Origin of the sequence: Enterobacter sp. FUJ80071 (assembly GCF_038739915.1) — a bacterium.
GTDB classification, from domain to species: Bacteria; Pseudomonadota; Gammaproteobacteria; order Enterobacterales; family Enterobacteriaceae; genus Enterobacter; species Enterobacter kobei.
In genome coordinates, this window is the sequence record NZ_JBBXKH010000001.1 from 2,630,989 (window position 1) to 2,746,331 (window position 115,343).

105 protein-coding genes, 2 tRNA genes, 6 pseudogenes and 1 other annotated feature (2 of these 114 only partly in view) are annotated in these 115,343 nt (G+C 54.7%); of the genes and pseudogenes, 43 read left to right on the forward strand and 70 right to left on the reverse strand.

The window, feature by feature from the left end; translation table 11 throughout:
- Positions 1-384 carry the start of a protease SohB gene (sohB, locus tag AAER43_RS12830; RefSeq protein WP_014884092.1) on the reverse strand. 663 nt of this gene lie to the left of the window's left edge, so only the first 384 of its 1,047 coding nucleotides appear in the window; the start codon lies at positions 382-384; its stop codon lies beyond the left edge, outside the window.
- A gap of 251 nt (positions 385-635) precedes the next feature.
- Here sohB and AAER43_RS12835 point away from each other — a divergent pair, with 251 nt between their 5' ends.
- Together AAER43_RS12835 and cobO are read left to right on the forward strand one after the other, a co-directional pair.
- Complete coding sequence (locus AAER43_RS12835; RefSeq protein ID WP_014884093.1) at positions 636-1,397, forward strand: YciK family oxidoreductase; 762 nt, start codon at positions 636-638, stop codon at positions 1,395-1,397.
- Positions 1,394-1,984 (forward strand): cob(I)yrinic acid a,c-diamide adenosyltransferase, encoded by a 591-nt coding sequence (gene cobO, locus AAER43_RS12840; RefSeq protein ID WP_023337380.1) that lies wholly within the window; start codon positions 1,394-1,396, stop codon positions 1,982-1,984. The genes AAER43_RS12835 and cobO overlap by 4 nt, the downstream gene beginning before the upstream one ends.
- A 35-nt stretch (positions 1,985-2,019) precedes the next feature.
- On the opposite strand, the gene rluB is transcribed toward cobO, so the two are convergent.
- From rluB to rnm, 3 genes are all read right to left on the reverse strand, one after another.
- Positions 2,020-2,898, reverse strand: a complete 879-nt coding sequence (rluB, locus tag AAER43_RS12845) for a 23S rRNA pseudouridine(2605) synthase RluB (protein ID WP_014884095.1) — start codon at positions 2,896-2,898, stop codon at positions 2,020-2,022.
- Between the two features lie 96 nt (positions 2,899-2,994).
- Positions 2,995-3,615 (reverse strand): L-threonylcarbamoyladenylate synthase, encoded by a 621-nt coding sequence (locus AAER43_RS12850; protein WP_003856793.1) that lies wholly within the window; start codon positions 3,613-3,615, stop codon positions 2,995-2,997.
- Complete coding sequence (gene rnm / locus AAER43_RS12855; protein WP_032629004.1) at positions 3,612-4,493, reverse strand: RNase AM; 882 nt, start codon at positions 4,491-4,493, stop codon at positions 3,612-3,614. Before rnm ends, AAER43_RS12850 begins: the two co-directional genes overlap by 4 nt.
- Before the next feature lie 160 nt (positions 4,494-4,653).
- Positions 4,654-4,748, forward strand: a sequence feature (Trp leader region).
- Positions 4,749-4,773: 25 nt separating this feature from the next.
- On the opposite strand from rnm, the gene AAER43_RS12860 reads away from it, so the two are divergent.
- The 7 genes and pseudogenes from AAER43_RS12860 to AAER43_RS12890 all read left to right on the forward strand — a co-directional run bounded on the left by AAER43_RS12860 (position 4,774) and on the right by AAER43_RS12890 (position 12,829).
- A complete protein-coding gene (locus tag AAER43_RS12860; RefSeq protein WP_047344625.1) occupies positions 4,774-6,336 on the forward strand; it encodes an anthranilate synthase component 1 in 1,563 nt (520 codons plus the stop codon).
- Entirely contained in the window at positions 6,336-7,931 is a 1,596-nt protein-coding gene (gene trpD / locus AAER43_RS12865; RefSeq protein WP_050862659.1) for a bifunctional anthranilate synthase glutamate amidotransferase component TrpG/anthranilate phosphoribosyltransferase TrpD, read from the forward strand. Before AAER43_RS12860 ends, trpD begins: the two co-directional genes overlap by 1 nt.
- 3 nt (positions 7,932-7,934) lie before the next feature.
- Positions 7,935-9,293: a bifunctional indole-3-glycerol-phosphate synthase TrpC/phosphoribosylanthranilate isomerase TrpF gene (gene trpCF, locus AAER43_RS12870; RefSeq protein WP_014884099.1), complete on the forward strand. Its 1,359-nt coding sequence runs from the start codon at positions 7,935-7,937 to the stop codon at positions 9,291-9,293.
- A 10-nt stretch (positions 9,294-9,303) separates the two neighbouring features.
- Positions 9,304-10,497, forward strand: a complete 1,194-nt coding sequence (trpB, locus tag AAER43_RS12875) for a tryptophan synthase subunit beta (RefSeq protein WP_014884100.1) — start codon at positions 9,304-9,306, stop codon at positions 10,495-10,497.
- The gene (gene trpA / locus AAER43_RS12880) at positions 10,497-11,306 is read left to right on the forward strand and encodes a tryptophan synthase subunit alpha (RefSeq protein ID WP_050862658.1); all 810 of its coding nucleotides are present in this window, start codon (positions 10,497-10,499) and stop codon (positions 11,304-11,306) included. Before trpB ends, trpA begins: the two co-directional genes overlap by 1 nt.
- A gap of 266 nt (positions 11,307-11,572) precedes the next feature.
- A pseudogene (locus AAER43_RS12885) lies at positions 11,573-11,993 on the forward strand (hypothetical protein).
- A 107-nt stretch (positions 11,994-12,100) separates the two neighbouring features.
- Positions 12,101-12,829, forward strand: coding sequence for a mechanosensitive ion channel domain-containing protein (locus AAER43_RS12890; protein WP_323189860.1), 729 nt, complete (start codon positions 12,101-12,103; stop codon positions 12,827-12,829).
- A 154-nt stretch (positions 12,830-12,983) separates the two neighbouring features.
- On the opposite strand, the gene cspA is transcribed toward AAER43_RS12890, so the two are convergent.
- Positions 12,984-13,196, reverse strand: coding sequence for an RNA chaperone/antiterminator CspA (gene cspA, locus AAER43_RS12895; RefSeq protein WP_014884103.1), 213 nt, complete (start codon positions 13,194-13,196; stop codon positions 12,984-12,986).
- A 492-nt stretch (positions 13,197-13,688) separates the two neighbouring features.
- Here cspA and AAER43_RS12900 point away from each other — a divergent pair, with 492 nt between their 5' ends.
- Positions 13,689-14,294 carry a hypothetical protein gene (locus AAER43_RS12900; protein WP_032629007.1) on the forward strand — a complete coding sequence of 202 codons (606 nt, stop codon included), beginning with the start codon at positions 13,689-13,691 and terminating at the stop codon, positions 14,292-14,294.
- A gap of 63 nt (positions 14,295-14,357) precedes the next feature.
- Here AAER43_RS12900 and AAER43_RS12905 read toward each other — a convergent pair whose 3' ends face one another.
- Together AAER43_RS12905 and AAER43_RS12910 are read right to left on the reverse strand one after the other, a co-directional pair.
- The gene (locus tag AAER43_RS12905; RefSeq protein WP_050862657.1) at positions 14,358-15,017 is read right to left on the reverse strand and encodes a DsbA family protein; all 660 of its coding nucleotides are present in this window, start codon (positions 15,015-15,017) and stop codon (positions 14,358-14,360) included.
- 129 nt (positions 15,018-15,146) lie between these two features.
- Positions 15,147-15,626 carry a MarR family transcriptional regulator gene (locus AAER43_RS12910; protein ID WP_014884107.1) on the reverse strand — a complete coding sequence of 160 codons (480 nt, stop codon included), beginning with the start codon at positions 15,624-15,626 and terminating at the stop codon, positions 15,147-15,149.
- Between the two features lie 140 nt (positions 15,627-15,766).
- Here AAER43_RS12910 and AAER43_RS12915 point away from each other — a divergent pair.
- Together AAER43_RS12915 and AAER43_RS12920 are read left to right on the forward strand one after the other, a co-directional pair.
- Positions 15,767-16,588: pseudogene (locus AAER43_RS12915) on the forward strand (alpha/beta hydrolase).
- Between the two features lie 76 nt (positions 16,589-16,664).
- Positions 16,665-17,432: an alpha/beta hydrolase gene (locus AAER43_RS12920; protein ID WP_050862655.1), complete on the forward strand. Its 768-nt coding sequence runs from the start codon at positions 16,665-16,667 to the stop codon at positions 17,430-17,432.
- 256 nt (positions 17,433-17,688) lie between these two features.
- Here the strand turns inward: AAER43_RS12920 and AAER43_RS12925 are convergent, their stop codons facing one another.
- Entirely contained in the window at positions 17,689-18,708 is a 1,020-nt protein-coding gene (locus tag AAER43_RS12925) for an NADP-dependent oxidoreductase (RefSeq protein WP_050862654.1), read from the reverse strand.
- 99 nt (positions 18,709-18,807) lie between these two features.
- Entirely contained in the window at positions 18,808-19,587 is a 780-nt protein-coding gene (locus tag AAER43_RS12930) for an SDR family oxidoreductase (RefSeq protein ID WP_023330562.1), read from the reverse strand.
- Between the two features lie 237 nt (positions 19,588-19,824).
- Between AAER43_RS12930 and AAER43_RS12935 the strand changes: the two genes are divergently transcribed.
- The 3 genes from AAER43_RS12935 (at position 19,825) to yedF (ending at position 21,992) form a co-directional block, all read left to right on the forward strand.
- A complete protein-coding gene (locus tag AAER43_RS12935) occupies positions 19,825-20,373 on the forward strand; it encodes a TetR/AcrR family transcriptional regulator (RefSeq protein WP_023330563.1) in 549 nt (182 codons plus the stop codon).
- A gap of 177 nt (positions 20,374-20,550) precedes the next feature.
- Complete coding sequence (yedE, locus tag AAER43_RS12940; protein ID WP_023338394.1) at positions 20,551-21,762, forward strand: selenium metabolism membrane protein YedE/FdhT; 1,212 nt, start codon at positions 20,551-20,553, stop codon at positions 21,760-21,762.
- A complete protein-coding gene (gene yedF, locus AAER43_RS12945) occupies positions 21,759-21,992 on the forward strand; it encodes a sulfurtransferase-like selenium metabolism protein YedF (RefSeq protein ID WP_014884113.1) in 234 nt (77 codons plus the stop codon). Before yedE ends, yedF begins: the two co-directional genes overlap by 4 nt.
- Before the next feature lie 194 nt (positions 21,993-22,186).
- Here the strand turns inward: yedF and AAER43_RS12950 are convergent, their stop codons facing one another.
- The gene (locus AAER43_RS12950) at positions 22,187-22,357 is read right to left on the reverse strand and encodes a hypothetical protein (protein ID WP_158008925.1); all 171 of its coding nucleotides are present in this window, start codon (positions 22,355-22,357) and stop codon (positions 22,187-22,189) included.
- Positions 22,358-22,503: 146 nt separating this feature from the next.
- Positions 22,504-23,136, reverse strand: a complete 633-nt coding sequence (gene ompW / locus AAER43_RS12955) for an outer membrane protein OmpW (protein ID WP_014884115.1) — start codon at positions 23,134-23,136, stop codon at positions 22,504-22,506.
- A 281-nt stretch (positions 23,137-23,417) separates the two neighbouring features.
- Here ompW and AAER43_RS12960 point away from each other — a divergent pair, with 281 nt between their 5' ends.
- The 4 genes from AAER43_RS12960 to yciA all read left to right on the forward strand — a co-directional run bounded on the left by AAER43_RS12960 (position 23,418) and on the right by yciA (position 25,689).
- Positions 23,418-23,822, forward strand: coding sequence for a YkgJ family cysteine cluster protein (locus AAER43_RS12960; protein ID WP_014884116.1), 405 nt, complete (start codon positions 23,418-23,420; stop codon positions 23,820-23,822).
- Between the two features lie 25 nt (positions 23,823-23,847).
- A complete protein-coding gene (locus AAER43_RS12965; protein WP_014884117.1) occupies positions 23,848-24,591 on the forward strand; it encodes a YciC family protein in 744 nt (247 codons plus the stop codon).
- Positions 24,592-24,649: 58 nt separating this feature from the next.
- Positions 24,650-25,189, forward strand: a complete 540-nt coding sequence (locus AAER43_RS12970) for a septation protein A (protein ID WP_014884118.1) — start codon at positions 24,650-24,652, stop codon at positions 25,187-25,189.
- Positions 25,190-25,293: 104 nt separating this feature from the next.
- Positions 25,294-25,689, forward strand: coding sequence for an acyl-CoA thioester hydrolase YciA (gene yciA, locus AAER43_RS12975; RefSeq protein WP_008502796.1), 396 nt, complete (start codon positions 25,294-25,296; stop codon positions 25,687-25,689).
- Positions 25,690-25,725: 36 nt separating this feature from the next.
- On the opposite strand, the gene tonB is transcribed toward yciA, so the two are convergent.
- Complete coding sequence (gene tonB, locus AAER43_RS12980) at positions 25,726-26,448, reverse strand: TonB system transport protein TonB (protein WP_050862653.1); 723 nt, start codon at positions 26,446-26,448, stop codon at positions 25,726-25,728.
- A gap of 222 nt (positions 26,449-26,670) precedes the next feature.
- Between tonB and AAER43_RS12985 the strand changes: the two genes are divergently transcribed.
- Positions 26,671-26,967, forward strand: coding sequence for a YciI family protein (locus tag AAER43_RS12985; protein ID WP_023330569.1), 297 nt, complete (start codon positions 26,671-26,673; stop codon positions 26,965-26,967).
- A gap of 35 nt (positions 26,968-27,002) precedes the next feature.
- On the opposite strand, the gene leuE is transcribed toward AAER43_RS12985, so the two are convergent.
- Entirely contained in the window at positions 27,003-27,638 is a 636-nt protein-coding gene (gene leuE, locus AAER43_RS12990; RefSeq protein WP_014884157.1) for a leucine efflux protein LeuE, read from the reverse strand.
- Between the two features lie 106 nt (positions 27,639-27,744).
- Positions 27,745-27,918 carry a YciY family protein gene (locus AAER43_RS12995; protein WP_017384232.1) on the reverse strand — a complete coding sequence of 58 codons (174 nt, stop codon included), beginning with the start codon at positions 27,916-27,918 and terminating at the stop codon, positions 27,745-27,747.
- A gap of 143 nt (positions 27,919-28,061) precedes the next feature.
- Here AAER43_RS12995 and cls point away from each other — a divergent pair, with 143 nt between their 5' ends.
- Both cls and AAER43_RS13005 read left to right on the forward strand, forming a co-directional pair.
- Positions 28,062-29,522 (forward strand): cardiolipin synthase, encoded by a 1,461-nt coding sequence (gene cls / locus AAER43_RS13000; RefSeq protein WP_008502791.1) that lies wholly within the window; start codon positions 28,062-28,064, stop codon positions 29,520-29,522.
- Positions 29,523-29,555: 33 nt separating this feature from the next.
- Positions 29,556-29,885, forward strand: coding sequence for an HI1450 family dsDNA-mimic protein (locus AAER43_RS13005; protein ID WP_003856748.1), 330 nt, complete (start codon positions 29,556-29,558; stop codon positions 29,883-29,885).
- 34 nt (positions 29,886-29,919) lie between these two features.
- Here the strand turns inward: AAER43_RS13005 and AAER43_RS13010 are convergent, their stop codons facing one another.
- From AAER43_RS13010 to AAER43_RS13040, 7 genes are all read right to left on the reverse strand, one after another.
- Positions 29,920-30,753 carry an ion transporter gene (locus AAER43_RS13010; RefSeq protein ID WP_096218518.1) on the reverse strand — a complete coding sequence of 278 codons (834 nt, stop codon included), beginning with the start codon at positions 30,751-30,753 and terminating at the stop codon, positions 29,920-29,922.
- Between the two features lie 47 nt (positions 30,754-30,800).
- A complete protein-coding gene (oppF, locus tag AAER43_RS13015; RefSeq protein ID WP_014884159.1) occupies positions 30,801-31,805 on the reverse strand; it encodes a murein tripeptide/oligopeptide ABC transporter ATP-binding protein OppF in 1,005 nt (334 codons plus the stop codon).
- A complete protein-coding gene (locus AAER43_RS13020) occupies positions 31,802-32,815 on the reverse strand; it encodes an ABC transporter ATP-binding protein (RefSeq protein WP_050862651.1) in 1,014 nt (337 codons plus the stop codon). The genes oppF and AAER43_RS13020 overlap by 4 nt, the downstream gene beginning before the upstream one ends.
- An 11-nt stretch (positions 32,816-32,826) precedes the next feature.
- Positions 32,827-33,735 carry an oligopeptide ABC transporter permease OppC gene (gene oppC / locus AAER43_RS13025; RefSeq protein WP_014884161.1) on the reverse strand — a complete coding sequence of 303 codons (909 nt, stop codon included), beginning with the start codon at positions 33,733-33,735 and terminating at the stop codon, positions 32,827-32,829.
- 12 nt (positions 33,736-33,747) lie between these two features.
- On the reverse strand, positions 33,748-34,668 hold the full coding sequence (gene oppB / locus AAER43_RS13030; RefSeq protein WP_014884162.1) for an oligopeptide ABC transporter permease OppB: 921 nt from the start codon (positions 34,666-34,668) through the stop codon (positions 33,748-33,750).
- A gap of 83 nt (positions 34,669-34,751) precedes the next feature.
- The gene (gene oppA, locus AAER43_RS13035; protein ID WP_023330572.1) at positions 34,752-36,383 is read right to left on the reverse strand and encodes an oligopeptide ABC transporter substrate-binding protein OppA; all 1,632 of its coding nucleotides are present in this window, start codon (positions 36,381-36,383) and stop codon (positions 34,752-34,754) included.
- Between the two features lie 771 nt (positions 36,384-37,154).
- Positions 37,155-37,802: a YchE family NAAT transporter gene (locus tag AAER43_RS13040; protein ID WP_050862650.1), complete on the reverse strand. Its 648-nt coding sequence runs from the start codon at positions 37,800-37,802 to the stop codon at positions 37,155-37,157.
- A 479-nt stretch (positions 37,803-38,281) separates the two neighbouring features.
- On the opposite strand from AAER43_RS13040, the gene adhE reads away from it, so the two are divergent.
- Complete coding sequence (gene adhE, locus AAER43_RS13045) at positions 38,282-40,960, forward strand: bifunctional acetaldehyde-CoA/alcohol dehydrogenase (protein WP_023330573.1); 2,679 nt, start codon at positions 38,282-38,284, stop codon at positions 40,958-40,960.
- A gap of 64 nt (positions 40,961-41,024) precedes the next feature.
- Here the strand turns inward: adhE and tdk are convergent, their stop codons facing one another.
- A complete protein-coding gene (tdk, locus tag AAER43_RS13050; protein WP_023330574.1) occupies positions 41,025-41,639 on the reverse strand; it encodes a thymidine kinase in 615 nt (204 codons plus the stop codon).
- A gap of 550 nt (positions 41,640-42,189) precedes the next feature.
- Here tdk and hns point away from each other — a divergent pair.
- Entirely contained in the window at positions 42,190-42,603 is a 414-nt protein-coding gene (gene hns / locus AAER43_RS13055) for a histone-like nucleoid-structuring protein H-NS (RefSeq protein ID WP_008502781.1), read from the forward strand.
- 200 nt (positions 42,604-42,803) lie between these two features.
- Here the strand turns inward: hns and galU are convergent, their stop codons facing one another.
- The 3 genes from galU to rssA form a co-directional block, all read right to left on the reverse strand.
- Positions 42,804-43,712 (reverse strand): UTP--glucose-1-phosphate uridylyltransferase GalU, encoded by a 909-nt coding sequence (gene galU / locus AAER43_RS13060; protein WP_045135479.1) that lies wholly within the window; start codon positions 43,710-43,712, stop codon positions 42,804-42,806.
- A 200-nt stretch (positions 43,713-43,912) separates the two neighbouring features.
- On the reverse strand, positions 43,913-44,926 hold the full coding sequence (rssB, locus tag AAER43_RS13065; protein ID WP_014884168.1) for a two-component system response regulator RssB: 1,014 nt from the start codon (positions 44,924-44,926) through the stop codon (positions 43,913-43,915).
- Positions 44,927-45,017: 91 nt separating this feature from the next.
- Entirely contained in the window at positions 45,018-45,920 is a 903-nt protein-coding gene (gene rssA / locus AAER43_RS13070) for a patatin-like phospholipase RssA (protein WP_023330575.1), read from the reverse strand.
- A gap of 114 nt (positions 45,921-46,034) precedes the next feature.
- Between rssA and AAER43_RS13075 the strand changes: the two genes are divergently transcribed.
- The 4 genes from AAER43_RS13075 (at position 46,035) to AAER43_RS13090 (ending at position 47,744) form a co-directional block, all read left to right on the forward strand.
- Positions 46,035-46,493, forward strand: a complete 459-nt coding sequence (locus AAER43_RS13075; protein WP_023330576.1) for a YchJ family protein — start codon at positions 46,035-46,037, stop codon at positions 46,491-46,493.
- A gap of 46 nt (positions 46,494-46,539) precedes the next feature.
- Entirely contained in the window at positions 46,540-47,382 is an 843-nt protein-coding gene (gene purU / locus AAER43_RS13080) for a formyltetrahydrofolate deformylase (RefSeq protein ID WP_014884171.1), read from the forward strand.
- A gap of 157 nt (positions 47,383-47,539) precedes the next feature.
- A tRNA-Tyr gene (locus AAER43_RS13085) sits at positions 47,540-47,624 on the forward strand.
- A gap of 35 nt (positions 47,625-47,659) precedes the next feature.
- A tRNA-Tyr gene (locus tag AAER43_RS13090) sits at positions 47,660-47,744 on the forward strand.
- Positions 47,745-47,819: 75 nt separating this feature from the next.
- Here the strand turns inward: AAER43_RS13090 and AAER43_RS13095 are convergent.
- Complete coding sequence (locus tag AAER43_RS13095) at positions 47,820-48,263, reverse strand: Lrp/AsnC family transcriptional regulator (RefSeq protein ID WP_032636269.1); 444 nt, start codon at positions 48,261-48,263, stop codon at positions 47,820-47,822.
- Between the two features lie 108 nt (positions 48,264-48,371).
- Here AAER43_RS13095 and AAER43_RS13100 point away from each other — a divergent pair, with 108 nt between their 5' ends.
- The gene (locus AAER43_RS13100; RefSeq protein ID WP_050862649.1) at positions 48,372-49,268 is read left to right on the forward strand and encodes a DMT family transporter; all 897 of its coding nucleotides are present in this window, start codon (positions 48,372-48,374) and stop codon (positions 49,266-49,268) included.
- Here the strand turns inward: AAER43_RS13100 and narI are convergent.
- From narI to AAER43_RS13125, 5 genes are all read right to left on the reverse strand, one after another.
- Positions 49,265-49,942: a respiratory nitrate reductase subunit gamma gene (gene narI, locus AAER43_RS13105; RefSeq protein WP_023330579.1), complete on the reverse strand. Its 678-nt coding sequence runs from the start codon at positions 49,940-49,942 to the stop codon at positions 49,265-49,267. The two genes, AAER43_RS13100 and narI, sit on opposite strands and share 4 nt — an antisense overlap.
- Positions 49,942-50,652, reverse strand: a complete 711-nt coding sequence (narJ, locus tag AAER43_RS13110) for a nitrate reductase molybdenum cofactor assembly chaperone (protein ID WP_045281224.1) — start codon at positions 50,650-50,652, stop codon at positions 49,942-49,944. Before narJ ends, narI begins: the two co-directional genes overlap by 1 nt.
- Positions 50,649-52,184, reverse strand: a complete 1,536-nt coding sequence (gene narH, locus AAER43_RS13115) for a nitrate reductase subunit beta (RefSeq protein WP_045281223.1) — start codon at positions 52,182-52,184, stop codon at positions 50,649-50,651. The genes narJ and narH overlap by 4 nt, the downstream gene beginning before the upstream one ends.
- Positions 52,181-55,924, reverse strand: a complete 3,744-nt coding sequence (locus tag AAER43_RS13120; protein ID WP_057057748.1) for a nitrate reductase subunit alpha — start codon at positions 55,922-55,924, stop codon at positions 52,181-52,183. Before AAER43_RS13120 ends, narH begins: the two co-directional genes overlap by 4 nt.
- A 379-nt stretch (positions 55,925-56,303) precedes the next feature.
- Positions 56,304-57,701, reverse strand: a complete 1,398-nt coding sequence (locus AAER43_RS13125; RefSeq protein WP_057057747.1) for a NarK family nitrate/nitrite MFS transporter — start codon at positions 57,699-57,701, stop codon at positions 56,304-56,306.
- Between the two features lie 309 nt (positions 57,702-58,010).
- Here AAER43_RS13125 and narX point away from each other — a divergent pair, with 309 nt between their 5' ends.
- Together narX and narL are read left to right on the forward strand one after the other, a co-directional pair.
- Positions 58,011-59,807, forward strand: a complete 1,797-nt coding sequence (narX, locus tag AAER43_RS13130; protein ID WP_014884178.1) for a nitrate/nitrite two-component system sensor histidine kinase NarX — start codon at positions 58,011-58,013, stop codon at positions 59,805-59,807.
- Positions 59,800-60,450, forward strand: a complete 651-nt coding sequence (gene narL / locus AAER43_RS13135; RefSeq protein ID WP_008499531.1) for a two-component system response regulator NarL — start codon at positions 59,800-59,802, stop codon at positions 60,448-60,450. The genes narX and narL overlap by 8 nt, the downstream gene beginning before the upstream one ends.
- Before the next feature lie 3 nt (positions 60,451-60,453).
- Here the strand turns inward: narL and AAER43_RS13140 are convergent, their stop codons facing one another.
- The 6 genes from AAER43_RS13140 to AAER43_RS13165 form a co-directional block, all read right to left on the reverse strand.
- A complete protein-coding gene (locus AAER43_RS13140) occupies positions 60,454-61,860 on the reverse strand; it encodes a YchO/YchP family invasin (protein WP_050862647.1) in 1,407 nt (468 codons plus the stop codon).
- A 148-nt stretch (positions 61,861-62,008) separates the two neighbouring features.
- The gene (locus tag AAER43_RS13145) at positions 62,009-64,486 is read right to left on the reverse strand and encodes a nitrate reductase (protein WP_050862646.1); all 2,478 of its coding nucleotides are present in this window, start codon (positions 64,484-64,486) and stop codon (positions 62,009-62,011) included.
- Positions 64,483-68,469, reverse strand: coding sequence for a nitrite reductase large subunit NirB (gene nirB, locus AAER43_RS13150; protein WP_072093724.1), 3,987 nt, complete (start codon positions 68,467-68,469; stop codon positions 64,483-64,485). Before nirB ends, AAER43_RS13145 begins: the two co-directional genes overlap by 4 nt.
- Before the next feature lie 13 nt (positions 68,470-68,482).
- Entirely contained in the window at positions 68,483-69,271 is a 789-nt protein-coding gene (locus AAER43_RS13155) for an ABC transporter ATP-binding protein (protein WP_014884182.1), read from the reverse strand.
- Positions 69,272-69,280: 9 nt separating this feature from the next.
- Positions 69,281-70,159 carry a nitrate ABC transporter permease gene (gene ntrB, locus AAER43_RS13160; RefSeq protein ID WP_045268989.1) on the reverse strand — a complete coding sequence of 293 codons (879 nt, stop codon included), beginning with the start codon at positions 70,157-70,159 and terminating at the stop codon, positions 69,281-69,283.
- 2 nt (positions 70,160-70,161) lie between these two features.
- Entirely contained in the window at positions 70,162-71,409 is a 1,248-nt protein-coding gene (locus AAER43_RS13165) for a CmpA/NrtA family ABC transporter substrate-binding protein (protein WP_023330586.1), read from the reverse strand.
- On the opposite strand from AAER43_RS13165, the gene AAER43_RS13170 reads away from it, so the two are divergent.
- A complete protein-coding gene (locus tag AAER43_RS13170; protein ID WP_255343926.1) occupies positions 71,408-71,530 on the forward strand; it encodes a hypothetical protein in 123 nt (40 codons plus the stop codon). The genes AAER43_RS13165 and AAER43_RS13170 overlap by 2 nt on opposite strands.
- 106 nt (positions 71,531-71,636) lie before the next feature.
- Here AAER43_RS13170 and nasR read toward each other — a convergent pair whose 3' ends face one another.
- Positions 71,637-72,821: a nitrate regulatory protein NasR gene (nasR, locus tag AAER43_RS13175; protein ID WP_014884186.1), complete on the reverse strand. Its 1,185-nt coding sequence runs from the start codon at positions 72,819-72,821 to the stop codon at positions 71,637-71,639.
- A 72-nt stretch (positions 72,822-72,893) separates the two neighbouring features.
- Here nasR and AAER43_RS13180 point away from each other — a divergent pair, with 72 nt between their 5' ends.
- The 3 genes from AAER43_RS13180 (at position 72,894) to AAER43_RS13190 (ending at position 75,589) form a co-directional block, all read left to right on the forward strand.
- On the forward strand, positions 72,894-73,247 hold the full coding sequence (locus AAER43_RS13180; RefSeq protein ID WP_014884187.1) for a DsrE/DsrF/TusD sulfur relay family protein: 354 nt from the start codon (positions 72,894-72,896) through the stop codon (positions 73,245-73,247).
- Between the two features lie 106 nt (positions 73,248-73,353).
- Positions 73,354-75,138 carry a methyl-accepting chemotaxis protein gene (locus AAER43_RS13185; RefSeq protein WP_014884188.1) on the forward strand — a complete coding sequence of 595 codons (1,785 nt, stop codon included), beginning with the start codon at positions 73,354-73,356 and terminating at the stop codon, positions 75,136-75,138.
- A gap of 211 nt (positions 75,139-75,349) precedes the next feature.
- Positions 75,350-75,589 (forward strand): DUF1883 domain-containing protein, encoded by a 240-nt coding sequence (locus AAER43_RS13190; RefSeq protein WP_014884189.1) that lies wholly within the window; start codon positions 75,350-75,352, stop codon positions 75,587-75,589.
- 30 nt (positions 75,590-75,619) lie between these two features.
- Here the strand turns inward: AAER43_RS13190 and AAER43_RS13195 are convergent, their stop codons facing one another.
- Both AAER43_RS13195 and chaB read right to left on the reverse strand, forming a co-directional pair.
- Positions 75,620-76,315 carry a gamma-glutamylcyclotransferase gene (locus AAER43_RS13195; RefSeq protein ID WP_014884190.1) on the reverse strand — a complete coding sequence of 232 codons (696 nt, stop codon included), beginning with the start codon at positions 76,313-76,315 and terminating at the stop codon, positions 75,620-75,622.
- A gap of 177 nt (positions 76,316-76,492) precedes the next feature.
- Positions 76,493-76,723: a putative cation transport regulator ChaB gene (chaB, locus tag AAER43_RS13200; protein ID WP_057057746.1), complete on the reverse strand. Its 231-nt coding sequence runs from the start codon at positions 76,721-76,723 to the stop codon at positions 76,493-76,495.
- A gap of 269 nt (positions 76,724-76,992) precedes the next feature.
- Between chaB and chaA the strand changes: the two genes are divergently transcribed.
- Positions 76,993-78,093, forward strand: coding sequence for a sodium-potassium/proton antiporter ChaA (chaA, locus tag AAER43_RS13205; RefSeq protein WP_014884192.1), 1,101 nt, complete (start codon positions 76,993-76,995; stop codon positions 78,091-78,093).
- Between the two features lie 115 nt (positions 78,094-78,208).
- On the opposite strand, the gene kdsA is transcribed toward chaA, so the two are convergent.
- The 6 genes and pseudogenes from kdsA to hemA all read right to left on the reverse strand — a co-directional run bounded on the left by kdsA (position 78,209) and on the right by hemA (position 83,253).
- Positions 78,209-79,063: a 3-deoxy-8-phosphooctulonate synthase gene (gene kdsA / locus AAER43_RS13210; RefSeq protein WP_014884193.1), complete on the reverse strand. Its 855-nt coding sequence runs from the start codon at positions 79,061-79,063 to the stop codon at positions 78,209-78,211.
- 36 nt (positions 79,064-79,099) lie between these two features.
- Complete coding sequence (sirB1, locus tag AAER43_RS13215) at positions 79,100-79,909, reverse strand: invasion regulator SirB1 (RefSeq protein WP_008499515.1); 810 nt, start codon at positions 79,907-79,909, stop codon at positions 79,100-79,102.
- Between the two features lie 41 nt (positions 79,910-79,950).
- Positions 79,951-80,034: pseudogene (locus AAER43_RS13220) on the reverse strand (siroheme synthase); the annotation flags it as partial.
- Between the two features lie 8 nt (positions 80,035-80,042).
- Positions 80,043-80,873: a peptide chain release factor N(5)-glutamine methyltransferase gene (prmC, locus tag AAER43_RS13225; protein WP_050862643.1), complete on the reverse strand. Its 831-nt coding sequence runs from the start codon at positions 80,871-80,873 to the stop codon at positions 80,043-80,045.
- Positions 80,873-81,955 carry a peptide chain release factor 1 gene (gene prfA / locus AAER43_RS13230; protein ID WP_014884195.1) on the reverse strand — a complete coding sequence of 361 codons (1,083 nt, stop codon included), beginning with the start codon at positions 81,953-81,955 and terminating at the stop codon, positions 80,873-80,875. Before prfA ends, prmC begins: the two co-directional genes overlap by 1 nt.
- Before the next feature lie 41 nt (positions 81,956-81,996).
- The gene (gene hemA, locus AAER43_RS13235; protein ID WP_008499512.1) at positions 81,997-83,253 is read right to left on the reverse strand and encodes a glutamyl-tRNA reductase; all 1,257 of its coding nucleotides are present in this window, start codon (positions 83,251-83,253) and stop codon (positions 81,997-81,999) included.
- 201 nt (positions 83,254-83,454) lie between these two features.
- Between hemA and lolB the strand changes: the two genes are divergently transcribed.
- The 4 genes from lolB (at position 83,455) to dauA (ending at position 87,809) form a co-directional block, all read left to right on the forward strand.
- The gene (gene lolB / locus AAER43_RS13240) at positions 83,455-84,066 is read left to right on the forward strand and encodes a lipoprotein insertase outer membrane protein LolB (protein ID WP_023330589.1); all 612 of its coding nucleotides are present in this window, start codon (positions 83,455-83,457) and stop codon (positions 84,064-84,066) included.
- A complete protein-coding gene (ispE, locus tag AAER43_RS13245) occupies positions 84,063-84,932 on the forward strand; it encodes a 4-(cytidine 5'-diphospho)-2-C-methyl-D-erythritol kinase (protein WP_050862642.1) in 870 nt (289 codons plus the stop codon). The genes lolB and ispE overlap by 4 nt, the downstream gene beginning before the upstream one ends.
- A gap of 125 nt (positions 84,933-85,057) precedes the next feature.
- Positions 85,058-86,005 (forward strand): ribose-phosphate diphosphokinase, encoded by a 948-nt coding sequence (gene prs / locus AAER43_RS13250; protein ID WP_003856663.1) that lies wholly within the window; start codon positions 85,058-85,060, stop codon positions 86,003-86,005.
- A 124-nt stretch (positions 86,006-86,129) separates the two neighbouring features.
- Entirely contained in the window at positions 86,130-87,809 is a 1,680-nt protein-coding gene (dauA, locus tag AAER43_RS13255) for a C4-dicarboxylic acid transporter DauA (protein WP_014884198.1), read from the forward strand.
- On the opposite strand, the gene AAER43_RS13260 is transcribed toward dauA, so the two are convergent.
- Both AAER43_RS13260 and ychH read right to left on the reverse strand, forming a co-directional pair.
- Positions 87,795-88,853, reverse strand: a complete 1,059-nt coding sequence (locus AAER43_RS13260; RefSeq protein ID WP_045134151.1) for a MerR family transcriptional regulator — start codon at positions 88,851-88,853, stop codon at positions 87,795-87,797. The two genes, dauA and AAER43_RS13260, sit on opposite strands and share 15 nt — an antisense overlap.
- Positions 88,854-88,972: 119 nt before the next feature.
- Positions 88,973-89,248: a stress-induced protein YchH gene (ychH, locus tag AAER43_RS13265; protein WP_008499505.1), complete on the reverse strand. Its 276-nt coding sequence runs from the start codon at positions 89,246-89,248 to the stop codon at positions 88,973-88,975.
- A gap of 274 nt (positions 89,249-89,522) precedes the next feature.
- Here ychH and pth point away from each other — a divergent pair, with 274 nt between their 5' ends.
- Entirely contained in the window at positions 89,523-90,107 is a 585-nt protein-coding gene (gene pth / locus AAER43_RS13270; protein ID WP_014884200.1) for an aminoacyl-tRNA hydrolase, read from the forward strand.
- 126 nt (positions 90,108-90,233) lie between these two features.
- On the forward strand, positions 90,234-91,328 hold the full coding sequence (gene ychF, locus AAER43_RS13275) for a redox-regulated ATPase YchF (protein WP_010432886.1): 1,095 nt from the start codon (positions 90,234-90,236) through the stop codon (positions 91,326-91,328).
- A gap of 303 nt (positions 91,329-91,631) precedes the next feature.
- Here ychF and AAER43_RS13280 read toward each other — a convergent pair whose 3' ends face one another.
- From AAER43_RS13280 to AAER43_RS13290, 3 genes and pseudogenes are all read right to left on the reverse strand, one after another.
- Positions 91,632-92,078 carry an SMI1/KNR4 family protein gene (locus AAER43_RS13280; RefSeq protein WP_023330592.1) on the reverse strand — a complete coding sequence of 149 codons (447 nt, stop codon included), beginning with the start codon at positions 92,076-92,078 and terminating at the stop codon, positions 91,632-91,634.
- A 13-nt stretch (positions 92,079-92,091) separates the two neighbouring features.
- The gene (locus AAER43_RS13285; protein ID WP_256373051.1) at positions 92,092-92,511 is read right to left on the reverse strand and encodes an HNH/ENDO VII family nuclease; all 420 of its coding nucleotides are present in this window, start codon (positions 92,509-92,511) and stop codon (positions 92,092-92,094) included.
- Positions 92,491-93,561 (reverse strand): annotated as a pseudogene (locus AAER43_RS13290) (RHS repeat-associated core domain-containing protein); the annotation flags it as partial. The gene AAER43_RS13285 and the pseudogene AAER43_RS13290, both read right to left, overlap by 21 nt.
- A 2-nt stretch (positions 93,562-93,563) precedes the next feature.
- Between AAER43_RS13290 and AAER43_RS13295 the strand changes: the two are divergent.
- Positions 93,564-93,665, forward strand: a pseudogene (locus tag AAER43_RS13295) (DUF933 domain-containing protein); the annotation flags it as partial.
- A gap of 54 nt (positions 93,666-93,719) precedes the next feature.
- Here AAER43_RS13295 and AAER43_RS13300 read toward each other — a convergent pair.
- The 19 genes and pseudogenes from AAER43_RS13300 to tssF all read right to left on the reverse strand — a co-directional run.
- Entirely contained in the window at positions 93,720-94,013 is a 294-nt protein-coding gene (locus AAER43_RS13300) for a YciI family protein (protein ID WP_014884201.1), read from the reverse strand.
- A gap of 99 nt (positions 94,014-94,112) precedes the next feature.
- Positions 94,113-94,478 carry a hypothetical protein gene (locus tag AAER43_RS13305; protein ID WP_023330594.1) on the reverse strand — a complete coding sequence of 122 codons (366 nt, stop codon included), beginning with the start codon at positions 94,476-94,478 and terminating at the stop codon, positions 94,113-94,115.
- A gap of 16 nt (positions 94,479-94,494) precedes the next feature.
- Positions 94,495-94,875, reverse strand: a complete 381-nt coding sequence (locus AAER43_RS13310) for a hypothetical protein (protein ID WP_032629020.1) — start codon at positions 94,873-94,875, stop codon at positions 94,495-94,497.
- A gap of 101 nt (positions 94,876-94,976) precedes the next feature.
- Entirely contained in the window at positions 94,977-95,459 is a 483-nt protein-coding gene (locus AAER43_RS13315) for a hypothetical protein (protein ID WP_023330595.1), read from the reverse strand.
- Positions 95,456-96,327, reverse strand: a pseudogene (locus AAER43_RS13320) (RHS repeat-associated core domain-containing protein); the annotation flags it as partial. The gene AAER43_RS13315 and the pseudogene AAER43_RS13320, both read right to left, overlap by 4 nt.
- Positions 96,328-96,880: 553 nt before the next feature.
- Positions 96,881-97,363, reverse strand: a complete 483-nt coding sequence (locus tag AAER43_RS13325) for a hypothetical protein (protein ID WP_023330597.1) — start codon at positions 97,361-97,363, stop codon at positions 96,881-96,883.
- A complete protein-coding gene (locus tag AAER43_RS13330) occupies positions 97,360-101,751 on the reverse strand; it encodes an RHS repeat-associated core domain-containing protein (protein WP_057057980.1) in 4,392 nt (1,463 codons plus the stop codon). The genes AAER43_RS13325 and AAER43_RS13330 overlap by 4 nt, the downstream gene beginning before the upstream one ends.
- A gap of 3 nt (positions 101,752-101,754) precedes the next feature.
- On the reverse strand, positions 101,755-102,195 hold the full coding sequence (locus AAER43_RS13335) for a DcrB-related protein (RefSeq protein ID WP_057057978.1): 441 nt from the start codon (positions 102,193-102,195) through the stop codon (positions 101,755-101,757).
- 350 nt (positions 102,196-102,545) lie between these two features.
- Complete coding sequence (locus tag AAER43_RS13340) at positions 102,546-103,100, reverse strand: hypothetical protein (protein WP_074165033.1); 555 nt, start codon at positions 103,098-103,100, stop codon at positions 102,546-102,548.
- A 76-nt stretch (positions 103,101-103,176) separates the two neighbouring features.
- Positions 103,177-103,524 carry a hypothetical protein gene (locus AAER43_RS13345; protein ID WP_081343549.1) on the reverse strand — a complete coding sequence of 116 codons (348 nt, stop codon included), beginning with the start codon at positions 103,522-103,524 and terminating at the stop codon, positions 103,177-103,179.
- 30 nt (positions 103,525-103,554) lie between these two features.
- Positions 103,555-105,477, reverse strand: a complete 1,923-nt coding sequence (gene tssI / locus AAER43_RS13350; RefSeq protein WP_110820237.1) for a type VI secretion system tip protein TssI/VgrG — start codon at positions 105,475-105,477, stop codon at positions 103,555-103,557.
- Between the two features lie 97 nt (positions 105,478-105,574).
- Entirely contained in the window at positions 105,575-105,922 is a 348-nt protein-coding gene (locus AAER43_RS13355; protein WP_057057972.1) for an immunity protein Tsi6 family protein, read from the reverse strand.
- Positions 105,923-105,966: 44 nt separating this feature from the next.
- A complete protein-coding gene (locus tag AAER43_RS13360) occupies positions 105,967-106,410 on the reverse strand; it encodes a hypothetical protein (protein ID WP_045134158.1) in 444 nt (147 codons plus the stop codon).
- 31 nt (positions 106,411-106,441) lie between these two features.
- Positions 106,442-107,206 carry an ankyrin repeat domain-containing protein gene (locus AAER43_RS13365; protein ID WP_057057970.1) on the reverse strand — a complete coding sequence of 255 codons (765 nt, stop codon included), beginning with the start codon at positions 107,204-107,206 and terminating at the stop codon, positions 106,442-106,444.
- Complete coding sequence (locus AAER43_RS13370) at positions 107,203-108,621, reverse strand: phospholipase A(1) (protein ID WP_045134160.1); 1,419 nt, start codon at positions 108,619-108,621, stop codon at positions 107,203-107,205. Before AAER43_RS13370 ends, AAER43_RS13365 begins: the two co-directional genes overlap by 4 nt.
- Before the next feature lie 32 nt (positions 108,622-108,653).
- Entirely contained in the window at positions 108,654-110,072 is a 1,419-nt protein-coding gene (locus AAER43_RS13375) for a serine/threonine-protein kinase (RefSeq protein WP_057057966.1), read from the reverse strand.
- Between the two features lie 24 nt (positions 110,073-110,096).
- Positions 110,097-112,712: a type VI secretion system ATPase TssH gene (gene tssH / locus AAER43_RS13380; RefSeq protein WP_057057965.1), complete on the reverse strand. Its 2,616-nt coding sequence runs from the start codon at positions 112,710-112,712 to the stop codon at positions 110,097-110,099.
- Positions 112,713-112,750: 38 nt separating this feature from the next.
- Complete coding sequence (gene tssG, locus AAER43_RS13385; RefSeq protein WP_023330605.1) at positions 112,751-113,794, reverse strand: type VI secretion system baseplate subunit TssG; 1,044 nt, start codon at positions 113,792-113,794, stop codon at positions 112,751-112,753.
- Positions 113,791-115,343: the 3' portion of a type VI secretion system baseplate subunit TssF gene (gene tssF, locus AAER43_RS13390; protein ID WP_014884222.1), read on the reverse strand. The gene runs 319 nt beyond the window's last position; only the last 1,553 of its 1,872 coding nucleotides appear in the window; its start codon lies off the right edge, out of view; it ends in the stop codon at positions 113,791-113,793. The genes tssG and tssF overlap by 4 nt, the downstream gene beginning before the upstream one ends.

Genomic DNA, 115,343 nt, shown 5'->3' on the forward strand with positions numbered 1-115,343 from the left:
GGCCAGAACGGCAGTCACCTCTTCCCGTAGCGAAGCGACTTCATGCGCATCCATACTGCCTTTAAAATCCAGTACATAGACGCGAGGCTTCGCGTCAGACTGTGGCGTTGCAAGCTTAGCTTTCGCCTTTGCGGCTTTGGCTTCCTGCTTGTGCTTTTTCTTCTGGGCCTTCAGCCATGCCTTCTGTTGATGGCTATCAAGCAGTGAGAGGGACATGTCTTCCTGCATCTCTTTGTACTGCTCGCTCAGACGGGTAATGCGTAACTCCCCACGCTGGCGTTTGCGCTGCGTGAGATTGACAATCAGAACGGCAACGACCGCAATGGCAATCACCACCGTCGCGATTTTAGCCAAAAACAACCCATATTGAGAAAGTAATTCCACGCGTTCCACCTTGATTTAACCACGAATCTTTCACGGCAGTGTACAACAGCCCTGCCTTTGCGTCTCGCCCGTGACATTACCTGTGCGAGCCATCTTCAGGAATCCCCGCCCGGCGGTTTAAATATTTGCAAATTGTTAATTTTACAGTAATACGTCCTGTAGACTGATTGAATTCTCACGCTAATTCGGGCATAAAGCCGAAAAGTCATTATGAAGGCGCCATTGAGTCACCGTGCGCCTGAGGAGTCACCGTGCACTATCAACCGCAAAAAAACCTGCTGCAGAACCGGATCATTCTTGTCACCGGTGCCAGCGCGGGTATTGGTCGCGAAGCGGCCCTGACGTATGCTGAATATGGCGCGAGCGTTATTCTGATCGGTCGCAACGAAGAAAAACTCAAAGGTGTCGCTCAGGAAATTGAAGCGGCAGGTGGCATACCGGCCCCCTGGTATACTCTTGATTTACTGACCTGTACGCCAGCGGTATGTCAGGAATTAGCCCAACGTATCAGCACCCATTATCCACGTCTGGACGGTGTGCTGCATAACGCCGGGTTGTTAGGCGAAGTTCGTCCAATGGATGAGCAGGATCCTGATATCTGGCAGCAGGTCATGCAGGTTAACGTCAACGGCACCTTTTTCCTCACCCAGGCCTTGCTTCCTTTATTACTCAAATCCGAGTCAGGCTCTCTGGTCTTTACCTCTTCCAGCGTAGGCCGTGAGGGGCGCGCAAACTGGGGGGCATATGCTGTCTCTAAATTTGCGACCGAAGGTATGATGCAGGTGCTGGCGGAGGAATATCAGAGCCGCCATCTGCGCGTAAACTGCATTAATCCGGGCGGAACACGCACCAAAATGCGCGCCAGCGCGTTCCCGACAGAAGATCCGCAGAAGCTGAAAACCCCGGCCGATATTATGCCACTCTATCTCTGGCTAATGGGCGACGACAGCCGTCGCAAAACCGGAATGACTTTTGATGCCCAACCGGGCCGTAAACCGGGGATTTCGCAATGAGTGAAGAACGTCACCAGCAGCGCCAGCAGCGTCTGAAAGAACAGGTTGATGCGCGCATTGCGTCAGCCCAGGACGAGCGAGGGATCGTCATCGTATTTACCGGCAACGGCAAAGGCAAAACCACCGCCGCGTTCGGCACCGCCACCCGCGCCGTCGGACACGGGCAAAAAGTGGGCGTAATCCAGTTTATCAAAGGCGAATGGCCCAATGGGGAGCGCAATTTGCTGGAACCTCACGGCGTTGAGTTTCAGGTGATGGCAACCGGTTTTACGTGGGACACGCAGAACCGTGAAACCGACACCGCAGCCTGCCTTGCTGTCTGGGAGCACGCCAAAAGAATGCTGGCCGATCCGACGCTCAATATGGTGCTACTGGACGAGATCACCTATATGGTCGCCTACGACTACCTGCCGCTGAATGCCGTGCTGGATGCACTGAAAAACCGCCCTGCACATCAGACGGTAATCGTCACGGGTCGTGGGTGTCATCGGGATATACTGGAACTGGCAGATACCGTCAGCGAGCTGCGTCCGGTCAAGCATGCATTTGATGCAGGTATCAAAGCGCAGCCTGGGATTGATTACTAAAGAAAAAAGCCCGGTGCGTTCACCGGGCTTTTAGATTAACCGTTGTTATTCCGGCTGCCAGAGCGACGGTTGCTGCTGTTCACCTGGCTATGGCGTTTCACCGCACGACGGATCTGGTTCGCCTTCATACGACGACGATCTTTCTCCACCGCCACTTTTGAGGTGGTTTCCGGCGTTAGCCCCACCAGCTCGCGCAGGTAGTTGGTCTGGGTCAGATCCAGTTCGGTATAGCCGCCACGCGGCAGACCTTTTGGCAGCAGAATGTCGCCGTAACGAACGCGAATCAGGCGGCTAACCTGAACCCCTACCGCTTCCCACAGACGACGCACCTCGCGGTTACGCCCCTCTGTCAGGGTGACGTTGTACCACTGGTTAATCCCTTCACCACCGGTAAATTTGATGGTTTTAAACGCTGCAGGACCGTCTTCCAGCTGAACGCCACGCGACAGGTCGCGCAGTTTATTTTCATCAACCTGGCCGAAGACACGCACGGCATATTCACGTTCCACTTCACGGCTTGGGTGCATCAGACGGTTTGCCAGCTCACCGTCGGTGGTAAACAGCAGCAGGCCGCAGGTGTTAACGTCCAGACGACCCACGGCAATCCAGCGCGCACCTCGCAGTTTAGGCAGACGGTCAAACACCGTCGGGCGACCTTCCGGGTCGTTGCGGGTACACAGCTCGCCTTCCGGCTTATAGTAAGCCAGCACGCGGCAAATCTGTTCAGCAGACTCTTTCACGGAGATAAGATGACCGTCGATGCGGATCTTAAGCCCCGGTACGATTTCTACGCGGTCACCCAGCGTGGCGATTTTACCGTCCACACTCACGCGGCCCGCTTCAATAATGGCTTCGATTTCACGGCGCGAACCGTGGCCGGCGCGCGCCAGCACTTTCTGTAACTTCTCGCTCATTGAGCTTCCTCAGGTGTCGCCTTCACAGGCGTCGAATCAGGTCAAAAGAGGGCCTGGCCCTGCTTTGATGGCCGCGTAGTATATCTGCTTACACCTCTACAAGAAAGGCTTAACATCGCCCACGCCTTCACGAATCACTTCTGGCGCATCTTCGGTTAAGTCGACCACGGTGGTCGGTTGCTGACCAAGATAGCCGCCGTGAATAATCAGCTCAACCACCTTCTCCAGACGATCTTTGATCTCTTCCGGGTCGGACTCGGTAAACTCACTTCCCGGCAGCATCAGCGAAGTCGAGAGCATCGGTTCGCCGAGGGTTTCCAGCAGTGCCTGCGCAATCGGGTTGGACGGCACGCGCATCCCGATGGTTTTCCGTTTTTCCTGCAACAGGCGGCGCGGAACCTCTTTCGTCCCTTTCAGGATGAAGGTGTAGTTACCCGGCGTGTTGTTTTTAATCAGGCGAAACGCCACGTTATCAACATACGCATAGGTCGACAGCTCAGAGAGATCGCGACACATCAGCGTAAAGTTATGGCCGTCCGGAAGCTGGCGAATACGGCAGATACGCTCCATCGCCCCTTTGTCTTCAATTTTGCAGCCCAGCGCGTAGCCAGAATCGGTCGGGTAAACAATCACGCCGCCTTTGCGGACGATCTCCACGGCCTGATTGATCAGACGTGGCTGCGGGTTATCCGGATGAATATAGAAAAACTGACTCATACTTCCCTCTCTTCAATTTGCTGCGGCTGTTCCCAGAGCTGCCAGACCGGCTCAACGCCTGCCGGTAACCAAAGCTTGCGCCCCAGTTCAATCCACGCGCAGGGCTGATGGAAATCAGAGCCCTGCGACCCTGACAGGCCGAACTGGCGAGCATAAGTCGCAAGCTGCGCACGCTCATTGGGTGCCTGCTGACACTGGGCGACTTCCATCGCCTCGCCACCGCATTCAGCAAAGTGTGCCAGCAGTCTTTTCAGCCATTTAGCAGAAAGATTATACCGCCCCGGATGGGCCAGCACGGCCTTACCGCCAGAATGATGAATCACATCAATAGCTTGTTTTATTGTACACCACTGTGGCGGAACGTATCCGGTTTTCCCGCGCGCCAGATACTTTTTAAAAACATCCGCCATGGTCGTTGCCTTGCCCGCTTCAACCAGAAAACGGGCGAAATGACCGCGCGTGACTGCCCCACCGTTCGCGAGCGCTTGTGCCCCTTCCAGCGCGCCCGGAATATGCGCCTTTTCCAGACGCTCGCCGATCATCTCCGCTCGCTGGTTGCGGCGCGTTTTTTGTTCTTGCAAAAACGTTACAAGTGCCGGATGTTCTATATCGATGTTCAGACCAACGATATGAATTTCATGGTTTTCCCAGACGGTTGAGATCTCGACCCCGGTGACCAGATTCAGCGCCAGCCCGCTGCGGGCAATCTCAGCGCGCGCTGCCGGAATGGCATCAGTGGTATCGTGATCGGTTATCGCCAGCGTGCCGACGCGCATCTCAACCGCGCGATGAACCAGGGCTTCGGGTGTCAGCAGACCATCAGAAGCCTGCGTATGGCTGTGTAAATCATAAATAATGGCGTAGGTGGTATCGCTCAAAGCACTTCCCATAACAGGTTGGAGACATCCGAAACCGCCATGATACCGACTTAACGCGAAATTCTGAAATCAAGGGTTGACAACTCGCCACTGAACTAGTTAACTAGTACGCAAGTTCACGCGAGAAAGGTATCTGAAAATGACAGCACATTTCACTCTGCACGGTTGGTGGCGCACTTCCTGATTTTCGGGCAGTGTCACGCGTCTGCGAAATGCAAACAGATACCCAGCCCGCTACCCAGCGGGCTTTTTTTTGAACAGAATAAATGAGAACAACAACATGCAAACAGCCAAACCCCATCTCGACCTGCTGACCTGCGAGGCGGCCTATCGCCACAACCCGACCGCGCTGTTTCATCAGGTGTGCGGCGCACGTCCGGCAACGCTGCTGCTGGAGTCTGCAGATATCGACAGCAAGGACGATCTTAAAAGCCTGTTGCTGGTCGACAGCGCGTTGCGCATTACCGCGTTAGGTGACACTGTCACCATCAAGGCACTTTCTGACAATGGCGCATCGCTGCTGCCGCTGCTCGATGCTGCCCTGCCTGCGGGCATCGAGAATAAACGTCACCCGGACCAGCGAATTCTGCATTTTCCTCCGGTAAGCCAGCTGCTGGACGAAGATGCCCGCCTCTGCTCGCTGTCCGTTTTCGACGCTTTCCGCCTGCTGCAAAATCTGGTCACCGTGCCGGAAGATGAGCGTGAAGCGATGTTCTTCGGCGGGCTGTTTGCATATGACCTGGTCGCCGGGTTTGAAGATTTGCCGGAAACCGAGCAGGGTAACCGCTGTCCGGATTACTGCTTCTATCTGGCCGAGACCCTGCTGGTGATCGACCATCAGAAAAAATACACCCGCATCCAGGCCAGCCTGTTCACACCGTCCGCGGCTGAGAAAGAGCGCCTCGAAAATCGCATCGCTCAACTCCAGCAGCAAATGACGGAGGCGCCCCCTGCGCTGCCGGTACAGCGCGTCGAGCAGATGGCGTGTGAGGTTAACCAGACCGACGATCAGTACGGTGCCGTGGTTCGCCAGATGCAAAAAGCGATTCGCGCCGGGGAAATTTTCCAGGTGGTGCCTTCCCGTCGTTTCTCTCTGCCCTGCCCGTCGCCGCTGGCAGCGTACGATGTGCTGAAAAAGAGTAACCCGAGCCCTTACATGTTCTTTATGCAGGACAATGATTTCACTCTGTTTGGTGCGTCACCGGAAAGCTCACTGAAATACGACGCTACCAGCCGCCAGATTGAGATCTACCCAATTGCGGGCACCCGCCCTCGCGGCCGTCGTGCCGACGGTTCATTGGATCGCGATCTCGACAGCCGCATCGAACTGGAAATGCGTACTGACCACAAAGAGCTCTCCGAGCATCTGATGCTGGTTGACCTGGCGCGTAACGACCTTGCGCGTATTTGCACGCCGGGTAGCCGTTACGTGGCTGATCTGACCAAAGTCGACCGTTATTCCTTCGTCATGCATCTGGTCTCCCGCGTGGTGGGTGAACTGCGCAGCGACCTCGATGTGCTGCACGCCTACCGGGCCTGCATGAACATGGGCACCCTGAGCGGCGCGCCGAAAGTGCGTGCGATGCAGTTGATTGCCGCCGCCGAAGGTCGTCGTCGCGGCAGCTACGGCGGCGCGGTAGGTTACTTCACCGCCCACGGCGATCTCGATACCTGCATCGTGATCCGCTCTGCCTACGTTGAAGACGGAATTGCCACCGTCCAGGCCGGCGCCGGGATTGTTCTCGACTCTGTTCCGCAGTCTGAAGCTGACGAAACCCGCAGTAAGGCTCGCGCGGTATTGCGCGCCATTGCTACCGCACATCATGCACAGGAGATTTTCTGATGGCTGACATTCTGCTGCTCGATAATATCGACTCCTTTACCTATAACCTGGCAGATCAGCTGCGTGCGAATGGCCATAACGTCGTTATTTACCGCAACCACGTACCGGCGCAGACCCTGATTGACCGTCTGGCGACCATGCAAAACCCGGTGCTGATGCTCTCCCCGGGTCCGGGCGCGCCAAGTGAAGCAGGCTGTATGCCGGAGCTGCTGACCCGCATGCGCGGCAAGCTACCGATTATCGGCATCTGCCTCGGTCACCAGGCGATCGTTGAAGCCTACGGCGGCTATGTCGGCCAGGCGGGCGAGATCCTGCACGGTAAAGCCTCCAGCATTGAACATGACGGCCAGGCGATGTTTGCCGGGTTACCGAATCCACTTCCGGTTGCGCGCTATCACTCGCTGGTCGGGAGTAATATTCCAGCCGGGCTGACGATTAATGCCTCGTTTGAAGGGATGGTGATGGCGGTACGTCACGACGCGGATCGCATCTGCGGCATGCAGTTCCACCCGGAATCGATCCTGACGTCACACGGTGCCCGTCTGCTGGAGCAGACCCTCGACTGGGCGTTACAGAAGCTGGAGCAGACCAATACCCTGCAACCGATTCTGGAGAAACTGTACCAGGCGCAGACCCTTAGCCAGCAGGAGAGCCACCAGCTCTTCTCCGCCGTAGTGCGCGGCGAGCTGAAGCCTGAACAACTGGCCGCAGCGCTGGTGAGCATGAAAGTGCGCGGCGAAAGCCCGCAGGAGATCGCCGGTGCCGCCACGGCCCTGCTGGAAAATGCCGCCCCGTTCCCGCGCCCGGACTATCCGTTTGCCGATATCGTCGGTACCGGTGGCGACGGCAGCAACAGTATCAATATTTCGACTGCCAGCGCCTTTGTGGCGGCGGCATGCGGGATGAAGGTGGCGAAACACGGTAATCGCAGCGTTTCCAGTCGGTCTGGCTCCTCCGATCTGCTGGCCGCGTTCGGTATTAACCTCGACATGAATGCCGAACGTTCCCGAGAAGCGCTGGATGACCTGGGCGTCTGCTTCCTGTTCGCGCCGAAGTACCACACCGGTTTCCGCCATGCGATGCCGGTGCGCCAGCAGCTTAAAACCCGCACGCTCTTTAACGTGCTCGGTCCGCTGATTAACCCGGCCCATCCGCCGCTGGCATTGATTGGCGTATACAGCCCTGAGCTGGTCCTGCCGATTGCCGAGACGCTGCGCGTCCTGGGTTACCAGCGTGCCGCTGTGGTACACAGCGGCGGTATGGATGAAGTTTCTCTCCACGCACCGACGCTTGTGGCCGAGCTGAACAACGGCGAAGTGCTTAGCTATCAGCTCGAGGCGTCTGATTTCGGCTTAACACCCTATCATCAGGACGCGCTGGCGGGCGGCACGCCGGAAGAAAACCGTGACATTCTGACGCGCTTACTACAAGGTAAAGGTGAGGCCGCGCATGAGGCCGCCGTGGCAGCCAACGTCGCCATGCTGATGCGTTTGCACGGTGAGGAAGACCTGAAGGCTAACGCCCAAAAAGTTCTGGATGTACTGCGCTCCGGTGCAGCTTACGATCGCGTTACCGCACTTGCGGCAAGAGGGTAAAGAATGCAGACCGTTTTAGCGAAAATCGTTGCCGATAAGGCCATCTGGGTGGAAGCCCGCAAAGCAGAGCAGCCGCTTGCCAGTTTCCAGAATGATGTTGTTCCCAGCAGCCGTCGTTTCTATGACGCCCTGCAGGGCGCACGCACCGCCTTTATTCTGGAGTGCAAAAAGGCCTCTCCGTCAAAAGGCGTTATTCGTGACGATTTCGACCCGGCGCGTATCGCCGGTATTTATAAGCATCATGCGTCCGCCATCTCCGTGCTGACGGATGAGAAATATTTCCAGGGCAGCTTCGATTTTCTGCCCATCGTCAGCGGCATCGCGCCGCAGCCGATCCTGTGCAAAGACTTTATTATCGACCCGTATCAGATCTGGCTTGCGCGTTTTTACCAGGCTGACGCCTGCCTGCTGATGCTCTCGGTACTTGACGACGAGCAGTATCGCCAGCTGTCTGCCGTAGCGCACAGTCTGAACATGGGCGTGCTGACCGAAGTAAGTAATGAAGAAGAACTGGAGCGCGCCATCGCGCTGGAAGCCAAAGTGGTCGGCATTAACAACCGCGATCTTCGCGACCTGTCGATTGACCTGAACCGTACGCGCCAGCTTGCGCCGCGTCTGGGTTCTGGCGTCACGGTAATCAGCGAATCCGGCATTAACAGCTACGCTCAGGTGCGCGAGCTGAGCCACTTCGCCAACGGTTTCCTGATTGGTTCCGCCATGATGGAACATGACGACCTTAACGCCGCGGTGCGTCGCGTCCTGCTCGGTGAAAACAAAGTGTGTGGCTTAACTCGCGAACAGGATGCCCTGGCGGCGTATGACGCGGGGGCCATTTACGGCGGCCTGATCTTTGTTGACGCCTCGCCTCGTGCCGTCAGTGAGGAACAGGCGCGCAATGTGATCGCGGCAGCGCCGCTTAGCTATGTGGGCGTGTTCCGTAATGCGGATATCGCAGACGTCGTGGCAAAAGCCGAAACGTTATCCCTGAGTGCGGTGCAACTGCATGGCGATGAGGATCAAGCCTACATAGATAAGCTGCGTGCAGACCTCGCCCCTCAGGTGCAGATCTGGAAAGCGCAAAGCGTGGGTACCACCCTGCCCGCACGTAATCTGAATCATGTTGATAAATATGTGCTCGACAACGGCCAGGGCGGTACGGGTCAGCGTTTTGACTGGTCACTGCTAAATGGCGAAAAGCTGGACAACGTCCTGCTGGCGGGTGGATTAAGCCCGGATAACTGCGTGGAAGCCGCCAAAGCGGGCTGCGCAGGCCTCGATTTCAATTCAGGCGTAGAGTCACAACCGGGTATTAAAGATGCCAGCAAACTGGCCTCGGTTTTTAACACTCTGCGTGCATATTAAGGAAGAGAAGATGACGACATTACTTAACCCGTATTTTGGTGAGTTCGGCGGGATGTACGTCCCGCAAATCCTGATGCCCGCCCTGCGCCAGCTGGAAGAGGCGTTCGTCAGTGCGCAGAAAGATCCGGCATTTCAGGCGGAATTTACCGACCTGCTGAAAAACTATGCGGGCCGTCCGACAGCGCTGACGAAATGTCGCAACCTGACCGAAGGCACAAACACGACGTTGTATCTCAAGCGTGAGGATCTGCTGCACGGTGGCGCACATAAAACTAACCAGGTTCTCGGCCAGGCGCTGCTCGCGAAGCGTATGGGGAAAACCGAAATTATTGCTGAAACCGGTGCAGGCCAGCACGGCGTAGCCTCTGCGCTCGCCAGCGCCCTGCTGGGCCTGAAATGTCGCATTTACATGGGTGCGAAAGACGTTGAGCGTCAGTCTCCGAACGTGTTCCGTATGCGCCTGATGGGGGCGGAAGTGATCCCAGTGCACAGCGGCTCCGCGACGCTGAAAGATGCCTGTAACGAAGCGCTGCGCGACTGGTCTGGCAGCTACGAAACCGCGCACTACATGCTCGGTACCGCGGCGGGTCCGCACCCGTTCCCGACCATCGTGCGCGAATTCCAGCGCATGATCGGTGAAGAGACCAAAGCGCAGATCCTTGAAAAAGAAGGTCGTCTGCCGGATGCGGTGATCGCCTGCGTCGGCGGCGGGTCTAACGCCATCGGCATGTTTGCTGATTTCATCGACGACACCCGCGTGGGTTTGATTGGCGTCGAGCCTGCCGGTCACGGCATTGAATCGGGTGAACATGGCGCACCGTTGAAGCATGGCCGCGTGGGGATCTACTTCGGTATGAAATCGCCAATGATGCAAACCGAGGAAGGCCAGATTGAAGAGTCCTACTCTATCTCTGCGGGCCTGGATTTTCCGTCAGTTGGACCCCAGCATGCGTATCTGAACAGCACGGGTCGCGCGGATTATGTTTCTATTACCGATGACGAAGCGCTGGAAGCCTTCAAAACGCTGTGCCGCAGCGAAGGGATTATCCCGGCGCTGGAGTCTTCCCACGCCCTGGCGCACGCGCTGAAAATGATGAAAGAGAACCCGGAAAAAGAACAACTGCTGGTCGTTAACCTGTCCGGTCGCGGTGACAAAGACATCTTCACCGTTCACGATATTCTGAAAGCACGAGGGGAAATCTGATGGAACGCTACGATAATGCATTTGCCGAACTGAAATCCCGCCAGGAAGGCGCGTTCGTTCCCTTCGTTACGCTGGGCGACCCTGGCCCGGAGCAGTCGCTGAAGATTATCGACGCCCTGATTGAAGCGGGTGCCGACGCGCTGGAGTTGGGTATTCCGTTCTCTGACCCGCTGGCGGATGGCCCGACCATCCAGAACGCCACCCTGCGCGCGTTTGCCGCAGGCGTGACGCCCACTCAGTGCTTCGAGATGCTGGCGGCGATCCGCCAGAAGCATCCGACGATCCCGATTGGCCTGCTGATGTACGCCAACCTGGTGTTTAACCGTGGTATTGATGAGTTTTACGCCGAGTGCGCGCGCGTGGGTGTCGACTCCGTTCTGGTGGCAGACGTACCGGTAGAAGAGTCTGCGCCGTTCCGTCAGGCGGCGATGCGCCATAACGTGGCACCTATTTTCATCTGCCCGCCAAACGCCGATGATGAACTGCTGCGCCAGATTGCCTCCTATGGTCGCGGGTATACCTACCTGCTCTCCCGTGCGGGTGTAACCGGCGCGGAGAACAAAGCGGCGCTGCCTCTGCATCATCTGGTCGAAAAGCTGGCTGAGTACCATGCCGCGCCTCCACTGCAGGGCTTTGGGATTTCATCTCCCGACCAGGTCACCGCGGCGATTGACGCTAACGCAGCCGGTGCAATCTCAGGCTCCGCTATCGTTAAAATCATTGAGAAGAACGTGGACAAGCCAGAGCAAATGCTGACTGAGCTGAAAACCTTTGTCAGCGCAATGAAAGCGGCAACGCGCAAAGCGTAACCTCTCCACCGTCTGGCTTCGCCGCCAGACGGTGTTTCTTTAGCGCCGCCATTCTGGGCACTGCCACGCACATTCGCCTGCTTTTATCGCCTGGAACGAATTTGAAAATAAAGTTACTGACCGCAACAAAATAGCTCGGTGCGGCTTAGGATTCAGGTCGTGGACTTGCCTGTACCGGATATGCCATTATATGATTTGGTTAAATCTTTGTATTTATCTCCTGAATGAGGTAAATACAAAATGGCATACGATTCAGGCGATAAGCGGTGGTGTACTTGGATTATTTATTAACATTCATAGAAAGCAATCCGGCTCTGGCCATTGGATTTAATCTTATTCTGCTGGTCATCTCTGGTTTCTTTGCGCACCTGATGTGCAAATTCCTGCTCATAAAAATCGTTCGTAAGGTCTTCTTTTCCAGCCATAAACAGGATGTCCCGCTGGAAAAAGATCGTCGTATTGCCGAGAAGCTGTCGAATTTCATTCCGGTTATTATCGTTTATTACGTCCTGCAGTTTATGCCCAATATGCCGGCATCACTGGTGACGGCAATAAATACCATCTGTGGGATTTTATTCTTTATTTTTCTGTCGGTTTTCTTCAATGAGATGCTGGATATTGTCAACAGCTCTTATTTACGCAAGACGAAGCGTAAAAATCACTCTATCAAAGGCTATATTCAGATAGGGAAAATATTTATCCACATCATCGCTGCGATCATGATCCTTGCCGTCATGTCGAATAAATCCCCCGCGATCATTATTTCCAGCCTCGGGGCCGTAGCAGCCGTACTGATGTTAGTCTTTCAGCACACCCTGCTTTCGCTCGTGGCCAATATCCAGCTTTCGTCAAATGATGTCCTGCAGTTGGGGGACTGGATTGAAATGCCCGATAAGAACCTGAGTGGCGAAGTGACCGACATAGCGCTGCACACCATTACCATCCGTAACTGGGATAACACAATCTCGCGTATCCCGACCAAAAACTTCCTGACCGAAACGTATACCAACTGGCAGGCCATGTTTTCGTCAGGGGCGCGCCGGATTATGCGCAGCACCACTATCGATCAGCACTCCGTTAAATTCCTCACTCAGGAAACGCTGGCCCCGATGCTGGCCCTGCGCGGCACGAATGAACCGCTGGCAAAGCTCATCGACGGGCGTGATCCCATGGGCGTACCGGACAGTTGGTTTATGGATAATGGCCTGACAAATTTAACGCTTTTTCGGCACTACCTGATGGCATGGCTCGCCGATCGGCCTGATATTATCAAAGATATGTATATTGTCGTGCGAACGCTAAAGCCTACGCCGTCGGGTATTCCCCTGGAAATTTATTGTTTTACCTCATCCGTACTGTGGATGGAGTATGAAAATACCCAGTCAGCGATATTTGAATACATCACCGCTGTCGCCGGTCAATTCTCGCTCCGCTTATATCAGCATCCGGCTGGTCATGATTTCTGGCGTTTATCACAGGAATACAGCCTTCGGGACCGCATCCCGCCTCCGGGAGAAGGATAATTGTCTCTGAAAACAGGTCGGCAAAACAGAATAACAATTCTCCTGAAGTCATAAAAAAACCCGCACTCGGCGGGTTATTTGTTATCAGTGAAGCTTAACTGCTCAGACTCGCGTCTTCATCGCTATCGTAAGGGTCATTGATAACAGGCGCGACTTACAGCGGAGAAACATTACCCGCTGCCGGGCCTTTAGCGCCATTTTCAATGGTGAAGGACACTTTCTGGCCTTCATCAAGCGATTTGAAGCTGTCGCTCTGAATAGCAGAGAAATGTACGAATACATCTTTGCTGCCGTCGTCAGGCGTGATAAAGCCAAAACCTTTATCAGCGTTAAACCATTTTACTAAACCAGTCATTTTATTAGACATAGATAATTCCTTATTTTTTTGAGCCACTAAGCGCGGCGATGATGGCCTGTATTTAGAGAGTAACTTATTTGGCACTTAGGAGGAGGCTCACGAAGAAGAGTATCTATTGATAACACCTGAACTGAGGACTGCTTTACTAAACTGCTTTTATAAGGTCTGTATTTCAAACCGATGACGCTATTTAGGCACAGAAAAATTTTTTAAGCAAAGTTTTTATTTTTTATTATAACCGCTTAAACACCCGGACGGCTGAATGGCTATGAAAACTAAAGCAGCTGGGGCCATGTATTCGCATCCTGTGATAGCCAAAGCATATTGCCTCTTTAGTGACGGAGAGTTCCCTGAAAGGGGGGATCTTATCGGCACAGAGTGAACGCACCCTCGCTAAGTAGCTCAATATGCTTAAAATTCATGCCTATAGCGCACAAAGTGAAATAGATTTTCGTTCGAAGCCACTTATCATAGTGGTTTTGAATGAAAGTGGTGGTGTTAATGTCTGTGCTCAAAAGCTTTTTCTTCTTTCTTTTCGCGTCAGCAGCCTGCTCCTTGCCCGTACTTTGTCTGTGGGCGGATATCTCTTTATTTAATCTGGATATACCGGAGATATCGCTGACCGAAATTGTGCAGGAATCGGTTTTAGTGAGCATCGTATTTATTCACTTCCTGCTGGCGAAGAAATGGGAATTCATGCGCTATTGCAACATCCTGATCGGCGGCTTTTTCCTCTCCATGCTGATTCGCGAACTGGATGCATTTTTTGATCTTCTGGCTCATGGAAGTTGGGTGTGGTTTGCACTACTTTCCGCCATTTGCGCTTTGCTTTATCCTGTTATCCATTTCCGACTTACTCTTACGCAACTGACCCATTATACCCGTACCCCGTGGTACGGCATGATGCTCAGTGGTCTGCTGGCAGTCCTGGTTTTCTCCCGGCTGTTTGGAATGCACGAATTATGGTACGCGATACTCGATCAAAGCTACGTCAGGGTGGTCAAGAATGTCGTGGAGGAAGGCAGCGAATCATTCGGGTATATGCTCTGCCTTATCGCATCTGCAGGGTACTACTGCTCTTTCCGTTCCCTCTCCCGCCAGAAATGATTCGGGCATTCGAACAGGTGATAAACGAAGCTCCGGTGTGTAAAACCGGAAGCCTCGTTTTGGCTACGCAAGCTTTGCCAGCGCCTCGCCGATGCTTTTTGCTCCACCGTAGAGATCGTGGCCGCTGATAATGTGCTCAGTGCTGTCAACCGTAACCAACAGCAGCGGAACCCCGCTGAAACCTTTTTGATTCATAAGACGCTTTACGTCAGCGATCCTGTCGTCCGTCAGGCTGCGAAGCGCGTTATCGGCATCAAGCCGGCCGGCAAAGTCATTAGGGTTGAGGTCAACGTTATTTTCCCGAGCCCAGGCGAAGCCGATCTCTTCCACCACATCACTTTGCGCGGTATCACGCCCCAGTACATAGCGGGCATGTTGCAGTGCACGAAGCAGCCCTGCCTCTGCCGCCGGGCTGATTTCATGAAAAGCCGTAAGTGCCCGGTTCATAAACGTCGAATCAAAGCGTGCACCTGAGTTCAGGAGCTGGTGATAGCTCTCACTGAATGGCTGACCGGTCAGCGAAGCGATACGCCGATCGTTTGTCCACGCATATTCTGCCCATTGGGCGGTGATGTGCCGGGCACCCTCATCACAAAAAAGACCGCTGGGCATTAACGTGAGTTTTTCGATGTAATGTTGTGCCAGATAATTCAGGGCGGGCGAGCTGGCATAACACCAGCCGCAAAGTGGGTCAAAAAAATACTGTAGATTGTCAATGCGCATGTGGTATCCCCTGGGAATCATTAGCCCTCATCATAATGAGATTCCTCAATGCGAAAAACAGCCCTCCAGTAAATTCAGTGTTTCATAGAGCGTACGAATGGACAGTATGTCTCTGCCCGAATGACCCCATCAGGCCAGGTCATTGGCGTCCGGTTTCTGCGCACGGTGGATCTTGTCACGGATCTTATCGACTGATGCTTTGATGTCAGCAATGATGTCGGCGTCCATCCCCAGGGTATCCACAATACAGCGCGTGATAGTGCTGGTCTCGCTTTTCAGCGCCTCCCCCTTCTCCGTCAGGTGGATAAGCACTTCGCGCTCATCCTTCGGATTACGTGTCCGGGTGATCAACCCAGCAGTCTCCAGCCGCTTCAGTAAAGGGGTCAACGTGCTGGACTCAAGAAAAAGAATTCCACTCAGTTCCTTCACTGTTCGCCCATCCTGATTCCACAAGGTAACCATCACCAGATACTGGGGATAGGTCAGGCCAAGCTTATCAAGCATGGGACGATAGAGCTGAGTAAAAGCATGTCCCGCAGAGTAAAGAGAGAAACAGAGCATACCGTGCACATCTGGCAGGGAATCCTCGGAATTAGTGTGTTTAGTCATATGTCCTCCAGTCCCCTTAAAATAATTTGCATACGATTTAATTGCAAGCGATTGACAAAGGCAAAAAGGGCTGCCATATTCATTTGCACACAAACAAATCGCACACAAACAAATAATGCAACACATAACAGGAGTACAAAATGACAACTTTCATCACCAAAGACGGAACAGGCATTTTTTACAAAGACTGGGGTTCAGGTCAGCCTATCCTCTTCGCTCACGGATGGCCGTTATCGTCTGATGCCTGGGACCAGCAAATGCTGTTTTTCAGCCAGAATGGTTTCCGGGTCATCGCGCATGACCGTCGCAGCCATGGGCGTTCAGACCAGACTTTCCACGGCAACAATATGGATCAGTATGCGGACGATCTCGCTGAGCTGATTGAGTCGCTGGATCTGAAGGATCTGATTTTAGTGGGTCACTCCACAGGGGGCGGCGAAGTTGCACATTATATCGGCCGTCATGGTACCTCACGCGTGGCTAAAGTCGTTCTGGTCGGCGCAGTCCCTCCTCTTATGCTCCGGACGGATGCCAATCCAGACGGTACTTCGATTGAGGTGTTTGATGCTATCCGCGAAGGCACGGCCAAAAACCGCTCATAGTTTTACTTTGACCTGACAATTCCGTTCTATGGCTTTAACCGTGACCATGTCCCCATCAATGACGGGTTACGGGAAAACTTCCGCAGAATTGGCCTGCAGGGCGGCATTAAAGGGCAATATGACTGCATCCATGAGTTCTCTGAAGTCGATTACACACGCGACCTGCAGCAGATTGATCGCCCTACGCTGATTATTCATGGCGACGATGACCAGATTGTACCCATTAAGGCATCCGCACACCGCGCCGCTGAGATCGTTGCGAATGCGACGCTGACGATATATGCCGGCGGTTCACATGGACTGGCGGAGACAGAGGCCGATCGCTTTAACGCTGACGTACTGGCCTTTATTCGCGGCTAGCCAGGTGGCCTGTTTCAGACAGGCCACAATCCCCCCTACGCATACCCTTTAAACTGTATTGAAAAGAGGAATGATCATGTCCAAATTTGCTGCCTCCCTTGCCGTTGCCGCCGTTCTGCTGTCTGCCAGCGCAATCGCCGAAACCGCTAAGCCGACCGTTGTCCTGGTTCATGGTGCCTTTGCCGACTCTTCTAGCTGGAATGGCGTTACCCGGATCCTGCAAAAGGATGGATACAATGTCGTTGCTGCCGCGAATCCGCTGCGCAGTGTTTCGGGTGATGCGGCTTACGTCTCTTCTGTGGTGAACAACATTAAGGGGCCGGTTGTCCTTGTCGGGCATTCCTATGGTGGCCAGGTTATTACGAACGCGGCCCGTGATACAAACAATGTCAAATCGCTGGTTTATGTCGCCGCATTTGCTCCGGACGCGGGTGAAGCCGCGGCCGACCTGGCAGGGAAATTCCCTGGCGGCACGCTTGGCCAGGCGCTTGCCACACCGGTGAAGCTGGCTGATGGTAGCGTCGATCTCTCCATCGATCGGGCGAAGTTCCACCAGCAATTCGCGCATGACGTTTCAGCTGAAGAGGCGGCGCTGATGGCCGCAGGGCAAAGACCGATTACCGAAGCGGCTTTAACTGAAAAATCGGGTGCGCCAGCCTGGAAAAAAATGCCCTCTTACTTCATTTACGGTGACGGCGACAAGAATATCCCCGCCCAGGGTTTGCGATTCATGGCCGAACGCGCGGGATCAAAACACACCGTTGTGATTAAAGGCGCATCCCATGTCGTAATGGTTTCACATCCACAGGATGTCGCCACACTTATCGAGGAAGCGGCGAAGTAAACATCACTCTCCCGCCCCGAAAGCCACCCCTCGCCTGAGGGGTGGCCATATCCGTAATGCCCAGGTTTTAATCCCGCGAAGAGTACAACGTATATTGGGTTCATCCTTCCCCCGACTCACCAAAACGTAGCGAAATATCCACGCCTTCAGTGACAAGGTCCGGCAGCATAGGGGGCGGCAATGCGCAGGGTTCCACTCAGCGCATCACCATTATCTGTGGTCCGCCGCTGCAACGGCGCTCAAGTCTTCGTAGCTATCACCCATGAACTTTAACGACGACTTTCCCCTTTGCATGCCCGCGAGCCAGATAGGTGAAGGCGTCGCTCGTTTGGGCAAAGGGGTAAACCTTGTCGATTACGGGCTTGATGAGTTCAGCGTCCATGAGTTCACCGATTTGGCTGAGCTGGCTGCCATCAGGGCGAACAAAGAGAAACGAATAGGTCAAACCTCGCTTTTTTGACAGCCGCATGATTTTGCGGCTCATCAGCCCTAATACGAAACGCAGGAAAACATTAAGGTGTCGTTCCCGCGCGAAAGCAGCATCTAACGGCCCGATCAGGGAAATAATTTTCCCTCCCGGCTTAAGGATTTGCGTGGATTTCTCAATCGCGTCACCTCTGATAGTACCGAGGACAATATCGTAGCCGCTCAGCACTTTTTCGAATTCCTGCTTTCTATAGTCAACGACGTCATCTGCACCAAGGCGGCTCACCCAGTCAATGTTGGCTGCGCTGGTGGTCGTCCCAACCGTTGCACCAAAGTGTTTCGCCAGCTGAATAGCAAAACTGCCGATTCCACCGGATCCGGCAGGGATAAATACTTTCTGCCCCGCTCGCAGCATCGCGCGTTCTGTCAGCGCTTGCCAGGAGGTGAGACTGACCATAGGAAGTGACGCGGCCTGTACGAAATCCAGACTGGCGGGTTTTAACGCCGCAAAGCTTTCTGGCACCCGGACAAATTCGGCCAGCGACCCCGTTCCCCTGTCAAAAATACTGGCGAAAATCTCGTCGCCTGCCTTGAATCGCGTCACGCGACGTCCTGTGGCAACGACAACGCCGGACACATCACTGCCCAAGGTCGCGGGGAGACTGAAATGCAGAACGCGTTTGAACATGCCGGTCGGGATCATGTTATCGATTGGGTTCAGACCTACTGCATACACTTTGACCAGAATTTCATCATCACCGGGGGACGGAAAATCGACGTCATCGATCCCCAGTCCCGGGGATTTACCATAGCGTTTAAACGTAAACGCTTTCATCGTCTTCTTATTCATTTGTCTTTTACTCTGCCGGGTTTGCCTGTGGCATGTTTCTTAACAACGCTGTTGCTGAGTGAAAAAACGATACTCAGTCCTATGCCGAATCCCCCGTGACTACACTTTGTAGCGCTCTGCCACGTTAGCCTGGTTGATGTCCGCCAGCAGAGCCTGACGCGTCCTCTCCAGGTCATCCCAGTGGGCAGCGTGTTGTAAAGGAGGGATGGTGACGAGTTCGCGACGGTCAAAGCCCGCCAGGGCTGCGTCAACTAACTGATCCACTTCCATCATCTCGGGCGCCTTACTGATATCAATACCGGCACGTTCCCAGATTTCGGTGTAAGTGCCGGCCGGAAGTACCGCCTGGACGTAAACGCCTGCGGAGGACAGCTCAAGATGCAATCCCTGCGACAAGAAAAGCACGAAGGCTTTGGTTGCACCGTAAATCGACATGCCAAATTCCGGGGCAAGCCCAACGACTGAACTGATATTGACGATCGCACCTTCTCCGGCGTTGACAAACCTTGGTGCCGCGGCACTGGCAAGTCTCGTCAGCGCGGTGACATTCAGGGCGATAAGACGCTCAATTGCCTCGGACGTCTGGCCGATAAAATGGCCCGACTGTGCGATGCCGGCGTTATTGATCAGCACCCCTATTTTTTCGTCTTCACGAAGACGCGTTTCCACCGTCGCTAACTCCGCTGCCTGAGTGAGATCGGCAGGCAGGACATCTACAGAAACGCCCTTCTCCTGCCTCAGACGTTCGGCAAGTGCGTCTAATTTTGTTTTATCCCGGGCAACCAGAATCAGGTCATGTCCACGGCTTGCAAACCTTTCCGCATAAACAGCACCAATACCCGTCGATGCGCCTGTAATGAGAACTGAAGTTTTCGTCATGTGTGATCTTCTTTATCAAATGTTAAACAGAATCTGCACCATTCGATGCAGGTAAATCCGAGAGATATCCGGCTCTCTTTGCTGATCTCAGCCAGACTGACAGAGCGTGCCTTTCTCTGCGAAGCGCTGTCGGAGACACGAATTTAATGATGATGATCATAATCTATAAAGTCAACTGCTTTGATTATGATCATCATCAATGTATAATTGAGCCTTGTTTTATAGGGGGTGGGCAGCATGAAAGTGTCAAAAGAGCAGGTCCGGGAGAACCGGATGCGCATAGTTGAAACGGCATCCGAACTTTTTCGTGAACGCGGCTATGACGGCGTGGGCGTGGCGGAGCTGATGTCTGCTGCGGGTTTAACCCACGGCGGGTTTTATAAGCACTTTGGTTCGAAGGCCGACCTGATGTCAGAGGCCATGAATTGCGGGTTTGTGCATGCCGCGGAAAACCTGGCGGGTGTAGATCGAGACAAATTCATTGAATATTACCTCTCCCGGCAGCATCGCGATGATATGGCCGGAGGTTGCGTGATGTCTGCCCTGGGCACGGACACCGCACGCCAGTCCGAGTCCATCAAAGAGACATTTGCAGCCGGGGTTGAACGTCAGCTGGCAATGTTAAGCGACGAAAATGTCTCACGTGCTGACCTGATAAACACCTTTGCACATCTTGTCGGGGCTCTGGTGTTGTCCCGTGCCTGCCCGGATAATTCCGCGCTGGCTGACGAAATTCTGGATGTCTGCCGCTCTCGCATTCTGAGTAAGGCTCCGCGAAAGGAATGAATATTTTGCAGCCGGGGGTGCGATTGCCGGGAAATAACCGGAAGATTTAATGACGGAGGTCATAAAAAATGACGCTATCCCGGAGAGTAGGTTTGGAGAGGTTTTAGAGTAAGCCAAAAAGTTATATATTCCGGCCCGTTAAACCCAAATACACCTTCTGAGTTCAGAGGCTTACTCATGTCATGGCAATACTTCAAACAGACTTATTTAGTTAAGTTCTGGTCACCTGTTCCGGCCGTTATCGCGGCAGGCATTCTCTCTACTTATTATTTCGGCATTACCGGTACCTTTTGGGCCGTGACCGGCGAGTTTACCCGCTGGGGTGGTCAACTTCTGCAACTCGCTGGCGTGCATGCCGAAGAGTGGGGCTACTTTAAACTCATTCACCTGGACGGTACTCCGCTTACCCGCATCGACGGAATGATGATCATCGGAATGTTCGGCGGCTGTTTCGCGGCGGCGCTGTGGGCAAATAACGTCAAGTTGCGCATGCCCAAAAGCCGCATCCGCATTATGCAGGCGGTCGTCGGCGGGATTATTGCCGGGTTTGGTGCTCGCCTGGCGATGGGCTGTAACCTTGCCGCGTTCTTCACGGGTATTCCACAATTTTCACTGCATGCCTGGTTCTTTGCCGTCGCCACCGCGATTGGCTCTTACTTCGGTGCAAAATTCACCCTGCTGCCGCTGTTCCGTATTCCGGTAAAAATGACCAAAGTTAGCGCAGCGTCGCCGCTGACCCAGAAGCCGGACCAGGCGAAACGCCGTTTTCGCCTCGGTATGCTGGTCTTTTTTGCCATGATCGCGTGGGCAATCTGCACAGCGCTGAATCAACCGAAACTCGGCCTGGCGATGTTGTTTGGCGTAGGGTTTGGTCTGCTGATCGAACGCGCGCAGATCTGCTTTACCTCTGCGTTTCGCGATATGTGGATCACCGGACGAACCATGATGGCAAAAGCGATCATTGCCGGTATGGCGGTGAGCGCCATCGGCATTTTCAGCTATGTACAACTCGGTGTTGAACCGAAAATCATGTGGGCCGGTCCTAACGCGGTGATTGGTGGCCTGCTGTTTGGCTTCGGAATTGTGCTGGCAGGCGGGTGTGAAACCGGCTGGATGTATCGCGCCGTCGAAGGCCAGGTGCATTACTGGTGGGTCGGCCTTGGTAATGTCATTGGTTCAACCATTCTGGCGTACTACTGGGATGATGTCTCACCTGTACTCGCAACAAACTGGGATAAGGTCAATCTGTTGAGCACCTTCGGTCCGCTCGGCGGCCTGCTGGTAACCTATGCCTTGCTGCTGGTCGCTTTTTTACTGGTTGTCGCGCAGGAGAAACGCTTCTTCCGTCGCACCACCGCTAAACCTGAAACGCAGGAGAACGCTGCATGAAAGAGATCGTGCCTGACTATCGACTGGATATGATCGGCGAACCCTGCCCTTATCCGGCAGTGGCTACCCTTGAAGCGCTACCGCAGCTCAAAAAAGGGGAAATTCTGGAGGTGGTGAGCGACTGCCCGCAATCCATTAACAACATTCCGCTGGATGCTAAAAACCATGGCTACACGGTGCTGGATATTCAGCAGGACGGGCCAACAATCCGCTATTTGATTCAAAAATGAACGTTCAGGCCTCGTCAGAGGCCTTTATCGCATTGAATTATAAGACCTCTTGATCGAGGGCAAAGCCGCCGCATCTGACTTAAGTAAAATCTCATATCCATTTTGAAGGAGGTTTTCGCAGTTTGATGTATTTACGAGCTTTACTGGTTTTCGCCTTATTGATTCCCTTTCACGTGCTGCCCCTGAATTTCTCTTCAACCTTCCTGCGCCTTAACTGTCCGGAAAGAGGACTTGTCGAGGTTATTCTGCACGTTTACGACCATACGCAGGAACGGTGGCGCGGCCAGTTTGAAACCGGCGCAGGGCACAAGCGCGCGGGTGACACCGAAATGATCCCGTTTGCTAACGGTGATATTCTGTTCCATTCGGTGTCCAGCGACGCATTTAGCTATTTATATGATGGGGAAACGAAACTCAGGCACTGCGTAAAACTTGACGAGCGGCCGGTTTATCCGTCGTTTTGAAGGCTGCAAAAACAAACTGGCCACGTAGTGGCCAGTTTGAGGGGGGATTAGAAGCGATAACCTGCAGAGAACATAAACACCCACGGATCGAGGCGAGTATTGATACTTTGCTGCTCACCGCCCGCTTTAAAGCGTACGTCTGTATCAATGTCCATGTACCAGACTGAGGCGTTGATCAGCCAGTCACGGTTAATCAGGTAATCCAGACCCACCTGTCCCGCCATACCCCATGAATCTTTCAGGCTGAGGTCAGTCAGACCGGCCTCTTTACCGGTATCGTTAAATTTCTCATCGAAGAAGGTGGTGTAGTTCACACCGGCGCCAATATACGGACGTACCTTGCTGCTGGCATCGCCAAAGTACCATTGCGCCATCAGCGTTGGCGGTAAATGGTGTACGGTGGCGATATCACCGGTTGCCCCCAGACCGACGCGATGACGGAACGGCGTTGCCGCCAGAAGCTCGACACCAATGTTATCCGTCGCCATATAAGTGAACGTTAAGCCTAACTGGGTGTTATTACTGACGTTAAAACCGCCCATACCCAGCACGTTATCAGAGCCCTCAGTTGGGCGAACCGTGGCCGAACCGGCACGAATAAAGAATTCACCTGCTTCGTGCGCGTACGCGCCGCCAGAGAGACTGCTTAATACAAGGGCTGCCACCGCTAATTTTTTCATATCCGCTCCATCGTTGTGGTTTTAATCGCGGGTGAGAATATACTCACAAATGAGTAATAAGTGATCTGCCACAGATCACATTAAAACCAGTAAGTTAACATTCATTGATCTGGGTTAATTTTTTGTGGCGCTTTGAAAGGCAGTAAGTTGTTTCCATGTCAATTTTTGGCATTTCACAGTTACAAAATTTTCTCTTTTCCCCCTCTTGCTCTTCCTCAGGCGGCTGGCTAATTTATCGCTCTCACAAATTGATTTGATGCGTTCTTTTTTGCAGGTGTGCCATGAGTGAAGTTAACCCGTGCATGACGTGCGGAGCCTGTTGTGCGTATTTTCGAGTCTCTTTCTACTGGGCCGAGGCCAGCGATGGCGGCGGTACCGTTCCGGTTCATCTCACTGAGCCGTTGACCCCTTTTCTGCGCTGTATGCGCGGCACGAACCAAAAACAAGCCCGCTGCGTCGCGCTACAGGGTGAACCCGGGGTCTCAACCCGGTGTTCCATCTATGAGGATCGCCCTAGCCCCTGCCGGGAATTTGCTATGTCGGGGGAAGACGGGCAGGTCAACGACGCCTGTAATCGCGCCCGCGCACGGGTCGGATTACCGCCGCTTTACAAAGATATGCTTTTCCATACAAGCCTTGATGCTGCCACAGCAGGTGCATCCGGTGTACAATTGCCGGCTAATTAACACCTGCAATACTCAAGGAGAGTGCATGTCTATCACGGCGAAGTCTGTCTACCGTGACACGGGAAACTTTTTCCGCAATCAGTTCATAACTTTTTTACTGATCGCGTTGCTTTGCGCCTTTATCACTGTGGTGCTGGGCCATGCCTTCTCACCGAGTGATGAACAGATTGCCAGCCTGAGCCAGGGTGACAATCTGGCAGGAAGCGTCGGGTTGTTTGAACTGGTGCAAAACATGACGCCAGAGCAGCAGCAAATCCTGCTGCGGGCTTCAGCCGCATCGACGTTCTCTGGTCTCATTGGTAATGCGATTCTGGCGGGCGGCGTTCTCCTGATGATTCAGCTGGTGTCAGCGGGCCATCGGGTCAGTGCCTTACGCGCGATTGGCGCCAGTGCCCCCGTTTTGCCTAAGCTGTTTATCCTGATCTTCTTAACCACCCTGCTGGTGCAGATGGGGATTATGCTGGTCGTGGTGCCGGGAGTGTTGCTGGCTATCGTGCTCTCTTTTGCCCCGATCATGATCGTGCAGGACAAAATGGGGATTTTTACCGCAATGCGCAGCAGCATCAGGCTCGCATGGGCGAATATGCGTCTGGTGGCCCCTGCCGTGATCGGCTGGCTGCTGGCGAAAACGCTTCTGCTCCTGTTTGCACCGAATTTTGCGGTTTTAACGCCTAATGTTGGCGCGGTAGTCGCGAATACGCTGAGCAACCTGATTTCAGCGGTACTGCTGGTCTATCTGTTCCGCCTGTATATGTTAATTCGTCAGTAATCCTGATGCCGGGAGCATGACCCGCTTCCCGGCTCAACAGAGAAGATGGAATCACAGAATGAAGCAGTTTCTTGATTTTTTACCGCTCGTGGTCTTTTTCGCGTTTTATAAGCTGTATGATATCTATGCTGCGACCACTGCGCTGATTATCGCGACCGCGGTTGTGCTGATCTACAGCTGGGTACGTTACCGTAAAGTCGAAAAAATGGCGCTGGTCACGTTCGTGCTGGTCGCTGTTTTCGGCGGGCTGACCCTGTTCTTCCACAATGATGAATTCATCAAGTGGAAAGTCACGGTGATATACGCGCTGTTTGCAGGCGCATTGTTAATCAGCCAGTGGGTTATGAAAAAACCGCTTATCCAGCGCATGCTGGGTAAAGAGCTGACGCTGCCGCAGCAGGTCTGGTCCCGACTGAATATTGCCTGGGCGGTGTTCTTTATTCTTTGCGGTCTTGCCAATATCTACATTGCCTTCTGGTTGCCGCAAAACATTTGGGTCAACTTTAAGGTCTTCGGCCTGACCGCCCTGACGCTGATTTTCACCCTGCTCAGCGGCGTTTACATCTATCGCCATATGCCGCAGGACGATAAGCACTAACTGCTGGTTGACCAGAACGTGTTCGACAGGCGTTCTGGTCTATTCTCTCCGCTGTGAAATCATAGTAGCATCCCGCCTGAAGTCTTCCGTTACGAGTTAAAACAATGACAACAACTAACGCCCCTCAGGGCGAACTGGTTTTACGCACACTGGCAATGCCCGCTGACACTAATGCCAATGGCGATATTTTTGGCGGCTGGCTGATGTCGCAAATGGATATGGGCGGCGCAATTCTGGCAAAAGAGATAGCTCACGGACGCGTGGTAACAGTGAGGGTCGATGGGATGACCTTCCTGCGCCCGGTGGCGGTAGGTGACGTGGTGTGCTGTTACGCGCGCTGCGTCAAACGCGGCAATACCTCCATCTCTATCAACATTGAAGTCTGGGTGAAGAAGGTTTCTTCAGAACCGATTGGACAGCGCTATAAAGCTACTGAAGCACTGTTTATTTATGTGGCAGTGGATAGCGAGGGTAAACCTCGTCAGCTTCCGCAGGCCTGATTATCTGACAAAAAAGCCTCCATCCGGAGGCTTTTTTTATTCCATCTGCGCCCCGCCGTTCAGGCGGAAGACAATGTTCACGATCAGTCCGCTACCCGGTTTACCGGCTTCGTAGCGCCATCTGCGCATCGCCGATTTCACTTCGCGTTCAAACATATTAGAAGGCTGAGCGGACAAGATTTGCACGTTATCAACGCGGCCATCTGCGGTAACGTCAAATTTCACCCGCACGCGGCCTTCAATACGTAAAGCCTGCGCTCGCGCCGGATACTGAGGCTGGTTTCGGCTCAGTGCTCGCGGGCCCGCTGGCGCGGCAACCGTTGGTTTTGGTGCCGGTGCGGAGTTGTTCATTACCGGACGTGAAGGTGCGGCATTCTCAACCGTCTGGGTCGCACGTGGCTCAACCGGACGTTCTTCGCGTTTCGGACGCTCCTCGACCTTCTTCACCGGCTTTGGCTTCGGCTTAGGTTTGGGCTTCGGTTCAGGTTTATGGATCACCACCGGTGCTTCCTTCGGTGGCGCCGGAACAGGCTCGGGTTCTGGCTCCGGTTCAGCAACCGGCTGTGGCGGTGGCGGCGCGACCTGCGGCGGCTCGAGATCCGCTGGCGATACCATGGTCACCGAAATCGGCTGCGCGGGTGCGGGCATTTCAATAACCTGATGAACCGAGGTATAGAGCAAACCCGCCACGACAGCACCGTGAATCACGACGGAGAGCAGCGTCGGCCAGGGAAAGCGGCGAGGTAAATCAAGGGTCATCGAAGTCATAGTCATCAACGTTAAAAAATCGAACCCTGATTTTAAATGCAAATAGCAATCATATTCAATAAGACACTTTGTTCTGGCGCAATTTAAGCGTCAATGTGGCCAAAAAAGGGGCATTCAGATCAGGGTATTAACATTGTTTTTATCTTTACATTGCAGTCAGTTGCCCTTTCACATAACGTAACTGACACTTTAAAACGCTTAAGGAGCTTCACCGTGCTTTACGTGATTTACTCTGAAGATGTCGCTGATTCACTTGAGAAACGCCAGTCTGTCCGCCCTGCTCACCTGGCACGCTTACAGCTGCTACAGGATGAAGGTCGTTTGCTGACCGCTGGCCCAATGCCTGCTGTCGACAGCAACGACCCGGGTGCAGCCGGTTTTTCGGGCTCCACGGTTATTGCAGAGTTTGAATCTCTGGAAGCGGCACAGGCCTGGGCTGACGCAGACCCGTACGTTGCGGCGGGCGTGTATGCGAAGGTAACGGTGCGACCGTATAAGAAAGTGTTCTGATATAACTAAGGCTCCCTCAGGAGCCTTTCTTCACATCAATGCAGTGACGCTAACCGCGCCGCAAACCCGACAAACAGCAGCCCTATCAGCCCGTTCCCCAGCTTTGCCAGTTTCTTTTTGGTTTTCAGATAACGCGTGACAAACGCACCGGAGAAGATCAGGAAGCTCATGTACATAAAGCTAATCAACTCAAGCGTGGTGGCGAGGATCAGGAAAGAGGTCCCGGTATTTTGTGCATTCACGTCAATAAACTGCACAAAGAACGAAACGTAGAACAGAATCGCTTTTGGATTCGTCAGGCTCAGTACCAGGGCGCGTTTCATGATCATACTGGCAGGTTCAGTTCCGCTCTCATGAGCGTGATTCTGACGGTTAATCACCGACCAGAGCATTTTGCCGCCCAGCCAGAGTAAATAGAAAGCACCCAGATAGCGTACGATATTAAACAGTACAGGCGTGGTCTGGATTAAAGCCGCGACACCTGCCCAGGCGAGAAACATCAGAACCGCATCGCCGATAAACACACCTGTGGCGGCAAGATATCCTTTTTTAACGCCGTGACCGATCCCGGTCTTCAGCACAAACAGGGTATTCGGGCCCGGCACCAGCACAATAAAAAATGCGCCAACAACATACGTCCAGAAATTCAGTACGCCAAACTCCGCAAACACCTCTCCCTCCTTTTGCTAAACATCACCGGAATATCGCAGCAATAACGATATTCTCTAAATAAGACACTATAAAATCAGCGGGCACCTTGCGGTGCCCTCAGGGTTTTCAGATATCCTGGACGGCGAACAGCAACGCGTTGCGGTGCCTGTTCAATCCACATTTTCTGATGGCGTGGATACGCATATTGCGGCGGGATTGTGCTTCCAGCCAACGAGCCTTGCGACGACTCACCTGTCGCAACATGCGCCAGCGCCCTACTTCTGTTCTACTGCGCTTCATGTCTACAACTCTTTCTCAAACAGAGCCGCCATTATAAACCCAACCCGGCAGCAAACCAGCGCTTTTACCTGGCGTTTTTATTTGCCAGATGAATCCTGATGCGTACACTCATAACAATACGCTTTCAAAAGGATTTTTTAACCATGACAACCTTCTACACCGTGGTGAGTTGGCTGGTCATTTTGGGATACTGGCTGTTAATCGCGGGTGTGACATTACGCATCCTGATGAAGCGCAGAGCCGTACCCTCTGCCATGGCCTGGCTTCTGATCATTTACATCCTCCCGCTGGTGGGAATTATTGCCTATCTCTCTTTCGGTGAGCTTCATCTGGGTAAACGCCGGGCCGAGCGGGCGCGTGCCATGTGGCCTTCCACCGCGAAGTGGCTTAACGATCTTAAAGCCTGCAAACATATCTTTGCCGAGGAGAACAGCAGCGTCGCCTCCTCGCTGTTTAAGCTCTGCGAACGGCGTCAGGGGATTGGCGGCGTTAAGGGGAACCAGCTCCAGCTTCTGACCTCCTCCGATGACGTGATGCAGGCGTTGATCCGCGATATCCAGCTTGCTCGCCATAACATTGAGATGGTGTTCTATATCTGGCAGCCCGGCGGCATGGCCGACCAGGTCGCTGAATCCCTGATGGCGGCCGCGCGTCGGGGGATCCACTGCCGTCTGATGCTGGACTCCGCAGGCAGCGTGGCGTTTTTCCGCAGCCCCTGGGCAGGCATGATGCGTAATGCCGGTATCGAAGTGGTTGAGGCGCTGAAGGTAAATCTCCTGCGCGTCTTTCTGCGCCGGATGGACCTACGCCAGCACCGTAAAATGATCATGATTGATAATTATATTGCCTACACCGGCAGTATGAACATGGTTGACCCGCGCTTCTTTAAACAGGACTCCGGCGTCGGGCAATGGGTGGATCTGATGGCACGAATGGAGGGGCCGATTGCCACCTCGATGGGAATCGTGTACTCATGCGACTGGGAGATAGAGACCGGCAAGCGTATTCTGCCCCCACCGCCAGATGGCAACATCATGCCGTTTGAAGAGGCCAGCGGTCATACTATTCATACCATTGCCTCCGGGCCGGGATTCCCGGAGGACTTAATTCATCAGGCGCTGCTGACGGCTACCTACTCAGCGCGTGAATATTTGATCATGACGACGCCCTACTTCGTCCCCAGCGATGACCTGCTGCACGCGATCTGTACCGCAGCGCAGCGCGGTGTCGATGTGAGTATCATTTTGCCCCGCAAAAATGACTCGCTTCTGGTGGGCTGGGCCAGCCGCGCCTTCTTTAGCGAACTGCTGGCCGCCGGGGTGAAAATATACCAGTTTGAAGGCGGGCTGCTGCACACCAAGAGCGTGCTTGTCGACGGCGAATTAAGCCTGGTGGGCACGGTAAACCTCGATATGCGCAGCCTGTGGCTGAACTTTGAAATCACCCTGGTGATTGATGACGCCGGATTTGGCGGTGACCTGGCGGCGGTGCAGGATGATTATATCTCCCGCTCGCGGCTGCTGGATGCCAGGCTGTGGGTAAAACGCCCGCTGTGGCAGAGAATAGCTGAACGACTGTTTTACTTCTTTAGTCCGTTGCTGTAAAACGTGCCCAACGATGTTAAACAGGTAGTCATCATGGAAATGGATCTGAACAATCGCCTGACCGAAGACGAAACGCTCGAGCAGGCCTATGACATTTTTCTCGAACTGGCGGTTGATAACCTCGATCCCGCGGACGTGATCCTCTTTAATCTGCAGTTCGAAGAGCGCGGCGGTGCCGAATTGTTCGACCCAGCAGAAGACTGGGCTGAACATGTGGATTTCGACCTGAATCCTGACTTCTTTGCCGAAGTGGTGATTGGGCTGGCTGATGAAGATGGTGGGGAAATTAACGACATTTTCGCTCGCGTCCTGCTCTGCCGGGAGAAAGACCACAAGCTGTGCCACATTCTCTGGCGCGAATAATAAAAAAGGCTGCGATGGCAGCCTTTTTTATTTACTACGGTAACTCGCTCCCACAGCGGTTGCAAAACCGCGCGCTCTGCTCATGTTCGCCCTGATGACAGCGCGGACATTTACGCTGCGCTTTGTGGCTTTGAAATGCACTGCTCATGTGCGTGGTAATTAACCCCGTCGGGATAGCAATCACCGAATACCCAATCAGAATGAGCACAGATGCCACTATGCGCCCCAGCGGCGTATGGGGTGTGATATCACCGTACCCCACGGTCGTCACGGTCACGATGGCCCAGTAGACGGAGGCGTTGAGCGTTGTGAAGCCGTATTTGGGCCCTTCTATCAAATACATCAGCGCGCCGAAAACAATCATCACAATGGCAATAAATGAGTAAAACAGAATAAGCTGATGTCGTGCGCTAACGATGGCACTCCAGAATACGCGCAGCGACGGCATAAAACGCAGCAATTTAAGAATTCGCAATACGCGAATCACGCGCATGGCGCGCCAGGCGAAAACATAGTTGAGACTGATTTCTGGCCATAGCCACATGACATAGAGCGGCAGGATAGTCGCTAAATCGATAAAACCCCAGAAGCTGAATACGTACTTTGCCGGATTGGGCCAGCAAACGACCCGCAGAATATACTCAGCGGTAAAGACCAGGGTGATCGCCAGTTCAAGCCAGACAAAGGCATGCCATTCATCAAAAGTCAGGTGATATTGTGTCCCGACACCGGATTCAATAAAGATGACAATGACGCTAAGTAACGCAAACAGCGCGCAGAGTCCCTCAAAACGGCGTCCCGATACCGTTTCTGGATCGAATAAAAGATGATAGAGCCGTCGACGGGCTGAAGTGAATAAACGCGACACGGTAACCTCGCAATAAATAAGGGCTGACATCATGTCAGCCCTTGCGATTATAACGGGTCTACTTTCAGGCAGGAAACCGCATGTCGGAAACTGCCTTCCAGAACCGGTCGTGTTTTCGCACATTCCGGCCCGGCCATCGGGCAGCGCGTACGGAAAACGCAACCTGACGGCGGGTTAATTGGTGAAGGCAATTCTCCTTCCAGAAGCTGGATCGTTTTATTTTTCTCCAGATCGGGATCGGGGATGGGTACCGCAGACATCAGTGCTTTGGTGTAAGGGTGCAGCGGATTGTGGTACACCTCATCATACGTGCCCAGCTCCACGGCATGACCCAGATACATCACCAGTACACGGTCAGAAATGTGTTTTACGACGGCCAGATCGTGCGCAATGAAGATCAGCGACAGCCCCATCTCGCGCTGCAGCTTCTGCAGCAGGTTAACCACCTGCGCCTGAATGGAAACGTCCAGCGCGGAAACCGGTTCATCACAGATAATCAGCTTCGGCTCAAGGATCAGCGCACGCGCAATACCAATACGCTGACACTGACCGCCGGAGAATTCGTGCGGATAACGGTTAATGAGGTTAGGCAACAGCCCCACTTTCAGCATCATCGCCTTTACGCGGTCACGGACTTCCTGACGCGGCATCTTAGGATGATAGGTGCGCAGCGGCTCGGCAATAATCTCTCCGATGGTCATACGCGGGTTAAGTGATGCCAGCGGATCCTGGAAAATCATCTGGATGTCGCTTCGCACGTCGCGCCACTCGTCGGGCTTCATCCCCAGCAGGTCTTTACCCAGCCACGCCACTTTTCCGTCGGTAGCTTTAACCAGGCCGATAATGGCACGTGCGAAAGTGGATTTCCCACAGCCGGACTCGCCCACGACCCCCAGGGTCTCCCCCTCGTACAGACGCAGGGTGACGCCATCCACCGCTTTTAGGGTTTTCGGCGGCTGCCAGAACCACTGTTTACCGTCCTTAATGTCGAAATGCACCTTAAGGTCAGCGATTTCGAGCAGCACATTGCGTTTTTCATCTAATGCGTTCATACCAGCTCCTCCTGCGGCTTAAAGCAGGCGCGCAGACGGCCTGGTGCAAATGCTTCCAGCGGCGGCGCGCTGTTGCAGATTTCCATCGCATGCGGACAGCGCGGCTGGAATGGACAGCCTTTTCGCAGACGCAGCAGGTTTGGCGGGTTGCCCGGAATGGTGAGCAGGGATTCCCCTTCCGCATCAAGCCGCGGCACCGCGTTCAGCAGGCCAATGGAGTATGGATGGGCAGGCTGATAGAACACGTCCCGCGCTTTGCCGTATTCCATCGTACGACCGGCATACATCACCAGCACTTTGTCACAGATACCGGCAACAACACCCAGATCGTGGGTAATCATGATAATCGCCGTGTTGAACTCACGCTTAAGCTCGTTCAGCAGGGTCATGATTTGCGCCTGAACGGTAACGTCCAGTGCGGTAGTCGGTTCATCGGCAATCAGCAGTTTTGGCCGGCACAGCAGCGCCATAGCAATCATCACGCGCTGACGCATACCGCCGGAGAATTCGTGCGGGAACATGCGCATGCGCTTACGCGCTTCCGGCATTTTTACCGCATCCAGCATTTTGACGGATTCCTCAAACGCTTCCGCTTTCCCCAGACCTTTATGCAGCATCAGGACTTCCATCAGCTGCTCACCGACGCGCATATACGGGTTCAGCGAGGTCATCGGGTCCTGGAAAATCATCGAGATCTGCTCGGCACGCAGCTTGTTCAGCTCGTGCTCCGGCAGGTTGAGGATTTCGCGACCATTGAATTTTGCGGAACCGCCAATCACACCGTTAGATGCCAGCAGGCCCATCAACGCAAAGGCGGTCTGGGATTTTCCGGATCCGGATTCACCGACAATCCCCAGCGTTTCACCCGCACTCAGGTTGAAGTTGAGATCGTTGACGGCGGTAACATCCCCGTCAGGGGTTTTAAAGGTCACACGGAGGTCTTTTACGTCCAGCAGAAGATTGCTCTGCTGTTGCGCCTGTGGCGCAGTGGCCGTTTCAATAATTGTCATGACGGCGCTCCTTAACGGTCTTTCGGGTCGAGGGCATCACGCAGGCCATCGCCGATAAAGTTGAAACAAAACAGTGTGACCACCAGGAAACCCGCCGGGTAGAGCAACAGCCACGGTGACACTTCCATCGAGTTTGCACCATCGCTCAACAGCGCGCCCCAGCTGCTCAGTGGTTCCTGCGTACCCAGCCCCAGGAAACTGAGGAAGGATTCAAACAGGATCATGCTTGGCACCAGCAGTGAGGCATAGACCACAACCACCCCCAGCACGTTAGGAACAATATGGCGAACCACGATATTTCGGGTAGATACGCCACCAACCTGCGCGGCTTCGATAAATTCTTTACGTTTCAGGCTCAGCGTCTGGCCGCGCACGATACGCGCCATATCCAGCCAGGAAACCATCCCGATGGCCACGAAAATTAACAGAATGTTCTGGCCGAAGAAGGTCACCAGCAGAATGACGAAGAACATAAACGGGAAGGAGTTCAGGATTTCCAGCAAACGCATCATCACTGAGTCCACTTTGCCGCCAAGGTAGCCGGAAAGTGAGCCGTAGAGCGTACCCAGAATTACCGCCACCAGCGCGGCGGCGATACCGACCATCAACGAGATACGCCCCCCAATCGCGACGCGCACCAGCAGATCACGGCCGGATGAGTCGGTCCCGAAATAGTGACCGGATTCCATATCCGGCGCGCTGGACATCATGCCCCAGTCCGTATCGAAATAGGTAAATTGCGACAGCATCGGTGCCAGGGTCACAAACAGCGCGATGATCACCAGAACCACCAGACTGGCGACGGCGGCACGGTTGTGCATAAAGCGACGGCGTGCATCCTGCCAGAGACTACGACCTTCCACTTCCAGTTTTTCACTGAAGTTTTCCAGCGCCTCGCTGTTTTTCTTACTCAACATCATGGCGTGCTCCAGTTAGTAACGGATTTTCGGGTCGATGACGGCATACAGCACATCAACGATCGCGTTAAAGAGAATGGTGAGCGCACCAACGAGGATCGTCAGGCTCAGTACCAGCGAATAGTCGCGGTTGAGCGCGCCGTTAACGAACAGCTGACCAATGCCCGGCAGGCCGTAGATGGTTTCGATAACCATCGAGCCCGTGATGATCCCAACGAATGCAGGCCCCATATAGGAGAGCACCGGCAGCAGCGCCGGCTTGAGCGCATGGCGGAAGATAATCCGGCGCATCGGCAGCCCTTTCGCGCGCGCGGTGCGGATGAAGTTCGAATGCAGCACTTCGATCATAGAACCACGGGTGATACGCGCGATACTGGCGATATAGGCCAGAGATAATGCCACCATTGGCAAAATCATGAACTTCAGAGCCCCGCCGTTCCAGCCGCCGCCAGGCAGCCACTTCAGCGTAATGGCAAATATCATCACCAGTAATGGCGCGACAACGAAGCTGGGTATCACTACCCCGGTCATTGCCACCCCCATTACGGCATAATCCCATTTGGTATTTTGTCTGAGCGCGGCGATAACGCCTGCGGTGACCCCGAGAACGACGGCCAGAATGAATGCCGCAGCACCCAGTTTTGCCGAAACCGGGAAGCTGGAGGCCACCAGGTCGTTTACGGAATAGTCTTTATATTTAAATGACGGTCCAAAATCACCGTGCGCCAGCTGCTTCAGATAATTGAAGTATTGGGTAGTGATGGGATCGTTTAAGTGATACTTCGCCTCGATATTCGCCATAACTTCCGGCGGCAGCGTACGTTCACCGGTAAATGGACTTCCCGGTGCGAGACGCATCATAAAGAAGGAAATCGTAATTAGAATAAATAACGTTGGTATCGCTTCTAGACAGCGACGCAGGATAAATTTCAACATTGCCCGTACCTTCTGGCGTGTGCCTGATGAATGTTACAAAGTAGACACAGTGGGGCAAGCCAGGCTCACCCCACGTATTGCCATTAATGCTTGATAATATAAAGATTCTTAACGGAAATATTATCCAACGGGTCTTTACCGGTATAACCCCCTACCCACGGTTTCACCAGACGGGCGTTAACGTAGTAGTAAACCGGTACGATTGCAGAGTCTTTATCGAGCTGCTCTTCAGATTTCGCGTACAATTCTGCGCGTTGCGCATCGTCAGACACTTTCAGCGTATCAGCGATGATCTTGTCGAACGCCGGGCTCTTATAGTGCGCAGTGTTGTTTGAACTGTCGCTGAGCATCGTGTTCAGGAAGGAGGTCGGTTCGTTATAGTCCGCACACCAGCCTGCACGCGCCACGTCGAAGGTCCCCTGATGACGCGTATCGAGGAAGGTTTTCCACTCCTGGTTTTCCAGCTTAACGTTGACGCCCAGGTTTTTCTTCCAGATAGACGCGACGGCGATAGCCAGTTTTTTATGCAGATCTGACGTGTTGTACAGCAGGTTAAACGTTAATGGCTTATCGGCAGTGTAACCCGCTTCAGCCAGCAGCTTTTTCGCTTCTTCGTTACGTTTTTCCTGTGACCACTTGAACCATTCAGGCTCAACCAGTTTCATTCCATCGGTATAAGGAGGGGTGTAGCTATACGCCGGGAGATCGCCCTGGTTTTTCACTTTGTTCACGATAATATCGCGATCCAGTGCCAGCTTCAGCGCAGTACGAACGCGTACGTCGGTGAACGGTGCTTTCTGGTTGTTGATTTCGTAGTAATAGGTGCACAGGTATGGGTCGACGTGAACTTCTTTCGGGATCTCTTTTTTCAGCTTCTGGAACAGTTCAATCGGCATGTTGTTATAGGTCATGTCGATTTCACCGCTACGGTAGCGGTTAACATCCGTTACTTCAGAAGAGATTGGCAGGTAGGTGACCTGATTAATCACGGTCTTCGCGTTATCCCAGTATTGCGGGTTACGCTCCAGGACCATACGTTCGTTGACCACCCAGTCTTTCAGCTTATAGGCACCGTTGGTCACGATATTGGCAGGTTGCGTCCATTTTTCACCAAATTTTTCCACAGCGGATTTTGGTACCGGGGAAACGGATGGGTGAACCAGCAACTTATAGAAGTACGGAACAGGTTCGCTCAACGTCACTTCAAAGGTATTGGCATCGATCGCTTTCACGCCCAGGTCGGTGACCGGCTTTTTACCGGCGATGATGTCATCGATATTGGCGATGTGGCCATATTGCAGATAGCTCGCATACGGAGAGGCGGTATTTGGATTCGCCAGGCGCTGCCAGCTATACACGAAATCTTCGGCGGTAACCGGCGTACCGTCGGACCATTTGGCATCTTTACGCAGATGGAAGGTCCAGACTTTAAAATCTTTATTTTCCCACTTTTCTGCCACACCAGGTGCCGGGTGGCCGTCAACGTCAGTCACCAGCAGACCTTCGAACAGGTCACGGTTAACGTTTGACTCAGGAACACCTTCAATTTTGTGCGGGTCAAGAGACTGAACTTCCGCACCGTTGTTACGCACCAGCGTCTGTTTCTCCGCCAGTTGTACTCCTGCAGGAACGTCCGCAGCCATTGCAGCATTGCCCGCGATTAGCGCAGTTAAAATCCCCGCCGCTACCAGATTTTTTTTTGTGATGATGGACATTGTGTTGGTACTCCACTCATTATAATTACTGGCTTTCGCCAGCTGTCTATTCCCCTGTTGGGGCCTGTACAGCGCAGGAGTTTTTTTTGCTGCTGTCAGGTTCTTCTTTTACTACTTGCTATCACCGACTTTTTTATTACTGACTGCTCGTATGGCCGTCTTGCGTCGATTCTTCACAGGCCTCCCCTGTTTGAGACCTGAGCTGGATATCTGAGAAGAGAGCTATATGAAAATAATTCTCATCTGATTGTTTTATGCTGCAAAATAATAGGCCGGAAAGTATCAAATGGCGTAAACGCGCGCCAATACATTTTGCAAATTTGTTAAGCAATTCTCTTTTACGAAGTACGTCGTATCGTTGGGGGCAGCCCTGCCAGACATCGAAATCCGGTAAAAACACCGGTTATTCAATAAGGTAGAGAAAACTTCCTCTACTCGCGCGTCGCTGCGCTACTTTTGAGTGATTTTGTACAAAAATTTAACAACTGATCATTATTTAGCACATTCCTCTAAGGGAAAGTTGAAATTACTAATAACATTTCGGTTATCTCTCAGCAAGCCCCAGAGTATCGTGTGAGTAAAATAACAGAGCGTTCGAAGATTTTCTGTGCAGGCGGGATTGTGCGAAATTCATAACCCTTTGAAATAAAAGAAATGAACATTATTAGTAGAATTTATTATGATATGTGAGCATTTCAACTTTAGTTATATGATTTGCTGATATTCACGTAAAAAAAACGGAGCCGTAGCTCCGTTCTTTCATTCGAAATATTAGTGTAGCAAGCCGGGGAAAATGCTTTTAATACCGGTGACAATGAATTCGATCCCTAACGCCATCAACAACAACCCCATGATACGGGTGATGACGTTAATCCCCGTCTGTCCCAGCAAGCGAACCAGCCAGGGCGCCATACGAAATACCCCCCAGCAGCAGAGCGCGAAAACAGCAATGGTGACAGAAAAACCAATCAGGTGCATGATGCTATGGTAACGCGTACCCCAGACAATGGTCGAACTGATGGCACCGGGCCCTGCCATCAAGGGTAACGCCAGCGGAACCACGCCGATACTTTCGCGTATTGCGGTTTCTGACTTCTCCTGCTTGTTCTGTTTGTCCTCGCCCAGCTTACCGCTGATCATCGACATGGCGATGGTCACCACCAGGATCCCACCCGCAATGCGGAAGGAGTCGATGGAGATACCGAAGACCTGGAGAATGGCATCCCCCAGGAAAAGCGAGGTGAGCAAGATGATCGCCACAGACAGGTTAGCGGTGAGATTGGTTTTGTTCCGGGCCGCCGCCGTCTGGTAACTGGTCATACTAATAAAGACAGGAATGATACCCACCGGGTTAACCAGGGCAAACAAACCGATAAAAAATTTGAAATACGTTGGAAAATCAAAGAGCGTTTGGATCACGTTTTGCTCCGCCTTTGCACATGCCCGGGACTGACAACGTTGTCATGAAAAATCGCGCTGAAGATACGCTTTTTATTAGCATACTTCACCAGAAATCTGTGCCAAAACGTTAGCATTTCAGAATGTTAAACATATGTTGAATCATTGATGCCACCACTTCCAATAGTTACTTAATTAATTAACAGTGGAAAAATATCCATGAAATAACCCTGCTGAAAGGTATCAGCTTGGGGAGAAATTGACGCAGATCATGATTTCCGTACTCAGAAGTGAGTAATCTTGATTACGCCCCCAGGAAGGTCACCTGTCAAAAAGGGATGATGCTAAGGTAAGGCTCTTTTAGTAAATTAGTGCGCTGGAGCATAAAGTAACCCTTTGTTTTACTTTATGTAACGCAAGTCGTATTGGCACTGTCTATACTGTCTGACGTATCGAGCGCTGGTTTACTAAAAGAGTTTAAACATTATCAGGAGAGCATTATGGCTGTTACTAATATCGCTGAACTGAACGCCCTCGTCGAGCGCGTTAAAAAAGCCCAGCGTGAATATGCCAATTTCACCCAAGAACAGGTTGATAAAATCTTCCGCGCTGCCGCTCTGGCTGCTGCAGATGCTCGAATCCCTCTCGCTAAAATGGCCGTTGCCGAATCTGGCATGGGTATCGTTGAAGATAAAGTGATCAAAAACCACTTTGCTTCAGAGTATATCTACAACGCCTATAAAGATGAGAAAACCTGTGGCGTGCTGTCTGAAGACGACACCTTCGGCACGATCACCATCGCTGAACCTATCGGTATTATCTGCGGTATTGTTCCAACGACTAACCCAACTTCAACGGCTATCTTCAAATCTCTGATCAGCCTGAAGACGCGTAACGCAATTATCTTCTCTCCACATCCACGTGCAAAAGATGCGACCAACAAGGCAGCAGATATCGTTCTGCAGGCTGCGATTGCCGCAGGCGCACCAAAAGATCTGATTGGCTGGATCGACCAACCTTCCGTTGAGCTGTCCAACGCACTGATGCACCATCCTGACATTAACCTGATCCTGGCTACCGGTGGTCCTGGCATGGTTAAAGCTGCATACAGCTCCGGTAAACCTGCCATCGGTGTGGGCGCGGGTAACACCCCTGTTGTTATCGACGAAACTGCTGATATCAAACGTGCCGTTGCTTCCGTACTGATGTCTAAAACCTTCGATAACGGCGTTATCTGTGCATCTGAACAGTCTGTTGTTGTGGTTGATTCCGTATACGACGCAGTACGCGAGCGTTTCGCCAGCCACGGCGGCTACCTGCTGCAGGGTAAAGAGCTGAAAGCGGTTCAGGACATCATTCTGAAAAATGGCGCGCTGAACGCCGCTATCGTAGGTCAACCCGCCTATAAAATTGCTGAACTCGCAGGCTTTACCGTTCCGGCAACCACCAAGATCCTGATCGGTGAAGTAAAAGTTGTCGACGAAAGCGAGCCGTTTGCTCACGAAAAACTGTCTCCTACGCTTGCCATGTACCGTGCGAAAGATTTCGAAGACGCGGTAGAGAAAGCTGAGAAATTGGTTGCCATGGGCGGTATCGGTCACACCTCTTGCCTGTACACCGACCAGGATAACCAGCCTGAGCGTGTTGCTCACTTCGGTCAGATGATGAAAACTGCCCGTATCCTGATTAACACCCCTGCTTCTCAGGGTGGTATCGGCGACCTGTACAACTTCAAACTCGCACCTTCCCTGACTCTGGGTTGTGGTTCCTGGGGTGGTAACTCCATCTCTGAAAACGTTGGTCCAAAACACCTGATCAACAAGAAAACCGTTGCTAAGCGAGCTGAAAACATGTTGTGGCACAAACTTCCGAAATCTATCTACTTCCGCCGTGGCTCTCTGCCAATCGCGCTGGATGAAGTGATTACTGATGGCCACAAACGTGCGCTCATCGTGACTGACCGTTTCCTGTTCAACAACGGCTACGCTGACCAGATCACCTCTGTTCTGAAAGCGTCTGGCGTTGAAACTGAAGTGTTCTTTGAAGTTGAAGCTGACCCAACACTGAGCGTGGTGCGTAAAGGTGCTGAACTGGCGAACTCCTTCAAACCAGATGTGATTATCGCTCTGGGTGGTGGTTCCCCAATGGACGCCGCGAAAATTATGTGGGTGATGTACGAACATCCAGAAACCCACTTCGAAGAACTGGCGCTGCGCTTTATGGACATCCGTAAACGTATCTACAAGTTCCCGAAAATGGGCGTGAAAGCGAAAATGATCGCCGTCACCACCACTTCCGGTACGGGTTCAGAAGTGACGCCATTTGCAGTAGTAACTGACGATGCAACCGGTCAAAAATACCCACTGGCTGACTACGCGCTGACCCCAGATATGGCTATCGTTGATGCCAACCTGGTTATGGAAATGCCGAAATCACTGTGTGCCTTCGGTGGTCTGGATGCCGTGACTCACGCTCTGGAAGCTTACGTTTCTGTTCTGGCATCTGAGTTCTCTGACGGTCAGGCTCTGCAGGCACTGAAACTGCTGAAAGAAAACCTGCCAGCGTCTTACAACGAAGGTTCTAAGAACCCTGTAGCGCGCGAACGTGTCCACAGTGCAGCCACTATCGCCGGTATCGCGTTTGCGAACGCCTTCCTGGGTGTTTGCCACTCTATGGCGCACAAACTGGGTTCACAGTTCCACATTCCTCACGGTCTGGCGAACGCCCTGTTGATCAGCAACGTTATCCGTTATAACGCCAACGACAACCCAACCAAGCAGACGGCTTTCAGCCAGTACGACCGTCCGCAAGCGCGCCGTCGTTATGCTGAAATCGCTGACCACCTTGGTCTGAGCGCACCGGGCGACCGCACTGCTGCGAAGATTGAGAAACTGCTGGCATGGCTGGAAAGCCTGAAAGCTGAACTGGGTATTCCTAAATCTATCCGTGAAGCAGGCGTTCAGGAAGCTGACTTCCTCGCTCACGTAGACAAGCTGTCTGAAGATGCATTCGATGACCAGTGTACTGGTGCTAACCCGCGCTACCCACTGATCTCCGAGCTGAAACAGATTCTGCTGGATACCTATTACGGTCGTGAGTTCAAAGAAGGTGACGTTGCTGCTGTGAAAACAGAAGCACCTGTCATTAAAGCTGACAAGAAAGCGAAGAAAAGCGCTTAACTGACAGCCTGATGAAAAAACCCGCCTTCCAGGCGGGTTTTTTTATGTCTGAATACCAAAGAGGTTATTTTCTGTTGTCGTGCTGAATCGCCGTCAGAGAGCCGACAGATAACGCTTCTTTATAATGCTTACGACAGACCGAGACATAGCGTTCATTGCCGCCTATCACCACCTGCTCCCCATCTGCATAAGGTTTTCCGGCCTGATCGAGTCGAAGCACCATGCTGGCTTTACGTCCGCAGAAGCAGATAGTTTTCAGTTCCACGAGCTTATCTGACCAGGCGAGCAGATACTGGCTCCCGGCAAACAGCTCCCCGCGAAAGTCCGTACGCAGTCCGTAGCACAGAACGGGAATATCCAGCTCATCCACCACTTCGGAGAGCGCATGAACCTGTTCACGCGTCAGGAACTGGCTCTCATCAACCAGAACGCAATGAATAGGCTCTGACGCATGCGCAGCGCGGATGTCATTCAGCAGGTCAGTTTGCGGGTTAAACAATCTGGCTGGCGAAGACAGGCCTATTCTTGAACTCACCTTTCCGGCACCGAAGCGGTCGTCGATTTCAGCGGTATAAACAACGGTACGCATCCCTCGTTCCTGGTAATTGTATGAGGATTGCAGCAGTGCGGTAGATTTGCCGGCATTCATTGCCGAATAGTAGAAATAAAGCTGTGCCATTGGCCGTAAAACCCTAATCAATGTGTAATATTACCGATGATTCATTGTACCATATTTTGTCTGGTCTTCCGCGACAGGCCGCACAGAAGATGCCTTGCTGAAAGGTGTAAAACAGCTACTTCTGACGAAAATAATCCGTTAAAACAGAGAGTAAAGATAAGCTCATTTGTGAATATGTTATAGGGTGAGCCAAACATAACACTTCTTTTTATAGTGGCATCAGCGTTCATTAAAATTCACTATTTATTAACTATTCCTGCCTTAACACCCCAGCCTGGAACTAATACAAAAGGCTGATATTTATCCGCCGAAACTATAATTCCTGCGGTAAATGTCACAAAAAAAAGATGCAATCGGTGGGGTTAAGCAGGTTAACGTGATAACAAGCGACACACAGTCGAAGAGGAAATTTAAGTTAGCGTAATTAATAATAGCGGCTTTATTTAGTATTTTTTGAATTCCTTACATTCCTGGCTATTGCACAACTGAATTTATGGCTCTATTATTAGGACAACAAACCACCCCCCATTATAAGTTTGAGATTACTACAATGAGCGAAGCACTTAAAATTCTGAACAACATCCGTACTCTTCGTGCGCAGGCAAGAGAATGTACCCTTGAAACGCTCGAAGAAATGCTGGAAAAATTAGAAGTTGTAGTTAATGAACGTCGCGAAGAAGAAAGCGCTGCTGCTGCTGAAATCGAAGAGCGTACTCGTAAACTGCAGCAATATCGTGAAATGCTGATTGCTGATGGTATCGATCCAAATGAATTGCTGAACAGCATGGCTGCAGCTAAAACCGGTACCAAAGCAAAACGCGCTGCGCGTCCTGCTAAATATAGCTACGTTGATGAGAACGGCGAAACTAAAACCTGGACTGGCCAGGGCCGCACTCCTGCTGTAATCAAGAAAGCTATGGATGAGCAAGGTAAACAGCTGGATGACTTCCTGATCAAGGATTAATCACGCCGAATTCAGAAAAATCCCGCTTCTGGCGGGATTTTTTTTGGCCGCAATTTATTGCAAACATCCTCTTACACAACGTCATAAAGCGTTATTCATCGATATAGCTATGCTTACAATCAGGCACCCCGGGGCGTTTTATGGGCATAAAAAAACCGGTGGGCAACGCCACACCGGTTTCAGACATTTACACCGGGGAGTTATTTCTTAATACCCATACTCTCTTTGAGCCAGGCTTTAAATTCTTCACCCAGTGAATTGTGGCGAATGCCATATTCAACGAAAGCCTGCATATAACCGAGCTTATTACCGCAGTCATGGCTCTTACCTTTCATATGGTAAGCCTCAACGGTCTCTTTCTCGATCAGCATATCGATAGCATCGGTCAGCTGGATTTCATCCCCTGCGCCTGGAGGCGTTTTCGCCAGCAGAGGCCAGATTTCAGCACTCAGGACATAGCGACCCACAACCGCCAGATTAGAAGGCGCTACGTCGGCTTTAGGCTTCTCTACAACGCCAACCATGGGTACGCTTTCGCCTGGTTCAAGGTTAACGCCTTTGCAGTCAACCACGCCGTAAGCCGTCACGTCATCAACAGGCTCAACCATGATCTGGCTGCTACCCGTTTCATCGAAACGCTTGATCATCTCTGCCAGGTTGTCCTGGGAAAGATCGGATTCGTATTCATCCAGAATAACGTCAGGCAGAATAACCGCTACCGGCTCATCACCGACAACCGGGTGTGCACACATCACCGCGTGACCCAGGCCTTTAGCCAGCCCCTGACGCACCTGCATAATAGTGACGTGCGGAGGGCAAATAGACTGAACTTCTTCTAACAGCTGACGCTTAACACGTTTTTCCAGCATGGCTTCGAGTTCAAAACTTGTATCGAAGTGGTTTTCGATAGAGTTTTTTGATGAATGCGTAACCAGCACAATTTCAGTGATGCCGGCTGCGATACACTCATTGACGACATACTGAATTAATGGCTTATCAACCAGAGGCAACATCTCTTTAGGAATCGCCTTAGTTGCTGGTAACATCCTGGTCCCCAATCCCGCTACCGGGATGACGGCCTTTCTGACTTTCGAATTTAGGGCAGCCATTCAAATTCTCCTGAGCTGTTCAAGTTTTGAACTTTTATGCAATAAATAACGCGTTGAGTATATCAGCCTCGCCCTGCAGTCCGGGTCTGAAAAGAACGCGTTGCCGATCAATTAGGACAAATACGCATGATTCTGGGCTGCGATAGTAGCACTCCCAAGAAAACACAGGTAAAGCAATCTTAAAATTACGCTCCAGTTGCTTATTCCGTGGACAACATTAAGCGTAGCCTTCCCCCAGCCCCCCAAATTTGACACTGCCATGAGGAACAACGGTGGCTAATTTGATTAAGATACGCCGTACCCAGTGTTCCAAGCGGTACACCGTTACTCACCTGAATATGGTGTTCGCCCGTATTCAGTGACGCATTCAGACCTGCTGAAACGAGGATAAGATTCTTTAAACCGCTATGGTAATAACCCACCAGCAGCGGGAACTGTCCCGGTAAATTGGCCTGACGAAAAAGCTGGTTTACTTGTTTGAGTAAACTGCCTAACTCAGGAAGCCGTTGTCCCTGATGCGATAACTGTTCCTGCAATAAACCGTTAAATAGCGCACGAAGTAACAACGCGGCTAATACGCCATTATCCCCTGCACGGGTTACGTCCAGAGAATAAAACGCGAGATCAGAGTCAGACAGTGGCGCAATATCCAGCACCAGCCCAGGCTGGTCAGCCGCCACCAGCTGGCGATAATTTACGCGGCAGTGTGAAATAGTCTGCTGAACGGGTGGCTGAAGTTCTTGCAACAGTTTGGCTGCCGCAGGCGGATCACTTACCAGCGCGTCCCAGTCCTGGAAAAGACGTTCCTCTTCCTCAACGCGGGAATTAAACATATTCGGATAGAGGCACGCTAATACCGTTTCACGTAACCGGTTCAGATCTTTAACGGGTTTAAGCAGGATATCCTGGACGCCAAGGCGCAATGCTTTGGCGATATCCGCCATATTTTCTGTCGCAGAGATCACCAGAATGGGCATCTGGTCACCCTCGTTACGCAGATGTTCAACCAGTTTCAGTCCGTTCATGCGCGGCATCGCGATATCGCAAATCATCAGATCGGGCGCAATGCTGGTCATTTTTTCCAGCGCGTCGATGCCATCTTCAGCCAGTAACGTGTTTGCGCCCAGTGAGGATAACCATGAATCCAGTAGCGATCGGAAAACGGGCTCGTCTTCAACAATCAAAATGTGTTTTCCGGCCAATGGCTGCGTCATGGTTCCTCCCCTGGCTGATAGTTACTAAATAGTGGCATGCTATCGGTACTATCGCCTGTCAGATTTTGCTGAAGTAGTCAAAAAAAGGTGCTTAACGTGCTGTTCGCACAAAAGGCAGCAACTCGTCTATTTTCTTTTCGACGGCTAATGAGCCCGCTGCGATGGCGGCCTCAGCCCGATGGAAATCAAGGGTAGAGATTTGTGGACAGTATGGCTGAATAAGAATATCCGGAGGATCGCCAGCCATACGGTTACGTTTAAGGCGATTCTCAAGAACCTGAATAGAGGTGGTCATGATTTCCATCGCCGTCGGTGCGGCGACCGAGCGTCGTGCGGCCAGACGCCCAATCCTTCCACGCAAACGCGCGTGCCAGGCAAGCTTCTCGCCTTCGGCATCTTCGCTCTGGAGATTGACCGGCATAAGGTCTTGCTGCATCAGGTGAGCATCGTGCTGCAAATCCACGGCAATCACGATATCGGCCCCCATGGCACGCGTCAGAGAGATGGGAACAGGATTAACGACTCCACCGTCGACAAGCCAATAACCGTTATGGGGGACAGGTGCCATAAGCCCGGGAATGCTGCATGAGGCACGCACCGCAAGGTGAATATCTCCTTCGGTCAGCCAGAGTTCGCGTCCGGTGCTGAGATTCGTCGCGACGGCACCGAAAGGCATCTGACAATCCGTGAAGTCCTGAAGAGGCATAACCTGGCGGAACTGGTTAAAGACGCGTTCGCCGCGCAACAGTCCACCGCGTTGCCAGGAGAGATCCATCAGGCGAAGCACGTCCCAGTAGCTGAAGGAACGTACCCAGGTTTCGAGTTCCGGGAGTTTGCCGCACGCATACGCGGAGCCGACAAGCGATCCTATGGAACATCCCGCAACGATATCGACGTCAACGCCCATCTTGTTTAAGGCATTAATCACGCCGATGTGGGACCATCCCCGGGCTGCCCCTGAGCCCAGCGCCAGTCCAATTTTAACCTTTCTCATTAGCCCTGTTTTACTTCCCCTGGATTCCTGACATAGCGTCAACGCAACAGCTCAGTTAACATAGTGCTACCCGAGGCGTTTAACGCCCTTATTTTTTATTCCAGGAAGAGAATCGTGTCTCAACTCTGCCCCTGTGGTAGCGCTCTGGAGTATAGCCTATGTTGCCAGCGATATCTTTCTGGCAATCAGGTTGCACCGGACCCGTCACACCTCATGCGTTCACGGTATACTGCTTTTGTGATCAAAGACGCAGACTACCTGATAAAAACCTGGCACCCATCCTGCCACGCCGCCGACTTCAGACAAGAGATCGAAGCCGGGTTTACGCATACCCAATGGCTAGGACTTACCGTCTTTGAATCGTCACCCGGCAGTCACGACGACGAAGGCTTTGTCAGCTTTGTCGCCCGCTTTACCGAGAACAATAAACCTGGCGCCATTATCGAGCGTTCCCGGTTCTTAAAGGAAAGCGGGCAATGGTATTATATTGACGGTACGCGCCCACAGTTTGGTCGTAACGATCCCTGCCCTTGTGGTTCAGGTAAAAAATTTAAAAAGTGTTGCGGGCAGTAACGCCTGACAACCCAGACTTCGCAAATACAAACAGGATTTCCCGGCGATGCAATCATTACAACGTAAAGTTCTGCGCACTATCTGTCCCGATCAAAAAGGGCTGATCGCACGAATTACCAACATTTGCTACAAACATGAACTGAATATCGTGCAGAACAACGAGTTCGTTGACCACCGTACCGGTCGTTTCTTCATGCGAACCGAACTGGAAGGTATTTTCAACGACACCACCCTGCTTGCCGATCTGGACAGCGCGCTGCCGGAAGGTTCAGTGCGTGAGCTGAATCCAGCGGGCCGTCGCCGCGTTGTGATTCTGGTGACGAAAGAAGCTCACTGCCTGGGCGATCTGTTAATGAAAGCCAATTACGGCGGTCTGGATGTTGAAATCGCCGCGGTTATCGGCAACCACGAGACCCTGCGTACGCTGGTTGAACGGTTTGATATTCCGTTTGAACTGGTGAGCCATGAAGGCCATACCCGTGAAGAGCATGACAACCTGATGGCTGAAGCCATTGAAGCGCATAATCCGGACTACGTGGTGCTGGCGAAATATATGCGCGTGCTGACGCCCTCTTTCGTGGCGCGTTTCCCGAACAAGATCATCAACATTCACCACTCATTCCTGCCAGCCTTCATTGGTGCCCGCCCTTACCATCAGGCGTACGAGCGCGGCGTGAAGATCATCGGCGCGACCGCGCACTACGTGAATGACAATCTGGACGAAGGCCCAATCATCATGCAGGACGTCATTCACGTGGATCACACCTACACGGCTGAAGACATGATGCGCGCAGGCCGCGACGTTGAGAAGAATGTGTTAAGCCGTGCGCTGTATCAGGTGCTGGCACAGCGTGTCTTTGTCTACGGTAACAGAACGATTATTCTTTAATCGACAATGAAATGAACTGGTTAGCTTTCCAGCTTTGCGCGTAAAAATCAGGCAACCAGTTTATTTTTATTGTGGTAACGCTTTACAGGGGCGTGTCATTTGATATGATGCGCCCCGCTTCCAGCAGGAAGCGGGCCAGTAAATAGCATTACCCCGTGGTGGGGTTCCCGAGCGGCCAAAGGGAGCAGACTGTAAATCTGCCGTCATCGACTTCGAAGGTTCGAATCCTTCCCCCACCACCATCTCTCAGCATTACCTCAAAATGTGAATTACCCCTGGTGGGGTTCCCGAGCGGCCAAAGGGAGCAGACTGTAAATCTGCCGTCATCGACTTCGAAGGTTCGAATCCTTCCCCCACCACCATCATTCCCCAACATAAAAAACCGAATCCGCCGTTGTAGGCCGGGTAAGGCGCAGCCGCCACCCGGCGACAGGCAGCTACATCGGCGGCAATCGTCGCTTCACCGGCGAACTCTTCACAATCGACGTATTACACTGCGCATGTTCCGCCAGCCCGTCCAGCAACACATCCAGTTGCTCAATCGAGCGCACCACCAGCCTGATCACGAAGCAATCTTCCCCGGTCACTTTGTCGCTCTCAATACACTCCGGCATCGCCTGAATGTACTTATCCACTTTATGCAGCAACCCAGGCAGCGGCCGCACGCGCACCAGCGCCTGCAGCGTATATCCCAACGCCGCCAGATTCACCCGCGCACGATATCCCTGAATCACACCGCGTTCTTCCAGCCTTTTCAGCCGTTCTGCCGTGCTGGGTGAGGTCAAACCGATACGGCCACTGAGCACCTTCAGCGACATGCGCGCATCTTCAACCAGGCAGGTTAATATGTGTCTGTCGATCTCATCGAGAAGGTTTTCCATCGATTTTGCCTCATTTTAAAAAGTCATCACTCTCTTTCACCTTATATCACCCCTGTAAAACCCGACAGCGATTTTCGACAATAAGGTCATTAAATCAGGAGGTGGATAATGCGTGATTTCCATAAAGGCGTCTGGCAAATGAGCCTGGCGATGTTAATTTCCGGCTCTATCGGTGCGTTTGTTTTACTCTCCGATCTGCCCGTCACGGAAGTGGTCTTCTGGCGCTGTCTTATTGGGGCCATAACACTTTTTATTTTTATCCGGGTCAGTCAAAAGCCCTTTAGTCCCCTCACCCGCACCACGCTGATGCTGGCGATTCTCGGCGGTGTGGCATTAGTTGTGAACTGGCTACTGCTTTTCGCCGCTTACGAACGTATCTCTATTGGCCTGTCTACCGTGGTATATAACACCCAGCCGTTTATGCTGGTATTGATGGGGATGTTTTTAGGTGAGCGCGTCAGCCTGGTAAAATGGGGCTGGCTGTTCCTCGCCTTTGGCGGAGTGGTGATATTGCTCTCCAGTGAGCTGACCGGAGCCCATAACAGTAAATGGCTCGCAGGGGTTGGTCTGGCCATGGCCGCGGCCTTCTTCTATGCGCTGACGGCAATCATTGCGCGCAAACTCAAAACAATCGCCCCACAGCATATCGCTTTTATCCAGGTGCTGACCGGCGTGGTGATGCTGCTGCCTTTTGCCAGCCAGCCGTCGCTCTCCGGTGATTTTCCCTGGCCGATCTTGCTGACGCTGGGCATCGTCCATACCGGTATTATGTATCAACTGCTGTATAGCGCGATCCAGAAACTGCCAACGCCGGTGACCGGCTCCCTGTCGTTTATCTATCCGGTGGTGGCAATTATTGTAGATAATCTGGTGTTCGGACACGCATTGAACCTGACGCAGCTGGCGGGTGGCGCGTTAATCCTGTTTGCCGCGGCGGGCAACAACCTGGGCTGGGGCGAAAAAAAACCCCGCGAGTGCGGGGTTGGTCTTAAAACGGTGAATTAGCGACGGGCACGCACAATCTGATACTTGCGCGTCAGGTACTCCACCGGCGCGCTCCAGATGTGTACCAGACGGGAGAACGGGAACAGCACAAACAACGTCATCCCCAGCACCAGGTGAACGCGGAAGATAAACGCCACGCCGTCCAGGTGTTCGGACGCGCCACCGTGGAAAGTCACCACGGACTGCGCCCAGCCGACCAGCTTCATCATTTCACTGCCGTCCATATGCTGCGCCGAGAACGGAATGGTCAGCAGACCCAGCGCGCATTGCACCACCAGCAGGGAAAGGATCAGGATGTCCGCCGCGGTGGTCGTTGCCCGCACACGCGGGCTGAACAGACGACGTTTCAGCAACAGCAGGCCCCCGACGAGGGTCATCACGCCGCAGGCACCTCCCGCGATCATCGCCATCTTCTGTTTCACCTCAATCGGCAGCCACGCTTCGTACATCCAGTGCGGGGTCAGCATCCCGAGGAAGTGCCCGGCAAAAATCCCGAGGATCCCGATATGAAACAGGTTAGACGCGACGTGCATCCCCTTACGATCCAGCATCTGGCTGGAGGCAGCACGCCAGGTGTACTGGCCGTAGTCATAACGCAGCCAGCTTCCCACCAGGAACACGGTGCCCGCGATATACGGGTAAATGTCAAAGAAGAACATATTCAGGAAGTGCATTAGTGCCGTCCTCCGTTAGAGATATCCAAATATTGCGGAGCGACCGCCCCGGCAAAACGACGCTGGTGAGCGGAGATTTCAGACTCGCCGCAGCTCTGGTCAGCAAAGAATTTCACCTGCTCTTCCTCCCAGACCGCATCCAGCGCTTGCGGGGTATCATCGCGGGCTTCATCCGCGATTTTCTCCGCCACTTTTTCACTGTCGACAGCGGCGTTTGCCAGCTTCATCAGCAGGTCGAACAGCACCGCATAGCGGCTCTCACGCTGCTGAAGACGCGCGCTGAGCAACGCCAGGATCGGCGCGATGTCCTGCAGACCGCCCAGCGCCTCGTCTTTCGGCAGTTGAGCCAGATACTCCAGGTACAGCGGCAGATGGTCCGGCAGCTCGTGGCTGTCGAGCATCAGGCCGTGCTGCTCGTACTGAGCCATCAGGTCCACCATCGCCTGACCCCGGTCGCGGGATTCACCATGAACGTGTTCGAACAGCAGTAACGACGTTGCACGGCCACGGTCAAACAGCTGGCTGTAGTCCGCCTGCGCGTCGAGCAGATCGCGCGCTAACAGGTCGCGGAGGAAAACGCCCAGCGTCTGGGCATCCTCTTTATCCAGGTTTTCAGATGACGCGAGTGCATCAAAAAGCTCCTGCTGATGCTGCGCAAGCGCAGCATCCGGATACTCGAGCAGACGCGAAACAATGACGAGTTCAATCATTGGTGCGGCTCCGTTTTGCTGGTCACATCCATGGCGTCGATGCGGCGGCTGTTAAACAGGTTGAATTTGCTGTCTGACCCATGGCAACCGTCGCCAAAACTAAAGCCACAGCCATTTTTCTCCGGGAAGGCCTCGCGAGCCAGTTCACGGTGGCTGCTCGGCACCACGAAACGGTCTTCATAGTTGGCAATTGCCAGGTAGCGGTACATCTCCTGGGCCTGTGCTTCAGTCAGACCGACCTCGTCCAGCGCGCGGGTATCGTTAACGCCATCAACGGTTTCCGCACGCTTAAAGTGACGCATCGCCAGCATACGTTTCAGCGCCAGCAGTACCGGTTGGGTATCCCCTGCGGTCAGCAGGTTTGCCAGATACTGAACCGGGATACGCAGGCTCTCGACGTCCGGCAGAATGCCGTTGCTGCCCAGCTCGCCTGCATCGGCAGCAGACTGGATTGGCGACAGCGGCGGCACGTACCAGACCATCGGCAGCGTGCGGTATTCCGGATGAAGCGGCAGAGCCAGCTTCCAGTCCATCGCCATTTTATACACCGGCGACTGCTGCGCCGCGTCGATAACGCTCTGTGGAATACCGTCCCTCAGCGCCTGCTCAATGACTTTCGGATCGTTCGGGTCAAGGAACACGTCAAGCTGACGCTGATACAGATCTTTCTCGTTCTCGGTACTCGCGGCATTTTCAATCGCGTCTGCGTCATACAGCAGCACGCCGAGGTAGCGGATACGGCCTACGCAGCTTTCGGAGCAGACGGTTGGCTGACCTGCTTCGATACGCGGGTAGCAGAAGATGCATTTCTCTGATTTCCCGCTCTTCCAGTTGAAGTAGATTTTTTTGTACGGGCAGCCGGTGATGCACATACGCCAGCCGCGGCATTTGTCCTGGTCGATCAGGACGATGCCGTCCTCTTCACGCTTGTAGATGGCGCCGCTTGGGCAGGTCGCCACGCACGCCGGGTTCAGGCAGTGCTCGCAAAGGCGCGGCAGATACATCATGAAGGTGTTTTCGAACTGGCCGTACATCGCCTTCTGCATGTTCTCGAAGTTCTGGTCTTTGGCGCGTTTTTCGAACTCGCCGCCCAGAATCTCCTCCCAGTTTGGACCGCTGGTAATTTTGTCCATGCGCTTGCCGGTGATCAGCGAGCGAGGACGCGCGATCGGCTGGTGTTTGCTTTCCGGCGCGTTGTGCAGGTTCTGGTAGTCATAGTCAAACGGCTCGTAGTAATCCTCAATGCCCGGCAGATGCGGGTTAGCGAAGATTTTTCCCAGAAGCATCGCGCGGTTACCCATGCGCGGCTGCAGCTTGCCGTTGATTTTACGGATCCAACCGCCCTTCCACTTCTCCTGGTTTTCCCAGTCGGTCGGGAAGCCGGTACCCGGCTTGCTTTCCACGTTGTTGAACCAGGCGTACTCCATACCTTCACGGCTGGTCCAGACGTTTTTACAGGTGACCGAGCAGGTGTGACAGCCGATGCATTTATCCAGATTCAGCACCATGCCGACTTGTGAACGAATTTTCATTTTACGCTCTCCTGTACCTGGTCATTACCTTCGCCGTCTAACCAGTTAATGTTCTTCATCTTACGTACCACCACGAACTCATCGCGGTTCGATCCTACGGTGCCGTAGTAGTTAAAGCCGTAGGCCAGCTGCGCATAGCCCCCGATCATATGGGTCGGCTTCGGCGTAATACGGGTCACGGAGTTGTGGATCCCGCCGCGCTGTTCGGTGATTTCTGACCCCGGCAGGTTAACGATACGTTCCTGCGCGTGGTACATCATGGTCATCCCGGCCGGTACGCGCTGGCTCACCACCGCACGCGCCGTCAGGGCACCGTTGCTGTTAAACACCTCGATCCAGTCGTTATCTTCAATACCCAGATCTTTGGCATCCGTCTCGCTCATCCAGACAATCGGACCGCCGCGCGAAAGCGTCAGCATCAGCAGGTTGTCGCTATAGGTCGAGTGGATCCCCCACTTCTGGTGCGGCGTCAGGAAGTTCAGCGCCTTTTCAGGGTTACCGTTGGATTTCGCGCCCATAACTGCGGTTACGGAGCGGGTGTCGATTGGCGGACGGTACACCAGCAGGCTTTCACCGAAGTCACGCATCCACTGGTGATCCTGATACAGGGACTGACGACCGGACAGCGTGCGCCATGGGATCAATTCGTGAACGTTGGTGTAACCGGCGTTATAGGAGACATGCTCATCTTCAAGTCCTGACCAGGTCGGGCTGGAGATAATCTTGCGCGGCTGGGCCTGAATATCGCGGAAGCGGATTTTCTCTTCCTCTTTATTCGTTGCCAGATGCGTGTGGTCACGACCGGTAAACTCGCTCAGCGCTGCCCACGCCTTCACCGCCACGTGGCCGTTGGTTTCCGGCGCCAGGGTCAGGATCATCTCTGCGGCATCAATCGCCGTGTTCAGCATTGGCTGGCCTTTCGCCGGGCCGTCCGCTTTGGTGTAATTGAGCTTACGCAGCAGATCCATTTCGCTCTGGGTATTCCAGGCAATCCCTTTCCCGCCGTTACCGATTTTCTCCATCAGCGGACCGATAGAGGTAAATCGCTCGTACGTCGCCGGGTAATCACGCTCCACTGGAATGATGTGCGGCGCGGTCACGCCCGGGATCAGGTCACATTCGCCTTTTTTCCAGTCTTTGACGTCCAGCGGCTGCGCCAGCTCGGCCGCAGAGTCGTGCTGGATTGGCAGCGTCACCACGTCGGTCTCTTTGCCCAGATGCCCGACGCACACTTCAGAGAATTTCTTCGCGATATCTTTGTAGATATCCCAGTCGCTTTTCGACTCCCACGCCGGGTCAACCGCGGCAGACAGTGGATGAACAAACGGATGCATATCCGAGGTATTCATGTCGTCTTTTTCGTACCAGGTCGCGGTTGGCAGCACGATATCGGAATACAGGCAGGTACTGGACAGACGGAAGTCGAGAGTCACCACCAGATCCAGCTTGCCGTCCAGACCGTTGTCTTTCCATTCCACCTCTTCCGGCTTCACGCCGCCCTGCCTGCCGAGATCTTTCCCCTGGATACCGTTCTCGGTACCGAGCAGGTATTTCAGCATGTACTCGTGACCTTTACCGGACGAGCCCAGCAGGTTGGAGCGCCAGATGAACAGGTTACGCGGATGGTTTTTGCCGTTCTCTGGCTGTTCAGCCGCGAAACGGATTGAGCCGTCTTTCAGGGACTTAACGGTGTAATCCACCGGTGACATTCCCGCTTTTTTCGCCTCTTCCGCGATGCGCAGCGGGTTAGTACCCAGCTGCGGCGCAGACGGCAGCCAGCCCATGCGCTCAGCACGGACGTTGAAGTCAATCAGGTGGCCGCTGTAGCGGGATTTATCCGCCATTGGCGACAGCAATTCCTGCGCGGTAACCGTCTCGTAGCGCCACTGGCTGGAGTGGTTATAGAAGTACGAGGTACTGTTCATGTGACGTGCAGGACGCTGCCAGTCAAGGGCAAACGCCAGCGGCTGCCAGCCGGTCTGCGGACGCAGTTTTTCCTGGCCTACGTAGTGGGCCCAACCGCCGCCGCTCTGACCGACACAGCCGCAGAAGATCAGCATGTTGATCAGGCCACGATAGTTCATATCGAGGTGATACCAGTGGTTCAGACCCGCGCCGACGATGATCATTGAGCGACCGTGCGTCTTATCCGCGTTTTCTGCAAATTCGCGGGCGATACGGGTAATCTGTGCGCGAGGAACGCCGGTGATCTGCTCCGCCCATGCCGGGGTATAGGCTTTTACGTCGTCATAGCTGGTTGCGCAGTTTTCATCATTCAGACCCCGTTCCAGACCGTAGTTCGCCATGGTCAAATCGTAAACGGTAGTGACGAGCGCCGTTGAGCCATCAGCCAGCTGCAGGCGTTTAACCGGCAGTTTATGCATCAGAACATTTTTCAGTTCAACCTTGTTGAAGTGCTCTGAACCTTCGCCTCCAAAGTACGGGAAGCCGACCTCGGCGATCTCGTCCTGGCTGCCCAGCATGCTGAGACGCAGTTCCGTCTCTTCACCGGTGGTACCGTTACGCTGTTCGAGGTTCCACTTGCCCTTCTCACCCCAGCGGAAGCCGATAGAGCCGTTAGGTGCCACCAGCTCGCCGTTGCTGTTATACGCAACGGTTTTCCATTCAGGGTTATTTTCCTGGCCCAGCGCGTCCACCAGATCGGCGGCGCGCAGCGTACGGCCAGCGGCGTAGTAACCGTCACGCTCTTCCAGCATCACCAGCATCGGCATGTCGGTGTAGCGACGTACATAGTCGGTGAAATACTGGCTTGGTTTATCGAGGTGGAATTCGCGCAGCATAACGTGGCCCATCGCCATCGCCATCGCGGCGTCGGTACCCTGTTTCGGTGCCAGCCACAGGTCACACAGTTTGGCAATTTCCGCGTAGTCCGGGGTGATCGCAACGGTTTTGGTCCCTTTGTAGCGGACTTCGGTAAAGAAGTGCGCGTCCGGGGTACGGGTCTGCGGAACGTTAGAGCCCCAGGCGATGAGGTAGCTTGAGTTGTACCAGTCAGCAGATTCCGGCACGTCGGTTTGCTCGCCCCAGGTCTGCGGAGACGCAGGCGGCAGGTCGCAGTACCAGTCGTAGAAGCTCAGACAGGTGCCGCCGATCAGTGACAGATAGCGCGCACCGGAGGCGTAAGAGACCATCGACATCGCCGGGATCGGCGAGAAGCCTGCCACGCGGTCAGGGCCGTAGGTTTTGACAGTGTAGACGTTAGAGGCGGCAATCAGCTCGTTTACCTCTTTCCAGGAGGAACGAACAAAGCCACCGCGGCCGCGAGCCTGCTTAAAGCTTTTCGCTTTATCTGCATCTTCGATGATGGACGCCCAGGCATCAACCGGATCGCTGTGCTGCACTTTCGCTTCACGCCACATTTTCATCAGACGCTTACGCATCAGCGGGTATTTCAGACGGTTAGCGCTATAGAGATACCAGGAGTAGCTGGCGCCACGCGGGCAGCCGCGCGGTTCGTGGTTCGGCATATCCGGGCGGGTGCGCGGATAGTCGGTCTGCTGCATTTCCCAGGTCACCAGACCGTTTTTAACGAAAATCTTCCAGCTACATGAGCCAGTGCAGTTTACGCCGTGGGTAGAACGGACAACTTTGTCATGCTGCCAGCGTTGACGGTAACCGTCTTCCCAGTCCCGGTTGGTATCCAGAACCTGGCCGTGCCCATCGGCAAAAGTTTCACCCTTCTGTTTGAAGTAGCGAAACCGGTCCAAAAATTTGCTCATCGGGTATCTCCTGTGTGGAGCCTGTGGCTCTCTAAATCGACATTGCTGATTTGCAGCGAAGGTAACGCTCTGAAAGAGGAGGAGAATTGATAACGATCAAGGCGACGAGGGACTTTCAGGGGTGGGGTTAGGCCAAATACCACCAAAGCGGTAGATTTTAAAAAATCATAATAATATGATTTTTAATGATATTTTCATTTCATCGTACAATAACCACGGCAAAATTTAACATCTCAGGTATTAAGGGGTAGACCTCCCTGCAAGGCGACGGCGATCACAGTGTTACCGGCGCGCTTCTGTGCAAACCCATCAGTATGTTGTAACTACTTCCAGATCAAAAAAAACGCGGCCCCAAGGCCGCGCAAACGGATAATCACACTTACTTATTTTTCTTGGTATTACGGCCATATACCAGCCACGTAATCACAACGCAGGCGATATAGAACACAAGGAACACTTTCATCGCACCCGCCGGGGAACCGGTCAGGTCAAGCGAAATACCGAACGCTTTCGGGATAAAGAAGCCGCCAATGGCACCGATGGCAGAGATAAAGCCCAGCGCAGCAGCGGTATCCGTCGCCGCTTCACGCATCGCCTGCTCTTCGCTTCCACCCTGCGCTTTCACGCGATCCATCGTCAGCTTACGGAAGATCACGGAGATCATCTGGAAGGTGGACGCACTCCCCAAACCGGCCGTCAGGAACAGCACCATAAACACGCCGAAGAAGGCGATGAAGTTTCCGCCCTGTCCGTCCGCTGGCAGCGTCAGGAACAGCAGCGCACAGAAGACCGCCATCACGACAAAGTTCACCAGCGTCACGCGGGTACCGCCCAGACGGTCAGAAACCATGCCGCCCAGTGAGCGAGCCAGCGCGCCAATAAATGGACCAAAGAAGGCGAATTGCAGGATCTGCACGTCCGGGAACTGGGTTTTCGACAGCATGGCGAAACCGGCAGAGAAACCGATAAACGACCCGAAGGTGGCCAGATACAGCAGCGCCATCACCCAAAGGTGTCCACGTTTCAGCACCGGCAGCTGTTCACTCAGTGACGCCTTCGACGCAGACAGATCGTTCATAAAGAACCACGCTGCCAGGGTGAAGACCACCAGGAACGGCACCCAAATCCAGGCGGCGTTCTGCAGGTAGAGGGAAGAACCATCCGCCTGTTCAACGCCACCGCCACCAAAGGCAGCAAAAATGGACACCGAGATCGCCAGCGGCGCGATCAGCTGCATCACGCTCACGCCCATGTTGCCCAGACCACCGTTAATGCCCAGCGCGCCACCCTGTTTCGCTTTCGGGAAGAAGAAGCTGATGTTCGCCATACTGGAGGCGAAGTTCGCACCCGCAAAACCGCACAGCAGGGAGATGATCACGAACACGCTAAACGGCGTGGACGTATCCTGCACCGCGAAGCCGAGCCACACGCAAGGCACGATCATGATCCCGGTACTGAATGCCGTCCAGCGACGGCCACCAAAGACCGGCACCATAAAGGCGTAAGGAACGCGCAGCAGCGCGCCTGACAGCGACGGCAACGCGGTCAGCATAAACAGCTGATCGGTTGTGAACGTAAACCCAACTTTTGGCAGATTTACCGCCACTGCACTAAACAACATCCATACGCAATACGCTAATAACAGACACGGAACGGAAATCCACAGATTCCGGCTTGCTACACGATGGCCGCGCTGTTGCCAGAACGCCGGATCCTCTGGACGCCAGTCTGTAATAACGGCACCATTTTCCCTTTCGGGAGCGGATGAGTGACTCATAGACACCTCTGATTCTCGAATGATGCTGCAAACATTAGGGTTTTAGGGCGGCGGTAAGTTGATATAAATCAAAGGAAAAGTGCGAGGATTTGCGGCACGAAAAAAGGTCTTATCCTTAGTGAGTAGGCAAATCAGGTCAAAAAGACGTTGTTTTTCACGGCGCTGACGCGTCCCTGCTCCCCCTACCCTCAGATGCATACTCCACTGGCAATTTAGGAGTAATCATTTATAGGTATGGGTATACTCCAGGGTATGCACCAGAATAGCGCCATTCCTGCAAGCAGGCCACGTCAGGAGCCCGGCAACTCTATGTTAAAAAGATGTTTATCACCGCTGACACTCGTCAATCAGTTAGCCCTAATCGTTTTGCTGTCCACCGCACTCGGCGTAACCGGCATGGCGATTTCCGGCTGGCTGGTACAAGGGGTACAGGGTAATGCGCATGCCATCAATGAGGCAGGCTCGCTACGCATGCAGAGTTACCGTCTGCTGGCGTCGGTGCCTCTGACGCAGGACGACCAGCCTCTCATTGATGAAATGGAGCGCACGGCTTTCAGCCCCGAACTGGAAAATGCAGCCATCCGCGCCGGTCAGCAATCCCAGCTTAAAGCCCTTCAGGGCTACTGGCACACCCAACTGGAACCCGGACTGAAACAGGCGCAAAGCCCGGAGACGGTCGCGCAGGACGTGGCGGGTTTTGTCTCACGCATTGATGCCCTGGTCTCCTCTTTTGACCAAACCACTGAATTACGCATCGATCGGGTGGTGATGGTACACCGTGCCATGGCGCTGTTTATGGGCCTGCTGCTGATCTTCACCATTATCTGGCTCCGCGCGCGGCTGCTGAATCCGTGGAAACAGCTGCTGGCCATGGCCCGGGCGGTAACCGCCCGGGATTTTACCCAGCGCACGCACATCAGCGGACGCAACGAAATGGCGATGCTCGGCCAGGCGCTCAACACCATGTCGGCAGAGCTGTCCGAAAGCTACGCGGTGCTTGAGCAGCGCGTACAGGAAAAAACGGCGGGGCTGGAGCAGAAAAACGAAATCCTCTCTTTCCTGTGGCAGGCCAACCGCCGGCTGCACATGCAGGTGCCGCTCTGTGAACGCCTCTCCCCGGTGCTGAATGGCCTGCAAAATCTGACCCTGCTGCATGACCTGGAGCTGCGCGTTTACGACGTGGAAGATGAAGATAATCATCAGGAGTTTACCTGTCAGTCCGACATGTCCTGTGATGATAAAGGCTGTCATTTATGCCCTCGCGGCCTGCCGCCGTCGACCACTGGCGGCACGACGCTGAAATGGCGACTAACGGACAGCCATACCCAGTACGGTATTCTGCTGGCGACCCTGCCCGCCGGGCGTCACCTGAGCCACGATCAGCAACAGCTGGTTGATACGCTGGTTGAACAGCTAACGGCCACGCTGGCGCTCGACAGGCATCAGGAAAAACAGCAGCAGCTGATCGTTATGGAAGAACGCGCCACCATCGCCCGCGAGCTGCATGACTCAATCGCCCAATCGCTCTCCTGTATGAAAATGCAGGTAAGCTGCCTGCAGATGCAGGATGCGCAGATGCCGGACAGTAATAAACAGCTGCTCAGCCAGATACGCAACGAGCTGAATACGTCCTGGGTACAGCTGCGTGAGCTGCTGACCACCTTCCGCCTGCAGCTGACCGAGCCGGGCCTGCGTCCGGCGCTGGAAGCCAGCTGTCAGGAGTTTAGCGCCCGGCTGGGGTTCCCGGTGAAGCTGGATTACCAGCTGCCGCCGCGGTTTGTCCCGTCACATCAGGCTATTCATCTACTGCAGATCGCCCGTGAAGCACTCAGCAACGTGCTTAAACACGCGGAAGCGACGGCGGTCACGGTCACCGTCAGCCAGCACGCTAACCAGGTCAGACTCACGGTTCACGACAACGGCCGCGGCGTGCCGGAAAATGCCGAGCGCACGAACCACTATGGTTTAATCATTATGCGAGACCGCGCCCAAAGCCTGCGCGGTGATTGTCAGGTTCGCCGGAGAGAGACGGGTGGCACGGAAGTCGTGGTCACCTTTATTCCCGAAAAACCGCTTACAACTTCTCAAGGAGAAACCCATGACTAATCAGGAACCGGCATCCATCCTGTTGATCGACGACCATCCGATGCTGCGTACTGGCGTAAAACAGCTGGTCAGCATGGCACCCGATATTACCGTGGTTGGCGAAGCCAGCAACGGGGAACAGGGCATTGAGCTCGCCGAGTCCCTCGATCCCGATCTGATCCTGCTCGATCTGAACATGCCCGGCATGAACGGCCTGGAGACCCTCGACAAGCTGCGGGAAAAATCGCTTTCCGGACGCATCGTCGTCTTTAGCGTCTCGAACCATGAAGAAGATGTGGTCACGGCGCTGAAGCGCGGCGCGGATGGTTATCTGCTGAAAGATATGGAGCCGGAAGATCTGCTTAAAGCACTGCAGCAGGCTGCGGCCGGCGAGATGGTGCTGAGTGAAGCCCTGACGCCGGTGCTGGCCGCCAGCCTGAGGGCCAACCGCGCCACGTCTGACCGTGACGTCAGCCAGTTAACACCGCGCGAACGCGATATTCTCAAACTAATCGCCCAGGGGCTGCCGAATAAAATGATCGCCCGCCGTCTGGATATCACCGAAAGCACGGTCAAAGTGCATGTGAAGCATATGCTGAAGAAAATGAAGTTAAAATCCCGCGTTGAGGCCGCCGTGTGGGTACATCAGGAACGCATTTTTTAAGGATTACTCATCCGGCAGCAGCTTCCAGCGCGGGTCGTCGTCAGGTATAGCGATCAGCGGCTGCACCACCGCAAGCGTGATCTCATTGGACGAGACGCGCTGGCCCTTCTCATCTTCCACTACCGCAGAAAGATGCCAGCGGTTTGTCGCGCCTTCTGCCTCATTCCAGGCAGGCATAATCACGCTCCAGCCGTCGCTGCTGTTACCCTTTCCGGGCGACGTCAGGCTCAGTGCCTGGGTATCGCCCTGCCAGTGGATCTGACGGATGCCGTGCGTGCTACGAATCTGTAGCTTCAGCATGACGGTTTCCCCCCCTTTCAGATCCCACGGCGGCGTTGCCAGCCAGACGGACAGCGTTTTACGCTGGCGGAACTCCATAATCGGAAGGCTGTTGCGCTCGGGGGAATCATAGCGGCTGCCACGCAGAGAACGCGTGGCCGCAACTTCACTGGCGGAGAGTTGCTTTACCAGCGGCACGCCAAAGCGGTAGTTAAGCTTCAGGCCGAGGTTATTCTGGCTTTCGCCGCTTTCACCCTGCTTATGCGCGGCGGTCAACGTGACCAGCGGAACCGGGGTATAGTTAAGCCCAAGATTGACCGCCACCGGGTTGTGATAGCCGGTTCCGCTGTTGAAGAGATCAACGTTGTCGCCAAAATACTGCTCGACGCTGACGCTGGTGTTCAGGTGATGAAACCACGGCAGCCAGGCTTTGGCGGTGACATCATATCCCCGCGCCATTCGCTGTTCCTGAACATCAGACCTGTCGCGCCATCCGGCAAACGGCTGGTAATAGTTCGCTGACAGGCGCAGATTCTCCCCCCACACCTCGGCGCCCAGTCCGGCACGCTGCAGGTTTTCGTCCAGCAGATTATCGTAGAAGGTGTTATAGCCCAGCAGCCATTTTCCGGCGACCCAGCGCTGGCCGATTCCGGCGTTACTGACCAGGCCATCCGTCTGCTGCGTCAGGCCAATCTGGCTCCAGCTCAGGTAACGGTTGTTATCATTCCAGGGGATAAACCAGCTCCCGCTGCTGCCGTTAAATTTGCCCGCGTTATCGACCAGTAAATTGACGCTGGCGTTCCCCCAGGGCGACAGCCAGGACTCAATCTGCTGGTTCACTTCGCCGCTCACCGCGTCGCGCACCTGACCAAAGGCAAACTGACGCGCCTGCTCGCCCGTTGTCAGGCCGTTGTCGGTCATACTGGCTTCACCAAAGGCTTTCGCCATTTCGGCCAGGTGCTTTTCCCCTTCCCCTGAGGGAGCAGCCATACCCAGGTCGGGCAGATTATCCCCGTTATTATCAAAGGGATTTTGTGCCTGCTGGATAAAGGAACGCGGCGCACCGTGAACGGCTCCGGCCGTAAGAAGGGGGAGTAAGAGCAGAAAACGAATGCGGGACGATACAACCATCAACGTCGTAAAAAAGAACCTGTGTTTATGGATAAACTCTTATTATGTTAACGCGATAAGCCTGGAAATGCAGTTCTGGCGGAAATTTCAGGATTATCCTGAAACTGATTGTCGGGTGGCGACTCCGCCACCCGACGCCCTTACACCATCATCCAAACAGTCCTTTCAACTCCGAAACGCAGGAGCCGCAGTTCGTGCCGCACCGTAACGTTGCCCCCAGCGCGGCGACGCTTTCGCACCCTCCGGCTATCGCCTCCCGAATCGCATTTTCTCCGACGCTGAAGCAGCTACAGATAATGCGTCCCGGATCCACCGTCTCCTCCACACCCTGCCCGTTCAGTAGCGCATGACGCTCTGCAGGCGTCGTGGGGGGCGAGCGAAAAGCAGCGTTAATGATCGGGTGTACCAGCTCCGGTAACGCGGTGCCTTCCCAGAAGCCGAGCATCAGCTGACCTTCATGCCAGGCCAGCACGCTACTGCGTTCGCCGGTTTGAGCAACCTGTAACTGCCAGCCCCGGCTGCTGGCGTAGTTCATGACCCACGAAAGAAACGGTTTATCTCCTGATACCGTCAGATGCGAGGCTTTACGCCACCAGTGAACCCAGGATGGTAACGCCGGCTGTTCGTGGGTATAGAGCACCCCTTGCCAGGCGGGCAGCCAGGGCATGATCCGAACGGCGGTTTGTTTGCTCTCCGGCTGGCCCGACGCCGGATCGCAGCGCCCTTCCACCAGCGCATTCACCTTTCCCTGACGGGCAAACACGGCGTTCCAGTGCATCGGGGCAAACGCCTCGCCTTGCCGGATGCCGCGGTTGACTCGCACTCTGGCGACCATCACGCCGCGCGGCGAACTGATCCGCGCCAGCTGGCCATCACACAACGAGAACCGCACGGCATCGCTGGCGCAGACCTCAACAAACGGCTCCGCGATATGCTGCATCAGCCGGGACACATACCCCGTCCGGGTCATGGTGTGCCATTGATCGCGGATGCGTCCGGTATTGAGGAGCACCGGGTACAGCGTGCTGACCGCCGCACCGTGCTGGACCGGATCGACCGGCACCAGGTTTCGGCGCGGAAAATCCCCCGTTGACCACTGATACGGCTCCAGCCGCTCCCACGCTTCGCGGGTAAGTTCATCCAGGTCATGCAGGTTCAATGCCCGCGTGCCGTCATTTTCAAAGGCCGTCAGCGCCGCGTGCTCGCAAAAAATCTCGTGCGGATGTTGCCAGGCAAAGGCGTCGCCGTGCCCCAGCCGTTTTGCAATCTGCGCGACGATCCACCAGTCCGGTTTTGCCTCTCCCGGAGCAGGCAGAAAGGCGCGCTGGCGCGAAATACGCCGCTCGGAATTGGTCACAGTGCCGTCCTTCTCCCCCCAGGCCAGCGCCGGAAAACGGATATGGGCGAACCGGCTGGTGTCGGTATCGTTCATGACCTCAGAAACAATCACCAGCGGGCAGCCTGCCAGCGCCTGACATACGGCGTGACTGTCCGGCAGCGAGACCGCTGGGTTGGTGCCCATGATCCACACCGCCTTCACTTCGCCACGGGCAATGGCATCAAACAGTTCAACCGCCATCAGGCCAGGCGTCTGCGCCAGCCTTTCCGTTCCCCAGAAACGCGCCACCCGCGAAAGATCGTCCGGCTCAAAGTTCATGTGCGCCGCCAGCTGATTTGCCAGCCCGCCCACTTCCCGTCCGCCCATGGCGTTTGGCTGTCCGGTCAGCGAAAACGGACCGCAGCCCGGGCGGTTGAATTTTCCGCTGGCAAGATGGACGTTGATGATGGCGTTACACTTGTCGCTACCGCTCGATGACTGGTTGATCCCCATGGTGTAGAGCGTGATCGCGCGTGGCGCGGTGACAAACCAGTCATAAAACACACCAATATCCTGCACAGGAAGGTCGCAAAACGCCGCCACGCGGGCCATCGGCCACGCGTCGGTTCCCTGGATCACATTGAGCAACCCCACAAACAGCCCCGCATCGCTGCCGGGTTTTAGCGCCAGATGCAGGTCAGCGATATCACAGGTAGCCGTTTCACGCGGGTCAATCACCACCACCTTCATCTGCGGATTGGTTTGCTTTGCCTGCACCAGCCGCTGGTACAGAACAGGGTGCGTCCAGGCGGCATTCGAGCCCACCAGTACCACCAGATCGCTGTTCTCCACGTCCTCGTAACTGCACGGCACCACGTCCTCACCGAAGGCACGTTTATAACCCACCACCGCTGACGACATGCAGAGCCGGGAGTTGGTATCAATGTTCGCCGCCCCGATGAACCCCTTCATCAGCTTGTTAGCGGCGTAGTAATCCTCGGTTAACAGCTGGCCGGACGCGTAGAACGCCACCGCCTGCGGCCCCCATGTGTCGATAATGTGCTGGAGCCGTTCACCTGCCGCCCCCAGTGCCTGCGTCCAGTCCACCTCATGACCGTCAAGGACCGGGCGCAAAAGCCGCCCCTGTAAATCGGTTGTCTCCCCCAGGGCGGCCCCTTTCACGCACAGGCGACCAAAATTCGCCGGATGGGTTTCATCTCCCCGAACGCTGACCACGCCGCCTTCCAAGCGGGCGACCACGCCGCAGCCCACCCCGCAGTAGGGGCATGTTGTCCGGGTTTCTGTCATGAAGCCTCCGCACGCATGACCAGGGCATCGTTACCGACCCACACTTTGCCGTTTTCAATTTTCACCGGCCAGGCGCGTACCGCAGGCTCACCATTTTCAACCTGACAGCCATCGCGCAGACGAATGCGCTGTTTATAAAGCGGAGAGATCACCACCGGCTCCCCCGCCGCATCGCCAAGAATGCCGCGAGAAAGCACGTTCGCACGGCTTCCTGGCTCAAGGTCATCGAGGGCATAAACGGTTTTGCCAAAGCGGAACAGCGCAATCGCGTTGTGACCGAGACGCGCGCCAATGCCCGCCTGTTCGGGGATATCCTCGATACCGCAGATTTCCTGCCAGCGTTTGCCTTGCTCTACGGCAGTGTCGTTCACAGCGGTGCGGAACAGCTCCAGACGATTGGGATCGTTGAGCGTGGTCTGCCATTCGCACTGGTAGGTTTCTACCACCCGGGCCATCTCCTGCTCCAGTTCGTGGGCAATACCCAGACTGTCGTCGAGGATCACCTCGCGCAGATAGTCGAGGCCGCCTTCCAGGTTGTCCATCCAGGTGCTGGTGCGCTGCAGGCGATCCGCCGTGCGGATGTAGAACATCAGGAACCGGTCAACGGTACGGATCAGCGTTTCATCGTCCAGATCGCTGGCGAAAAGATCCGCATGGCGCGGCTTCATGCCGCCGTTGCCGCACAGGTAGAGGTTCCAGCCTTTATCGGTGGCAATGACGCCCACGTCTTTGCTCTGCGCCTCGGCACACTCGCGGGTACAGCCGGAAACCGCCATTTTGATTTTGTGCGGCGCGCGCAGGCCTTTGTAACGGTGCTCCAGTTTGACCGCGAGGCCGGTGGAGTCCTGCACGCCATAGCGGCACCAGGTCGACCCAACGCAGGATTTCACCGTGCGCAGAGATTTCCCGTAAGCGTGGCCGGTCTCAAATCCGGCTTCCACCAGCGCCTGCCAGATCTCCGGTAGCTGTTCCAGAGTGGCGCCAAAGAGGTCAATACGCTGCCCGCCAGTGATTTTGCTGTAAAGGCTATAGCGCTTTGCAATCTGGCCGATGGCGATCAGCCCGTCGGCGGTCACTTCCCCGGCGGGCATACGCGGCACGATGGAATAGGTTCCGTCCTTCTGAATATTGGCAAAGTAACGGTCGTTGGTGTCCTGCAGCGGCAGATGCGTCGGTTTAAGCAGATACTCGTTCCAGCAGGAAGCCAGCACGGACCCGACCAGCGGCTTACAGATTTCGCACCCGTGTCCCTGACCGTAGCGGCTGATGAGCTGGTCAAAGGTGCGGATATGGTTGACGCGCACCAGGTGGTAAATTTCCTGGCGTGACCAGGGGAAGTGTTCACAGATATCCTTTTTCACCTCCACGCCCTGTTCAGCAAGCTGAAACTCCATCACCTGCTTCACCAGCGCACTACAGCCCCCGCAACCGGTCGCCGCTTTAGTGCACTGTTTGATGGCACCGATATCCGTTGCGCCCGCGCTCACGGCCTGGCAAATATCGCCCTTGCTGACGTTATGACACGAACAGATCTGCGCACTTTCCGGCAGCGCCGCCACGCCCAGCGCTTTTGGCGCGCTGCCTGAGGATGCGGGTAATATCAGGGTTTCCGGCGCTTTCGGCAGGCTGATTCCATTGAGCATCATCTGCACCAGCGTGGCGTATTCGCTGGCATCACCCACCAGCACGCCGCCGAGCAGCGTTTTGCTGTCGTGGCTGACCACGATTTTCTTGTAGATTTGCTGCGGGCCGTGCGTCCACTGGTAGCTCAGCGCCCCCGGCGTGCGCCCGTGAGCGTCGCCAAACGACGCCACATCCACGCCCAGCAGCTTGAGTTTGGTGCTCATATCCGCGCCGGTGAAGGTTTTATCCTCCCCTGCCAGCACGGCGGCGGCCACGCGTGCCATCTGGTAGCCCGGGGCAACCAGTCCAAAGATTTTCCCTTCCCACAACGCGCATTCGCCAATGGCAAACACGTCACGGTCGGAAGTCTGGCAGCCATCGTCAATGCAGATCCCGCCGCGCTCGCCGATAGCCAGCCCGCTGCTGCGCGCCAGCGCGTCCTGCGGACGGATACCGGCAGAAAAGACCACCAGGTCCGTTTCCAGCGCTTCGCCATCGGCAAAGCGCAGCACCAGCCCGTCATCCGTCGACGCAATTTCCGTGGTGGCTTTAGCGGTGTGAACGCCCACGCCCAGCGCCTCGATTTTCTTGCGCAGCATCGACGCGCCGTCGTTATCGAGCTGAACCGCCATCAGATTGGGCGCAAACTCCACCACGTGAGTCTCGAGCCCGAGTTGTTTCAGGGCGTTTGCTGCCTCCAGCCCCAGCAGCCCGCCGCCGATGACGACCCCGCGACGCGCACCCGCCGCATGGGCCGCAATGTTGTCGAGATCGTCGAGCGTGCGGTAGACAAAACAGCCCGGCAGATCGTTACCCGGTACCGGCGGGACAAACGGGTATGAGCCGGTCGCCAGCACCAGTTTATCCCAGTGCGTTTCATGCCCACTGGCGGTACGCACCACGCGCGCGTCGCGGTCAATGGCGACAATCAGCTGCGACAGGCGCAGCTCAATGCCGTTATCAGCAAAAAAATCCCCTGCCACCAGCGAGAGCGAATCCGCACTGCGGCCGCCAAAATACTCGGACAGATGCACCCGGTCATAGGCGGCATAGCGCTCTTCACCAAAGACCACGATCTGATACTGCTGATGTAAGTTGCGGTTAACGCAATCTTCGAGAAAATGATGGCCGACCATACCGTGCCCAACCACCACCAGAGTAGGTTTTGTCATAGCGTTCTGTCCTGCAACCTGCGGTTGCGTAGTGAATCGATCGAACAGCCAGTCCGCGTGTGCGGGCGCAGCCGTTGCCAGTAAATCGGTAAATGTCGCCGCGTTGCGGCAATCTCCCATCAGCAGCACGCCAGCCAGCGTCCCCTGATGGATCAGTAAGCGACGATAGTGACGCGTCAGCGGATCCCATGAACGCCAGACCACGTCGCCCTCCTGCTCCGCCGCGCGACCCAGGCTGAACAGCTCCACGCCGGTCACCTTGAGTCGCACACCGTTGTCGGTGAGGGTAAACGGCGCAGTGGTGTCGCCCGCCAGCCGTGCGGTGAGGATATCGGCCTGCGCCAGACAGGGGGCGACCAGGCCAAACGTCTGGCCATCAATTTCGCAGCACTCGCCAATGGCATAGATGTCCGGCGCGGAGGTCTGCATCTGGTGATTCACCACAATCCCGCGCGCGCAATGAAGGCCGCTGGCCTTTGCCAGGTCAATGTTGGGCTGCACGCCGGTCGCCAGCACCACGCGCGCCGCAGCAATACTGCGTCCATTGAGCAACGTCACGGTGTTGTCGTTAATCGCCGAGATACCGGAGGCAAGCTCACAGCGCACGCCCCGTTCCGCCAGCGCCTCCTCCAGCAGCGCGCCAGCCTGTTGATCCAGCTGTTGTTCCATCAGCCACGGACCGCGATGAACGAGCGTGACGTTGTCACCTGAGCGTGCCAGTGCTGCCGCAGTCTCAACCCCAAGCACGCCGCCCCCCAGCACCACCGCCGGACCGGAAATTGCCTGAATGGCGCAGGTATCCTCCAGGGTGCGGAACGTGAACACCTGCGGCGCATCACCGCCGGGGATCGGCGGAACAAAAGGCGTTGAACCGGTGGCAAATACCAGGGCATCCCAGCCCAGCGTGCGGGTGGCGGTTCGCACTTCCCGTGAGACCACGTCCACGGCAAGCGCCCTTTCGCCCCGCAGCACCGTAACGCCACGTACCCGGTACCAGTCCTCATCCTGAAGACAGATATCCGCTGCCGCTTTCTCGCCCCCCAGCACCGGCGAAAGCTGAATGCGGTTATAGGCATGCTCAGGCTCATCACCGACGACGGTGATAGCAAAACGACCCGAGGCCCGCCCGGTTAGCCCGTCAATCAGCCGAGTGGCCGCCATTCCATTCCCGATAATGACCAGTCGCATCAAAGCCCCCTCGTTACGCCGCTTTCGGCTGTTTTTCGTAGAGGAAATGGAGGATCTGCTGACGCATGTGGTGGTAGCGGCTGTCGTCCGCCAGCTGAACCCGGTTGCGCGGACGCGGCAGATCAACGCGCAGGATCTCTCCGACGGTCGCCGCCGGGCCGTTGGTCATCATCAGCACGCGATCGGAAAGCAGCACTGCCTCATCTACGTCGTGGGTAATCAGCACGATAGTGGTGTTCAATGCCTGCTGGATCTGCATCACCGAGTCCTGCAGATGGGCTCGCGTCAGCGCATCCAGCGCGCCGAACGGTTCATCCATCAGCAGCACTTTTGGCTTCATCGCCAGCGCGCGGGCGATGCCCACGCGCTGCTTCATGCCGCCGGAGATCTCCCCCGGGCGCTTATGCAAGGCATGCCCCATCTGCACGCGGTCGAGGTTGTGCTCGATCCACGCTTTACGCTCAGACTTGCTCATGGTGTGACGGAACACCTGATCCACCGCCAGGGCGACGTTGTCAAAGCAGGTGAGCCATGGCAGCAGGGAATGGTTCTGAAACACCACCGCGCGCTCGGGGCCCGGCCCGGCAATTTCGCGGTTGTCGCAGATAAGCCCACCTTCCGTCGGCAGCGTAATGCCGGCAATAAGGTTCAGCAGCGTCGATTTGCCGCAGCCGGAGTGGCCGATCAAACTGACGGTTTCGCCCTCGTGAATATCAAACGAAACGTTTTGCAGCGCCAGAAACTCGCCGCTGGCAGTAGAAAAGCGCTGGCTCACGCCCTGGACCTGAATTAATGGTTTCATCTTCGCTCCTTATTTTTCCTGCCAGCTAAAGCGACGGGCAATCAGCATCAGCCCCTGCTCCAGCAGCAACCCGACCACGCCAATAATGACGATGGCGATGAGAATGTTTTCGACGTTGAGGTTGTTCCACTCGTTCCAGATCCAGAAGCCGATGCCTAAGCCTCCGGTGAGCATCTCGGCGGCGACAATCACCAGCCAGGCAATACCGATGGAGAGGCGTACCCCGGTCAGCACCGCAGGCAGCACGGCAGGAAAGAGAATGCGGCGCATGATGGTCCACTCAGAGAGTTGCAGTACCCGGGCGACGTTGAGGTAGTCCTGTGGAATACGGCGCACCCCTTCCGCGGTGTTGATGACCATCGGCCAGATGGAGCAGATAAATATGGTCCAGCTTGATGCTGGCTCCGCTTTCTGGAACAGCAGCAGGCCGATGGGCAGCCAGGCCAGCGGGCTAACCGGCCGCAGGAGGGCAATTAGCGGGTTGAACATGCGCGAGAAAAAGGTGAAACGGCCAATCAGAAAGCCCAGCGGAATCCCCACCAGCGCTGCCAGACCAAAGCCGATGGCGACGCGCTGCAGTGACGCAAGCACGTTCCAGCCTATGCCCATATCGTTTGGCCCGTCGCGATAAAACGGATCGGCGAACAGGGTTATGGCCGAGTCGAGCGTGCTGAGCGGCGTCGGGAAGCCTTTGCTGTTTATCGCCGCCAGTTGCCAGAGCACCACCAGCAGCCCCAGCCCCAGAAACGCCGGAATGACGCGCTGTAAAACATCATTCATTCGACGCGCCAACGCAGGCGTACGACGACGAACCTGTAACGGTGGCAGGACAATCACCTCCCCGCTCTCAGGCTTCTCTTGTGGTTTTGTGTTTTGCAGATGCGGCATAATCAGGCCCCTTTACGGTGAATGGCAAAACGGTTGGCGTACCCTTCCGGATCGGTTCCGTTCCAGACGGTACCGTCCATCAGCGTGCTGCTGCGATACGGTGATGAGGGAGTGGAGAGTCCGCCGACGGCGGTGGCAGCATCCTGCCAGACCGCGGTCTGGTTAATGCGCTGCGCAATACCCACGTAATCCGGCGCGGCTTTAAGCAAGCCCCAGCGGCGGAACTGGGTTAAGAACCACATGCCGTCGGAGAGGTACGGATAACTGACGGCACCCTCGTTGAAGAAACGGATCGGGTGCGCGTCCTGCCAGCGCTGCCCCAGGCCGTTGTCGTATTCCCCGAGCATTCGCCCGGTGAGATACTGTTCTTTGCAGTTGAGCCACGCCCGGCGCGAGAGGATCTGCGCGGTTTCACGTTTGTTTTCCGGGGACGCCTCAATCCAGCGCGCGGCTTCCATCACGGCGCTCACCAGCGCCCGGGCGGTGTGCGGATTTTTCTCCACCCAGTCGCGACGCGTACCGAGAATTTTTTCAGGATGATCTGCCCAGATGGACTGCGACGTGGCAGCGGTGAAGCCAATGCGGTCGTTAATCGCCCTCGCGTTCCACGGCTCACCGACGCAAAAGCCCACCATGTTGCCAATGCGCATGTTCATCACCATCTGCGGCGGCGGCACCACCACCGTGCGCACGTCATCGAAGGGGTTAATGCCTGCGCTCGCCAGCCAGTAGTAAAGCCACATGGCGTGCGTTCCGGTCGGGAAGGTGTGCGCGAAAGTGTAAGTGCCAGGCGCCTGCTGCCCGACCAGCGTTTTCAGCCCGTCAAGATCGCGAACCCCCTTCTCCGCCAGATCGCTGGAGAGCGTAATGGCCTGACCGTTCTGGTTAAGCGTCATCAGGTTTGCCATTTGCTGCGGCTTGCCTGCAATACCCAGTTCAAGCCCGTACAGCAGACCGTAAAGAATGTGCGCGGCGTCCAGCTCCCCCGCCACCAGCTTGTCGCGTACCGCTGCCCAGCTCGCCTCTTTGGTGGGGACGATGGTGATACCGTATTTTTTATCAAAGCCTTTCAGGGCTGCGATAACCACCGGCGCACAGTCGGTCAGCGGGATAAACCCGATACGTACCGTCTCCTGCTCCGGTTTATCCGAGCCTGCCGCCCAGGCAGCCTGCATGACACCCGGTAATAACACTGCGCCACTCGCCAGCATGCTGGCCTGCAAAAACCGCCGTCTCGACAAATCCGCCATGACCACTCCTGAAAAAAAGCCAAAAAAAAGCGCCCACAGTGCCGAAGCACCGCTGGACGCCTTTATCCCGAAGACTGATGCACCGCCGTTGGCGCACCGTCAAAAATGGTTAATTCAATAATGCAAAGTCAATGCCAGGTTTGAACACCCTGTTTCAGGGCCGAAAGCCGGGTTTTGCTCGCCATTACGCACCCCAATCAGGCACAACATGCCCACTGATTGTGCAGCTACTCCTTTGGGGTTATCTGCCACACGCTTTTCACCGTAAGCAGCGCCCGGGCGATATCCACCATGCGCTGATTCTTGTCCATCGCCATTTTGCGCAGCGTTGTCCAGGCCTGCTCCTCACTCATATTCTGGTGGGTCATCAGCACGCTTTTTGCTTTATCAATGGTTTTTCGCTCCTCAAGCGTATCGCGCAGCGACGCAAGCTGACGGGAGAGCTGCTCAATCTCGCGCGCCTGCTGGCGAACCAGAGGCAGCAGGGGTTTATCCGGGTAATGCGCCAGCGGGTCCTCCAGTTCATCTGCAGGATGCAGATAGACCTCGTCACGCTGAATCCGCTCATCCACCGCGACCATCAGATCGGCGATGATTGTCTCCTCCAGCGCGCGCAGATGCTCCAGCCGCGCCGTCTGCAGCGCAAACCACGCCAGCGCGGTATGGCCATTATCCGCGGCAGGCTGGCGGGTACAGGCCACGCGCCGGAGTTGCTCCGTCTCACGGTCGGGCTGGCAGTTGAGGGAGAAAGTGGCCTGAACGTCAGCCTGACTGTGGGAGAGGAAGATCTCAAAGCAGGCTTGCTGCCCGTCAATGCGATCTACCAGTCTCTGGCGGGTAACGTCATCAAAAAAACCCTGCGTGAAGCCTATCGCCCCCAGGGCCCGCTCTTGTCCCGCCAGCTCTTTCCCCTGCATCAGGCTGTAAAGGGCGACAAACCGGCCCGCGATTTGCGGATCGTCAATGCTGTCATTGAGTTGCGGCACGATACTGAGCAGATGGCGAAGCATGCGGGAGTAATGTTCCATGGCCTGCGGGGCCGTCAGGGTTTGTTGACTCACCCCGTCACGCAGCGCGGGAAGTGTGTCCAGCGTATGCAGTGCATTACCGATACGTTCGCAGACGGCGCTCCCCGGGAGGAGGGACTGCTTGCCAAGTATCGTATTCAGCGCAGCAAGATTTTCGTCTACCAGTGCCCGGCTGGCTTTGCATTCAGGCGCGTAGAGCTTACCCTGTGAACAGAGCCAGACGTTGGATGCCCCGCGCTCGCACTGTAGCATATGGACCAGTTGGCTAATGCCGTGCACCAGCACGTTCAGCTCTGCCAGCTTGCTGAGCTGCTCCCGGCGCATCAGCCTCGCGCGCTGAAGCCATTCGGTTGCACCTGGCGAAATGCCAGCCATTAATGTCATGCTTACTCTCCCGGACAGCGAAACTCCGGAGAACTAAGCAATATTCGTGCCTTTATAAGAACAGGAGTCAACATGCAGAAGATTGTGATCGTCGCCAACGGGGCGGCCTACGGCAGCGAATCTCTTTTTAACAGCCTGCGTCTGGCCATTGCGCTACGTGAAAAAGAGAGCGACCTGGCATTACAGATTTTTTTAATGTCGGATGCCGTCACCGCCGGGCTGAAGGGCCAAAAGCCGGCAGAAGGCTATAACATTCAGCAGATGCTGGAGATCCTGACCGCGCAAAATGTGCCGGTGAAACTGTGCAAGACCTGCACCGACGGACGCGGGATTACCACTCTGCCGCTGATAGAGGGCGTAGAAATCGGGACGCTGGTTGAGCTGGCCGAATGGACGCTGACCGCAGATAAAGTATTAACTTTTTAATAATAATCCCTTAAAAATATTATTTTCTTATGGACGCGGTTTCAGCATCAAGTTTACCTGCGGGGTTGCCGATAGGCATGGAAACAACACAGCAGGTATTTCACTTATGTTCAGATCGATTCGCGCACGTATTATCGCCACGACGACAGGTTGCCTTGTCGTCGCCCTTCTTCTCAATACCGTTATTAACTTCCAGGTCACGCGCCAGGATAACCAGCAGTCACAGCGCGATATATTGACCAGTACCAGCGCCAGCCACAACATGGCGATTGCCGACTGGGCCAAAAGCAAAATGACGGTGATTACCTCCGCACAAAGCGTCGCGCTGGCTGACGACCCGGTTCCGGTGTTTAAACAACTGGCGCAGGCGGGGGGATTCACTAACGTCTATGTGGGTTATGCGAGCAAGACGGCGAAGTTTTCTGAACCTGCGGGTGTCCCGGCGGATTATGATCCGACCATTCGTCCCTGGTATCAGCAGGTGGTGAGCACGGACGGCCCGGTAGTGACCGCACCCTATGTTGATGCCGGTACCGGAAAGCTGGTGGTGACGTTTGCTGTACCGGTGAAAGAAAATGGCGTCCTGAAAGCGGTGGTGGCGGGCGATGTCGCCATGGATAGCGTCGTGGCAAACGTGCGCGGCATCCACCCAACACCCGCCAGCAGCGGGCTGCTCCTGAACAGTGACGGTACCGTGATTGCCGCCAACGATCCGGCTTTGACCCTGAAGCCGTTTGCCGAGACGATCAAAGGGATCGACTTTGCGGCGCTGAAGCGCGGTAATCCGGTCGACGGAACCCTGAATGATGTAGACAAAACCTTCATTGCCTCAGCCGTGCCGGGCACAAACTGGCTGCTGGTCGTCGCGCTCGACAACAGCGATGCCACCTCCGGCATGCGTTCCCTGCTGAAAGCGTCGGCGATTTCGCTGGTGATCCTGGCACTCCTGAGCGGCGCCATTGTTCACGTCCTGATTGCCCGTCTGCTGAAGCGCCTGTCTGACATTCGTGATGCGATGCATAACATTGCCAACGGGACCAACGATCTGTCCCAGCGTTTGCCGGACAGCGGCAATGATGAAGTGGCGCAAATTGCGCAGGCCTTTAATGCCTTCAGCGATAAGCTTTCCGTCGTGATGGTACAACTCCGTGACGCCAGCGCGTCGGTGAAAAATGCCGCGCAGGAAATTGCGGCTGGCAACCAGGATCTTTCCGGGCGTACCGAGCAGGCGGCGTCCAGCCTTCGCGAGACCGCCAGTGCGGTGGAGCAGATCACCGCCTCCGTCACGCAATCGAATGAATCGGCAGCGGAAGCGAACGATCAGGCAAGCAAAGCGTCTGCGGCTGCCGCGCGCGGTGGTGAAGTGGTTTCTCAGGCCATCAGCACGATGCAGTCCATCGAAGTGGCGTCCGCAAAAATTGGTGATATCACCAGCGTCATCGACGGTATCGCCTTCCAGACCAACATTCTGGCGCTGAACGCCTCCGTCGAGGCGGCGCGTGCCGGTGAGCAGGGCCGCGGATTTGCCGTGGTGGCAGGGGAAGTGCGTAACCTCGCCAGTCGTAGCGCCCAGGCGGCGAAAGAGATCAAATCCCTGATTGATTCCACCACCGATAGCGTGGCGACTGGTTCGCGCTATGTGCATCTGGCCGGTGAAAGCATGGATGAGATCCGCTCCAGCATCGGCAGCGTCTCCGGCATCATGCGCGAAATCTCCATCGCCACCAGCGAACAGATGAAAGGCATCCATGAGATAAATCACGCTGTGACGCATCTCGACAGAATGGTGCAGCAGAACGCGGAGCTGGTGGTGCAGTCCGCCGCCGCCGCGGGAGCCCTGCAGAGCCAGGCGGGCGACCTTGCTGAAACGGCCGGCCATTTCCGCATTTAATGTTCCCCCGGCGCGCGTTTCGCGGGTAAAACGCGCGCCAGCCTCACTTTTGAGGGATTTTGTCATTTTTGTTTAATCGTTATGCCATTTTTTGATCAAAATCAGCATCCCGACTCTCCCCCTTTGGTGTTATGCAACGAGTGAATTGTGAACAACATCACGCTCGGATATGGCTGCAGGGAGAGCGTTGTTTAAGACTACGGGGTAAAAAATGGCACTGGTAAAAACAAGTTTGAAACTGTTCGGCGGGGATACGGTAGTGGTGCGTTGCTCAGAACGCTGCCGCATACATCTCATGAGTTCAAAAGCGCAAAAGCAATCCCAGACGGATATTCTGACCGTGCAGGATGATAAAGCGTGGCTTACCGTGCCGTATACCGGCACATGGGATGTGCTGATCGACAGCCACAGTCAGTCGCTGGAGCATTCCGTCAGCTACGTGGCAGCATAAGAGTAAACGCCCGTCCAGCCGGGCGTATTATCAGGCAAAACCCGGTCGCAGCGAGCTGTTGACAGGGTTCCCTTCCAGCAGCGCCCTCACCTTTACCACCAGCTCATTCAGACAATCGTCCTTCATGCCGAGGCGGGTCAGCTCCTGATCGAGGGAGAAGAGATACTGCGCGTTGGTGCCCAGCGGCCCGCTGGCGGCGGCAATCAACGGGGCGATGACCTGCGTGCGGGTATCCGCTTCATACAGCGGATGGCGTGGATCCATAATAAACACCAGCGCATTGACGGTACGTCCATCGTCAAGCTCCAGCTTGCACCAGCTCGGCATATAGCAGCCGGTGATCATCTCGCGCTTCCAGAGCAGCGTCAGCTCCTCTTCGAGCGTGGCATCCGGGAGGCGATACGCCACGCCCGTGGTGCGTCCGCCCTCTTTCAGTGCAAGCATGCGACCAGGCTGACACGCACTGCCGCGTCCGGCCGTCAGGCGCAGACAAAATGCGCGGTGCCAGCCAGGCAGCGTTCCCGTTGCCGATTCGACAAATTCCAGAGCCGGGTTCCACATCAGCGAACCGTAGCCAAAAATCCATACCGGGCCATCATCCGGGCGGCAGGCAAGCGTGGCAGCAAGCGACGCCGCACGTTGTTCAGCTGACCAGAGAAGCGATTCCTCAATAGCACCAAATGCCGTCTTACAATCTGCCTTCATTAAGAAATCACGCGTTAACACTTTACACCTCCGCCACTGCATGCTTCCTTGCGACATCTGTAATGCGCCTTCCCGGCATTTTTGTCTGGTCATTTTGCCAGCAGTGAAATAACGATAAGCAATTAGCGGACCAGTTGCAATACAACGGAAGTTCAACCGCCTGAAAAGTCAAAATGAAGGCAGCGAATTATTTCACGGCTATTTCTTTTTATGCCATTTATCATCGTCTCCTTTCTCGTAGTCATGTTTAACTGCGGCCCAGGCGACCTTATGCGCCGTCTCTTCCCGGCTGGCATCATCCCGGCGATCTTCTTTATCTTTGTACTGATCCCAGGCGCTGTTAAACGCTTCCTTGTAGATATCCTGCGCGTGTTCAGGCAGGACATTTTTCACGTTATCAGGTAATTCGCGTTTCGTTTTGTAGGGCATCACTAACCTCTCTTTTCGGTAAAGAGATAAGTGTGGACGACGATATGCCATGGTGCCACCCAACAATAATTAATGAGTAAATCAAAATTATAATTCGTTGTTATTTAATATTTATTTATGAGAGATATGGCATTATAGACTTCAAAGAAGAAAAACATCACAAAGGGTAAAATTAAGTAAAAAATATAAGGTATTTAACAGATTTCTGTTAATTTAATCTCCTTAAAATCTATCTATAATTACAAGCACCTGCATTGATGGAGAAGCACATGACAGCAACACACGAGGCGGTAAAGACCCGCCACAAGGAGACGTCACTCATTTTCCCGGTTCTGGCACTGGCTGTGCTGCTCTTCTGGGGAAGCAGTCAGTCACTGCCAGTGGTGGTTGGTATCAATATTCTTGCCCTGGTCGGTATTTTAACCAGCGCATTTAGCGTCGTTCGCCATGCGGACGTATTAGCCCACCGTCTGGGCGAGCCGTACGGTTCGTTAATTCTGAGTCTTTCCGTTGTTATTCTCGAAGTCAGCCTGATTTCCGCGCTTATGGCGACCGGCGATGCTGCCCCGACGCTGATGCGCGATACCCTCTACTCCATCATTATGATTGTGACAGGCGGCCTGGTGGGCTTCTCGCTGTTACTGGGCGGGCGTAAATTTGCGACCCAGTACATGAACCTGTTTGGTATTAAACAGTACCTGATTGCCCTCTTTCCGCTGGCAATTATCGTGCTGGTCTTCCCGATGGCGCTGCCAGGTGCAAACTTCTCCACCGGTCAGGCGCTGCTGGTCGCGCTGATTTCCGCAGCCATGTACGGCGTTTTCCTGCTGATTCAGACCAAAACGCACCAGAGCCTGTTTGTATACGAACATGAAGATGACGGCGACGACGACGACCCGCACCACGGTAAGCCGTCAGCACACAGCAGTGTGTGGCACACGGTTTGGCTGATCGTGCATCTGATTGCGGTCATTGCGGTCACCAAAATGAATGCCAACCCGCTGGAGACGCTGTTGACCGAGCTGAACGCCCCGGTGGCCTTTACCGGTTTCCTGGTGGCGCTGCTGATCCTGTCCCCTGAAGGACTGGGGGCGCTGAAAGCGGTGTTGAACAATCAGGTGCAGCGTGCAATGAACCTGTTCTTCGGCTCCGTGCTGGCGACCATATCACTCACCGTACCGGTGGTGACCCTGATTGCCTTTATGACGGGGAACGAACTGCAGTTTGCGCTGGGCGCGCCGGAGATGATTGTGATGGTGGCCTCGCTGCTGCTGTGCCAGATCTCCTTCTCCACCGGACGCACCAACGTGCTGAACGGCGCGGCACATATGGCGCTGTTTGTGGCGTACCTGATGACGATATTTGCCTAGCCTCTTTGCCCAGCGGCGCTTCGCTTGCAGTGCCTACAGGTTTTGTAGGCCGGGTAAGCGCAGCGCCACCCGGCAATATGTCCTATAAAAAAACCCGCCGAAGCGGGTTTTTTTATTAGTTGCTGGTATCCAGCTCATCGAAGTTCTTCACCAGATCGTCAATCGCTTTGATCTGCTTCAGGAACGGCTCCAGCTTATCCAGCGGCAGTGCGGACGGACCATCGCATTTCGCGTTAGCCGGATCCGGGTGCGCTTCAATGAACAGACCCGCCAGACCCGTTGCCATACCGGCGCGCGCCAGCTCGGTTACCTGCGCGCGACGACCGCCAGACGCGGCACCAAACGGGTCACGGCACTGCAGGGCGTGAGTCACGTCGAAGATCACCGGAGACTGGTTAGAGACGTTCTTCATCACGCTGAAGCCCAGCATATCCACGACCAGGTTGTCATAACCGAAGTTTGCACCGCGGTCGCACAGGATAACCTTGTCATTGCCGCCTTCGATAAACTTGTCGACAATGTTCCCCATCTGGCCAGGGCTCACGAACTGTGGTTTTTTCACGTTGATGACCGCGCCGGTTTTCGCCATCGCTTCCACCAGGTCCGTCTGACGGGCCAGGAATGCCGGAAGCTGGATCACGTCTACCACGTCCGCTACAGGCTGTGCCTGCCAGGACTCATGCACGTCGGTGATCACTTTCACGCCAAACGTCTGTTTCAGCTCCTGGAAAATCTTCATGCCCTCTTCCAGGCCCGGGCCACGGTAAGAGTGAATGGAGGAGCGGTTGGCTTTGTCAAAAGAGGCCTTAAACACGTACGGGATGCCCAGCTTCTGGGTCACGGTCACGTAGTGCTCGCAGATACGCATGGCGAGATCGCGGGATTCCAGCACGTTCATACCGCCAAACAGCACGAACGGCAGGTCGTTTGCTACCTTGATATCACCAATGCTAACCACTTTTTGTTTCATAGGATCGCCTTATTCAGGTGTGAATCGGAATTAAGATTAATGCAGTGTAATTTGTTTGTGCGAGATCGCGTTGATCTGCGCGCGAATCATTTCGCTAATCGGATCTTCCGGGCACTGCTCAACGAAATAGCTCAGATCGTTCAGCGCAACGTGTTCGCAGTCGAGCTGGGCATAGATAAGCCCGCGGTCGCGAATTTCGTAGGGATCTTCCGGATTAAACTGCAGCAGCACTTCGCTGGCACGCAAGGCCAGCTCCATCTGACGCTCTTCCATCAGCGCTGATTTCAGCGTATCCAGCAGCTTGCGGATCACTTCGGCGTTATCGGCCTCGTCGAGATCTTCGTTAAAGAGCTCGGCGACCGGGCTGATGTTGCCTTTCAGCCAGACGTCCAGCGTATGCTCATCCAGCGTATCGCCGTTAAACGGATTAATGAGCCACATCTCGCCGTCCAGCCACTCCGCCCGCAGGATCATCTGCGTCGGGAAAATGACCGGCACCAGTGGAATATCCAGACGGTGCGCGACCCACAGCAAAATAGAGCCCAGCGCAACGGCGCTGCCCTGACGGTTTTTTAAGACCTGGTCCAGCCATAATGCGTCAGACAGGCGATACACGCCACGCGTGTCGCAGAAACCCCATTCGCCGTAGAAAAGCTCAAGCAGCTTCTCTAATTGCCAGTCCTGCGGGCGCGCCTGATTGATCTCTTCACGCGCCAGGCTGACCAGATTCTCCAGTTCATCGTAAACGTACTGCGACGTAAAATCGTCGCGTATCATCTCCGAAATCAGGATCATGCCATCGCAAAGCGGCACTTTATTAAATTCGAAATCGGCTAAGGACTTCATGACTTACCCCAGTAACGCCCGAACGTACAGCTACCCCCGGGCGCGATAAAACTCAAAACAATGTAGATGATAACGCCAAACCGCCTTTCAGTCAGCCTTACGCCTTTATCAGTAAATGGCAGATAGCCTTGTTTCACGCCCACTGGCCTAGCGTCAACCGTTCATTACCGCCGTAGTCGCGGCAGGTTTCCACTGCGGTATAACCCGCTTGCGTAAACAGCGCACGTACGGCTTCCCCCTGCGTCCAGCCATGTTCCACCAGCAGCCAGCCGCCGGGAAGTAAATGTTGCCGTGACGTTGTCACTATGTGATCAAGATCGGCTAACCCTGCGTTAGCCGCAACCAGCGCCGACAATGGCTCGAAACGAACATCGCCCTGCGCAAGGTGCGGGTCGTGCTCGTCAATATACGGCGGGTTACTGACGATCATCTCGAACGAGCGAGTCTCCAGCGCGCTAAACCAGCTGCTTTGCAGCACGGTCACGTTAGTCAGCCCAAGACGCGCCACGTTACGCTGCGCCAGGGTCACCGCGTCAGGCATCACATCCACTGCCGTCACATCGCAATCCGGACGCTCGCTGGCAAGCGCCAGCGCGATAGCACCCGTTCCTGTTCCGAGATCGAGAATGCGGCTGGCCGCAGCCGGCAAACGCGCCAGCGCCTGCTCCACCAGACATTCGGTATCCGGGCGTGGAATCAGCGTTGCCGCTGAGACATAAAGCGGGAGCGACCAGAACTCACGTTCACCGACAAGATGCGCCACCGGCTCACCGTTTTTACGGCGGGCAAGCAGCGTAGCGAGCTGCGCTTGCTGCTCAGCGGTCAATGGCGTCTCACCGAATGCCAGCAGATACGTACGGGCTTTACCCGTTACATGCTCCAGCAAAATTTCGGCGTCGCGTTTTGGGCTTTCGCTTGCGGAAAGCTCACCGGCGGCCTCACGTAACCAGCGCTGAAAATCCATTATTCCTGCTCGGACAGCGCCGCCAGCTGGTCAGCCTGGTATTCCTGCACGATAGGCTCAATCAGCATATCCAGCTTCCCTTCCATCACCTCGTCCAGACGGTAAAGCGTCAGGTTAATGCGGTGGTCGGTCACGCGGCCCTGCGGGAAGTTGTAGGTACGGTTACGGTCGCTGCGATCGCCGCTGCCCAGCAGGTTACGACGCGTCGATGCTTCCGCCTGCTGGCGTTTCGCCATTTCGGCCGCGTGGATACGCGCGCCCAGCACAGACAAGGCTTTGGCTTTGTTTTTATGCTGCGAACGCTCGTCCTGACACTCCACCACAATACCGGTTGGCAGGTGAGTAATACGGATAGCGGAATCGGTGGTGTTAACGTGCTGGCCGCCCGCACCAGAGGAGCGGAAAGTGTCGATGCGCAGGTCCGCCGGGTTGATGTCCGGCAATTCCGCTTCCGGCAGCTCTGGCATCACCGCCACTGTACAGGCAGAGGTATGAATACGCCCCTGAGATTCCGTAGCAGGCACGCGCTGCACGCGATGACCGCCAGATTCAAACTTCAGACGACCATACACGCCGTCGCCGCTGATCTTGGCGATAACCTCTTTATAGCCACCATGCTCGCCGTCGTTAGCGCTCATGATTTCCACGCGCCAGCGACGCGATTCAGCGTAGCGGCTGTACATGCGGAACAGATCCCCGGCAAACAGCGCCGCTTCATCACCGCCGGTACCGGCGCGGACTTCCACAAACGCGTTACGCTCGTCGTCCGGATCTTTCGGCAGCAGCAGCACCTGAAGCTGTTGCTCCATCTCTTCAGAACGCGCTTTCGCATCCTGTAACTCTTCCTGCGCCATCTCGCGCATTTCAGGATCGTCGAGCATCATCTGCGCGGTTTCGATGTCTTCCTGAACCTGTCGCCAGTCGGTAAAGCATTTAGAAACATCACTTAACTGCGCGTACTCACGCGAGAGTGCGCGAAAACGTTCCTGGTCCGCAATGGTCCCGGCATCCCCGAGCAGCGCCTGGACTTCTTCATGGCGCTCGTGCAGAGCTTCCAGTTTAGCGACGATAGAAGGCTTCATAGGCGTAAGTGCACCTTGTCTTAGAAAATGGGTATAGGGCGCTATTCCAGCCCGAGGCTGTTGCGCAGAATAGTCAGGCGTTCATCATCCCCGTCACGGGCAGCCTGTTGAAGAGATTTGGTTGGTGCATGGATCAGGCGGTTGGTCAGTTTCCACGCCAGATCCTGCATAATAGCCTGTGCGTCGCCGCCCTGTTCAAGGGCCGCTAACGCTTTGGCAGTCAGGTCATCACGCACCTGCTCCGCCTGCCCGCGATACTCGCGGATGGTCTCGCTGACGCTTTGCGCGCGCAGCCAGGCCATAAACTCGCTGGTTTCCTGCTCAACAATGGTTTCCGCCTGTACCGCCGCCGCTTTACGCTGAGCGAGGTTGTGCGAAATGATGCTTTGCAGGTCGTCAACGCTGTAAAGATAGGCGTTCGCCAGTTTACCGACTTCCGGTTCAACATCACGCGGGACGGCGATATCCACCAGCAGCATCGGCTGATTTCGACGCGACTTCAGCGCGCGCTCCACCATCCCTTTACCGATGATTGGCAGGGGGCTGGCGGTAGAACTGATAATAATGTCCGCCTCTTTCAGACGTTCATCGATGTCGCTCAGCGCAACCACTTCTGCGCCCACCTCATCCGCCAAAACCTGCGCACGTTCGCGGGTGCGGTTCGCGATAATCATCTTTTTCACTTTATGCTCGCGCAGATGGCGCGCCACAAGTTCGATGGTTTCGCCCGCGCCCACCAGCATCACGGTGACGGTGGAAAGGGACTCAAAGATTTGACGTGCAAGGGTGCAGGCTGCGAAAGCAACAGAAACCGCACTGGCACCAATGTCGGTTTCGGTTCGCACACGCTTCGCCACGGAGAACGACTTCTGGAACATACGCTCCAGTTCACTGGCCTTCAAATGCCCTTTTTGCGAATCCGCAAAGGCTTTTTTCACCTGACCGAGAATCTGCGGCTCGCCCAGCACCAGTGAATCCAGACCGCTGGCGACGCGCATCAGATGGCTTACCGCATCATTGTCCTGATGCCAGTACAGGCTATTACGCAGCTCGTCTTCGTTGAGATTGTGGTAGTCACATAACCAGCGGATCAGCGCTTCATGCAGGTTATCCTGCTCTTCCACGCTTAAATACAGCTCGGTACGGTTGCACGTCGAGAGCACCACGCCCCCTTGCACCATCGGTTGGGCAAGCAGGCTGTCCAGCGCCAGGTCAAGCGTATCCGGCGAAAACGTAACGCGTTCTCGCAGCGAAACCGGGGCCGTTTTGTGGTTAATACCGAGTGCTAATAGGGTCATGTTGAGCGGGAGTAGTACCAGCGTTAATAAGGTTAGCAGGACGCATCATACAGGATGCGCGAGATCAATAAAAGAGACCGCCTCCTTTCGGAGTAATAGCTTACGCATTGCTTTGAGATAATTTGAACGTAGACGGTGGGACTGCGGGACGCTAGCATTAACAGTTATAACTGCAACGTATCTCAAGGATTTGTCCTCATTATGACCCGACTGATTCGCCTGCTGCCTCTGGCGGCACTGGTTCTGACCGCATGTACTGTCACCCAACCAAAAGGCCCGGGCAAAAGCCCTGATTCACCGCAGTGGCGTCAGCACCAGCAGGACGTCCGCAATTTGAGCCAGTATCAGACCCGCGGCGCCTTCGCCTATCTCTCTGATGAACAAAAAGTGTATGCGCGTTTCTTCTGGCAGCAAACCGGGCAGGACAACTATCGCCTGCTGCTGCTGAACCCGCTCGGCAGCACCGAACTGGAGCTTATCGCTAAACCGGGCGAAGCGCAGATCACCGACAATAAAGGCCAGCACTACACCGCGACCGATGCCGAAGAGATGATTGGCAAGCTGACCGGGATGCCGATCCCGCTGAACAGCCTGCGCCAGTGGATCCTCGGCCTGCCGGGTGACGCCACCGACTACACCCTGGACGATCAATACCGTCTGAGCCAGGCCAACTACACCCAGAATGGCAAAACCTGGAAAGTGGTATACAACGACTATGACAGCAAGAGTAAACCATCGCTGCCATCAAATATGGAGCTGACACAGGGCAGCCAGCGCATCAAGCTCAAAATGGATAACTGGATCGTTAAATGATGACCCACTGGCCTTCTCCGGCAAAACTGAACCTGTTTTTATATATCACCGGTCAGCGTGCTGACGGCTACCATACCCTGCAAACGCTGTTTCAGTTTATTGACTATGGCGACACGATCGCCATTGAGCCGCGTCAGGACGGGCAAATTTGCCTCCTGACGCCGGTCGAAGGCGTGGCGCATGAAGACAACCTGATTGTGCGTGCCGCGCGCCTGCTGATGAAAGCGGCGGCGTCGTCGGGGCGGCTGCCCGCGGGAAGCGGTGCGGACATCAGTATAGAGAAGCGCCTGCCGATGGGCGGCGGTCTGGGCGGCGGCTCATCTAACGCCGCCACGGTGCTGGTTGCCCTGAATCACCTCTGGGGCAGCGGGCTGTCGCAGGACGAACTGGCCGCCCTGGGCTTGACACTGGGCGCGGATGTTCCGGTGTTTGTTCGCGGTCATGCGGCCTTTGCCGAGGGCGTGGGGGAAATCCTCTCCCCGGTCAACCCGCCGGAAAAATGGTATCTGGTTGCTCACCCCGGCGTGAGCATTCCGACCCCGGTCATCTTTAAAGATCCTGACCTGAAAAGAAATACCCCGATTCGGTCAATAGAAACGTTATTAAATTGTGAATTCAGCAACGATTGCGAGGATATCGCAAGAAAACGTTTTCGCGAGGTTGATGCGGTGCTTTCCTGGCTGTTAGAATACGCGCCGTCGCGCCTGACTGGTACAGGGGCCTGTGTCTTTGCTGAATTTGACACCGAATCCGCCGCTCGTCAGGTGCTTGAGCAAGCGCCGGATTGGCTGCATGGTTTTGTAGCGCGTGGGATGAACATCTCCCCCCTACAGCAGGCCATTCTGGCGCAGACTGAGTTTCGGTGACAACGTCACCCTGTTCCAGACGTTGCATCGCGCTCTTTAATACACCGCCTGGATAGCCTTCGCCTGGCCCGCACAGTTTGCGGCGAACGCTATCCACCACTGGACGCATGCCTGAGGTTCTTCTCGTGCCTGATATGAAGCTTTTTGCTGGTAACGCCACCCCGGAACTAGCACAACGTATTGCCAACCGCCTGTACACTTCCCTCGGCGACGCCGCTGTAGGTCGCTTTAGCGACGGCGAAGTCAGCGTACAAATTAACGAAAATGTACGCGGTGGTGATATTTTCATCATCCAGTCCACCTGTGCTCCAACGAATGACAACCTGATGGAACTGGTTGTTATGGTCGACGCGCTGCGTCGCGCTTCCGCAGGCCGTATCACTGCTGTAATCCCTTACTTCGGCTATGCCCGTCAGGACCGTCGCGTCCGTTCCGCGCGTGTGCCAATTACCGCTAAAGTCGTTGCTGATTTCCTCTCCAGCGTCGGCGTTGACCGCGTACTGACCGTTGACCTGCACGCAGAGCAGATCCAGGGCTTCTTCGACGTCCCGGTTGATAACGTATTCGGCAGCCCAATCCTGCTGGAAGACATGCTGCAGCTGAACCTGGACAACCCGATCGTGGTTTCTCCGGACATCGGCGGCGTGGTACGTGCCCGTGCTATCGCTAAGCTGCTGAACGATACCGACATGGCGATCATCGACAAACGTCGTCCACGCGCTAACGTTTCTCAGGTGATGCACATCATCGGTGACGTTGCTGGCCGCGACTGCGTACTGGTTGACGATATGATCGATACCGGTGGCACGCTGTGTAAAGCCGCTGAAGCGCTGAAAGAACGTGGTGCGAAACGCGTATTTGCTTACGCAACTCACCCAATCTTCTCCGGTAATGCGGTAAACAACCTGCGTAACTCCGTCATTGACGAAGTTGTGGTATGCGATACCATCCCACTGAGCGACGAGATCAAGGCACTGCCAAACGTGCGTACCTTGACCCTGTCCGGGATGCTGGCCGAAGCGATTCGTCGTATCAGCAACGAAGAATCCATCTCTGCAATGTTCGAACATTAATCGAACACGGCCGAAAAACCCGCTGCGGCGGGTTTTTTTGTCTTTAGGTTTTATTTGTATGATTAATGCCTCCTTCACCTGCCATTCATATGACAGATGATGCGCACTCGGATGATAGATAATTGTGAAAAACGTAGCCTCCTCACATGTTCTGCCCTTTCGCGCCCTCATCGACGCTTGCTGGAAAGAGAAGTACACCTCGTCACGTTTTGTCCGTGACCTGATTGCCGGGATCACCGTCGGCATTATCGCCATACCGCTGGCGATGGCGCTGGCGATTGGTAGCGGCGTTGCACCACAGTACGGCCTCTACACCTCGGCCGTTGCCGGGATTGTCATCGCCCTGACCGGTGGTTCACGCTTCAGCGTCTCCGGCCCGACCGCCGCTTTTGTGGTGATCCTCTACCCGGTTTCGCAACAGTTTGGTCTTGCAGGCCTGCTGGTTGCCACCCTGATGTCAGGCCTGTTTTTGATTCTCTTTGGCCTGGCCCGCTTTGGCCGCCTGATTGAGTACATTCCCCTTTCCGTCACGCTCGGGTTCACCTCAGGGATCGGGATCACCATCGGAACCATGCAGATCAAAGATTTTCTCGGTCTGCAGATGCCTCATGTACCGGAACATTATCTGCAAAAAGTAGGCGCGCTGTTTATGGCACTGCCTACGGCCAACCTGGGCGACGCCGCCATCGGGATTGTGACGCTGGGTACGCTGATTGTCTGGCCTCGTTTAGGGATTCGTCTGCCGGGTCACCTTCCCGCGCTGCTGCTGGGTTGCGCAGTAATGGCTATCGTCAATATGTTCGGTGGTCATGTCGCGACGATCGGCTCGCAGTTCCATTATGTGCTGGCGGACGGTTCTCAGGGTAGCGGCATTCCGCAACTGTTACCGCAACTGGTACTGCCGTGGGACATGCCTGGCTCCAGCTTTACCTTAAGCTGGGATTCCCTGCGCGCCTTGCTTCCCGCCGCATTCTCTATGGCAATGCTGGGGGCCATTGAATCTCTGCTCTGCGCCGTCGTGCTCGACGGCATGACCGGCACCAAACATAAAGCCAACAGCGAACTGGTCGGTCAGGGGTTAGGCAATCTCATCGCCCCGTTCTTTGGCGGTATTACCGCAACGGCAGCCATCGCCCGTTCAGCGGCGAACGTGCGCGCGGGAGCAACCTCCCCCGTTTCGGCGGTTATCCACTCCGTGCTGGTGATCCTCGCTCTGCTGATCCTTGCCCCCCTGCTCTCCTGGCTGCCGCTTTCCGCTATGGCCGCGCTGCTGCTGATGGTGGCCTGGAACATGAGTGAGGCGCATAAGGTGGTCAACCTGCTGCGTCGTGCACCAAAAGACGACATCATCGTAATGTTGATCTGTATGTCGCTGACGGTGCTGTTCGATATGGTTATCGCCATCAGCGTCGGGATCGTGCTGGCTTCCCTGCTGTTTATGCGCCGCATTGCACAGATGACGCGCCTTTCGCCGGTCAACGTAGAGGTGCCTGATGATGTGCTGGTGCTGCGCGTAATTGGCCCGCTGTTCTTCGCCGCGGCGGAAGGCCTGTTCAGCGAACTGGAAACTCGTATCGCGGGCAAACGGATTGTGGTATTGAAATGGGATGCCGTACCGGTGCTGGATGCCGGGGGCCTGGACGCCTTCCAGCGCTTCGTACAACGTCTGCCGGAAGGCTGCGAGCTGCGGGTGAGTAACCTGGAATTCCAGCCGCTGCGCACCATGGCGCGCGCGGGCGTACAGCCGATCCCTGGCCGACTCTCTTTCTACCCTAACCGGGAAGCGGCGTTAGCGGATCTGTGATTCACCTGATGCGGAGAAACGTCTCTGCATCATTATCCCGATGGCCTGCTGGAGCCATGCAAGCACAGCAGGCGACATCCATGTTCCTTTCATCAGCTGCGGCTCCTGCTGCATGGCCGCGCGAAACTTTTGCTGGGTTTCCGGGTTTGTTCCCGCATACGACTGGAATAACGCCAGCCAGTTTTCAGCCAGCTTTTGCGCCTCCTCACAGGCAGGATCGATACTTTTCCGCTGCGCCTGATGCAGTTTCGCCACCAGCGGCGGCCACTCCATCATGCGGTCAAAGTAGTGTGCCCTGGTAAAGGCCATCTCTTCGGCGGTGAGATACTTCTCCCATATGTTGAGCTTAGATTCAGCAAACGCCCGGGTAATGTACTCCGTCATCTCCGGCGTGATGCCAGTCTGCGCCTGCATTTGCGGCTCAACGCTGTGCATTTCGTTCAGCCGGGTAAGAAACTCTGGCTTGCCCGCCGTGTCCTGCTCCAGGCGTTCCATCCAGCGCGTCGCCAGCTCCATGGCTCGCGCATCCGTAACGGGGATATGTTGCTCCAGAAGTATGTTGGCCTCTGTAACCAGCCCTGACCAGATAGCCGCCAGTGCCTCCTTCTGCACCGCAAACGGCAGCTGCTGTAACTCTTCTTTGCTAAACCAGCGATCGTACATATTCATTAACTCCAGCGTCTGTAGCCAGGATTCCAGATCCGGCGTCGCATCGTCGCGAAGCCCGGTGCGCAATTCCACCAGCCGGTCGCGCAGCGTATGTATGCTGCAAAGCTGTTTATCCAACAGCGTGATTTGCGCATCGAGTAACTCGGTTAACGACAGCGACGCCTGTTCCAGAAAATCCCTGATTTCAGCAAGTTCCAGCCCCGCTTTTGCCAGCGTCTGGATCATGTGCAGACGCTGGACATCTGCCAGGTTGTAAAGCCGGTAACCTGCCGCACTTCTGGCAGAAGGCAGCAACAACCCTGTTTGCTCATAGTGATGCAATGTCCGCACGGTGATACCGGCCCGTTTCGCAAGCTCACCCACCTGAATCAACATAATTGCTCCTTTTTACTTTGCCAGTGCACCCACTCTGGAGCCTTACGTTACGTGAGGGTCAATACTCCATGCAAAAAAAACGACTCCCTTGGGAGTCGTTCGGTGTTCTTTATCAGGTACTAGCTGTGCTTGTGCTGATCCCTGCGACAACGTTTATCATAATGGCGCACCCACCAGTATTTATCGCAGACTTCTTCATGTCCGCTCACGCGCGCCCCGGCAAGCCACAATACTGCACCGAGGAAAATGCTCAGTACCGCGCCATGCGCGAAGTATTGCGGGAGATCAAGCTGCGGCAATTGGTTTAAAATTGAATAACCCACGCCGACAACCATCACGAACAGCCCCAACCCCATCAGCACGTTACCGAGTAACGAAGCGTTTTTGCGTTTCATGTGTCACCTCCGGAACTTTGGGTTGTCAGGGGAAAAGCCCCTAATCCTTGTGTGTAAAGTATAGACAACGCCCCTTTTATGAGTTGCGTGAATGATCACATTTACGGATAACTCCCAAACAAAAGTTTACAAATAAGGCGTTGAACAGCTTGAAATTCTAATTGTTCAGATGAGTAATTATTCGACTTTCGCCGTGACGATTGCAGAATTTTGTCAAGCGGCGCGCCAGACAGTAAACTACGCGCCAGATCTGGAACCCATTAGGAATTGAATCGTGACGATTAAACTGATTGTCGGCCTCGCCAACCCGGGCGCAGAATATGCGGCCACTCGCCACAATGCCGGGGCATGGTATGTTGATCTGCTGGCCGAGCGGTTGCGTGCTCCCCTGCGCGAAGAACCTAAATTCTTCGGCTATACCTCACGTATCAACCTTGCTGGCGCAGATGTGCGCCTGCTGGTACCCACCACCTTTATGAACCTGAGCGGTAAAGCCGTGGCGGCAATGGCAACGTTTTATCGCATCAATCCGGATGAAATTCTGGTGGCTCACGATGAGCTGGACCTCCCACCCGGCGTGGCAAAATTCAAACTGGGCGGCGGGCACGGGGGCCATAACGGTCTGAAAGATATTATCAGCAAGCTGGGCAATAACCCGAATTTCCACCGTTTGCGCGTAGGAATCGGCCATCCGGGCGATAAAAACAAAGTTGTTGGTTTTGTGTTAGGTAAGCCCCCGGTTTCTGAGCAGAAGCTAATTGACGAGGCGGTAGACGAAGCGGTGCGCTGCACTGAAATTTGGCTGAAGGATGGCTTAACCAAAGCGACAAACCGCCTGCACGCTTTCAAAGCGCAATAATCCGCCCGATACGGCTTTTTTACCGCGCGTGATGCGGGTTACGTGTATAATAGGCAGAGTTATTTACTTTTCATCAATCGGTTATCGTTAACCGATTGATTATCAAGATATTAAGGTGATTTAGAAATGGGATTCAAATGCGGTATCGTCGGTCTGCCAAACGTGGGCAAATCCACCCTGTTTAACGCGCTTACCAAAGCGGGTATCGAAGCGGCGAACTTCCCGTTCTGTACCATCGAACCGAACACCGGGGTTGTGCCAATGCCCGACCCGCGTCTGGATCAGCTCGCGGAGATCGTGAAGCCACAGCGCATTCTGCCGACCACCATGGAGTTCGTTGACATCGCGGGCCTGGTAAAAGGCGCCTCCAAAGGTGAAGGTCTGGGTAACCAGTTCCTGACCAACATTCGTGAAACCGAAGCGATCGGCCACGTTGTGCGCTGCTTCGAGAACGACAACATCATCCACGTCAACAACAAAGTGGATCCGGCTGACGACATCGACGTCATCAACACCGAGCTGGCGCTCTCTGACCTCGACACCTGCGAACGCGCGATTCACCGCGTGCAGAAGAAAGCCAAAGGCGGCGATAAAGACGCGAAAGCGGAACTGGCTGCGCTGGAAAAATGTCTGCCACAGCTGGAAAACGCGGGCATGCTGCGCGCGCTGAAAAACCTGACGGAAGAAGACAAGGCGGCGATCAAATACCTGAGCTTCCTGACCCTGAAGCCAACCATGTACATCGCCAACGTTAACGAAGACGGTTTTGAGAACAACCCGTATCTGGACAAAGTGCGTGAAATCGCCGCGGCGGAAGGTTCTGTCGTTGTGGCTGTATGCGCTGCCGTTGAATCTGATATCGCCGAGCTGGACGACGCTGACCGTGAAGAGTTCATGGCCGAGCTGGGTCTGGAAGAGCCGGGTCTGAACCGCGTAATTCGCGCGGGTTATGAGCTGCTGAACCTGCAGACCTACTTCACCGCTGGCGTGAAAGAAGTCCGTGCCTGGACGATTCCTGTGGGTGCAACTGCGCCTCAGGCAGCCGGTAAGATCCACACCGACTTCGAGAAAGGTTTTATTCGCGCGCAGACTATCGCGTTTGAAGACTTCATCACTTACAAGGGTGAGCAAGGCGCGAAAGAAGCAGGCAAGATGCGTGCGGAAGGGAAAGATTACATTGTTAAAGATGGCGATGTGATGAACTTCCTGTTTAACGTTTGATTGGTTTTGAATGAAGAAAATCCACGCTTTGGCGTGGATTTTTTTATTCGAGGGTTAAAACACATTTTCCAGGAGTTCTGTTTTCATGCTGGGTTCAAATGGAATGATCTCAACAGTCGCAAGCTTTAACCTCTGAAAAGGATCCTCGCGTAATCGCTCCTCAAGAGAGGCAAGACACTCAGATTTAGCAAGAATGACGCCACCGTTTCTTGGGATCCATTTACATTATAAGGCCCAAGTTCCATCATAGACCTTATAATGTTAGCTCTTGATTGAAAAGATCAAAATTTACTTAAAAAAAAATCATGTCCGTAATTTCACATAATTATCAAAAAACTCAGAAAACGAAGCGTTTAAAGTGTTTGTTTCTTTTCTGGAAAACAGATCATAATTAATAACTCGACCAAAAGTTTTGCCGCCACAGTCTATACACCAACAAACTTCGTCATCTTTGAAATAGATAACTGCATAGTTTTCAGGAAGGGAGAACTCAGTCCGGCAATAATTTGTATCATAAAAAACAGCACCTCCGGATTCTTCGAGTGCATTGTTATCAACTACTCCTGAGATCTCCTCTCCAATTACACCGCCGCCGCCAACCAAATGTAAGAACTCTTTAAAATCAAGTGGGAGTTTAATACCCAGATTATTTTCAAGTATGTCAATCTGCTCTAGATCAACCGGGCCTAACCAAAACACCTCGTCTGTAGCATTCTTATCTAAATGCTCAATTGCAGTTTTGATAGTCATCTTTTACACCCTATTAAAAATCCAATGATCTCAACTTCCAATACGCGCTTCTAAATCTGTTGTACTGCCTATCAAGTTCAGGAGTATTTCTAAAACTCCCACCATTCTCAATTAATCCATGCAATTGCTTATGATACAGCTTATGCGTTGATGAAAGAATTTCCACCATCGGTCCAGGCTCTTGTCCAAGAACATGATGGAGGTTAACTTGTTTTCCATCCGTGCCAATCGGAGCATAGCCATTCTTCATCAAATCAACATTTGTCCAACCATCCTTAACTTTCGCTTTGATTGAAGGATGAACTGACGGATGAACCGACTTAGGGACACCTGGATGTATATCAACAGTATTTTTATAGACTGCACGTCCCAGAATGGTTCCAGGCTTATATTTACCTGAGGATGAACACCTACTCAACCCCCACGGATCCACCCACCCCAGCGCATTCGGCGCATACTGGTAAAGGTTTATCCCCCCCGCCAGCCCTATCGGGTCCTGCTGCGTAAACCGTCCGCAGTCCGGGTCGTAATACCGGAACAGATTGTAGTGCAGCCCTGTCTCACGATCCAGGTATTGACCCTGCATGCGCAGGTTCTGAGAATATCCTGATACCTGCGTTTCGCTTTCCCGCAGCAGCTTGCCCCAGGCGCTGTTCACCGCGTCCCAGCGCACCTGCCCTTCGATATCCGTCATCCGCTCCGGCGTGCCGTTGGGCTGACAGTGGAACCAGAAGATTTCCGGGGCATCCACGCCGTCGATACGCGCCAGCGGATCGTAGCTGTCCTGATCGCTGTAGACGTAGGTCAGCGGCACATCCCCGTGCACTTCCTGCAGCAGGCGGAACCCCTCCCAGACAAAACGGGTAGTGACCGGCTTGCCGGTTGGCTGCCCGCCCAGCATCTGGCGACGCGTTTTGCTGATCCGTCGTCCGAGCGGATCGTAGCGGAAGTTGACCTGCGTCTGCGGTTTGTTGCGATCCCGCGGCTGGCTGATGACCTCCGTCAGGCGGTGCTCGCCGTCGTAGCGGTAGTGCCACCGGGTCTGGCCGTTATCCTTCTCCACGGTGCGGCCGTGAATGTCATAACGCCAGCGAATGCCGTTCAGCTGCGTCAGGCGGTTATGCGTGACCTTCTCAGCAGCCCCTTCGAGCGGGTTACCGGCGGCATCCCAGCGCCACTGCTCCTGTCCGGGCAGCGAGCCGTCCTGAACCAGCAGGCGCCCGGCGCTGTCGTACTGCCAGCGGTACCAGCTGAACGGATTATCGTCCCGCTCTTCCCGCACCAGGTTATTGCGGTAATCGTAATCCCAGCAGCGGGACCAGCGGCGCGGCGACGGGCGGTGAGCATTGCCGGTAAAGACGTCCCGGCGATGCAGTCGTCCAAGGTGGTCGTACTCGCTGCGGGTGGTCAGCAGCCCCTGGGTGCGGCTGGTTTCACGGTGGAGTTCGTCGCGGGCAAAGTCGGAGACCGACAGCTTATTGAGAACAAGGTGAGCAAGGCAAGAAAGAATCAGGCAAGATGCGTGAGAAAGAGAAAGATTACATCGTTAAAGATGGCGATCTGATGAACTTCCTGTTTAACGTCTGATTTGTTTTGAATGAAAAAAATCCACGCTTTGGCGTGGATTTTTTTATTCGAGGGTTAAAACACATTTTCCAGGAGTTCTGTTTTCATGCTGGGTTCAAAGGGAATGATTTCAACAGTCGCTAGCTTTAACGCCTGAAAAGGATCCTCGCGCAAGCGCTCTTCAAGAGAGGCAAGACTTTCACACTTAGCGAGAATGACCCCACCGTTTCTTGGGATCCGTCTACCGGATGCCAGGAAAATCCCCTCTGAATACCCCTTTTTTAGCCACTCAACATGAGCATGTATCGCTGCGTCAATCTCTTCGAGTGGTTTGATATAGGTTAAAATGACAATGTAAACCGTGCTCATCCTTTGCCTCTTAGCTCTGTTTTAAACCGCTTGTTGGAACTGCTTATGCAGCCCTCTTTTGCCACCGGTTATTGTTATCATTTTTTGGTGCTTTTGATGTTAATACGCAGGGCCCGATAGAGACAGCGCGTTACGCTTCATATCCCAGGAATAAAACCAATCATGCCAGCCGTTTTGCTTTTCCGCATAGCTACAGACCACAACCACTTGCTTTGACAGGTTGAAAGTTAAGTAATAGAAAGCTGCGCCTTCAGGAGGTGCTGACCAAAATGGTTTTTCACCCTGCGCATTGAAGATGGTCAAAACGGTTGGTAATGGCTTTGGTTCGCTTAACGCAAAGACTAACTGGCGTGTTGAGTCGACCATTGCATGGTCTAAAAATGGCATACTAACCACTCTGTTACTTTCACCACTAGCCCAATGAAGCAGGTTATTTTCTTTAAAATAAATGAGATTTTCAATCATTGGTAAACCTCAACCTTTAAAGGTTGATCTTTTTCAAATCACCTTCAAAAAGCCCCACAAGATATACCCGGTATCGTGCTGGTTGCACTTCTTTATACGTTAATACACTAGAAAAATCTTTCAAACACTTTGAACATGTATTTTTCGAAACATCTAATTGGCTATCGTCGTAGCTATATTTCTTATGTTCACTAACAAGCTTCACACCTCTCATTTTCTTAACCAAAAAGCTTTTTACCTCTTCAGTAAGCGTGTCAAACTCATATGAGTTTACGATAGAGTAGACTATTACCCCGTCACACTCAGGGCATGATATTTCCTTTCCATACTCTATGAAATCATTGTCAATGCCATCGAGGACTAATAACTTCTTTTTAAGTCGATTAGTTATTTTCATTTTCTCTATAACTTTTAACTCCAATAATAACAAGTAAGATTAAAAGTAAATGGATGATGTTATTAGTCAATAACTTAATTTAGGCAAGCCTTAGTTATTGATTATATTGAATTCCAAACTATATGTATGCCATGGTTGAATGACTTTGTCTCATACGAGACAGAAATTCGGCCCCATTCATAATCCCATCTAATCATTTCTGTTTTCGTAATATCAGGAGCCCCTAAATTCAGAGAAAGGCTTAGCCAATCAGACAAGCTTTTCACTGAGTTATTTAGCATGTTAATATTAGTTCTTGCATCCCAGTCCTTTAGGGATTTATAATATTCACTATCTTTATCGACAAGATGAACCATAAAAGGAAAACCAAAACATATTGGCCGTATGTTAATTTCAAATTCTTTATCGCAAAAAAACACCGGATCAATAAGATAGTGATAAGGCATGTATTTCTTTACAGCATTAAACGTATTTAGTTTGTGATAAAGTTTACTGTTGCAAAATCCTTCTTCAGTATCAATCTCTAAAGTTAGACCATCGAAAATTAGCTTTCCCGTTTTCGCATTAAAATTTAAGTTTATCATATATCTAAAATCTTTCCTGGGGTTAAGGACTGAAGTCCTCCCCCATCTCCATACAACTTATTGGCTGCAGCTCTACCGTAAGCAACATCTATGTCTTCGCTTACATAGAAAGCCCTTAATTTCGTACGTACAGACCATCGAGGATCTAATTTTACCTGTAGCACTTGATGATAACCCAAAGGATCGCCTCTATATTGATTGACTGTTGGGAATGTCACAGTATATGAGGGTTGTTGATTCCCATTCGGGTAAAGAGCATAAAGAATTATACCTTTTTTCAGCTTCCTATTCTTATAAACATCAATACCGGGATAATCATCATTTCCAGGGCCTTGCCACTTTGTTGCTTCTTTAGATGGATCCTTACATTTACGACTCAACCCCCACGGATCCACCCCAGCGCATTCGGCGCATACTGGTAAAGGTTTATCCCCCCCGCCAGCCCTATCGGGTCCTGCTGCGTAAACCGCCCGCAGTCCGGGTCGTAATACCGGAACAGACTGTAGTGCAGCCCTGTCTCACGGTCCAGGTATTGCCCCTGCATGCGCAGGTTCTGAGAATATCCTGATACCTGCGTCTCACTTTCCCGCAGCAGCTTGCCCCAGGCGCTGTTCACCCCTTCCCAGCGCACCTGCCCTTCGATATCCGTCATCCGCTCCGGCGTACCGTTGGGCTGGCAGTGGAACCAGAAGATCTCCGGGGCATCAACGCCATCGACACGCGCCAGCGGATCGTAACTGTCCTGATCGCTGTAGACGTAGGTCAGCGGCACGTCCCCGTTCACCTCCTGCAGCAGGCGGAACCCCTCCCAGACGAACCGGGTAGTGACCGGCTTGCCGGTTGGCTGTCCGCCCAACATCTGGCGTCGCGGTGACGGGCGCTGGGCATTGCCAGTGTATACATCCCGGCGATGCAGTCGACCAAGACAGTCGTACTCCCTACGGGTGGTCAGCGCCCTCTGCATGCAGAAGGAAAAAATTACACTGTTAAAGATGGCGACATACTGAACTTCCTGAATAACGTTTGAATAGTTTCAGTTGTGTCTTGAGACTCTCTTTACTTCATAGCATTTACTAATAACCCACGCCATATCTTGATTTTTTCTTGAAAGTTCAATTAAAGTATTTATAGCGAAATCTGAAGGCGAGTAATTCATTCCGCCATAAATGCAATCTTTTCAGAATTATTATCTAACTATTCTTTATGCATTTTCATTATACATCCCTCCTTTTTAGACCCACTTATAAAAGATGTACAAAGAAGATTATTATTTCATTTAGAAAAAAGGGATTAATCCGATTTTTTATCTCGCATACTAAATAAGGCAGTCATCTATAATAAATTTAAATATCACTACTGGACAATATGGCTTCCGTTCCATGGATGGATAACTCATATATGTAATGTACGATTTATTACCATCAGAGATTAAGATTCCATTCAATATATATCCCACAATCAAAGGATCTTTCATTTGATTGCACTGTTATCTCTCCCCATTCATAAGTCCATTTTGTTCCATATGGAGGCTTATTTATCTTTCCCATATTGTTTCTGGAAAATTTATTTTGAACCCATTCTGTCAATCGTCTTTCTTCCTCTTCTAGATTTTTTAACGATGCCCTCTTATCCCAATCTTTGAGTGATTGATAAAAATCTCCGTCTTTACTTGTAAGAAAAAGAGATGGATTAAATGAGAAAATTGCTGGTCTGAACTCTACGATAAAATTCTGCCCTTCCCATTCAATATCATTTTTCGAAAAATAAAATTTACCTATCTTAGTAAATTGCGGATGGGTTTTGTAAAACTCAGATGAAGTAAATATTTCAAAAGAACTAAGTTCAATAGGATAATCATCAATTTTAACATTCCCATTTTTTACATTAAATGTCATCTTTTTCATATATCTATAACCTTACCAGGAATTAATTTACCTCTTGCTTCTTCAGGTATGTAAAACTGCATCCCCCCCCCCTTTCCGAACTGAGGATTCGCCGTTGCACGACCACTAGCAACAAATATATCCTCAGATACATAATATGCCCTAACTTTGGTTCGTACAGGGAAATCTGGGTTAAGTTTCACTTGTAACGCCTCATGATATCCTAATGAATCACCTTTATATTGCCTAACTGTAGGATGAGTTACGGTATATGCAGGTAACTGATCACCATTTGGATGCAATGCATAGAGGATCGTTCCTTTTTTAAGCGTTCTGTTCGAGTAACTATCAATACCTTTATAATCTTTATTAAGAGGTCCTTGCCACTGAGTCGCTTCTTTAGAAGGATCCTTACATTTACGACTCAACCCCCACGGATCCATCCACCCCAGCGCATTCGGCGCATACTGGTAAAGGTTTATCCCCCCCGCCAGACCTATCGGGTCCTGCTGCGTAAACCGCCCGCAGTCCGGGTCGTAATACCGGAACAGATTGTAGTGCAGCCCTGTCTCACGGTCCAGGTATTGCCCCTGCATCCGCAGGTTCTGAGAATATCCTGATACTTGCGTCTCGCTTTCCCGCAGCAGCTTGCCCCAGGCGCTGTTCACCCCTTCCCAGCGTACCTGCCCTTCGCTATCCGTCATCCGCTCCGGCGTACCGTTGGGCTGGCAGTGGAACCAGAAGATCTCCGGGGCATCAACGCCGTCGATACGCGCCAGCGGATCGTAGCTGTCCTGATCGCTGTAGACGTAGGTTAGCGGCACGTCCCCGTGCACTTCCTGCAGCAGGCGGAAACCTTCCCAGACAAACCGGGTGCTGACCGGCTTGCCGGTTGGCTGTCCGCCCAGCATCTGGCGTCGCGTTTTGCTAATGCGTCGTCCGAGCGGATCGTAGCGGAAGCTGACCTGCGTCTGCGGTTTGTTGCGGTCCCGCGGCTGGCTGATGACTTCCGTCAGGCGATGTTCACCGTCGTAGCGGTAGTGCCAGCGGGTCTGGCCGTTATCTTTCTCCACGGTGCGGCCGTGGGTGTCATAGCGCCAGCGAATGCCGTTCAGTTGCGTCAGGCGGTTATGCGTGACCTTCTCAGCAGCCCCTTCGAGCGGGTTACCGGCGGCATCCCAGCGCCACTGCTCCTGTCCGGGCAGCGAGCCGTCCTGAACCAGCAGGCGCCCGGCGCTGTCATACTGCCAGCGGTACCAGCTGAACGGATTATCGTCCCGCTCTTCCCGCACCAGGTTATTGCGGTAATCGTAATCCCAGCGGCGAGACCAGCGGCGCGGCGACGGGCGTTGGGCATTGCCAGTGAAGACATCCCGGCGATGCAGTCGACCGAGGCGGTCGTACTCGCTGCGGGTGGTCAGCAGCCCCTGAGTGCGGCTGGTCTCCCGGTGGAGTTCGTCGCGGGTGAAATCAGAGACCGACAGCTTATCGAGGGCAATACCGAGCAGATGCCCGCTGCCGTAGTAGAACTGTTTCAGCTCGCGGCCATCGGGCAGCGTGACGGAGGTGCGGTTGCCCAGCGCGTCATACTCCCACGCCAGCTCGCCGTGTTCGCCCGCCTCGCGCGTCACGCGACCGAGCGCGTCATAGTCAAAGGCAAGCTCCTGCTCGGCCTCGGTGGTCCATGCGTCGGCTGAAAGCGCAGGATGCAGCCCGATCCGGCTTAATAGCCCGGATGGTGTGTAATGATAGCGGGTCTGTCCTTCCGGCGTGGTGCGGGCGACCAGCTGGCCGCTTGCGCTCCAGGCGAAGGCGTGGGTGATGGCCTCCGGGTGACCGGCGGCAAAGGTGCGCGCTATCGTGCGCCCGCAGGCGTCGTAGCAATACTGAGAGGCCACGCCATCAAGCCCTGTCTCTTCCAGAAGCAGCGAGTCCGCGCCCCAGCGGAACCGGTACGCTTCGCCGTTTTCGTTTTCCAGGGCAACCAGACGCCCGCGGCTGTCCCAGCGGCGGCGCACCTCTTCCCCCTGAGTATTGCGGGTGGCGGTTAAGCGCCCTGCGTCATCGTATCTGAACTCGCTTTCTTTCCCGTCAGCGCCCGCATGCTTCACCGGCAGGCCGCGCTCGTTCCATGCAAGTGACTCCGTCCAGCCTTCCGGACGATCGAGCTGCACCGGACGTCCTGCCGCGTCGTAGCGATAGCGCGTCTCTTCGCCGTCGGCGCCAGTCTCGGCCACCAGCCAGCCGAGCGGATGATAACGGTAGCGGGTAATGCGCCCGGAACAGTCCGTCGCACGTACCATCTGCCCGGCGTCGTTATACTCCTGGTAGCGGCTGTTTCCGGCGGCATCGACCTCCTCAATCACCTGACCAAACTCATCCCGGTGCAGGAGCGTGGTCTGCCCCATCGGGTCGACCACGCGCTTCAGGCCGTGATGTTCGTCGTACCAGAAACGGGTCGCGCTGCCGTCGGCTTCGATAATGGCCGCCGGAAGCGCGCGGTGCTCCAGCCAGGTGGTGGTACGGGTATTGCCGTCGGCGTCGATCTCCTGCACCCGATTGCCCATTTCGTCGTAGACAAAGGTAACGGCATTGCCGAGGGGATCGACGCGACGGGTCAGAAGTTCGTTGTCATCCCACTCGTAGCGCCAGGTTTCACCACGCTCGTCAACGTAGCGGACAATCAGATTTTGCGCGTTCCAGTAGTGCTTACGCGTCTGACCATCGTAGTGCTCGACGGTCGTCAGCCCGGCAGCTAAATCATAGCTAAAGCGGCACCCGTCGCCGGTGCTGGTGCGGTTTTCCACCACCCGCCAGTGGTCGAATTTTTGCCAGCGGTATTCACTTTCCAGCCCACCAGGCAGGCGGTGCCAGACCATCAGGCCACGGTCGTTATAGCGGTATTCACGCGTCACCACGCCGGAGGCATCCGTCGCGCTCGCCAGCTGGCCGCCCGCATCGTAGCGCCACTGCATCAGCGGCCAGGAACGGTTGCCGTCGAAATGGCTGGCTGCGGTAACGCGCTGCGGGAAACGTTCATCTTCGTAGCTCAGGGTGACGTCGATTGCCCGCGGCTCGTCGTGAAGGCCGACCAGCCTGCCGTGCTCGTCCCACTCCGTCAGCAGCGCGTTGCCGTATTCGTCGCTGAGGGAGGCGAGACGCAGGATAGATGGATTCGCCCGGGTCGGTTTATACAGACGCCATACCGCACCGTCATCATCGGCGATCGCGACGTCGCCGCTCTCATTGCGGCGGATAATAATGCCTTCGCTGATGCTGTAAAACGCGCGGTCGACAGGCGGCAGCTCGAAGCTCAGCTCACGCCCGGTTTCGTCGAACCAGGTGGCGTTGTTTTCTTCCAGCGTCAGATAGCTGTCAAAGGGGGTTGCCCAGCCCAGCCCGAACAGCCCTTCGCGGGTGGTCAGGCTGTTATAGCTGCGCTGCCAGCGAAGCGGGAAGCGCCCCGGCAGCGAGAAATCGAGTTCATCGTCGTCATTCAGTACCTTTACGCCGGTGGCGGCGTGAACCGGATGCGAGGAGCCAAACACGGCATTCACGGCCATATCGGCCAGCATCCCGCCGCCGGCCGCCGCCAGCGCGCAGGGCATGTTTTTAAGAATCTTGCCCGGACGTCCGCGCAGCAGGGAGAGCGCAATCATCCCCAGCGCCAGTCCCGGCGTTTTACCGCTTTTGATATCGCGAACCGTAAGCGTGTCGCCGCCAATGATCACGTTCGGGGAGACATCGTCGGAAATGGTGCCTTCGCAGGTGGTGCGATCTTTTGCGCGCACCGCAGGCTGTCCGTTGATAAAGACGCTTTTGGAGCCTTCCGCCAGATACTGCGGCCCGGAGTGTTTTTCGCACGCCACCTTGTCTTCTTCCAGTGGCGAGGTCCCCGCCGCGGCAGAGGCCACGCTCGGCTGCCACATTTCGCTGCCAAATTGTCCGGCGGCGGAAAGCAGCATCCCTGCGTAATCGGCAAAACTGCCCGGAGACTGCGGTTCAGGGGAAGGGGTATCCGCAGGCGTCAACGTTCCGGCCGCGCGCGCGGCGGGGATCGCATTCGTCAGAACGTTATTCGAACCGGTGGTAATTTTGCCCGCAGGCGACGGAGGGAAAAGCGCATTGCCCAACCCTTCCGCGGCATTGCTGATATCGTCAGTGATCCCTGCCACGTTCGCCAGCACGCCGCCGATAATCCCGCTTAACAGACAGCTGGATCCAATTGCCGCCACGCCTGCTGCCGCGGCCCCCGCCCCCAGCAGTGGCGCCGCTACGGTTGCAGCAGCGCCTACCGCCGCACCGATCACCGCATAGGCGGCACCTTCCGCCACAATGCTGGTGATGTCAGCAAAAATGCTGGAGTGAATAATCTCGTCGCCCTTACGGGCCGCGTTGTTATCGCTCATGCCTTACACATTCCGGTTGTCGTTTAGCGTCAGACTTTGCTTAAGCGCGCTCCAGCGCCCCTCGTCCTCTTCGGTGAACGCTCTGAGTGCTGAGAGGGTAAAAATCATCAATACCGGTTTGCCCGGCGTCTGTACGGCCAGCTGTTTTTGCCACAGGCGTTGCCCGTTACGGTCGAAGGTGGTCTCAACTTCTAGCCCGTTAATTTTTCCGTCAGGGCCGGCTTTTACATTCCGGAATTCGCTCTGAGCAATTTCGCCCATCTGAGGACGCAGCACATCCCACTGGCGGTGAAACTCTTGTTCGTAGTCACTGCCGTCCGGAATGACGCCGCGGCTGACCACCACGGATAATCCGCTTTCGTCATCGCGAATAATATTCATACTGTTATCCTGCCAGGCAGCAGGAAAAAGGGAAAACGAACCTTCCTGGAGGGTGTATTTCATAAGTGAACTCGGGATGGTTAATATTGTGAGAAACAAGAAGGCCAATCCATGCTGGCCCTTTGGGCTGGCTGTTTTATTATTTACGCCATTGACCTGACTGTTCGACAAAAACCTGGCTGCCTTTGCTGACAACCAGTTTCGCGGGTGCATACGTCACGGTATAAACGATTTCGCCATTCTTGTACGTTGAGCCGATTATTTTACCTGCGGAGTCGCGAAACGTTTTTCCCTTTGCGGCTAACCGTTTCGAGCTTATTGTATTGCGATAATTCAAGCGCCGATGACGTTTCAACGACGCCTGTCAATAAAGCGGTGAACAATGCGACTGCCAAATATTTTTTGGTCATAAATCACTCTGAAGTACCATTTTCGTAATTCATGGTTATTTTCACAACCTGACTGTCTATAACCTTAAAAGAGAGCAATTTCTTACCCAATTCATAGGAAATCCACTTCTCCCCGGAATCATTTTCGAACTGACCATCGCCGTATGCATTGTTCAGATCTCTGATTGTTGAACCCACATGAATGCCACGCGGCGTTAAAATATCTGAGGCAGTCAGCGTAATCTGGGACACGATGTAATCGTCAACGCTTCTTTCTGCTTTATCCCACCAGAGGTTGGAACTGAATATTTCTAACCCAGCCTTTTGATGCTGGTAGAATTTATAGTTTGTTCCGTCAAAAGGAACTTCACCGACAAAATGGCCTTCAAGCGGCACGTCAATTTTACGGGCAATATCAGGAGTCCATCTGTCGCCCAATGCGACAGGCTGGTCTTTAATCTGCACAGAAAAATCCCGTTTTGTCAGAACGGAAGGCATCACCTGAGCCAAAACCACATTGCTGCTCAGACAGGTAAACATCAAGGCTGAAAAAAGAAATGTCGGAGTGTGTTTTTTCATATTAATTGTCATTCAATGAATATTTATCGCGCTTCTCACCGCTGGAAACACCGCCAGGACATGGGAGCTGTGTTTCTTATTCGGCGCTTATGACGACAGAATCCAGACATTCAGGTTTTTTCACGGTGAAACTGAAGCTCACCTTTTGTCCATTACTGTCTTTTGGCGCAGTATAACTGGTCACTTCATTCTCAGAGCGGCCTTGCGGATAGTCAGTGAGCACCAGTTGCGGAAAGTGCATTTTAACGGTATCAAGCGTTATGCATTGACCTGACGGTGAAAAATTTAGTAAAGGCGCCATGTCGCCGTTATCTTTGCTTAAACGTAAACCAATTTCGGTAATGCTCGTTCCATCATCCAGTTTGAAATCGTCAGCATTGTAGAAATTGATATATTCATTTTGTTTAGTGATCTTAAATGACAACGGCGCAATGCGATAAGCACCGCACCGGCCTTACTCATCTTTTGGCGTAAACTTCGCCTGCACAGCCGCATCAATATCCCCTTTATGTCCCGATCCCGGTGCCGTAGTGCCCGGCTTGGTTCCCGAGGTATTCAGGTGCAGCTTACCGCCCGTGGTGATATAACCATCCCCTTCCACAAAGAAGTTAAACTCTTTACCGATCAGGTTAATCTTGCCGTTAGCATTCAGCTCAATGGCGCTTTCCCCTGAGACCAGCCGCAGCTTCGTCCCGGAAGCAATGACGTACTGCTCCACCGCCGCATCCAGCTTGCCTTTGCCGGTCAGGATCTCTGTCCCACCTTTGACAGCCTGGGTCTGGTTCGCTTCCACACGATGCAGTTCATTTTTCTTCACGTAATGGCTGCGCTCGCCGCCGACGCTGTGCGTTTCATCGTTTTTAACGCTGGTGTCCATGTTGCGCTCGGCCTGGATCCACACCTGCTCTGCACCCGCCTTGTCCTCAAAGCGCAGGGCGTTGGCGTTGTCCACGGAGCCGTCTTTCGTGCGGCTCATAAACCCCATCTGCGTCGCCGCCGCCGGCAGCGCCCACGGCGGCATGCTCGCGTCGTTGTACACGCGCCCGGTAATAATCGGCCGATCCGGGTCGCCGTTGATAAAATCCACCACCACCTCGTCGCCGACGCGCGGGATTTGCACCCCGCCGTAGCCCTGGCCCGCCCACGCGCTCGACACGCGCACCCAGCAGGAGCTGGTGTCATCTCCCTTCGCCAGACGGTCCCAGTGGAACTTCACCTTCACCCGGCCGTATTTGTCGGTCCAGATACTCTCGCCGTTCGGGCCCACCACCTTCGCCGTCTGCGGGCCGTAGGTGCGCGGCCACGCCGTGCTCTGCGCCGGGCGATAAGAGACCGACGCCGGGATGACCGTGAAATCGGTCCTGTGAATAGTTTCACCTTCGCCGCTGGCGTAACGGTTCTCCTCAAAGTGATACCCCGCCGCCGTCACCAGATACTCGCCGTTATCGCTGAAGAACGGCGCGTTGGTCAGGGTGAAGGTGTGGCCCGGTGCAATCCCCGCCGCCGTGGCGGTGGCCTGAATCTGCTGGTGCTCAACCTGCCAGCGCTCCTGGCGAATGCGGGCGTAAAACTCCGCATGCCCGGTCTCCACAAAGCGTCCCGGCCAGTCGTAGACGTCAATGCTGCCCGGCTTCGGCGACGCCGGGTTCTGCTGGGCCTGGAACAGCCACGCGTTCGGCTTGCGGAAGTCATAGTCGTCGAGGCTGTAAATCCCCGGCGTCACGCTGTCCTCAAGCGCCCACTGGCTGATGCCCTCTTCGTCCGTACTGCCGCCGGACGGCGTCTGGTGGTAAGGAATGACCTCATAGCCGCTGAACGGCTGATGCTGGGTGGCGGCGTCGGTGAGCACCAGGGTGTGCTTGTCGGCCTCGTGGCTGAAGTGATAAGCAATCCCTTCCAGCTCCATCAGGCGGCTGATGAAGTCCAGGCTCGACTCCTGATACTGCACGCAGTAGTCCCACACCCGGTAACTGCCGGTGAGTTTATCCTCCACGTTGACCTGATGTTCAGCCAGCAGGGTTTTCACAATCTGCGGCACCGTCTGGCCCTGGAAAATACGCAGGTTACGGTCGCGCTTCATCGGCCACAGGTCCGGCTCCACCGTCAGCTGGTACACCGCATAGCGGGTGCCCGTCAGCTCAACGGCGCTGACCGCCACGCGCGTGACTTTGCCGTTGATGTAGCGGGAGGAGAGCAGGTTCTGCGTCGGAATGGTCACCGTGACCGGCTGGCCGAGCAATTTGCTGCGGTCAATGCGTGCATCCGTGCCGAGCAGGGTCAGCGTCAGGGCGAACGACTCGGACATCGCCTCGCGACCGGAAAGTTTCCAGAAGAGCAGCCCCTCGACCGGGAGCTGGACTGTAATTCGGTTGAGCATAATCTGTATTCCGTAATGGTTTATGCTAAATAAAAAGTGTTAACAAAGAGGAGATTTATGACCAGAAGTTTTAGGAGATGCGCAAATCACCGTCAGCTTAAATTCGATACCGCTTTTGCCTTTTCAGATATTCATTATCTTGTTCATGTGGAAGGATCACCTTTAACCCATCAGCCATCTGCGAAGCGATGTAGTTTACATTTGACAGATGCCGGGCAAGCTCTTCATCAGTCGTTTCAAACTCTTTTGCAGCCATAGCGCCTAAATTTAAAGTATGAAGCTTACTTTTATCTTTTTCCTTTCCTGCCAGGAGATCCCTGACATAAGCCACTTGATTTTCAGCAACGTTATATACAGAAAAAAAAGGATGAATAGACCGTCGCTCCTGGATCGCGGCGAGGGCATTTTCAATATAGTCCATCCCTGTACAGCTTTGTTTATTCATGCCACCCCTTTAACTGCCATTTCAAGGAAGTTATCCTTTGAAGGTCAAGTATTACGCCCCTTTCCGTATGGATATATCCACAGGGAGTAGATCTTAAGAAACTCTGAGAATATAAATAAAATACTATTTAGACAGACGTTCGAGACACCCGCGAGATTCAACAACAGCGGAAAAAGGGTTACCGAACACCGGAAGGAGATCGGGCGGAAAACTTCCTGGCAGAGCGCCAGTTTGCTCGCGACAGGCTTACCTGTCAGAAAGCACCATGCCGAGGCAAAAAGCGACACCAGCAACAGAAGATCGAAAATAAAGAACAGCAGCAGAACGCTATGCCCATCACCAGACAGCCCGTTTCCTGTCAAACCGAAGGAGGAGATATCGGATACAAAGGGCACTCTGCCATGACGCACGGACTGTGCGCAGTAAAGTGCAACAGCCAGCGCATCCATTGTTCCCCAGAAAATGAAAAGCCGCTTTTTAATACTCATTATTGCTCAAGAAACGCACTGTTTAACGTCATCACTTATTCACCGGCGCAGGAGGCCATTTACCGCCATGCTGAATAAGCGCGTCTTTAATTTCAGTGAGTTTTTGATATTCGTTGCTGCCCTCTTTCGCCCGGTTCAGATACCGCTGCAGCTGATTAGCCATTGTCCAGCCATTATCCGCCTTGATCTCTGCGTTGGCACCACGCTCCAGCAGAAGCATGACATGATCGTAAGAGTGAAAATCGAGCGCAGCGATCAGCAACGTATTACCCAGTGAATTGGTAATATTGATATCCGCGCCTTCATCAAGCATCGCCTGCAGGGTATCGGTGTTTTTTGCTTCGAGGGTTTCGAAGAGAATTGGCTCTCCAAACGTTTTATCCCTGGCATCCGGCGATAATCCGCCCTCCAGCATCGCCTTTATCCAGACTCCACTGTCCGCTTTCAGCACATATTCGGCCGGACTGCTCTCTCCCTTAGGCCTTGGCTGCAGCGGATCTGCCCCCGCTTTGACCAGCGCGGTAATAATTTTTAACTGCTCGGGTGTTTTCTTATCGTTAATTGAGTTCATCACCGCCCAAAACAGCAGCGTCATGTCCTCTTTACCGGGTGTATTAAGATCCGTTTGCGAAGCTAACTGAGTCACCTCATTCACTTCACCGGCTTCAATGGCACGCGCTAAGGTGAGCTGCTGTCCGCTGAAGTAGTTGTCTGGTTTTAAATCCATATTTTGCTTGCACCCCTGAACCATAAACATTAAACAAAGCGCTATCCAGCCTGTAATCAATGATTTCACGCGCGACTCCCGATGATTGCGATGTCTTCATCCTTCTGTTGCTCAATACACTTAATCGCCTGATCGATACCATGGCGATCCAGAGCACCTCCCGTTCCACCCGGGAGGTCGTGTGCAATTCCAGCAGCGTTCGGCATGACGGCAGAAAGTTCTTCTTTGGCTATCAGTGCCGGTATGTGTCCTTTTACCGTTTTGAAATCTTCCCAAAGGTTAACTTCCTGAATTTTTGTCAGCAGTTCACCTTCAACACGGTAGGCCTGAATATTTTCCGTACTGCCCAGCAGGCTGCCGCCGTATTTCTCCACGGTACCCGGATGCAGACCGGCCGCGTTGAAGGTCCATCCCGGCATACCGCTGGCCATCGCGGTAGCAGAGGCTAATCCGCCCCCCAGAGAGTGACCCGCAATGTCCACTTGTTGACCGGATTTAGAGAGCTGTTCGCCGAGCCCCACCGCTCTTTTGTAATAATCTGACGCCATGCCGAGCCCCTGGGCACCGTTATTTTTCCAGTCAGCCATGTTTTTCATGGGGAAGAACTCGGGCTGCCGCGATCCTCTGAACACGAGCGTTGGATTCATATCGCGACCAAAAACCTCGGGATCGGGTTGATATACGCGGGCCAGAAAATCAGGCGAGGCGGTATTGTCGAATAGTACTTTGCGGTTTAGCCCAAGCTTCTTCAGCGCGGCGGCATCATTACTAATATCCGTCCACCCCTCCGGCACGCCCGGCGTCGTTTCCAGCGGGTTTACGGTCTTATAAACATTTTCCGCAAGCTTCGCTTTCTCCACGGCAATGTTATTCGCCGCTAACCGCTTAGCCGCGATCTGCGCATCCGGGTAGAGACTGTTGCTGCCCTTCGCAATCAGGTCCTTACGAGCCTGCCAGCGTTCGGCTTTGGTCATATTCTGCAGCTGCGCCGCATAGGTTTTACCGTCTTTGCCAGGCGTTGGCTGGTCAGGCACCTGCGCCGCTTTGGATTTCACCACCTGAGTTGGCAGCTCCGTTGGCGCAGGGCGGGAACCATAGGTGCGAACCATCGTTTCGTAACGATCGACGATAGTGCTTACCGGGTACCAGCCCAGCCCGGTGAGCGAGGCGGCCTGAAGCCGCCCTTTGGCATTGATGTAAAAAATTTCCGTTACCGATGACCAGCTGCGAAAACTTTCGTCAATCGCAACGATTCTGCCCATATCAAGATCCTGCGCGATCAGCTTGCGCGTATCGCGCCCGGACTGATAGGGATTCGCACCGGTGATGGTTCGCAGCAAATCGTAGCGCGTGAACAGCGAGCGCAGCGAATTGTCGGGCACCGACATAATCCACTGCCCGGCGACGGACGGGCGGATAATTTTCGCAAAAAGCGCCGGCGAGACGTTCTCGCTGAAAAGATAGACAAACTTAATGTTATACATTCGCTCCGTCCTGTTCCCTGTTCCTGACTGACTTACGGATTCACCAGCCAGGTGCCCGGCTTGGCAATATCCAGCGTCTGGCTGCGCGTTTTCCCGTTGCCCTGCAGTTCAATCTTCACCTCACCGGCGGGCAGCTTGAGCGATGCATAGCCGTTGGTCGCCGGACGCAGCGCTTTTGGCTCGCCGTTCACTTTCAGCGTTTCGCCGTCGAGAATGCGGATATAGACCAGTGCTACCGGGCTCTCGACAGGCGGTGGCGTTTGTTGCGCCGTCGCCTGCTCGCTCACCTTCGCCGTTTCTGGCTTCACGTCTGGCGCGTTCGCGGCGGTTTCCGTCGGACGCGTCTCTGCGGGTGCCTGCGCAGCCTGCTCTGGCGCATCCTTGCCACCGCTGAACAGCATCGCTCCGGCGACCACACCCACCAGCACGCCTGCGGCAACCATGCCCGGGATTTTGTAACGACGCCAGTCGAGTGCTGAAGCCGGCTTTTCCTCTTCCACCGGTACCAGCATGGTGCCCGGTTTTTTCGCCGTCAGCACATCGTTTATGCCCGCAACCGGCATCTCGATCAGCGCGGCGAATTCGTCGATAGACTGAGGACGGTCTTCCATGTGCAGCGCCAGCGCGCGGTCGATGGCCTGTAGCAGCGGGATGGAATAGCCCTGCGGCATAATTTCCACCAGCGGCTTGCAGGTATCCTGAATAGAACGCACCACGCTCACCGGCGGCGGAGAACCCACGATCAGGGTACGCAGCACGGCGCCAAGGGCGTAAATATCCGTCCACGGGCCCTTCTCGCTTTCGTTGTCGTCGGTGTACTGCTCGATCGGTGCAAAACCCGGTCGCAGCATGGTTTCCGTTTCGTCAGAAAGGTTACCGATGGTGCGGCGCGCGGAGCCGAAATCAAGCAGTACCGGCAGGCCGTTATCCTGGATCTGGATGTTATCCAGCGAGATATCACGGTGCAGATAGCCTTCGTCGTGGATGGTCTTGATGGCGCCAAACAGCATCGGCAGCGTGCGGCGGATCCAGGCCTCGTTGATCAGCTCCGGTTTTTCTTCGCGCAGGCGCGAAAGCGTGGTGCCGCTGTAAAACAGCGTTCCCATGTAGGCCGTGTCGTTTTGCACCCAGAAACGCAGGACATGCAGCAGGTTCGGGTGGTTAAAGCGCGCCAGCAGACGGGCTTCCTGAATGAAGCTGTTCAGGCCTGCGGAAAACGCTTTGCCAAAGCGCTCGCTGCGCAGCACCAGGGTCATGTCGTCGCCGCGCACGGCGAGCGAGGAAGGCATAAATTCTTTGATAGCGATAGTGCGTTCGAGCTGGTGATCCCACGCGCGATAAACGATGCCAAAACCGCCGCCGCCGATCACCTCTTTGATTTCAAACTCGTTGAAGCGGTACCCGACCGGGAGCGCGTTTGGGACAGTCCGATTGTTATCATTATCCGTCATCTTTTACAGTTCTCTTGATGATTATTACGCGGCAAACTGACAGTGAAACTCGCCCTGCTCGCAGGTGACATGCAGACGTCGGTACTGCTCGTCGCTGCGGCTGGCGGTAAGTAAGATCTGGCTCATCTGAGGCAGCAGGGTGTTGGTCAAAATAGCATCTACCATGCGGCCACCAGACTCCACCTCGGTACAGCGCTGAACAATCTGTTCCACCACGCTGTCGTCAAACTCAGAAATGATATTGTGATTCTCTTCCAGACGACGCTGAATGCGCTTGAGCTGCAGGCGAACAATCTGCCCCAGCATCGCGTCGCTGAGCGGGTAATACGGCACCACCAGCAGGCGGCCCAGCAGCGCAGGCGGAAACACCTCCAGCAGCGGCTGGCGCAGCGCGCCGCTTAAGGCGTCCGGTTCCGGCATCAGTTCCGGATCGGCACACATAGCGCTGATCAGGTCAGTGCCAACGTTGGACGTCAGAATAATAATGGTGTTGCGGAAATCGATGTGGCGTCCCTCACCGTCCTCCATCCAGCCTTTGTCAAAGACCTGGAAGAAGATTTCGTGGACGTCCGGGTGCGCTTTTTCAATTTCATCCAGCAGCACTACGCTATACGGACGGCGGCGCACGGCCTCGGTTAAGACACCGCCTTCACCATACCCGACGTAGCCCGGCGGCGCACCTTTTAAGGTGGAAACGGTGTGCGCTTCCTGGAACTCACTCATGTTGATGGTGATAACGTTCTGCTCGCCGCCGTACAGCAATTCCGCCAGCGCCAGCGCGGTTTCCGTTTTACCGACGCCGGACGGACCGCAAAGCATAAAGACGCCCACCGGTTTGTTGGGATCGTCGAGTTTTGCCCGCGAGGTTTTCACGCGACGGGCAATGAGATCCAGACCGTGACGCTGGCCGATAACGCGCTGGTTCAGCGTGTCGGCGAGATTCAGCACCGCGTCAATCTCGTTTTTCACCATCCGCCCCAGCGGGATCCCGGTCCAGTCGGAAACCACTGCGGCAACCACGTTTTCATCTACCGCCGCAAACAGCAGCGGCTCATTGCCCTGCAACGTTTTCAGCGCCTGCTGCTGTTCCGCCAGCTGGCTGTGCAGCCCGGCGGACTCCTCCTCGCCCGCGGCAAACAGCGCGGCGCGCAGGCGGATAATCTCCTGCACCAGACCGCGCTCTTCTTCCCAGCGCTGGGTCAGGGCTTCACGTTTGCTTTCGTACGCATCACGTTCTGTGATTAACGCCGTTACGCGCTCATAAACGCCTGCACCAACGCGCGCTTCGCGTTCGGCTATCTCAATCTCCACGTCCAGCGCGGCAAGATGGCGCAGGCAATCTTCCAGTTGCGCCGGTGGCGCGCTCTGGCTGACCGCCACGCGGGCACAGGCGGTGTCGAGCAGCGCAACGGCTTTATCCGGCAGCTGACGCGCCGGGATATAGCGATGCGACAGCTTCACCGCCGCGCTGACCGCTTCGTCGAGCAACAGCACCTGGTGGTGGGTCTCCAGCGGCGATACGGTACTGCGCAGCATCAGAATGGCTTTCGTTTCGTCCGGCTCGTGAACCTGCACCGTCTGGAAACGACGGGTCAACGCCGGATCTTTCTCGATGTACTTTTTGTATTCCGCCCAGGTTGTGGCGCCGATGGTACGCAGCTGTCCGCGCGCCAGAGCGGGCTTCAGCAGGTTCGCCGCATCGCCGGTCCCCTGCTGGCCGCCTGCGCCAATCAGAGTGTGGATCTCATCAATAAACAGAATAATCGGCGTGGCACTGGACTGAACCTCGTTGATCAACGCCTGCAGACGGGCTTCAAACTCGCCCTTCATGCCTGCGCCAGCCTGCAGCATGCCGATATCCAGCAGCCACAGCTGAATATTTTGCAGCGGCTCCGGCACGTCGCCATCGGCGATACGCAGCGCCAGCCCTTCCACCACCGCCGTTTTCCCGACCCCGGCCTCACCGGTCAGCAGCGGGTTGTTCTGGCGGCGACGCATCAGGATATCGACCATCTGGCGGATCTCTTCATCACGCCCGACTACCGGGTCAATCTTCCCTTCGCGGGCGCGGGCGGTGAGATCCTGGCCGTACTGAGCCAGCGTACCCTGCGCTGCCGGTACCGCACCCGCTGGCGCCTCGATGGTGGCCGCAGCCTGCTGCATCTCTTTGCTGTTGGCGCAAACCGTATCGAACTGCTCGATCAGCACCTCGACGTTAAGACGGGTGAACTGCGCCGAAATGCTTTTCAGCACGTTTGCCAGGTTCCAGGTTTTGAGCAGGCCGATCAGCAAATGGCCGCCACGTATGCGGCTGACGCCAAACTTCAGCGAGCCATAGACCCAGGCGCGCTCTACGGCGCTGTCGATATGTTCGGAGAGATCGGAAACGGAACTCGCGCCGCGCGGCAGCGCATCCAGCGCGGCCACGATATCGCGCGTCAGTTGCTGTTCGTCGAGGGCAAAGTGGCGGATGACCTGCTGCAAATCGCCATCCTGCTGTTGCATCAGTTGATGCAGCCAGTGCACCAGCTCAACATAGGGGTTACCGCGCAGCTTGCAGAAGGCAGTCGCGCTTTCCAGCGAGGTAAATAACAGCGTATCCAGTTTGCCGAAGAGTACGGCACGGCTAATTTCTGACATGTTAGTTTCCATTAACAATGATTCGGTATACGGAAGGATTACCGCTCTGCGCGATAGACCAGATCGCCACGCGGGACAGGCTGCGGCTGAAGGCCCAGCCAGGTGTTGTAGCCTAATTGCCCATTGCTGCCGAGCGAAGTACCCTGCACCGCGTCTTCATGCAGGATCACCCGCGTTTCCCATTCAAACTCCACCCCAATGTACTGGCGCACCCAGTCGCGCAGTTCGGTGACCCACGCTTCGCCAGGTAAAAACCGGTTGTACTCTTCAGCGCTCAGCGGGCCGATTTCAATACGAAACTTATGCTGTACGTCGCGGACGGCGACGCCAAGAAAGGCGGATTCCCCCATGCGCGGCATACGGCGACCTTCCCCCAGCTGTGCCTGCTCACGCGTGGAGAGCGGCATCCACTGCGGCACGTTGCTTACCAGCCTGACCGGGGCGTTAAAATAGTTGCGCAGGATCTTCTCCAGCCCCTCCGGATCCCGACTGTGGCGGGTCAGATGCCCGGCGTGGGTAAAGCGGGCATGGGCGCTCAGGCTGCCTTTATTCATCTGGCCCGGCTGTCCCATGCCAATCAGCGAGGCCAGGTAGCCCTCAAAGCGTTTGTTGTCAGCGCGATCAAGGGAGACGGCAGGCTGCGCATCCGCCCAGGCGCGGTAAAACAGCAGCGTCAGACGATGATGAAACAGATCGACAAACGCGCTCAGGCTGGTGTCCTGATGGTGATGAATACGCTCGCGGGCATATTCGGTCATGTGAACCGGCAGCGGGCCGTTCGGACCAAACAGCCCGAAGCTGAGGATAGACACCTCATGCAGCCCGCTCTCTTCCCGCAGGCTAACCTCGGCCAGCGTCGACGGCGCAAAGCTCATCGACGGCTGCTGGCCGATGCGCAGCGGCTCAAATTTCGGCAGCGGCGCGCGTCCCAACGGGTAGCGCTCGCCTCCCTGGGCATCAATACGCCTTAACAGCTGAAACAGATCGTAGCGCCAGGGCGTTTGACGGACCCCGTGCCAGAACGTCTCCGGCAGCTTCGTCAGGCGATGCACGCGCAGCGGTGCAGTGGCAGCGTCACTCATACCAGCGCCCTTTTACCCATTCTCGGTGCCCAGTAGCCGATCTCACCGCGCTGCTGACTCTTCAGGGTGAACTCAGTAAAGCTGTTGATGGATACCAGCCGGGCAAACAGGCGTTCCAGCACGCTGCCGAAAAGCCACGGGCTGGCACCGGAAAACGCCCGCTCGTCTACGGTCAGGGTAATGCCGATTCCGCGGGCGAAAACGACCGGACCGGGTTCAGGCACGCGGCGGTGAACCGGCTCCAGCACGCAGTGGCGAACCCCCTCCACCTGACGCGCCACGGCCGTTTCGGCCAGGTTGGCATACAGCCCTAACAGCTGACGAAGCGCGGCAGCCCCCTCTTCATTCTCGCTGTCCATCAGGCTGAGGTAGTTCATCTGCAGCTGGCTGATAAGCCGCCAGGTGCTGAACCCTTCTGCCAGCGCCGGACGCGGTGGCGTCGGGCCTTTACGCAGGGTCAACGATTTCACCGGCATGGAGTCGGCCATGATGAACTGCCCAAGCTCCTGCTGTAGCATCAGCGGCAGGTCGCGGCTGGTGCAGAGCACCTCGGCAGAGATGTAGCGCAGGTTTTCCTGCCACGGGGCGTGCTGTTCATCCACCAGCGAAACAAACACCTCTGAGCCGATATAGCCGGTACGGGTGCCGTAGCGCTGGGCGTGCTCAGAGAGCACGCGCTGTTCCCGGCGCAGGGAAAAATAGGCCCCGTAGTTGCCCGCATCCCCGCTCCAGGTGCTCCAGAAAGGACGAAACGTCTGGTCATCACGCTGACCGTCCGCGCTGCCGAAGATTTTATTCACCGCGTAAATTTCATAATCCAGCGGGCGGATGTTATCGACCACCAGATGGTATTCGTGCTGGCCTTCATTCAGCTTTTGACGCGCCGCCACCTTCGGGAACAGGTTGATGACTGGCGTGCAGTGCAGCGCCAGATGGCTGGCATCCACCACGCGCTCCAGCTGTTCATCTGATTTATCCAGCAGGATGAAGATATCGAAGGCTTTTTCGCCTTCACAGCGCTGGAGCAGCGTGCTCAGGCCGCTCAGGCTGATGAAGCGGAAACGGGCTGGGAACGCGAAATACTCCTGCAGCAGACGATAACCGTCAAAGTTGCGCAGATCGTCCGGGAGCAGTGCCTGATCCGCGGCAAAGCCCTCCTGACACAAGGCATCCGACGCCAGCAGCTGTCGCTGAGGTTGCGGGCTGACCGTCTGGCAGACGATCCCGGCGTGATGTTCCATCACCAGCTCCAGCAGCTTCAGCGCTTCAATGTCCGGGCCGCTGAGGAAAAACGTCAGCTGGTCGAAATTCAGATGGCCGAGGTTTTGCGGGCCGTCGCAGGCAATGCGGATCCGCAACGCGCTGTTGATTCCCCGCTGGCTTAACCCCAGCTGTGCCAGCGGCAGGTCAGCAGGCACGCCGCCCAGCTCCACGTTGTCAATTTTCAGCGGCAGCAGATTAACCTCGTGCGCCGTAGTATAGCTGCAGGTTACGCCGGTCTTTTTCAGCGCCAGGCTGTCCATCATGGTGCCGCGCGGCACAATAAAGC

What these genes read in the sequence shown, in the direction of transcription:
- cobO (WP_023337380.1), top strand. Translation starts at nt 1,394, where the DNA reads ATGAGTGAAGAACGTCACCAGCAGCGCCAGCAGCGTCTGAAAGAACAG.
- rluB (WP_014884095.1), bottom strand. Translation starts at nt 2,898, where the DNA reads ATGAGCGAGAAGTTACAGAAAGTGCTGGCGCGCGCCGGCCACGGTTCG.
- AAER43_RS12850 (WP_003856793.1), bottom strand. Translation starts at nt 3,615, where the DNA reads ATGAGTCAGTTTTTCTATATTCATCCGGATAACCCGCAGCCACGTCTG.
- AAER43_RS12860 (WP_047344625.1), top strand. Translation starts at nt 4,774, where the DNA reads ATGCAAACAGCCAAACCCCATCTCGACCTGCTGACCTGCGAGGCGGCC.
- trpD (WP_050862659.1), top strand. Translation starts at nt 6,336, where the DNA reads ATGGCTGACATTCTGCTGCTCGATAATATCGACTCCTTTACCTATAAC.
- trpCF (WP_014884099.1), top strand. Translation starts at nt 7,935, where the DNA reads ATGCAGACCGTTTTAGCGAAAATCGTTGCCGATAAGGCCATCTGGGTG.
- trpB (WP_014884100.1), top strand. Translation starts at nt 9,304, where the DNA reads ATGACGACATTACTTAACCCGTATTTTGGTGAGTTCGGCGGGATGTAC.
- trpA (WP_050862658.1), top strand. Translation starts at nt 10,497, where the DNA reads ATGGAACGCTACGATAATGCATTTGCCGAACTGAAATCCCGCCAGGAA.
- AAER43_RS12890 (WP_323189860.1), top strand. Translation starts at nt 12,101, where the DNA reads ATGTTAGTCTTTCAGCACACCCTGCTTTCGCTCGTGGCCAATATCCAG.
- cspA (WP_014884103.1), bottom strand. Translation starts at nt 13,196, where the DNA reads ATGTCTAATAAAATGACTGGTTTAGTAAAATGGTTTAACGCTGATAAA.
- AAER43_RS12900 (WP_032629007.1), top strand. Translation starts at nt 13,689, where the DNA reads ATGTCTGTGCTCAAAAGCTTTTTCTTCTTTCTTTTCGCGTCAGCAGCC.
- AAER43_RS12905 (WP_050862657.1), bottom strand. Translation starts at nt 15,017, where the DNA reads ATGCGCATTGACAATCTACAGTATTTTTTTGACCCACTTTGCGGCTGG.
- AAER43_RS12910 (WP_014884107.1), bottom strand. Translation starts at nt 15,626, where the DNA reads ATGACTAAACACACTAATTCCGAGGATTCCCTGCCAGATGTGCACGGT.
- AAER43_RS12920 (WP_050862655.1), top strand. Translation starts at nt 16,665, where the DNA reads ATGTCCAAATTTGCTGCCTCCCTTGCCGTTGCCGCCGTTCTGCTGTCT.
- AAER43_RS12925 (WP_050862654.1), bottom strand. Translation starts at nt 18,708, where the DNA reads ATGAATAAGAAGACGATGAAAGCGTTTACGTTTAAACGCTATGGTAAA.
- AAER43_RS12930 (WP_023330562.1), bottom strand. Translation starts at nt 19,587, where the DNA reads ATGACGAAAACTTCAGTTCTCATTACAGGCGCATCGACGGGTATTGGT.
- AAER43_RS12935 (WP_023330563.1), top strand. Translation starts at nt 19,825, where the DNA reads ATGAAAGTGTCAAAAGAGCAGGTCCGGGAGAACCGGATGCGCATAGTT.
- yedE (WP_023338394.1), top strand. Translation starts at nt 20,551, where the DNA reads ATGTCATGGCAATACTTCAAACAGACTTATTTAGTTAAGTTCTGGTCA.
- yedF (WP_014884113.1), top strand. Translation starts at nt 21,759, where the DNA reads ATGAAAGAGATCGTGCCTGACTATCGACTGGATATGATCGGCGAACCC.
- AAER43_RS12950 (WP_158008925.1), bottom strand. Translation starts at nt 22,357, where the DNA reads ATGGAACAGAATATCACCGTTAGCAAACGGGATCATTTCGGTGTCACC.
- ompW (WP_014884115.1), bottom strand. Translation starts at nt 23,136, where the DNA reads ATGAAAAAATTAGCGGTGGCAGCCCTTGTATTAAGCAGTCTCTCTGGC.
- AAER43_RS12960 (WP_014884116.1), top strand. Translation starts at nt 23,418, where the DNA reads ATGAGTGAAGTTAACCCGTGCATGACGTGCGGAGCCTGTTGTGCGTAT.
- AAER43_RS12965 (WP_014884117.1), top strand. Translation starts at nt 23,848, where the DNA reads ATGTCTATCACGGCGAAGTCTGTCTACCGTGACACGGGAAACTTTTTC.
- AAER43_RS12970 (WP_014884118.1), top strand. Translation starts at nt 24,650, where the DNA reads ATGAAGCAGTTTCTTGATTTTTTACCGCTCGTGGTCTTTTTCGCGTTT.
- yciA (WP_008502796.1), top strand. Translation starts at nt 25,294, where the DNA reads ATGACAACAACTAACGCCCCTCAGGGCGAACTGGTTTTACGCACACTG.
- tonB (WP_050862653.1), bottom strand. Translation starts at nt 26,448, where the DNA reads ATGACCCTTGATTTACCTCGCCGCTTTCCCTGGCCGACGCTGCTCTCC.
- AAER43_RS12995 (WP_017384232.1), bottom strand. Translation starts at nt 27,918, where the DNA reads ATGAAGCGCAGTAGAACAGAAGTAGGGCGCTGGCGCATGTTGCGACAG.
- cls (WP_008502791.1), top strand. Translation starts at nt 28,062, where the DNA reads ATGACAACCTTCTACACCGTGGTGAGTTGGCTGGTCATTTTGGGATAC.
- AAER43_RS13005 (WP_003856748.1), top strand. Translation starts at nt 29,556, where the DNA reads ATGGAAATGGATCTGAACAATCGCCTGACCGAAGACGAAACGCTCGAG.
- oppF (WP_014884159.1), bottom strand. Translation starts at nt 31,805, where the DNA reads ATGAACGCATTAGATGAAAAACGCAATGTGCTGCTCGAAATCGCTGAC.
- AAER43_RS13020 (WP_050862651.1), bottom strand. Translation starts at nt 32,815, where the DNA reads ATGACAATTATTGAAACGGCCACTGCGCCACAGGCGCAACAGCAGAGC.
- oppC (WP_014884161.1), bottom strand. Translation starts at nt 33,735, where the DNA reads ATGATGTTGAGTAAGAAAAACAGCGAGGCGCTGGAAAACTTCAGTGAA.
- oppB (WP_014884162.1), bottom strand. Translation starts at nt 34,668, where the DNA reads ATGTTGAAATTTATCCTGCGTCGCTGTCTAGAAGCGATACCAACGTTA.
- oppA (WP_023330572.1), bottom strand. Translation starts at nt 36,383, where the DNA reads ATGTCCATCATCACAAAAAAAAATCTGGTAGCGGCGGGGATTTTAACT.
- adhE (WP_023330573.1), top strand. Translation starts at nt 38,282, where the DNA reads ATGGCTGTTACTAATATCGCTGAACTGAACGCCCTCGTCGAGCGCGTT.
- tdk (WP_023330574.1), bottom strand. Translation starts at nt 41,639, where the DNA reads ATGGCACAGCTTTATTTCTACTATTCGGCAATGAATGCCGGCAAATCT.
- hns (WP_008502781.1), top strand. Translation starts at nt 42,190, where the DNA reads ATGAGCGAAGCACTTAAAATTCTGAACAACATCCGTACTCTTCGTGCG.
- galU (WP_045135479.1), bottom strand. Translation starts at nt 43,712, where the DNA reads ATGGCTGCCCTAAATTCGAAAGTCAGAAAGGCCGTCATCCCGGTAGCG.
- rssB (WP_014884168.1), bottom strand. Translation starts at nt 44,926, where the DNA reads ATGACGCAGCCATTGGCCGGAAAACACATTTTGATTGTTGAAGACGAG.
- rssA (WP_023330575.1), bottom strand. Translation starts at nt 45,920, where the DNA reads ATGAGAAAGGTTAAAATTGGACTGGCGCTGGGCTCAGGGGCAGCCCGG.
- purU (WP_014884171.1), top strand. Translation starts at nt 46,540, where the DNA reads ATGCAATCATTACAACGTAAAGTTCTGCGCACTATCTGTCCCGATCAA.
- AAER43_RS13095 (WP_032636269.1), bottom strand. Translation starts at nt 48,263, where the DNA reads ATGGAAAACCTTCTCGATGAGATCGACAGACACATATTAACCTGCCTG.
- AAER43_RS13100 (WP_050862649.1), top strand. Translation starts at nt 48,372, where the DNA reads ATGCGTGATTTCCATAAAGGCGTCTGGCAAATGAGCCTGGCGATGTTA.
- narI (WP_023330579.1), bottom strand. Translation starts at nt 49,942, where the DNA reads ATGCACTTCCTGAATATGTTCTTCTTTGACATTTACCCGTATATCGCG.
- narJ (WP_045281224.1), bottom strand. Translation starts at nt 50,652, where the DNA reads ATGATTGAACTCGTCATTGTTTCGCGTCTGCTCGAGTATCCGGATGCT.
- narH (WP_045281223.1), bottom strand. Translation starts at nt 52,184, where the DNA reads ATGAAAATTCGTTCACAAGTCGGCATGGTGCTGAATCTGGATAAATGC.
- AAER43_RS13120 (WP_057057748.1), bottom strand. Translation starts at nt 55,924, where the DNA reads ATGAGCAAATTTTTGGACCGGTTTCGCTACTTCAAACAGAAGGGTGAA.
- AAER43_RS13125 (WP_057057747.1), bottom strand. Translation starts at nt 57,701, where the DNA reads ATGAGTCACTCATCCGCTCCCGAAAGGGAAAATGGTGCCGTTATTACA.
- narX (WP_014884178.1), top strand. Translation starts at nt 58,011, where the DNA reads ATGTTAAAAAGATGTTTATCACCGCTGACACTCGTCAATCAGTTAGCC.
- narL (WP_008499531.1), top strand. Translation starts at nt 59,800, where the DNA reads ATGACTAATCAGGAACCGGCATCCATCCTGTTGATCGACGACCATCCG.
- AAER43_RS13140 (WP_050862647.1), bottom strand. Translation starts at nt 61,860, where the DNA reads ATGGTTGTATCGTCCCGCATTCGTTTTCTGCTCTTACTCCCCCTTCTT.
- AAER43_RS13145 (WP_050862646.1), bottom strand. Translation starts at nt 64,486, where the DNA reads ATGACAGAAACCCGGACAACATGCCCCTACTGCGGGGTGGGCTGCGGC.
- nirB (WP_072093724.1), bottom strand. Translation starts at nt 68,469, where the DNA reads ATGCGACTGGTCATTATCGGGAATGGAATGGCGGCCACTCGGCTGATT.
- AAER43_RS13155 (WP_014884182.1), bottom strand. Translation starts at nt 69,271, where the DNA reads ATGAAACCATTAATTCAGGTCCAGGGCGTGAGCCAGCGCTTTTCTACT.
- ntrB (WP_045268989.1), bottom strand. Translation starts at nt 70,159, where the DNA reads ATGCCGCATCTGCAAAACACAAAACCACAAGAGAAGCCTGAGAGCGGG.
- AAER43_RS13170 (WP_255343926.1), top strand. Translation starts at nt 71,408, where the DNA reads ATGACCACTCCTGAAAAAAAGCCAAAAAAAAGCGCCCACAGTGCCGAA.
- AAER43_RS13165 (WP_023330586.1), bottom strand. Translation starts at nt 71,409, where the DNA reads ATGGCGGATTTGTCGAGACGGCGGTTTTTGCAGGCCAGCATGCTGGCG.
- nasR (WP_014884186.1), bottom strand. Translation starts at nt 72,821, where the DNA reads ATGACATTAATGGCTGGCATTTCGCCAGGTGCAACCGAATGGCTTCAG.
- AAER43_RS13180 (WP_014884187.1), top strand. Translation starts at nt 72,894, where the DNA reads ATGCAGAAGATTGTGATCGTCGCCAACGGGGCGGCCTACGGCAGCGAA.
- AAER43_RS13185 (WP_014884188.1), top strand. Translation starts at nt 73,354, where the DNA reads ATGTTCAGATCGATTCGCGCACGTATTATCGCCACGACGACAGGTTGC.
- AAER43_RS13190 (WP_014884189.1), top strand. Translation starts at nt 75,350, where the DNA reads ATGGCACTGGTAAAAACAAGTTTGAAACTGTTCGGCGGGGATACGGTA.
- chaB (WP_057057746.1), bottom strand. Translation starts at nt 76,723, where the DNA reads ATGCCCTACAAAACGAAACGCGAATTACCTGATAACGTGAAAAATGTC.
- chaA (WP_014884192.1), top strand. Translation starts at nt 76,993, where the DNA reads ATGACAGCAACACACGAGGCGGTAAAGACCCGCCACAAGGAGACGTCA.
- kdsA (WP_014884193.1), bottom strand. Translation starts at nt 79,063, where the DNA reads ATGAAACAAAAAGTGGTTAGCATTGGTGATATCAAGGTAGCAAACGAC.
- sirB1 (WP_008499515.1), bottom strand. Translation starts at nt 79,909, where the DNA reads ATGAAGTCCTTAGCCGATTTCGAATTTAATAAAGTGCCGCTTTGCGAT.
- prmC (WP_050862643.1), bottom strand. Translation starts at nt 80,873, where the DNA reads ATGGATTTTCAGCGCTGGTTACGTGAGGCCGCCGGTGAGCTTTCCGCA.
- prfA (WP_014884195.1), bottom strand. Translation starts at nt 81,955, where the DNA reads ATGAAGCCTTCTATCGTCGCTAAACTGGAAGCTCTGCACGAGCGCCAT.
- hemA (WP_008499512.1), bottom strand. Translation starts at nt 83,253, where the DNA reads ATGACCCTATTAGCACTCGGTATTAACCACAAAACGGCCCCGGTTTCG.
- lolB (WP_023330589.1), top strand. Translation starts at nt 83,455, where the DNA reads ATGACCCGACTGATTCGCCTGCTGCCTCTGGCGGCACTGGTTCTGACC.
- ispE (WP_050862642.1), top strand. Translation starts at nt 84,063, where the DNA reads ATGATGACCCACTGGCCTTCTCCGGCAAAACTGAACCTGTTTTTATAT.
- AAER43_RS13260 (WP_045134151.1), bottom strand. Translation starts at nt 88,853, where the DNA reads ATGTTGATTCAGGTGGGTGAGCTTGCGAAACGGGCCGGTATCACCGTG.
- ychH (WP_008499505.1), bottom strand. Translation starts at nt 89,248, where the DNA reads ATGAAACGCAAAAACGCTTCGTTACTCGGTAACGTGCTGATGGGGTTG.
- ychF (WP_010432886.1), top strand. Translation starts at nt 90,234, where the DNA reads ATGGGATTCAAATGCGGTATCGTCGGTCTGCCAAACGTGGGCAAATCC.
- AAER43_RS13280 (WP_023330592.1), bottom strand. Translation starts at nt 92,078, where the DNA reads ATGACTATCAAAACTGCAATTGAGCATTTAGATAAGAATGCTACAGAC.
- AAER43_RS13300 (WP_014884201.1), bottom strand. Translation starts at nt 94,013, where the DNA reads ATGAGCACGGTTTACATTGTCATTTTAACCTATATCAAACCACTCGAA.
- AAER43_RS13305 (WP_023330594.1), bottom strand. Translation starts at nt 94,478, where the DNA reads ATGATTGAAAATCTCATTTATTTTAAAGAAAATAACCTGCTTCATTGG.
- AAER43_RS13310 (WP_032629020.1), bottom strand. Translation starts at nt 94,875, where the DNA reads ATGAAAATAACTAATCGACTTAAAAAGAAGTTATTAGTCCTCGATGGC.
- AAER43_RS13315 (WP_023330595.1), bottom strand. Translation starts at nt 95,459, where the DNA reads ATGATAAACTTAAATTTTAATGCGAAAACGGGAAAGCTAATTTTCGAT.
- AAER43_RS13325 (WP_023330597.1), bottom strand. Translation starts at nt 97,363, where the DNA reads ATGAAAAAGATGACATTTAATGTAAAAAATGGGAATGTTAAAATTGAT.
- AAER43_RS13330 (WP_057057980.1), bottom strand. Translation starts at nt 101,751, where the DNA reads ATGAGCGATAACAACGCGGCCCGTAAGGGCGACGAGATTATTCACTCC.
- AAER43_RS13335 (WP_057057978.1), bottom strand. Translation starts at nt 102,195, where the DNA reads ATGAAATACACCCTCCAGGAAGGTTCGTTTTCCCTTTTTCCTGCTGCC.
- AAER43_RS13340 (WP_074165033.1), bottom strand. Translation starts at nt 103,100, where the DNA reads ATGAAAAAACACACTCCGACATTTCTTTTTTCAGCCTTGATGTTTACC.
- tssI (WP_110820237.1), bottom strand. Translation starts at nt 105,477, where the DNA reads ATGCTCAACCGAATTACAGTCCAGCTCCCGGTCGAGGGGCTGCTCTTC.
- AAER43_RS13355 (WP_057057972.1), bottom strand. Translation starts at nt 105,922, where the DNA reads ATGAATAAACAAAGCTGTACAGGGATGGACTATATTGAAAATGCCCTC.
- AAER43_RS13360 (WP_045134158.1), bottom strand. Translation starts at nt 106,410, where the DNA reads ATGAGTATTAAAAAGCGGCTTTTCATTTTCTGGGGAACAATGGATGCG.
- AAER43_RS13370 (WP_045134160.1), bottom strand. Translation starts at nt 108,621, where the DNA reads ATGTATAACATTAAGTTTGTCTATCTTTTCAGCGAGAACGTCTCGCCG.
- AAER43_RS13375 (WP_057057966.1), bottom strand. Translation starts at nt 110,072, where the DNA reads ATGACGGATAATGATAACAATCGGACTGTCCCAAACGCGCTCCCGGTC.
- tssH (WP_057057965.1), bottom strand. Translation starts at nt 112,712, where the DNA reads ATGTCAGAAATTAGCCGTGCCGTACTCTTCGGCAAACTGGATACGCTG.
- tssG (WP_023330605.1), bottom strand. Translation starts at nt 113,794, where the DNA reads ATGAGTGACGCTGCCACTGCACCGCTGCGCGTGCATCGCCTGACGAAG.